Annotated in this window: 99 protein-coding genes, 1 tRNA gene, 1 other RNA gene, 6 pseudogenes and 1 other annotated feature (2 of these 108 only partly in view); of the genes and pseudogenes, 98 read left to right on the forward strand and 9 right to left on the reverse strand. The window is 45.6% G+C overall.

Annotated features, from left to right (window positions below; translation table 11 throughout):
• The 17 genes from G7035_RS16950 to era form a co-directional block, all read left to right on the forward strand.
• Window positions 1–851 carry the 3' end of an AAA family ATPase gene (locus G7035_RS16950; RefSeq protein ID WP_019688057.1) on the forward strand. It extends 2,539 nt beyond the left edge of the window, so the window shows 851 of its 3,390 coding nt (coding positions 2,540–3,390); the start codon falls outside the window, past its left edge; it ends in the stop codon at window positions 849–851.
• Between the two features lie 260 nt (window positions 852–1,111).
• A complete protein-coding gene (locus G7035_RS16955; RefSeq protein ID WP_019688056.1) occupies window positions 1,112–1,516 on the forward strand; it encodes a hypothetical protein in 405 nt (134 codons plus the stop codon).
• A 351-nt stretch (window positions 1,517–1,867) separates the two neighbouring features.
• On the forward strand, window positions 1,868–3,211 hold the full coding sequence (locus tag G7035_RS16960) for an aminotransferase-like domain-containing protein (RefSeq protein ID WP_019688055.1): 1,344 nt from the start codon (window positions 1,868–1,870) through the stop codon (window positions 3,209–3,211).
• 162 nt (window positions 3,212–3,373) lie between these two features.
• Complete coding sequence (locus G7035_RS16965) at window positions 3,374–3,733, forward strand: histidine triad nucleotide-binding protein (protein WP_013372152.1); 360 nt, start codon at window positions 3,374–3,376, stop codon at window positions 3,731–3,733.
• A gap of 170 nt (window positions 3,734–3,903) precedes the next feature.
• Entirely contained in the window at window positions 3,904–4,077 is a 174-nt protein-coding gene (gene rpsU / locus G7035_RS16970) for a 30S ribosomal protein S21 (RefSeq protein WP_005547957.1), read from the forward strand.
• A gap of 16 nt (window positions 4,078–4,093) precedes the next feature.
• Window positions 4,094–4,537 (forward strand): GatB/YqeY domain-containing protein, encoded by a 444-nt coding sequence (locus G7035_RS16975; protein WP_013372151.1) that lies wholly within the window; start codon window positions 4,094–4,096, stop codon window positions 4,535–4,537.
• 280 nt (window positions 4,538–4,817) lie between these two features.
• Window positions 4,818–6,185, forward strand: coding sequence for an NfeD family protein (locus G7035_RS16980; protein ID WP_019688054.1), 1,368 nt, complete (start codon window positions 4,818–4,820; stop codon window positions 6,183–6,185).
• Between the two features lie 42 nt (window positions 6,186–6,227).
• A complete protein-coding gene (gene floA / locus G7035_RS16985) occupies window positions 6,228–7,229 on the forward strand; it encodes a flotillin-like protein FloA (protein WP_016821594.1) in 1,002 nt (333 codons plus the stop codon).
• 43 nt (window positions 7,230–7,272) lie between these two features.
• On the forward strand, window positions 7,273–7,851 hold the full coding sequence (locus G7035_RS16990; RefSeq protein WP_019688053.1) for a hypothetical protein: 579 nt from the start codon (window positions 7,273–7,275) through the stop codon (window positions 7,849–7,851).
• A 421-nt stretch (window positions 7,852–8,272) separates the two neighbouring features.
• Window positions 8,273–9,682, forward strand: a complete 1,410-nt coding sequence (gene bcaP / locus G7035_RS16995; RefSeq protein ID WP_019688052.1) for a branched-chain amino acid transporter BcaP — start codon at window positions 8,273–8,275, stop codon at window positions 9,680–9,682.
• Window positions 9,683–10,085: 403 nt separating this feature from the next.
• Window positions 10,086–10,379, forward strand: a complete 294-nt coding sequence (yqfC, locus tag G7035_RS17000; protein WP_016821590.1) for a sporulation protein YqfC — start codon at window positions 10,086–10,088, stop codon at window positions 10,377–10,379.
• Complete coding sequence (gene yqfD, locus G7035_RS17005) at window positions 10,376–11,569, forward strand: sporulation protein YqfD (protein ID WP_019688051.1); 1,194 nt, start codon at window positions 10,376–10,378, stop codon at window positions 11,567–11,569. Before yqfC ends, yqfD begins: the two co-directional genes overlap by 4 nt.
• A 6-nt stretch (window positions 11,570–11,575) precedes the next feature.
• Entirely contained in the window at window positions 11,576–12,547 is a 972-nt protein-coding gene (locus tag G7035_RS17010; RefSeq protein WP_016821588.1) for a PhoH family protein, read from the forward strand.
• A gap of 95 nt (window positions 12,548–12,642) precedes the next feature.
• The gene (locus G7035_RS17015) at window positions 12,643–14,889 is read left to right on the forward strand and encodes an HD family phosphohydrolase (protein ID WP_019688050.1); all 2,247 of its coding nucleotides are present in this window, start codon (window positions 12,643–12,645) and stop codon (window positions 14,887–14,889) included.
• 55 nt (window positions 14,890–14,944) lie between these two features.
• Complete coding sequence (ybeY, locus tag G7035_RS17020; protein ID WP_017428156.1) at window positions 14,945–15,442, forward strand: rRNA maturation RNase YbeY; 498 nt, start codon at window positions 14,945–14,947, stop codon at window positions 15,440–15,442.
• Window positions 15,442–15,816: a diacylglycerol kinase family protein gene (locus G7035_RS17025; RefSeq protein ID WP_016821585.1), complete on the forward strand. Its 375-nt coding sequence runs from the start codon at window positions 15,442–15,444 to the stop codon at window positions 15,814–15,816. Before ybeY ends, G7035_RS17025 begins: the two co-directional genes overlap by 1 nt.
• Window positions 15,817–15,867: 51 nt before the next feature.
• A complete protein-coding gene (era, locus tag G7035_RS17030; protein ID WP_017428155.1) occupies window positions 15,868–16,770 on the forward strand; it encodes a GTPase Era in 903 nt (300 codons plus the stop codon).
• Window positions 16,771–16,915: 145 nt separating this feature from the next.
• Here the strand turns inward: era and G7035_RS17035 are convergent, their stop codons facing one another.
• Window positions 16,916–17,209 (reverse strand): hypothetical protein, encoded by a 294-nt coding sequence (locus G7035_RS17035; protein WP_128574152.1) that lies wholly within the window; start codon window positions 17,207–17,209, stop codon window positions 16,916–16,918.
• Between the two features lie 75 nt (window positions 17,210–17,284).
• On the opposite strand from G7035_RS17035, the gene G7035_RS17040 reads away from it, so the two are divergent.
• The 12 genes and pseudogenes from G7035_RS17040 to rnpB all read left to right on the forward strand — a co-directional run bounded on the left by G7035_RS17040 (window position 17,285) and on the right by rnpB (window position 29,097).
• The gene (locus G7035_RS17040) at window positions 17,285–17,422 is read left to right on the forward strand and encodes a YqzL family protein (protein ID WP_013372137.1); all 138 of its coding nucleotides are present in this window, start codon (window positions 17,285–17,287) and stop codon (window positions 17,420–17,422) included.
• Between the two features lie 42 nt (window positions 17,423–17,464).
• Window positions 17,465–18,216 (forward strand): annotated as a pseudogene (gene recO, locus G7035_RS17045) (DNA repair protein RecO).
• Window positions 18,217–18,617: 401 nt separating this feature from the next.
• Window positions 18,618–19,505 (forward strand): glycine--tRNA ligase subunit alpha, encoded by an 888-nt coding sequence (gene glyQ, locus G7035_RS17050; RefSeq protein WP_016821582.1) that lies wholly within the window; start codon window positions 18,618–18,620, stop codon window positions 19,503–19,505.
• The gene (glyS, locus tag G7035_RS17055; RefSeq protein ID WP_017428154.1) at window positions 19,498–21,573 is read left to right on the forward strand and encodes a glycine--tRNA ligase subunit beta; all 2,076 of its coding nucleotides are present in this window, start codon (window positions 19,498–19,500) and stop codon (window positions 21,571–21,573) included. The genes glyQ and glyS overlap by 8 nt, the downstream gene beginning before the upstream one ends.
• Window positions 21,574–21,695: 122 nt before the next feature.
• A complete protein-coding gene (locus G7035_RS17060; RefSeq protein ID WP_017428153.1) occupies window positions 21,696–22,172 on the forward strand; it encodes a YaiI/YqxD family protein in 477 nt (158 codons plus the stop codon).
• Window positions 22,165–24,039 (forward strand): DNA primase, encoded by a 1,875-nt coding sequence (dnaG, locus tag G7035_RS17065; protein ID WP_019688049.1) that lies wholly within the window; start codon window positions 22,165–22,167, stop codon window positions 24,037–24,039. The genes G7035_RS17060 and dnaG overlap by 8 nt, the downstream gene beginning before the upstream one ends.
• A 42-nt stretch (window positions 24,040–24,081) precedes the next feature.
• Window positions 24,082–25,215 (forward strand): RNA polymerase sigma factor RpoD, encoded by a 1,134-nt coding sequence (rpoD, locus tag G7035_RS17070; RefSeq protein ID WP_007431230.1) that lies wholly within the window; start codon window positions 24,082–24,084, stop codon window positions 25,213–25,215.
• Between the two features lie 87 nt (window positions 25,216–25,302).
• On the forward strand, window positions 25,303–26,142 hold the full coding sequence (locus tag G7035_RS17075; protein WP_019688048.1) for a hypothetical protein: 840 nt from the start codon (window positions 25,303–25,305) through the stop codon (window positions 26,140–26,142).
• Window positions 26,139–26,900, forward strand: coding sequence for a tRNA (adenine(22)-N(1))-methyltransferase (locus G7035_RS17080; RefSeq protein WP_013372130.1), 762 nt, complete (start codon window positions 26,139–26,141; stop codon window positions 26,898–26,900). Before G7035_RS17075 ends, G7035_RS17080 begins: the two co-directional genes overlap by 4 nt.
• Window positions 26,876–27,991 (forward strand): Nif3-like dinuclear metal center hexameric protein, encoded by a 1,116-nt coding sequence (locus G7035_RS17085; RefSeq protein ID WP_019688047.1) that lies wholly within the window; start codon window positions 26,876–26,878, stop codon window positions 27,989–27,991. The genes G7035_RS17080 and G7035_RS17085 overlap by 25 nt, the downstream gene beginning before the upstream one ends.
• A 61-nt stretch (window positions 27,992–28,052) precedes the next feature.
• Complete coding sequence (locus G7035_RS17090; RefSeq protein WP_019688046.1) at window positions 28,053–28,619, forward strand: flavin reductase family protein; 567 nt, start codon at window positions 28,053–28,055, stop codon at window positions 28,617–28,619.
• A 79-nt stretch (window positions 28,620–28,698) separates the two neighbouring features.
• Window positions 28,699–29,097: RNase P RNA component class A (gene rnpB / locus G7035_RS17095), an RNA gene on the forward strand.
• A 276-nt stretch (window positions 29,098–29,373) separates the two neighbouring features.
• Here rnpB and G7035_RS17100 read toward each other — a convergent pair.
• Window positions 29,374–30,594, reverse strand: a complete 1,221-nt coding sequence (locus tag G7035_RS17100) for an aminotransferase-like domain-containing protein (RefSeq protein WP_019688045.1) — start codon at window positions 30,592–30,594, stop codon at window positions 29,374–29,376.
• A gap of 116 nt (window positions 30,595–30,710) precedes the next feature.
• Here G7035_RS17100 and pdxR point away from each other — a divergent pair, with 116 nt between their 5' ends.
• Together pdxR and G7035_RS17110 are read left to right on the forward strand one after the other, a co-directional pair.
• A complete protein-coding gene (pdxR, locus tag G7035_RS17105) occupies window positions 30,711–32,186 on the forward strand; it encodes a MocR-like pyridoxine biosynthesis transcription factor PdxR (protein ID WP_019688044.1) in 1,476 nt (491 codons plus the stop codon).
• A gap of 88 nt (window positions 32,187–32,274) precedes the next feature.
• Entirely contained in the window at window positions 32,275–32,505 is a 231-nt protein-coding gene (locus G7035_RS17110; RefSeq protein WP_013372124.1) for a hypothetical protein, read from the forward strand.
• Between the two features lie 53 nt (window positions 32,506–32,558).
• Here G7035_RS17110 and G7035_RS17115 read toward each other — a convergent pair whose 3' ends face one another.
• Window positions 32,559–34,439 (reverse strand): S8 family peptidase, encoded by a 1,881-nt coding sequence (locus G7035_RS17115; RefSeq protein ID WP_017428146.1) that lies wholly within the window; start codon window positions 34,437–34,439, stop codon window positions 32,559–32,561.
• A 186-nt stretch (window positions 34,440–34,625) separates the two neighbouring features.
• Here G7035_RS17115 and G7035_RS17120 point away from each other — a divergent pair, with 186 nt between their 5' ends.
• The 6 genes from G7035_RS17120 to thiI all read left to right on the forward strand — a co-directional run bounded on the left by G7035_RS17120 (window position 34,626) and on the right by thiI (window position 39,378).
• The gene (locus G7035_RS17120; RefSeq protein ID WP_019688043.1) at window positions 34,626–35,132 is read left to right on the forward strand and encodes a YpuI family protein; all 507 of its coding nucleotides are present in this window, start codon (window positions 34,626–34,628) and stop codon (window positions 35,130–35,132) included.
• A gap of 188 nt (window positions 35,133–35,320) precedes the next feature.
• Window positions 35,321–35,548 (forward strand): DUF1540 domain-containing protein, encoded by a 228-nt coding sequence (locus G7035_RS17125; RefSeq protein WP_025365350.1) that lies wholly within the window; start codon window positions 35,321–35,323, stop codon window positions 35,546–35,548.
• Between the two features lie 41 nt (window positions 35,549–35,589).
• Window positions 35,590–35,985, forward strand: coding sequence for a hypothetical protein (locus tag G7035_RS17130; RefSeq protein WP_016821569.1), 396 nt, complete (start codon window positions 35,590–35,592; stop codon window positions 35,983–35,985).
• A 163-nt stretch (window positions 35,986–36,148) separates the two neighbouring features.
• Window positions 36,149–36,847 carry a lytic transglycosylase domain-containing protein gene (locus G7035_RS17135; RefSeq protein ID WP_016821568.1) on the forward strand — a complete coding sequence of 233 codons (699 nt, stop codon included), beginning with the start codon at window positions 36,149–36,151 and terminating at the stop codon, window positions 36,845–36,847.
• A gap of 154 nt (window positions 36,848–37,001) precedes the next feature.
• A complete protein-coding gene (locus G7035_RS17140; RefSeq protein WP_019688041.1) occupies window positions 37,002–38,150 on the forward strand; it encodes a cysteine desulfurase family protein in 1,149 nt (382 codons plus the stop codon).
• Window position 38,151: 1 nt separating this feature from the next.
• Entirely contained in the window at window positions 38,152–39,378 is a 1,227-nt protein-coding gene (gene thiI, locus G7035_RS17145) for a tRNA uracil 4-sulfurtransferase ThiI (RefSeq protein WP_019688040.1), read from the forward strand.
• Window positions 39,379–39,449: 71 nt separating this feature from the next.
• On the opposite strand, the gene G7035_RS17150 is transcribed toward thiI, so the two are convergent.
• Window positions 39,450–40,145: a TerC family protein gene (locus G7035_RS17150; protein ID WP_019688039.1), complete on the reverse strand. Its 696-nt coding sequence runs from the start codon at window positions 40,143–40,145 to the stop codon at window positions 39,450–39,452.
• 217 nt (window positions 40,146–40,362) lie between these two features.
• Between G7035_RS17150 and G7035_RS17155 the strand changes: the two genes are divergently transcribed.
• The 5 genes and pseudogenes from G7035_RS17155 to G7035_RS17175 all read left to right on the forward strand — a co-directional run bounded on the left by G7035_RS17155 (window position 40,363) and on the right by G7035_RS17175 (window position 46,630).
• A complete protein-coding gene (locus G7035_RS17155; protein WP_029515136.1) occupies window positions 40,363–41,022 on the forward strand; it encodes a TerC family protein in 660 nt (219 codons plus the stop codon).
• Between the two features lie 162 nt (window positions 41,023–41,184).
• Entirely contained in the window at window positions 41,185–41,676 is a 492-nt protein-coding gene (locus tag G7035_RS17160; protein WP_019688037.1) for a hypothetical protein, read from the forward strand.
• Between the two features lie 293 nt (window positions 41,677–41,969).
• Window positions 41,970–43,811: a translational GTPase TypA gene (typA, locus tag G7035_RS17165; RefSeq protein ID WP_016821562.1), complete on the forward strand. Its 1,842-nt coding sequence runs from the start codon at window positions 41,970–41,972 to the stop codon at window positions 43,809–43,811.
• Between the two features lie 125 nt (window positions 43,812–43,936).
• A complete protein-coding gene (locus G7035_RS17170) occupies window positions 43,937–44,998 on the forward strand; it encodes an LCP family protein (protein ID WP_016821561.1) in 1,062 nt (353 codons plus the stop codon).
• Between the two features lie 301 nt (window positions 44,999–45,299).
• Window positions 45,300–46,630 (forward strand): annotated as a pseudogene (locus tag G7035_RS17175) (PhoH family protein).
• Between the two features lie 99 nt (window positions 46,631–46,729).
• Here the strand turns inward: G7035_RS17175 and G7035_RS17180 are convergent.
• Window positions 46,730–47,815, reverse strand: a complete 1,086-nt coding sequence (locus G7035_RS17180) for a coiled-coil domain-containing protein (RefSeq protein ID WP_019688035.1) — start codon at window positions 47,813–47,815, stop codon at window positions 46,730–46,732.
• A gap of 296 nt (window positions 47,816–48,111) precedes the next feature.
• Between G7035_RS17180 and G7035_RS17185 the strand changes: the two genes are divergently transcribed.
• From G7035_RS17185 to G7035_RS17365, 37 genes and pseudogenes are all read left to right on the forward strand, one after another.
• Window positions 48,112–48,762 carry an RsfA family transcriptional regulator gene (locus tag G7035_RS17185; protein WP_016821557.1) on the forward strand — a complete coding sequence of 217 codons (651 nt, stop codon included), beginning with the start codon at window positions 48,112–48,114 and terminating at the stop codon, window positions 48,760–48,762.
• A gap of 103 nt (window positions 48,763–48,865) precedes the next feature.
• On the forward strand, window positions 48,866–49,846 hold the full coding sequence (locus tag G7035_RS17190) for a ketopantoate reductase family protein (RefSeq protein ID WP_019688034.1): 981 nt from the start codon (window positions 48,866–48,868) through the stop codon (window positions 49,844–49,846).
• Between the two features lie 4 nt (window positions 49,847–49,850).
• Complete coding sequence (locus tag G7035_RS17195) at window positions 49,851–50,240, forward strand: DUF3397 domain-containing protein (RefSeq protein WP_013372105.1); 390 nt, start codon at window positions 49,851–49,853, stop codon at window positions 50,238–50,240.
• A gap of 153 nt (window positions 50,241–50,393) precedes the next feature.
• A complete protein-coding gene (locus G7035_RS17200) occupies window positions 50,394–52,094 on the forward strand; it encodes a peptide ABC transporter substrate-binding protein (RefSeq protein ID WP_019688033.1) in 1,701 nt (566 codons plus the stop codon).
• Between the two features lie 197 nt (window positions 52,095–52,291).
• A complete protein-coding gene (locus G7035_RS17205; protein ID WP_016821554.1) occupies window positions 52,292–53,224 on the forward strand; it encodes an ABC transporter permease in 933 nt (310 codons plus the stop codon).
• Between the two features lie 4 nt (window positions 53,225–53,228).
• Window positions 53,229–54,105, forward strand: a pseudogene (locus tag G7035_RS17210) (ABC transporter permease).
• An 11-nt stretch (window positions 54,106–54,116) separates the two neighbouring features.
• Complete coding sequence (locus tag G7035_RS17215) at window positions 54,117–55,055, forward strand: ABC transporter ATP-binding protein (protein ID WP_016821552.1); 939 nt, start codon at window positions 54,117–54,119, stop codon at window positions 55,053–55,055.
• 122 nt (window positions 55,056–55,177) lie between these two features.
• The gene (gene bshC, locus G7035_RS17220; RefSeq protein WP_019688032.1) at window positions 55,178–56,809 is read left to right on the forward strand and encodes a bacillithiol biosynthesis cysteine-adding enzyme BshC; all 1,632 of its coding nucleotides are present in this window, start codon (window positions 55,178–55,180) and stop codon (window positions 56,807–56,809) included.
• A 43-nt stretch (window positions 56,810–56,852) separates the two neighbouring features.
• Window positions 56,853–58,118, forward strand: a complete 1,266-nt coding sequence (locus G7035_RS17225) for an adenosylhomocysteinase (protein WP_019688031.1) — start codon at window positions 56,853–56,855, stop codon at window positions 58,116–58,118.
• Between the two features lie 328 nt (window positions 58,119–58,446).
• Window positions 58,447–58,884: a division/cell wall cluster transcriptional repressor MraZ gene (mraZ, locus tag G7035_RS17230; RefSeq protein WP_013311099.1), complete on the forward strand. Its 438-nt coding sequence runs from the start codon at window positions 58,447–58,449 to the stop codon at window positions 58,882–58,884.
• A 17-nt stretch (window positions 58,885–58,901) separates the two neighbouring features.
• A pseudogene (gene rsmH / locus G7035_RS17235) lies at window positions 58,902–59,851 on the forward strand (16S rRNA (cytosine(1402)-N(4))-methyltransferase RsmH).
• A 24-nt stretch (window positions 59,852–59,875) separates the two neighbouring features.
• On the forward strand, window positions 59,876–60,256 hold the full coding sequence (locus G7035_RS17240) for a type VI secretion system membrane subunit TssM (RefSeq protein WP_013372097.1): 381 nt from the start codon (window positions 59,876–59,878) through the stop codon (window positions 60,254–60,256).
• Between the two features lie 59 nt (window positions 60,257–60,315).
• Complete coding sequence (locus tag G7035_RS17245; RefSeq protein ID WP_019688030.1) at window positions 60,316–62,670, forward strand: penicillin-binding transpeptidase domain-containing protein; 2,355 nt, start codon at window positions 60,316–60,318, stop codon at window positions 62,668–62,670.
• Window positions 62,671–62,751: 81 nt separating this feature from the next.
• Window positions 62,752–64,668, forward strand: coding sequence for a stage V sporulation protein D (locus G7035_RS17250; RefSeq protein WP_019688029.1), 1,917 nt, complete (start codon window positions 62,752–62,754; stop codon window positions 64,666–64,668).
• A gap of 55 nt (window positions 64,669–64,723) precedes the next feature.
• Window positions 64,724–66,211, forward strand: coding sequence for a UDP-N-acetylmuramoyl-L-alanyl-D-glutamate--2,6-diaminopimelate ligase (locus G7035_RS17255; RefSeq protein WP_019688028.1), 1,488 nt, complete (start codon window positions 64,724–64,726; stop codon window positions 66,209–66,211).
• The gene (locus tag G7035_RS17260) at window positions 66,211–67,614 is read left to right on the forward strand and encodes a UDP-N-acetylmuramoyl-tripeptide--D-alanyl-D-alanine ligase (RefSeq protein ID WP_019688027.1); all 1,404 of its coding nucleotides are present in this window, start codon (window positions 66,211–66,213) and stop codon (window positions 67,612–67,614) included. The genes G7035_RS17255 and G7035_RS17260 overlap by 1 nt, the downstream gene beginning before the upstream one ends.
• A gap of 22 nt (window positions 67,615–67,636) precedes the next feature.
• On the forward strand, window positions 67,637–68,605 hold the full coding sequence (mraY, locus tag G7035_RS17265) for a phospho-N-acetylmuramoyl-pentapeptide-transferase (RefSeq protein WP_013372092.1): 969 nt from the start codon (window positions 67,637–67,639) through the stop codon (window positions 68,603–68,605).
• 4 nt (window positions 68,606–68,609) lie between these two features.
• Entirely contained in the window at window positions 68,610–70,031 is a 1,422-nt protein-coding gene (gene murD, locus G7035_RS17270; RefSeq protein WP_019688026.1) for a UDP-N-acetylmuramoyl-L-alanine--D-glutamate ligase, read from the forward strand.
• 49 nt (window positions 70,032–70,080) lie between these two features.
• On the forward strand, window positions 70,081–71,178 hold the full coding sequence (spoVE, locus tag G7035_RS17275; RefSeq protein ID WP_019688025.1) for a stage V sporulation protein E: 1,098 nt from the start codon (window positions 70,081–70,083) through the stop codon (window positions 71,176–71,178).
• Window positions 71,179–71,184: 6 nt separating this feature from the next.
• Complete coding sequence (gene murG, locus G7035_RS17280; RefSeq protein WP_016821543.1) at window positions 71,185–72,294, forward strand: undecaprenyldiphospho-muramoylpentapeptide beta-N-acetylglucosaminyltransferase; 1,110 nt, start codon at window positions 71,185–71,187, stop codon at window positions 72,292–72,294.
• 146 nt (window positions 72,295–72,440) lie between these two features.
• A pseudogene (gene murB / locus G7035_RS17285) lies at window positions 72,441–73,345 on the forward strand (UDP-N-acetylmuramate dehydrogenase).
• On the forward strand, window positions 73,335–74,645 hold the full coding sequence (murA, locus tag G7035_RS17290) for a UDP-N-acetylglucosamine 1-carboxyvinyltransferase (protein WP_013372087.1): 1,311 nt from the start codon (window positions 73,335–73,337) through the stop codon (window positions 74,643–74,645). Before murB ends, murA begins: the two are co-directional and overlap by 11 nt.
• A 56-nt stretch (window positions 74,646–74,701) precedes the next feature.
• The gene (locus G7035_RS17295; RefSeq protein WP_016821541.1) at window positions 74,702–75,466 is read left to right on the forward strand and encodes a cell division protein FtsQ/DivIB; all 765 of its coding nucleotides are present in this window, start codon (window positions 74,702–74,704) and stop codon (window positions 75,464–75,466) included.
• Window positions 75,467–75,665: 199 nt separating this feature from the next.
• Window positions 75,666–76,937, forward strand: a complete 1,272-nt coding sequence (gene ftsA / locus G7035_RS17300; RefSeq protein WP_016821540.1) for a cell division protein FtsA — start codon at window positions 75,666–75,668, stop codon at window positions 76,935–76,937.
• Window positions 76,938–77,004: 67 nt separating this feature from the next.
• Window positions 77,005–78,129 carry a cell division protein FtsZ gene (gene ftsZ, locus G7035_RS17305; RefSeq protein WP_019688024.1) on the forward strand — a complete coding sequence of 375 codons (1,125 nt, stop codon included), beginning with the start codon at window positions 77,005–77,007 and terminating at the stop codon, window positions 78,127–78,129.
• Window positions 78,130–78,320: 191 nt separating this feature from the next.
• Window positions 78,321–79,307 carry a sigma-E processing peptidase SpoIIGA gene (spoIIGA, locus tag G7035_RS17310; RefSeq protein WP_017428128.1) on the forward strand — a complete coding sequence of 329 codons (987 nt, stop codon included), beginning with the start codon at window positions 78,321–78,323 and terminating at the stop codon, window positions 79,305–79,307.
• A 104-nt stretch (window positions 79,308–79,411) separates the two neighbouring features.
• On the forward strand, window positions 79,412–80,152 hold the full coding sequence (gene sigE / locus G7035_RS17315; protein WP_013372081.1) for an RNA polymerase sporulation sigma factor SigE: 741 nt from the start codon (window positions 79,412–79,414) through the stop codon (window positions 80,150–80,152).
• A gap of 96 nt (window positions 80,153–80,248) precedes the next feature.
• The gene (sigG, locus tag G7035_RS17320) at window positions 80,249–81,031 is read left to right on the forward strand and encodes an RNA polymerase sporulation sigma factor SigG (RefSeq protein ID WP_013372080.1); all 783 of its coding nucleotides are present in this window, start codon (window positions 80,249–80,251) and stop codon (window positions 81,029–81,031) included.
• Window positions 81,032–81,143: 112 nt separating this feature from the next.
• A complete protein-coding gene (locus G7035_RS17325; RefSeq protein ID WP_172494067.1) occupies window positions 81,144–81,488 on the forward strand; it encodes a YlmC/YmxH family sporulation protein in 345 nt (114 codons plus the stop codon).
• Between the two features lie 82 nt (window positions 81,489–81,570).
• The gene (pgeF, locus tag G7035_RS17330; RefSeq protein ID WP_029515133.1) at window positions 81,571–82,455 is read left to right on the forward strand and encodes a peptidoglycan editing factor PgeF; all 885 of its coding nucleotides are present in this window, start codon (window positions 81,571–81,573) and stop codon (window positions 82,453–82,455) included.
• A gap of 8 nt (window positions 82,456–82,463) precedes the next feature.
• Window positions 82,464–83,165, forward strand: coding sequence for a YggS family pyridoxal phosphate-dependent enzyme (locus tag G7035_RS17335; RefSeq protein WP_017428126.1), 702 nt, complete (start codon window positions 82,464–82,466; stop codon window positions 83,163–83,165).
• Window positions 83,156–83,608, forward strand: coding sequence for a cell division protein SepF (locus tag G7035_RS17340; protein ID WP_013372076.1), 453 nt, complete (start codon window positions 83,156–83,158; stop codon window positions 83,606–83,608). The genes G7035_RS17335 and G7035_RS17340 overlap by 10 nt, the downstream gene beginning before the upstream one ends.
• Window positions 83,609–83,615: 7 nt before the next feature.
• Window positions 83,616–83,873 carry a YggT family protein gene (locus G7035_RS17345; protein ID WP_013372075.1) on the forward strand — a complete coding sequence of 86 codons (258 nt, stop codon included), beginning with the start codon at window positions 83,616–83,618 and terminating at the stop codon, window positions 83,871–83,873.
• Window positions 83,874–83,881: 8 nt separating this feature from the next.
• Window positions 83,882–84,664, forward strand: coding sequence for a YlmH family RNA-binding protein (locus G7035_RS17350; RefSeq protein WP_017428125.1), 783 nt, complete (start codon window positions 83,882–83,884; stop codon window positions 84,662–84,664).
• 172 nt (window positions 84,665–84,836) lie between these two features.
• Window positions 84,837–85,346 carry a DivIVA domain-containing protein gene (locus G7035_RS17355; protein ID WP_013311075.1) on the forward strand — a complete coding sequence of 170 codons (510 nt, stop codon included), beginning with the start codon at window positions 84,837–84,839 and terminating at the stop codon, window positions 85,344–85,346.
• 170 nt (window positions 85,347–85,516) lie between these two features.
• Window positions 85,517–85,795: a binding site (T-box leader), on the forward strand.
• A 78-nt stretch (window positions 85,796–85,873) separates the two neighbouring features.
• The gene (gene ileS / locus G7035_RS17360) at window positions 85,874–88,963 is read left to right on the forward strand and encodes an isoleucine--tRNA ligase (protein WP_016821534.1); all 3,090 of its coding nucleotides are present in this window, start codon (window positions 85,874–85,876) and stop codon (window positions 88,961–88,963) included.
• A 185-nt stretch (window positions 88,964–89,148) separates the two neighbouring features.
• Window positions 89,149–89,496: a DUF5665 domain-containing protein gene (locus G7035_RS17365; RefSeq protein WP_016821532.1), complete on the forward strand. Its 348-nt coding sequence runs from the start codon at window positions 89,149–89,151 to the stop codon at window positions 89,494–89,496.
• A 12-nt stretch (window positions 89,497–89,508) separates the two neighbouring features.
• Here the strand turns inward: G7035_RS17365 and G7035_RS17370 are convergent, their stop codons facing one another.
• Complete coding sequence (locus G7035_RS17370; RefSeq protein ID WP_016821531.1) at window positions 89,509–90,249, reverse strand: TraR/DksA C4-type zinc finger protein; 741 nt, start codon at window positions 90,247–90,249, stop codon at window positions 89,509–89,511.
• 234 nt (window positions 90,250–90,483) lie between these two features.
• On the opposite strand from G7035_RS17370, the gene lspA reads away from it, so the two are divergent.
• The 12 genes from lspA to G7035_RS17430 all read left to right on the forward strand — a co-directional run bounded on the left by lspA (window position 90,484) and on the right by G7035_RS17430 (window position 103,237).
• A complete protein-coding gene (gene lspA / locus G7035_RS17375; RefSeq protein ID WP_013372070.1) occupies window positions 90,484–90,975 on the forward strand; it encodes a signal peptidase II in 492 nt (163 codons plus the stop codon).
• 1 nt (window position 90,976) lies between these two features.
• The gene (locus G7035_RS17380) at window positions 90,977–91,948 is read left to right on the forward strand and encodes an RluA family pseudouridine synthase (protein ID WP_016821530.1); all 972 of its coding nucleotides are present in this window, start codon (window positions 90,977–90,979) and stop codon (window positions 91,946–91,948) included.
• 509 nt (window positions 91,949–92,457) lie between these two features.
• Window positions 92,458–93,018: a bifunctional pyr operon transcriptional regulator/uracil phosphoribosyltransferase PyrR gene (gene pyrR, locus G7035_RS17385; RefSeq protein WP_016821529.1), complete on the forward strand. Its 561-nt coding sequence runs from the start codon at window positions 92,458–92,460 to the stop codon at window positions 93,016–93,018.
• 2 nt (window positions 93,019–93,020) lie between these two features.
• Window positions 93,021–93,935 carry an aspartate carbamoyltransferase catalytic subunit gene (locus G7035_RS17390; protein ID WP_016821528.1) on the forward strand — a complete coding sequence of 305 codons (915 nt, stop codon included), beginning with the start codon at window positions 93,021–93,023 and terminating at the stop codon, window positions 93,933–93,935.
• Between the two features lie 61 nt (window positions 93,936–93,996).
• The gene (locus G7035_RS17395; RefSeq protein WP_019688021.1) at window positions 93,997–95,319 is read left to right on the forward strand and encodes a dihydroorotase; all 1,323 of its coding nucleotides are present in this window, start codon (window positions 93,997–93,999) and stop codon (window positions 95,317–95,319) included.
• Between the two features lie 61 nt (window positions 95,320–95,380).
• Entirely contained in the window at window positions 95,381–96,517 is a 1,137-nt protein-coding gene (gene carA / locus G7035_RS17400; protein ID WP_016821526.1) for a glutamine-hydrolyzing carbamoyl-phosphate synthase small subunit, read from the forward strand.
• A 1-nt stretch (window position 96,518) separates the two neighbouring features.
• Window positions 96,519–99,734, forward strand: a complete 3,216-nt coding sequence (gene carB, locus G7035_RS17405) for a carbamoyl-phosphate synthase large subunit (protein WP_016821525.1) — start codon at window positions 96,519–96,521, stop codon at window positions 99,732–99,734.
• 66 nt (window positions 99,735–99,800) lie between these two features.
• Window positions 99,801–100,595, forward strand: coding sequence for an orotidine-5'-phosphate decarboxylase (pyrF, locus tag G7035_RS17410; protein ID WP_019688020.1), 795 nt, complete (start codon window positions 99,801–99,803; stop codon window positions 100,593–100,595).
• On the forward strand, window positions 100,592–101,233 hold the full coding sequence (gene pyrE / locus G7035_RS17415) for an orotate phosphoribosyltransferase (RefSeq protein ID WP_019688019.1): 642 nt from the start codon (window positions 100,592–100,594) through the stop codon (window positions 101,231–101,233). The genes pyrF and pyrE overlap by 4 nt, the downstream gene beginning before the upstream one ends.
• Window positions 101,234–101,382: 149 nt before the next feature.
• A complete protein-coding gene (locus tag G7035_RS17420; protein WP_010345444.1) occupies window positions 101,383–101,547 on the forward strand; it encodes a hypothetical protein in 165 nt (54 codons plus the stop codon).
• A 123-nt stretch (window positions 101,548–101,670) separates the two neighbouring features.
• Window positions 101,671–101,744: transfer RNA gene (locus G7035_RS17425), tRNA-Ile, on the forward strand.
• A 389-nt stretch (window positions 101,745–102,133) separates the two neighbouring features.
• The gene (locus tag G7035_RS17430; RefSeq protein ID WP_019688018.1) at window positions 102,134–103,237 is read left to right on the forward strand and encodes a fibronectin type III domain-containing protein; all 1,104 of its coding nucleotides are present in this window, start codon (window positions 102,134–102,136) and stop codon (window positions 103,235–103,237) included.
• A 102-nt stretch (window positions 103,238–103,339) separates the two neighbouring features.
• Here the strand turns inward: G7035_RS17430 and G7035_RS17435 are convergent, their stop codons facing one another.
• Both G7035_RS17435 and G7035_RS17440 read right to left on the reverse strand, forming a co-directional pair.
• Window positions 103,340–103,672: a hypothetical protein gene (locus tag G7035_RS17435; RefSeq protein WP_019688017.1), complete on the reverse strand. Its 333-nt coding sequence runs from the start codon at window positions 103,670–103,672 to the stop codon at window positions 103,340–103,342.
• 289 nt (window positions 103,673–103,961) lie between these two features.
• Window positions 103,962–105,458 (reverse strand): GDSL-type esterase/lipase family protein, encoded by a 1,497-nt coding sequence (locus tag G7035_RS17440; RefSeq protein WP_019688016.1) that lies wholly within the window; start codon window positions 105,456–105,458, stop codon window positions 103,962–103,964.
• A gap of 165 nt (window positions 105,459–105,623) precedes the next feature.
• Between G7035_RS17440 and G7035_RS17445 the strand changes: the two genes are divergently transcribed.
• Window positions 105,624–107,885 (forward strand): helix-turn-helix transcriptional regulator, encoded by a 2,262-nt coding sequence (locus G7035_RS17445; RefSeq protein ID WP_017428116.1) that lies wholly within the window; start codon window positions 105,624–105,626, stop codon window positions 107,883–107,885.
• Here G7035_RS17445 and G7035_RS17450 read toward each other — a convergent pair.
• Window positions 107,882–108,780, reverse strand: a pseudogene (locus tag G7035_RS17450) (carbohydrate ABC transporter permease). The gene G7035_RS17445 and the pseudogene G7035_RS17450 overlap by 4 nt on opposite strands.
• A 269-nt stretch (window positions 108,781–109,049) precedes the next feature.
• On the opposite strand from G7035_RS17450, the gene G7035_RS17455 reads away from it, so the two are divergent.
• The 6 genes from G7035_RS17455 to G7035_RS17480 all read left to right on the forward strand — a co-directional run.
• The gene (locus tag G7035_RS17455; protein ID WP_016821517.1) at window positions 109,050–110,015 is read left to right on the forward strand and encodes an ABC transporter permease; all 966 of its coding nucleotides are present in this window, start codon (window positions 109,050–109,052) and stop codon (window positions 110,013–110,015) included.
• Window positions 110,016–110,036: 21 nt separating this feature from the next.
• Window positions 110,037–110,660, forward strand: coding sequence for a YesL family protein (locus tag G7035_RS17460; protein WP_019688015.1), 624 nt, complete (start codon window positions 110,037–110,039; stop codon window positions 110,658–110,660).
• Between the two features lie 28 nt (window positions 110,661–110,688).
• Entirely contained in the window at window positions 110,689–112,209 is a 1,521-nt protein-coding gene (locus tag G7035_RS17465; RefSeq protein ID WP_019688014.1) for an extracellular solute-binding protein, read from the forward strand.
• A 134-nt stretch (window positions 112,210–112,343) separates the two neighbouring features.
• Window positions 112,344–113,705, forward strand: a complete 1,362-nt coding sequence (locus G7035_RS17470) for a glycoside hydrolase family 28 protein (protein ID WP_019688013.1) — start codon at window positions 112,344–112,346, stop codon at window positions 113,703–113,705.
• Between the two features lie 24 nt (window positions 113,706–113,729).
• Window positions 113,730–114,614, forward strand: coding sequence for a dienelactone hydrolase family protein (locus G7035_RS17475; RefSeq protein WP_019688012.1), 885 nt, complete (start codon window positions 113,730–113,732; stop codon window positions 114,612–114,614).
• Between the two features lie 25 nt (window positions 114,615–114,639).
• On the forward strand, window positions 114,640–115,343 hold the 5' portion of the coding sequence (locus G7035_RS17480) for a pectinesterase family protein (RefSeq protein ID WP_019688011.1). It continues 277 nt past the right edge of the window; 704 of the gene's 981 nt are visible here — the first part of the coding sequence; it begins with the start codon at window positions 114,640–114,642; its stop codon lies off the right edge, out of view.

Consider the following 115,343-nt stretch of genomic DNA (forward strand, 5'->3'; position numbering starts at 1 on the left):
GCATCCGTCTGGAAGCTTCCTCTTTTGCTACGGAAGCAGAGGTCTTGGAATGCTGCTTGGGACCGGAAGAAGCCACACGCTATGAGCGTGAAGTGAATTTGCACCGAGAACGGGAGAAGGAGCTGTCTTCCCGCTTAAAACATGTCGAAGAGCAGTTGAATGGAGCAACAATAACAGAGGAACAGTGGGAAACGACCACTGCGAGGCTGCGTGATTGCCGTGCACGCGACGAAGAGGCGCTTCAGAATCGCGCCAAGGCCGAACGTGATTTAGAGGACTTGCAGCGTCGGCACGTCCGCTGGATGGAGCTGGAGTCCAATCGTTTACATCTGCGTAGCGAGGCGGAAAAAATGTCCAAGCTCCAGTCTGTTTTTCGAGGCAATGCCTTCGTTGAATATATTGCCGAAGAGCAGCTCATGCAGGTCAGCCAATCCGCTTCACGCCGCCTGCGTTTTCTGACTAAGCAGCGTTATGCGCTAGAAGTAGATTCCAGCGGTGGTTTTGTCATTAGTGATGATGCCAACGGTGGGGTCAAACGTCCGGTATCGACCTTGTCCGGCGGCGAAACGTTCCTGACCTCTTTGTCGCTTGCGCTTGCGCTGTCGGCTCAAATTCAATTGCGGGGCCAATACCCTCTACAATTTTTCTTTCTGGATGAAGGATTTGGAACGTTGGACCCCGAACTGCTTGACACAGTAATTACCTCGCTAGAAAAGCTGCATCACGATCAATTATCTGTTGGTGTGATTAGCCATGTGCCTGAATTGCGGGCCCGGCTCCCACGCAAGCTGGTTGTTCTTCCCGCAGAGCAGGCTGGTGGAGGCTCTCGTGTAGTTATGGAAACATTTTGAAACAATGTGATACGGATCACAGATACAGTTTCAAACTGTTGTTATAATACAGCTAAGCCGACAAGTTAATCATACAGCACCCCGGCGGACGTATGCTGCGGAAGAAGTCTTCCCGTCATACGTCCGTTCAGAGGGGCTCTGCCAAGAGCTCCCGGGGTGCTTCTTTTTTTTGTAGCCGGAATTCGCCCAATTTGATGTAGCACATAGCCCGTTTTTGAATAACATACGGTATACATGCAAGAGTCTAGGAGGAAACAACCATGGAAAAAAGCATGATAACCGAAAATGTTACAGCATCGCATCAGATGGATGCTAAAACACTATGTCAACAGCATATGCATCGTTATGTATGCGTATGGGTAAAGGACGGGACAATGTATGACGGAATTGTAGAGCATGTGGATGATGAAAAGATATACTTAGCCGTTCCTATGGGTGGAGAAGAAATGGAGAATGTTAATCTCCCCTATCCGCCCAACAATTGTGGATGCGGCTCCCGTGCTTATGGTGGCTATGCATCTTATCCTCCGTACCCTTATCCGTACCCTTACCCGGTCCCAGTACCCGCCTATGCGTATGGATTCCCATACGGCCGTCGCCGCTTTAATCGTTTGATTCTGCCACTTGCTGCGTTGACAGCGATTAGTTTACTGCCTTACTACTAATCTGATCTTCTTCGTTGCCTGACCATCGTTCTACTCTCTCCCGCCTACAGCCCTTGTACAGTACAAGTGGCTATATAGGCGTATCCATACATCATCACTAAGTAAGGCTGTTTCTTCCAGCATGAAGAAACAGCCTCTTTTTCACATCTACCGTCTCAATATGTTAATGAGCTATAACGCTTACAGCCTTTAGCGAGGTTACAATGATTTATGAATGGAAACTGTATGGGTACAGTTTAGTGAAAAGAGGTATCCTGTTTATCTAAAAACCATGTTAACATCAAGCATGTACAGAAACATAAGAAGAAATAAGCATATAAAGAGGATGTACTGAACAGGCAGGAGGATATCGTGAAAAAATATGTTTCGGTTTTATTAGATATAGAGCTTAAAATTCGCGAAGGACAATATAGATCTGGTTACAAGCTACCATCGGTCCGTGATGCTTCGGAGCTATACAAGTGCAGCAAAAGCACAATTCTGCGAGCCTATGCTGAACTTGAAAGGAAGCATGCCATTTATTCCATACCGCAAAGCGGATACTATGTAGTGGAAAACCCCAGTGACGTACACCATAGCCATATTTCCGACTACGTTGATTTTGCTTCAGCATCCCCAGATTTGAATGTATTTCCATATCTAGATTTTCAGCATTGTCTAAATCAGGCTATTGACACTTACAAATATCATCTGTTCACATATGGGGATTCGCAAGGATTGGAAACATTGCGGCATACGCTCGTCTCTCATTTGGCTGATACTCAGGTGTTTGCAAAAACAGATCGGATTATCGTTACTTCAGGTGTTCAACAAGCATTAGAAATACTCGCGAAAATGCCGTTTCCCAATGGCAAAGAAAAGATTTTGGTCGAGCAGCCCAGCTACGATATTTATTTGCGTTTTTTGGAGGAAGAGAGCATACCCGTCAATGCGATTGCGCGGACAGCGGAAGGTCTGGATTTTTATGAGTTGGAGAACCAATTTAAGCAGGGTAACATCAAATTTTTTTATACCATGTCAAGGCATCATAATCCTCTTGGTATCTCATATAACACGGAAGAACGAAAAACGATAGCTGCCTTGGCTGCCAAATATGATGTGTACATCGTAGAAGATGACTATATGGCTGATTTGGGAGTTGATCATCTTGTTGATCCCATTTATGCATACGATCAGACAGAGCACACTATTTACTTGAAAAGCTTCTCAAAAATCATTTTCCCTGGCTTGCGATTAGGGGTTGCGGTACTGCCAGAAAACTTATTAAAGACGTTCAGTACCTATAAAAGATATGTTGACACATCCATTTTGTCTCAGGCAGCACTTGATATCTATATTAAAAATGGAATGTATGAACGGCATAAACACACGATATCCAAACTATATTCGGAGCGTATTCGTATTCTGAACAAGGCGGTGGAACGATACAATCAGTCCGGGTACATTCAAACTCCAGCTGCAACCTCAGGTGTTTATACGCAGTTTAAGCTGCCGAGGACGGTGAATTTGGAACGTTTGGTACACAATCTTAACGCAAGAAGCATCCAAGTTGTAGCTGGCAAAGGCTTTTATTTATCAAGCTACAGGGAACAAGAAAAATTTTTGCGTATAAGTATTTCGCGTGCACAGCCGGATCTAATTGATAAAGGAGTTAAATCTATAATAGAGGAAGTTAGTAAGGGAAACTGGTATTAAGCCCCATTTTCCGTTATGATACATATAGAAACAAAGGCATAACCAATCATGATTGGTTATGTTTCTGTTTGGTGTGGAAAATACATAACTTTGAATGCCGAGAGCAAGGACTGCTGATGTTTAATTGCTTATGATCGGCTCACTGCCAAAGGAGGGTTTTGAATGGACGATCTGTTTTTGAAAATTGTGGATGGAAGCATCCCCAGCAAAAAGGTGTTGGAAACCGACAATGTGCTCGCATTTCATGACATCCAGCCTGCGGCGCCAGTACACGTGCTCATTATTCCAAAAAAATACATTCCTTCAATGAATGCTGTAACGGAGGAGGATCTTCCTCTTATCGCGGAGATTCATCGTGTTGCGGTTGAGGTTGCGAAAAAGTTGGGAATCGCTGAGTCAGGTTATCGGTTAATTAACAACTGTGGACCGGATAGTGGACAAGCGGTAGGCCATCTTCATTATCACTTGCTGGGCGGCGCCAAATTAGGTGCCCTGACAGGTATTTCGGACTCGCATTCTTAAAAATGACAGAGCTAGTCTTTTCAGTAATGCGGAAGTGACGGGAAAAAAAGTTCCTTCTATGTACTCATTTTTTCTTATAGGTTGACACCTGGTTTCCGTTTCACCTATAATAAAATTTGATGAACCGTGTTATTGCTCTTGGACGGTCTGGTCGGAGGGAGGGAAAACTGGTGTCTGAAACTAAAGTTCGCAAAAACGAGACAATTGATGCTGCACTTCGTCGCTTTAAACGCTCCATTGCTAAGGATGGCGTATTGGCTGAGGTGAAGAAACGCAAGCATTATGAAAAGCCAAGCGTAAAGCGCAAGAAAAAGTCCGAGGCTGCTCGTAAGAGAAAGTTCTAGGAGGATCTAAGTAATCATGAATTTGAGCGAACGATTGAACGAAGATATGAAGCAAGCAATGAAGAGTAAGGACAAGTTCAAACTCTCCACCATTCGAATGGTTCGTTCTACGATTAAAAATCTTGAAATAGATTTGAAACGGAATTTGGACGACAACGAAGTGCTTGATATTCTGAGTCGTGAGATCAAACAGCGAAAAGATGCCCTCCATGAGTTTGAAAAAGCCGGTCGTGATGAACTTGCGACAAGCACTAAAGCAGAAATAGAGATCATCGCTCAGTACCTTCCTGAACAACTTTCTGAAGAAGAAATTAAAGTTATTGTACAGCAGACCATCCAGGAAACCGGTGCTTCTTCGAAAGCCGAGATGGGGAAAGTAATGACGGCCTTAATGCCTAAGGTAAAAGGTCGTGCTGACGGTAAGCTCGTGAACCAGGCGGTTCAGCAATTTCTGCAATAAACCCTGCGACAAACAGGAAAACACAACACCCTCTGTTTACAGAGGGTGTTATTTCTATATGTGTGATGCCTGCCATAAAAGAGAATGGTGGAAAACGCCTCCACGAAAGCGCTTCCCGTAATTGTGTGAAACGTGATGTTCATTAGGGACGTAAAGTATTTGACAGGCGTCAGGATTAGCAATATACCCAATAATTTCACATTAAATCCTGAAAACTGTTTAGTTTGTCTAACAAAGTTTGGTATGCTGTAACAAGGAAAGATCGAAAGGGGGGAAAGAAATGCATAGAGAGCATCACCACTCCAGCCGCAAATTGGTCTTTTTAACGTTGTGGATTATGATATCCGTTCTGTTGTTACCCTTAGTTCATTCTGGATCAGCGGCGGCTCAAACAAAGGGTGGAGCTGTGTTTGTTATACCAGTTGATCAGGAAATTGAACAGGGTCTGGGCAAATTTATGGAGCGTGGATTTGCAGAAGCGGTTGATTCCAAAGCAGGTCTGATTTTACTGGATATTAACACTCCCGGCGGACGGGTAGATACAGCGGAGAAGCTGGGCAAACTGATTAAAGACAGTCCCATTCCGACCGTAGCCTATATAAAGGGCGAAGCGGCCTCAGCGGGTAGCTATATTGCGTTGAGTGCTAACAAGATTGCTATGAAACCGGGGAGTATTATTGGAGCAGCAGCGTTAGTAGACGGCAGAGGGAATGCTATTACAGACCCAAAAACGATAGCTTGGTGGAAGAGCAGCATGGCATCTGCCGCAGAAGCTGGCGGGCGCAATCCCGATATTGCTAGAGGCATGGTCGACTCCAAATCGACTGTATCTATCCCGGAGCTGAACTTTAATAAGGAAAATGGCCAGATCATTTCTTTAACCAGTGAGGAAGCGCTGAAATTGGGGTACGCGGATCACATCGCGTCTTCGGAACAAGAAGTTATCCAGTGGATGGGCTACAGTACAGATGATGTAATCCATGTGGAGCGCACATGGGCTGAAAAAGCAGCCGAGATATTGACCAACCCGATCGTGCAGACATTGCTTTTATTTGTTGGTATCGCGGGTGTAGTTATTGAACTGCTTGTACCTGGCTTTGGTGTACCGGGAGTTTTAGGTGTACTTGGATTTGGTTTGTATTTCTTTGGTAATTATATCGCTGGCTTTGCAGGTTCGGAGACGTGGCTGTTGTTCATTATCGGTCTGGCACTGCTTATACTTGAAATGTTTATTCCAAGCTTTGGTATTCTGGGTATTTTGGGTTCCATCAGCCTTGTCGCGGGTGTAGTCCGTGCTGCATACAACATGCAGCATGCGTTTATATCTTTGGGGATTGCTTTTGCAGCGGCTGTTGCTGTGGTGGCGATCATCGCGGTTGTCTTTAAGGACCGAGGGATATGGAACCGTTTTATACTTCAGGAACGTTTAACGGCTGACCAAGGGTTTTCTTCGGTTGTGAATCGGGAAACGTTATTAGGTCAGAGGGGTGTCAGTCTGACCCCATTACGTCCAGCTGGAACGGTGCTAATCGCTGACGAGCGAGTGGATGTCGTAACGAATGGGGAGTTTATCGCCCCGGATATGCCGATTATCGTATCCAAAGTAGAAGGCGGGCGAATTGTAGTCAAGGCAGACGCGAGCGTCTAGCAAGCTAACAACGAAGAATTAGATTAATGGAGGATGATGCGAGTGTTCGAATCGGGTATTGTCAGTATTTTGCTGATTGCCGTAGTAGTGATTATTGTATTGAGTGTGTTTTTTAGTTTCTTCCCGGTGATGCTGTGGATTTCGGCGTTGGCTTCGGGTGTGCGGATCGGTATCATTACGCTAGTAGCTATGCGGTTGCGGCGCGTCACGCCAAGCCGAATTGTCAATCCCCTCATTAAGGCTACCAAAGCTGGTCTGGGCTTGAATATCAATCAGCTGGAAAGTCATTTTCTCGCAGGGGGGAATGTAGACCGAGTGATCAATGCGTTGATTGCCGCGCAGCGCGCTAACATTCCGCTTGAATTTGAACGTGCGGCTGCGATTGATCTTGCGGGACGTGATGTTCTGCAGGCGGTCCAAATGAGCGTTAATCCGCGTGTTATTGAGACGCCTATTGTTGCTGCAGTCGCCAAGGATGGTATCGAAGTGAAGGTTAAAGCTCGTGTTACGGTGCGTGCCAACATTGATCGACTCGTCGGCGGTGCAGGAGAAGAAACGATTATTGCTCGGGTTGGTGAAGGTATCGTAACAACGGTTGGTTCCAGTAACTCGCATAAAGACGTGCTGGAAAATCCAGATTCCATTTCGAGAACCGTATTGTCCAAAGGTTTGGATGCAGGGACAGCATTTGAGATTCTGTCGATTGATATTGCAGATGTTGATGTAGGTAAAAATATCGGTGCCTTCCTGCAAACAGAGCAGGCGGAAGCAGACAAACGTATTGCGCAGGCAAAAGCCGAAGAACGGCGTGCGATGGCTGTAGCGCAAGAACAGGAAATGAAGGCACGTGTTGTAGAAATGAGAGCGCGCGTGGTGGAATCTGAATCCGAAGTGCCTCTGGCAATGGCTGAAGCGCTGCGTAGCGGTAAACTTGGCGTCATGGACTATATGAATTTAAAAAATATTGAGGCAGATACGCAAATGCGTAGTTCCTTAGGCAAACCGAATGAGAACTCGGGGAATGATAACAAGAACCGGGATTAACTAACGGACGGGCCGATGAACTATAGCAGTTAGGCGGTGAGTAATGAATTTTATCAGCTGGATCTTTGACCATTTGTATATCTTGATCGTGATTGGCTTTGCACTGGTGTCCTTTTTGGGGAAAAGCATTCAAGGTGGAGATCGGAAATCTTCCCCGCGGCAAGGTATGCCTACCTTTGGTGGTGATCATGGTTCGCGCGGGTCCTCGACGTCGTCCAGACCTTTCACAACGGAACCTGAGATAGAGAGACGTCAGCAAGATGTTACTGGAGAGCTGCAACGTCAATTTCCTAATGAGCGACGGGCGGTGATGGAAGCTCGTCGTATAGAAGAAGTGGGAGACGGGCTGAAAAAGGAAGAACAGATGGACCAAGATTCATTAGATAACGGTACGACTCTAGAGGATCGGATTCGTATTATGGAAGAAGAGCGAAGGATGGTTTTAGCCCGACTCGATCGTATATCCAATGCGAGTGATTCGGAGGAAATTACAGATGGGCTAGAGCAAACTTCTCAAGAGCGGGGTACCGTGAATGCAGCTGACCTACGCAGAGGTGTAATTTGGGCAGAGATATTAGGCCCTCCGCGTTCCAAGCGTTACATGGGTGGAGGAAGACGTTAAAATGATAGTGATCCGTCACGGCTTTGGCTGTGGCGGATCTTTTTTTTGCGATGTTTTTAGCAATACATAAACTTGCTGGAATAAAAAAAGACCTAACGACAAATGCTCAAATTACCTAACAACGAATGTGATGATATCATATATGCTACATTCTTCTCACATTTGCTGTCATCTAAAAGACGGCATTTTGTCTAATTTAGAATCTCATTTGTGAAAATACTTATGTGAAAAATGATCAAATGTAACAATATGAACGAAGCCTTCCAAAAGTCGTTTTCATTTTTTCTTTTTTATATATAATGTTCTCAACGATAGAACTTATGAAAATTTACCCCATATTTAGCTAAAATTTGATTTATATCGAGGTGATGTCACAGGGTTATACAAAAAGTAAAAATTTATGTTTAGGAGGATGGGATGGATGGGGAATAGCTTGTTCAGAAAGAAGAACATTGATCAACTGATCGCTGCTACACGTGGGGAAAAAGCACTTAAAAGGGAATTGGGTGCGTTTGATTTAACAATGCTTGGGATTGGAGCCATTATCGGAACGGGAATTTTTGTTTTGACAGGTACGGGAGCAGTTACGGCTGGTCCGGGTTTGGTAATGTCTTTTGTGATTGCGGGGCTCGCTTGTTTGTTCGCAGCATTGGCTTATGCTGAGTTTGCTTCCACCGTTCCAGTATCCGGTTCTGTTTACACTTTTACATATGCTACGATGGGAGAGTTATTGGCTTTTATTATCGGATGGGATTTAATTTTGGAATATATGTTGGCTGCCAGCGCTGTTTCAGCAGGTTGGTCGGGTTATTTTGTATCCTTTTTGAAAGGAATTGGTCTTTATATCCCAGTTGAATTCACTGCTGCGCCAGGAGCTTTAAAAGACCAAACTACTTATTTTAACCTTCCAGCTTTTTTAATTTTGATGGCTATCACATTCTTGCTTTATTTTGGAATAAAAGAATCCAAACGAATTAACAACATCATGGTTATTGTAAAAATTGTTGTCGTTTTATTGTTTATTATTGTTGCTATTAAATATGTGAAGCCAGACAACTGGACACCATTTATGCCGTTTGGGTTCAGTGGGGTGTTTGGAGCCGCAGCCCTTGTGTTTTTTGCTTTCATTGGCTTTGATGCTGTTTCATCAGCTGCTGAAGAAACCAAAAATCCAGCTCGTGATTTACCACGTGGCATTATTTTCTCGCTTGCTATTTGTACGCTTTTGTATGTGATCGTTAGCGCGATTATGACAGGTATTGTGCCGTTTATGCAATTTGAAGGTATCTCCCATCCGGTGTCATTAGTTTTGCAGGTTGCCGGTCAGAATTGGGTGGCGGGTATTGTGGATATCGGAGCCATCTTGGGGATGACAACGGTCATGCTGGTAATGTTATATGGTCAAACCCGTATTATGTTTGCGATGTCACGTGATGGCTTAGTGCCTAAAGTATTGTCAAAGGTTCATTCCAAATATAAAACACCCTATATTAACACGTTGTTTTTTGGTACTTTATCTGCATTAATGGGTGGGTTGATCCCGCTGGATGAGTTAGCAAGCTTGGTGAACATTGGAACCTTATCAGCATTTATTCTGATTTCAGTCGCTGTCATAGTGATGAGAAAAACACAACCTGATTTGCCAAGAGCCTTCCGATGTCCTGGGGTTCCATTTATTCCTATTCTGGCTATCATTTCATGTGGGGTGCTTATTCTTAATCTGAATGGTCAAACGTTTATTCGTTTTATCATTTGGCTTGTTATTGGTATGGTTATTTACTTTTTATACTCCCGAAAAAACTCTCTTTTGAATCAGGATTCCGAAAACTAACCATTTCATACTGTGAAACTAAAAAGACAGCCTTGTTTTGATATGAAAACGAGGTTGTCTTTTTTTATGTGAATTTTTATAGAGCATGGTCTTTTTTCTCTTTAATATTGCAGTTGCTACGAATTGTAAGTTTAGCCTCATAAATGCGATGACTGGATCATAAAATGTACAGTACAGATATCTGTGACGCTGGTGTAACAGCGTCCAGTGATGATCGAGACATAGGATAAACCGAATAGTAATAACAAGCGATTAAAAAAGCAGCATAGCTGCTGTCGTAACAACGATGGAGTGCTAATGGTAATAACAGAAGATTATAAAAAAAGCAGCATAGCTGCCATCAGAACAACTATTAGCCGTTGGATAACAGTTGTTCTGATGACAGGAAAGGAGATTTCGCCGTATGAGCCGGATGAGCCGCAAACTGCGAAAGTGGGCCAGCGAGACGTTGGAGCTTCCGCAGGATATTCTATTTGATCTGCCGCGGTTAACCCTCATCGGCAGCCGCCAGCTTTATGTAGAAAATCACCGGGGTGTGGTGGATTTTACACCAGACCAGCTCGTACTTGCACTTGCGCAAGGCAGGCTAAGAGTGTCAGGCCATGATCTAATCATTACGTCTATCCTGCCAGACCAGGTAAGTGTAGAGGGACATATTACGGATATTCAATTGGAAGGAACGGAGGAAGGCTCGTGAAACATCCCGCTTTAGCAAAGCTGCGTGGCACGGTTACCCTAGCTGTCGAGGGCGAAAGTGTGGAAGCTTTCATTAATTTACTCACTGATCACCATATACCTGTTTGGAACGTGCGGCCGATGGGTACTAGACTTGCAGAAATGAACCTTCTGCTGCCGCACGTCTTCCTGTTGCGTCCGCTTTTGAGAAGGACAGGCTGCAAAATGCATGTTCTCAAACGTCAAGGACTTCCCTTTACTGCTGTACGACTCGCCAAACGTAAATTTTTTCTCGCAGGACTGGCCTTGTTCTGGATAGGACTCCTGCTGATGTCATCGCTCATCTGGGACATTCAAGTGAAGGGGAATGACAAGCTCCCAACGGAAGCTGTTCTCAAAGCAGCCCGACAGGAGGGGCTTTATCCGTTTCAATGGAGTTTTCGCCTTTCCAGCCAGGACAAGCTTTCGCGCGCACTCATGCAGAAGCTTCCAGAGGCGTCCTGGATCGGTGTGGAAAGGCAGGGAACCTTGGTGACAATTCAGGTCGTTGAAGCTTCACAGCCTACTCCCCCGCCGCTCTACAGTCCACGTCATCTCATCAGTAAGGCGGACGCGGTAGTCACTGAAATTTTTGCCGAGCAGGGACGTCCTGTTGTGCATAAAAATACACGGGTCAAAAAAGGAGCTATTCTCATTTCAGGAACGCTTGGAGATGAGGAGAATCAGCAACAGGTCGTAGCCAAAGGAGAGATTAAGGGGCTTGTGTGGCATGAATATGAAATTAGTAGTCCCATGGTACGACGCAGCAGCACATATACGGGGAATAGCCACGATCGCTTGTATCTGGTGCTAGGCAACCGTGCGATACAATTGTGGGGATATGGGAAAATACCTTATTCTACACATAAAACAACCGTTGAACATGATCCGCTAACATGGCGTTCTTACAAACTTCCGATGGGTTGGATGAATGAAAGTGTGAGGGAGACCAAGATACAAGAGCAGAAGTTAACGGAAACAGAAGCCAAAATGTCAGGAATAGAAGGCGCACGCGCGGATATTTTAGCTAAATACGGCAAAGGAACGAAAATAATGAGCCAAAAAATTTTGCATGAGAAGAGAGAGAATGGTAAAGTTTATATGAAAGTACTTTTTGAAGTGGAACAGGATATTGCGGAAGAACTTCCGTTAGTTCATAACCAAGGAGAATGAGGCTATTTGGCAGAACAACAACGCAGCATACAAATTGCATTGAACAGTGCGGGAGAAGGTCAGGCGTTATTCGGCCCGCAGGATTCCTTTTTAAAATTGATCGAAGCAGCTATTCCTGCAAAAATAGCATCTCGTGAGGCGGAAATTAATGTTTTTGGAGATGCTCACGAAGTGGAAGTGCTCGAACAATTGTTCGATGTTTTGCTCCAGTTAATTCGTAATGGGTATATACTGACCGAAAGGGATGTCCATTATGCGATTGAGCTGGCAAAAGATCTGCGCGCCGATCAGTTGCTTGATTTGTTCAAGGGAGAAATTACGACAACGTTTCGGGGCAAACCGATTCGTGTCAAAACGATTGGACAGAAGCACTATGTAACCACGATTAAAAAACGCGATATTGTATTTGGGATTGGCCCAGCGGGTACTGGTAAAACCTATCTGGCTGTAGTGCTGGCCGTAGCTGCTCTAAAGGAAGGTTCAGTCAAGCGTATTGTACTGACTCGTCCTGCGGTAGAAGCTGGTGAGAACTTGGGCTTTTTGCCCGGGGATTTACAGGAAAAGGTTGATCCGTATTTACGCCCGTTGTATGATGCCCTATACGATGTGATGGGTCCTGAGCAGACGGCAAAAGCGTTGGAGCGCGGGTTGATAGAAATTGCGCCACTGGCTTATATGCGGGGTCGTACGCTGGATGACTCATTTATTATTTTGGATGAAGCCCAAAATACCACACCAGAACAAATGAAAATGTTTTTGACTCGACTTGGCTTCGGTTCCAAAATGGTTATTACCGGCGATGTTACACAAATTGATTTACCTCGTGGCAAAAAATCCGGTCTAATTGAAGCAAATGCGATTTTAAAAGGGATTGAGGAAATAGGCTTTGTCCAGTTTGCGGAAGAGGATGTTGTCCGTCATTCCCTGGTTCAAAAAATCATCGTCGCTTATGACCGTGTTGCTGAAAATCAAGCATAAGCCCTTGAGCACGAGTATAGTGGGTATGATCAGAAAACGAACAAAATGAGCAGCATAGCTGCCTTGAAAAAGATGATGGAGAGGGATTGTTTTAGATGACCTCGAAGGAATTATCTAAAGGAAAAACGTTCCAGCATAGAATGAATGGATGGAAGTATAGCGTGGCGACACGCTATCTTCTGTTTTTATTTTTGGTGGTTCTTTTTTATGTGGGTTTTGCGTCCAAGCTGCTTCCCGAACGCTATGACATCCGGGTGAATCAACCGAGTGAAAAGGAAATTGTCGCTCCAATGCAGCTTCCTAACAGTAAGGCGACTTTGAAGGCCCAAGAGGAATCTGCTGAGCGCGTGCAGCCCATGTATACCATTGTACCGATCCGCAACGATAACCTGATTACCGGTATTTTGGATCGAATTGAACGGCTCAATCAGGATGATCAGGTCTCCAGAGCAGACAAGATTTCGATTTATAAGGATGAGATTCCTCAACGTGCACGGGAATTCGTGCAAAATTTTGTGAACAACAGCCGTAATGCAGTTGCCTACCCAGATAAATTGCTGGATGAGGTGCTGGAAAAAACGAAAGAGCAAACGTACCGAATTCCAGAGGAGACATACATCAAAATTCCGCGACTTACATCTGAGGATATTGCCGAAATGCGGCCCGTAGCCCGTGAGATTGTAACAGGATTGATGAATGATCAAATTACGGATGCCCAGACGGCTCGAGCCAAGGTAGCTGAACGGGTGAGTACAAGCTCTCTTACTAAACGTACCTCCCGGGAGGTTGTTCAGGAACTTGCAAGGCTTGTGATTACAGCCAACAAGTTTTATGATGATACAGCTACGAAGGACGCTAAAGTACAGGCTCGTGAAGATACACCGACAGTTTACATTAAACAGGGTGAAGTACTTGTTAAAAAGGGTGAGATTATTACCCAGGAAATCTATACACTGCTTGATGAGAATGAGCTGCTCAAGGATAAGATCAACTATTGGCCACAATTTGGCTTGCTGATGCTGTCTATGATGCTGGCATTGGGTCTGTTTATGTATATTCGTCAATTTCAATCACGAACACGAAACTTCAAGTATAATAATGCACAGTTGCTCATGCTGGTGTTAATCTTTGTGATTACAGTGGGAGCTATGCTGTTAATTTCTATACTGCAGACTAGTGAACGATCCTACCTCGGCTATCTGGCACCTATCGCACTTGGAGCTATGCTTGTAACGCTGTTGCTTGATATGTCGCTGGCATTCGTATGTGCCGTTATATTCAGTATATTGGCAAGTGTTATTTTGAATGTTCGTCAGGGACAAATTTTTGATTTTAATTTTGGTTTTTTTGCCCTTGTGGTCTGTCTGGCGTCGATTTTTTCTACCCACCGGGCCAGCCAGCGTTCAACGCTGTTCAAGGGATCTATTATGGTATGCCTGTTCGGGGCTCTGGCTGTTTTTTCTTTGGCGCTGATTGACCAAGGGAACTGGACTCAAACAACGACACTCTATGGGGTAGCCTTTGCTTTTGCAGGTGGTCTGGTTACAGCGATCCTTGTTATAGGGCTAATGCCATTTTTTGAATCCACCTTTGGCATCTTGTCGGCACTGAAGCTTGTCGAATTGTCAAATCCTAATCATCCATTGCTTCGCAAGCTACTTACCGAGACTCCCGGAACATATCATCATAGTGTAATGGTAGGTAATCTGTCGGAGGCCGCAGCGGAGGCTATAGGAGCAAATGGGTTGTTGTGCCGGGTTGGTTCGTATTATCATGACATTGGTAAAACCAAAAGGCCTTCGTACTTCATTGAAAATCAAAATGGGATGGAAAATCCGCATGATACAATAGAGCCCAAGCTTAGTAAATCCATCATTATAGCCCATGCCCGTGATGGTGTGGAAATGCAATTGGATTACAAGCTACCCAAGCCGATTCGTGATATAGCCGAACAACACCACGGAACGACATTTCTGCACTATTTTTACCACAAGGCATTGCGTGAGGCGGAAGAACGGGGGGTGGAGCCTGACTTCACAGAGGATGATTTCCGTTATCCGGGACCGAAGGCTCAGTCGAAAGAGGCTGCTGTAGTAGGAATTGCTGATAGTGTGGAAGCAGCAGTTCGATCCTTGCGAAAACCTACGGTGGAGCAGGTAGAATCCATGATTGAAAAAATTATTAAGAGCCGTCTTGATGATCACCAGTTTAACGACTGTGAACTGACCATGAGGGAGCTTGATATCGTGGCCCAAACGCTCAAGGAAACAGTAATGGGAATTTTTCATTCCCGTATTGAATATCCAGAGGAAAGACCTAAGCCCGAAAGTGGAAAAGCTTAATATTACTTGTGCATGAAGCACAGGTAAAGCATTAGAATTAAAAGGAGCGGTTGGCATGGGCCTTCAATTAGCTTGGAATAATGAACAAAACGATATGGTAATTAACGAATCGTTGATTACGATGCTGAACACCTTATTAGAGGAGGCTGGCAAAGCGGAAGGGGTTATAGACGGTGAGGTTGCCCTTACTTTCGTGAATGATGATCAAATACATGAGTTGAACAGGGATTATCGCGGAATTGATCGTCCTACTGATGTGTTGTCTTTTGCTATGAAGGAAACACTAGATGAAGAGCTTGAAATTATTTACGAACCGACGGAAGAAAATCCTTTAAACGATGTACCGGATGTTCTAGGAGATATTATTATTTCTGTACAGACAGCCCAAGCTCAAAGCGAAGAATATGGACATTCAATTGAGCGTGAAATCGGTTTTTTGTTTGTTCACGGTTTTCTGCATCTGTTAGGCTATGATCATCAGGACGATGCAAGTGAAGCGGAAATGATGGGTAAGCAGGAAGCTGTGCTGGCTCAAGTGGGGTTGACACGGTAATGAGACGTCAGCCTTGGAGAATGACCTTTCGCTATGCCGCAGAAGGCGTGGTATACGCTCTGCGTACGCAAGTAAATATGCGGATACATGCGGTCGTGGCGCTCCTTGTCATTGTGGCAGGGTTAACTCTGCGCATCTCCCGGCTCGACTGGTTATTCGTGTGCATGGCCATTGCCATAGTCATGGTAGCCGAACTGATCAACACCGCTGTTGAAGCAGCGGTGGATCTAATCTCACCTGATATTCATCCGCTGGCCAAAGCGGCTAAAGACACCGCCGCCGGAGCCGTGCTCCTGGCAGCGGTTTTTGCTGTAATTATTGGCATATTTGTATTTTATAGACCTTTGTTGACGTTAATGAGTCAGCTGCTTTAATGAAAAGAGCAAAATAAAAATTAGGTGCTTAATCGCGCTGGAGGAAATAAAATGGCTAAGAAACACTTTAAATCCGGCTTTGTTGCTATTGTGGGCAGACCCAATGTCGGAAAATCAACATTGATGAACCATGTCATTGGGCAGAAGATTGCCATCATGTCAGACAAACCCCAAACGACACGGAATAAAATTCACGGTGTATACACCACAGAGGACACACAAATTGTATTTTTGGATACACCGGGGATTCACAAGCGGCAGTCAAAACTGGGCGATTATATGAATCAGACCGCTTTTAATACATTGGGTGAGGTAGAAGCGGTACTTTTTCTTATTGACGCTGCTGAAGGTTTGGGCGGAGGCGACCGTTTTATTGCGGAACAGCTTAAACAAGTCAAAACACCAGTTATATTGGTGTTGAATAAAATTGACCGCATTGAGCCGGAGGCATTGTTGCCCCTGATTGAGCAGTATCGCAAGTTGTATGACTTTGCGGAAATTGTGCCGATTTCGGCCAAAATGGGCAATAATGTTAACACTCTGTTGGACCAGATTCAAAAATACTTGCCAGAAGGTCCGCAATATTATCCTGATGACCAAATTACCGACCATCCAGAGCAGTTTGTCATTGCCGAGCTGGTTCGGGAAAAGATTTTGCACATGACACGTGAGGAAGTACCCCATTCTATTGCGGTTATGATTGAAGACATGAAAGTACAGGATAATGGTGTAGTGCATATTATGGCGGTTATTTTTGTAGAGCGTGATTCCCAGAAGGGGATCATTATCGGCAAACAGGGAGCCATGCTCAAAGAGGTGGGCAAACAAGCTCGCCAGGATATCCAAAATTTGCTAGGCTCCAAAATTTTCTTGGAACTTTGGGTTAAAGTCAAAAAAGACTGGCGTAACCAGGAACGTGTCCTTCGTGACCTGGGCTTCCATCGCGACGCTTAAAAGCAGATATCGATATCTACCATCACTTTGGTCATCAAAGGTCTATTGAGGCTAAGATTGATGTTAAATAATATGTATAGTTGTTGTAAGTATCATAAAAAAGCCGTACCGATCTCTACGACGGAGATAAGTATCAGTCTTCTAATCATCCCAAGCGCCGCGCATAAGCGGCGCTTAACTTCTTGCTCTTACCCTTTCTTCCAGCGATGAAATAAGGAGTGCTTTTTAAAAGAGTTATTGTAACTGTATGCACGTTGTAGCGGAGCGAAGAATTTGAATCTGAAGAAGCGTCAGCGTTCGCCTTTACCCCTGAATTTACTCCTTTTCTCATTGGATAAAATAAATTCAGGGGTAACAGCGATCGTAAGATCAAATCATTCGCGAAGCGGTGTCCAGACCGTACACAGTAGCCTTTTTCAACGTAATCCATTAATTTCATCGCATACTACTTCCCTCTTCGCATCATCCTATTTTTGAGATGCAGACGTCATTTCCGAAGAAAGGATGAATACGAATGCGAGATTTTTCGTGGAAGTATTTTGCGATGACTGGAGATGTCGGTGCGTATCTGTTATACAGGGAGAGCGCCGTGACAAGGGAGCAAGACACGGATGAAGGAGAGTCGGACGAGCATGAAGAAGCCCGTGAATAGAGCGAACCACTGGCTTCTTCGCGAATGTTTGGGGGAAGAAGCATGCTTTACAGGATGGAAGGAATCGTCATCCGCAGCATGGATTACGGTGAGGGGAACAAAATTATTACGCTTTGCACCGAAAGCGGAGGCAAAGTAGGTGTGCTGGTCAGAGGCGCGAAAAAATCCAAAAGCCGTCATGCTGCTTTAACGCAGCCGTTTACGTACGGTGAATTTGTTTTTTTTCGTAACACAGGCTTAGGCACACTGAATGCCGGTGAAATTATCCAATCCCACCATACACTGCGCGAGGATATTACAAAGGCTGCTTACGCTTCCTATGCTTGTGAACTGCTTGATCGGGTATTACAGGATGAGGAAACAGGTGCATTTTGGTTTAAGCAGCTTAAAGCCTGTTTGGAGGCATTGGAGAGTGGCAAGGATCCGCTGATCGTCATGAGTATTTATGAATTTAAAATATTGCAGGCGGCCGGATATGCACCTCAGCTTGATGCTTGTATTTCAAGCGGTCAACAATGTGCTGATGAAGATATGTTTATCAGTCCGAGGTTAGGTGGGTTTTGTGTCGGGGCTACAAGCATTTTGATCCAGCTGCGTTGAGTGTTGCTCCACGTACGTTGAAGTTGCTGCGCTTGTTCGCTCAAATGGATTTAAATCGACTCGGCAATATCGACGTGAAGGACTCCACCAAGCTGGAGATCAAACATGTCATGCGTCAGTTCATGGATATGCAGTTGGAGGTTAAGCTGAAATCCCGTAATTTCCTGGATCAGCTTGATAAGTACGATATGTGAAATACGGCGTTCTCTTGACTGTATCCCTGAAAAAGTGTAATATCCTACTATATATCTCCTTTGGGAGCAGATGCATTGAACGAGAAAGTAACGATACGTATTCTCTGTAGTTAGCGAGTTGGGGACGGTGTAAGCCCAGCGGGAATTGTTCGTGAACATGGCACTCGGGAGCGTCTGAATGGACACGGAAAAGAGGATTACGATCTGACTGGTGATGTAGGATCGCAATCAAGTAGGGTGGAACCGCGGGAGTCAGCTCTCGTCCCTACGTCTGTACAGGCGTAGAGGCGGGGCTTTTTGCTGTCTCTAGCAAGGCTTATGGATAAATTAGCCCTGTACATATGAGCTTAATGTTTAGAAATCACCAACATTTTAGGGAATTGGAAAGGAAGCGTGTGCCCATGAATTTTCAGCAGATGATTTTAACGCTGCAACAATTTTGGTCTGAACACAACTGTATTATTGTACAGCCTTATGATACGGAAAAAGGGGCAGGTACGATGAACCCGATGACGTATTTACGTTCAATTGGACCTGAGCCGTGGAACGTAGCTTACGTTGAGCCTTCTCGCCGTCCGTCTGACGGACGTTATGGTGAGAACCCGAACCGCCTGTATCAGCATCATCAGTTTCAAGTGGTTTTAAAGCCTTCACCTGATAATATTCAGGAATTGTATTTGGAGAGTTTGAACCGTTTGGGGATTAACCCACTGGAGCATGATATTCGTTTCGTGGAAGACAACTGGGAAGCACCGACGCTGGGAGCCTGGGGGTTAGGTTGGGAAGTATGGCTGGACGGTATGGAAATTACCCAATTCACCTACTTCCAGCAAGTGGGTGGTATTGATGCCAGTCCGGTTGCGGTTGAAATTACCTACGGTATGGAGCGTCTTGCTTCCTACATCCAGGACAAGGAAAATGTGTTCGATTTGGAATGGGTCAATGGAATCTCGTACGGTGATGTTTTCCATCAACCAGAATTCGAACATTCCAAGTATACGTTTGAAGTATCTGATGTCAAAATGCTATTTACTCTTTTTAATATGTATGAAGAAGAGGCGAATAAAGCGATGGCGCAGCATCTTGTATTCCCAGCCTATGATTATGTGCTGAAATGTTCTCACACGTTCAACTTGCTGGACGCTCGCGGAGCAATCAGTGTAACGGAACGGACTGGCTTTATTATACGAGTACGCAATTTGGCGCGTCAGGTCGCTGCGACCTATCTAGAGGAGCGCGAGAAGCTGGGCTTCCCGCTGTTGAAGAAAGGAGGTGCGGCAAATGTCTAAGGATTTATTGTTTGAAATCGGGCTGGAAGAAGTGCCTGCACGGTTTATCCCGAATGCGATTCAGCAGTTGAAGGAACGTATGACAGCGTGGCTCGACAGCTCGCGTATTGCTTACAGTGCTGTAGAGGCTTATGCTACACCTCGTCGTTTGGCAGTACTTGTTAAGGAAGTGGCAGAGAAGCAAGAAGATATTAACGAAGAAGTTAAAGGACCTTCCCGCAAAATCGCACTTGATGAAGCCGGTAACTGGAGTAAGGCTGCTCTAGGCTTTGCCCGTAGCCAAGGTGTTGATCCTGAACAGTTCACGTTCAAAGAGCTTGGAGGCGTGGAATATATTTACGCGACCAAGAGCAGCATAGGTGTACCGACGGCAGATGTGCTGTCTGAAGGTTTACTACACATTTTACATGCCATGACATTCCCTAAATTTATGCGCTGGGCGAGTTATGACTTTAAATTTGTTCGTCCAATCCGCTGGTTGGTAGCCTTGTTTGGTAGCGATATTGTTAATTTGGAGATTGCTGGCGTACAGTCAGGGAATGTGACAAGAGGACATCGTTTCCTTGGACAGGAGGCCGTTGTAGAAAGTCCAGCTGACTATGTCGAAGTACTTCGCAAGCAGCATGTCATTGTGGACATTGAGGAACGTCAATCGCTTATTGTGAAGCAGATTGAAGCACTTGCAGCCGAAAAAGACTGGACGATTGCGGTCAAGGACGATTTGCTGGAAGAAGTGCTGTATCTGGTGGAAACTCCAACAGTGCTGTTCGGAGGCTTTGACCCTGCGTTCCTGAACATTCCGAAGGATGTATTGATTACTTCCATGCGTGAACATCAACGCTATTTCCCAGTGCTGGATCGCACAGGAAAGCTGCTGCCATACTTTGTTACGGTACGTAATGGTGGCAGTCAATCGCTGGAAGTCATTGCAAAAGGAAACGAAAAAGTATTGCGTGCGCGGCTGTCTGATGCCAAATTCTTCTATGAAGAAGATCAGAAGCTGGAAATTAAGGATGCACTCTCCAAGCTGGAAAGCATCGTTTTCCACGAAGAGCTGGGAACGGTTGGAGACAAAGTGCGCCGAATTCGCCGCATTGCCGATGCTCTGGCAGAGAAGCTACGCGTTTCCCAAGATACACAGGAATCGGTTAGCCGAGCAGCAGATATTTGTAAATTTGACCTTGTAACACAAATGGTCTATGAATTTCCGGAACTGCAAGGGGTTATGGGCGAAGATTATGCTCGTAAGGCTGGAGAGAAGGAAGAAGTGGCAAGAGCGGTGTTTGAGCATTACCAGCCGCGATTCGCAGGTGAAACGGTTCCTTCAACGAACGCTGGAGCGATTGTAAGTATCGCAGACAAGATAGATACCATTACAGGCTGCTTCTCCATCGGTATTATTCCGACAGGTTCACAGGACCCTTACGCACTTCGTCGCCAGGCAGCGGGTATCGTGCAGATCCTGTTAGATCGTAAGCTTTCGGCTACGTTGTCTGATGTGTTCAATATCGCGCTTGATGTGCACAGCAACTTTGGAAATATGAAACGTTCCGCAGATGAAATACGTAAAGAATTACATGAGTTTTTCGGATTACGCGTGAAGAAACTATTGTCCGAGACACTTCGTTATGACGTTGTGGATGCTGTGCTTTCAGCTGGATATGACGATGTTGCTTCCGTTGTTAACCGCGGAGCTGCGTTAATGACTGCTGTACAAACAGGGGATGCCTTCAAGGCAACAGTCGAGTCTTTTAATCGCGTAGGTAATTTGGCTGCTAAAGCAGTTCATAAGTCAGTGAATACGGGTGAATTTACGGAACAGGGCGAGAAAAACCTATATGAAGCATGGTATGGCGCCTATGAGTCTTATTGTACAGCTTTACAGGAAGGTGATGCGACACAAGCATTGACGCTTGCTTCATCCATTACTCCTGCGGTGACGGCGTTCTTTGATTCCGTTATGGTTATGGCTGAGGATGATGCTGTACGTAATAATCGTTTGGCATTGCTGGCTGCTATTGACTCAGAATTGAAGCGTTTTGCTGATTTTTCCAAGCTTGTAGTTTAAACGTCGGTTGTGGTAGTATGAACAACTTGAAAAAATGGGTATAAATATACGGAACGGTGTAAGAGTGATCTTGCAGCCGTTCCGTATTTTACTCGAATGCGGATGCGAGATGGGGGATGTTCATGGGAGGGTCCGGAAATTTCCCGGATATACGGATCGTTGTTGACGGGGACGCTTGTCCGGTTAAAAGTGAAATAGCAGAGACAGCTTCCCGTTTTCATATTGACGTTATTATGGTATCTTCATATGATCATCTCATTCAGGGCAGCAAGGGCGTAAGCGTTGTTAAAGTAGACCGAAGCGACCAGAGTGCCGATCTCTATATTGCCAATCATATCCGCCGCGGAGATATTGTAACAACCAACGACTATGGTCTTGCTGCACTTGCCTTGGCAAAAGGGTGTGAAGTGATGTCTTTTCGCGGAACGATGTATCGAAACGATTCGATAGACTTCATGCTGGACCGACGCCACACTTCTGCCAAAGAACGGAAAAAAGGACGTTATGGAAAAGGTCCTAAACCGTTTACATTAGAGGATCGTGAAGTTTTTCAACATAAACTGACAAAACTTTTACTTCGCTTGCAGGAGAATGAATAACGGTATCGAATTATATTTACGTGCTAAAGAGATGAAGGTGGTTAATATGAGTGCCGGACAAGGTAACATACCGGACGATATCATTGAGTCAGTTTTACAACATCATGATATTGTAGATACGGTAAGCAAGTACGTGCATTTGACCAAACAGGGGAAATATATGAAAGGCCTCTGTCCTTTTCATTCCGAAAAAACCCCTTCATTCACCGTGACACCGGATCGTCAGATTTTTTACTGCTACGGCTGCGGCGCGGGAGGCAATGCCATCAAGTTCATGATGGAAATCGAAGGACTATCCTTTCCCGAAGCTGTCAGGACAATGGCAGAAGAAAGTCATATTCCGCTCGGCGAATGGCAGGGACGTGATTCATCGCATCAGCATCCTGAGTTGGACAGGCTGTTGCAAGCGTATGAACTAACATCTAAGATGTACCATTTTTTGCTTAAAAATACGGAGCACGGCAAACCAGCCATGGAATATTTGCGTTCACGGGGATTCAGTGACAAGATCATTGACCAATTCCAAATTGGCTATGCACCCAACCGATGGGATACGATCGTTCAGTTTCTAGAGAAGCGTTCTTTTGATCCTGTCGAGATGGAGAAGGGAGGGCTTATTTCTCCCCGACATGAGGGTGACGGATATGTAGATCGATTCAGAGATCGTATCATGTTTCCTATTTGGAATCGAAACGGAAAAGTTATTGCCTTTGCGGGCCGTATACTTGGCGAGGGGCAGCCGAAGTATTTGAACTCACCGGAGACCAAGCTATTTAACAAAAGCCGAACGCTGTACAATCTCCATCATGCTAAAACCTCAATTCGCAAGCTTCGTCAAAGTGTTCTTTTTGAAGGTTATGGCGATGTGATCTCGGCATGGGAAGCTGGCGTACAAAATGGAGTGGCCGCCATGGGGACTGCTCTAACGGAGCATCATGCTACGATGTTAAAGGGACTGTGCGACGAGGTTATTATTTGTTATGATGGTGACCGGGCAGGACAAGCGGCAGCGCTTAAAAATTTTCCGCTGTTGGAAAATGCGGGACTTCACGTAAAAGTAGCGTTGGTCAGCGATGGTATGGACCCGGATGATTTTATCCGGCAATACGGCGCTGAACGTTTCCAGCGCCAAATTATCGAAAGTGCTGTTTCAACGGTGAAATTTAAGCTTATATATCTGAAAAAAAACCATATACTGCAAGAGGAAGAAGGAAGAATTGCGTATTCCCGCGAAGCATTAAATGTCATTGCACCTCTGTCATCCCCGACTGAGCGGGAAGTGTATCTGCGCGAAGTATCTGCCGAAGTCAAGGTGGATTTTGAAACCTTAAAGCAAGAATGCAATTTACTCCGTCAATCCCTGCAAAAAAAACAGAACTTTGGGGATAATAACGAAAATGGGTGGAATAATGGTAGGCATAAAAAAGGGCAGGTCTCTACGCCCAATCTGTTGCCGGCTTACCATGTGGCTGAACGCAGGCTGCTTCACTGGATGATGCAGGATTTAGAAGCTGCAGAGTATGTAGAAAAGCATCTGGGGGACGCCTTTAATATTGAGGATCATGCAGCAATTGCTGCTTATCTATATGCCTATTACGCGCAAGGGAAGTTACCGGATACAAGCCGTTTTATTTCATCTTTGCAAGACGACCGACTGGAGAAGAACGTAAGTTCGATCATGATGATGGATGCTCCAGGCGTATGGGCACCGCACATTTTGGATGATTATATTCGTCAAGTGCGAAAATTTCCATTGCAGGAGCAACTGGATTTGAAGAGGGAAGAAATGAGAACCGCTGAGCGCTCAGGTGATTTTTTGCGTGCAGCACAAATTGCAAGCGAGATTATAGCCCTAGAGAGACAATGAACACACAGAGGTCGGATGTTTCTAGGAGGAGGGAGTCGAAAGATGGCGAATGATCAGCATACTGAACTGGAGACGGAATTAACACTGGATCAGGTTAAAGATCAACTGATTGAGTTGGGTAAAAAAAGTTCCTCTCTGAACTACAAAGATATCATGGAAAAACTGTCGCCGTTTGATCAGGACCCCGAGCAAATGGATGAGTTTTATGAGCAGCTGGGTGACTTGGGGATTGAGGTTGTGAATGATAACGACGAAGAAGTTACCAGATTGCGTCAAAATGACGACCCGGAAAACAATGACGGGGATGATTTTAATTTCGATGACGATCTGAGCCTGCCTCCCGGTATTAAAATTAATGACCCGGTCCGGATGTACTTGAAGGAAATTGGTCGTGTACCGCTGCTTTCTGCAGATGATGAGGTGGAGCTTGCCAAACGGATCAATAACGGCGATGAAGAAGCTAAGCGTCGGTTGGCTGAAGCAAACTTGCGTCTGGTTGTAAGTATTGCCAAACGTTATGTTGGTCGCGGCATGCTTTTCCTGGATCTAATTCAAGAAGGTAATATGGGTTTGATTAAGGCAGTAGAAAAATTTGATTACGAAAAAGGCTTTAAATTCAGTACGTACGCAACCTGGTGGATTCGTCAGGCGATTACGCGCGCAATTGCCGATCAGGCGAGAACGATCCGTATTCCAGTGCATATGGTGGAAACGATCAACAAGCTGATTCGCGTATCGCGTCAACTGTTGCAAGAGCTGGGGCGTGAACCTACGCCGGAAGAAGTGGCTGCCGAGATGGAGCTAAGCGTGGAAAAAGTACGGGAAATTATGAAAATTGCCCAAGAACCGGTTTCATTGGAAACACCAATTGGTGAAGAGGATGACTCACATCTAGGGGATTTCATTGAGGATCAGGAAGCATTGGCGCCTGCAGATGCAGCTGCCTATGAGCTTCTGAAGGAACAACTCGAGGATGTACTGGATACGTTGACCGAACGGGAAGAGAATGTTTTGCGTCTCCGTTTTGGTTTGGACGACGGAAGAACCAGAACTCTTGAAGAAGTGGGTAAAGTGTTCGGTGTTACACGTGAACGTATTCGTCAGATTGAGGCCAAAGCGCTGCGTAAGTTGCGCCATCCAAGCCGCAGTAAGCGACTGAAGGATTTCCTCGAATAGAAGCGTAACATTGCGGACCTTCTGCGGCTTGAAGCGCGCAGAAGGTCTTTTTTTATCTCATGGCAGCCTTGGTGGAGGGGAAGAAGCTTGGACCAGGAGAAAAAACGGACAATACTGTTACATGAAATTGAGCATTGGCGGCAAAGTCGGCTGCTCCCTGAGCAATATTGCGATTTTCTGTCCAACCTGTATCGGGAAGATGAAAATCCGGCACAAAGCCAGAACCGTAACAACACCGGGCTGCTTACATATCTTCGACATGGGCATGGGATCGCCTGGCTTCTTGGTTTTGTCATTATTTCCTGCATTTGTTTGATCGGTTTTTATTTTACCGCTTTTCCGTTGGCAATGCAAATATGCTCGGCAAGTGCAGTTACTGCGATTTGCTATGGGATGGCCGCGGTTTGGCGGTCTTCCGAAAAGAGTATGAGTGCAATGTTGAGCACTTTAGGCAGTGCAATTATGCTGGGTTCAGGTGTCTGGATCATTCAGCTTCACCAAGGTGAAGCTAAGGTTTGGTTTTTAGTGCTGGTGGGTCTATGCGGTTTGATATGGTGTCTTGTGGGATTAACTTTGCGCATCAGCTTGCTTCATTACTGTGGTCTTGCTGGGCTGCTTTTAGTGTATGCGGTCCTTATAGGCCGCTATTGGCCTACAGCTACTTTAGCGATGCTTGAGGTATTTTGGATTTTACACGCAGTATTGTTGATTGGGTTAAGCTGGTGGGTACATCGCCGCTTTCCACGTTTCGCGTTGGTTTATTTTGCTATAGGCTTGACCCTAGTGTTTATGGCGGAAGCAGACACGATCGTCCTGCGCCATCAAGCAGCAGGGGAAGTGATTTTTTTTAGCATATTGAAGTTGGCTTTTGTTGTAGGAATTTTATTTTGGACTCGAAAAAAATGGATTACGTGGGTGACGTCATGAAACTTTCTCAGCGATTACAATATATTTTGGAACAAATTCCTGCCGGTAGCAGACTGGCTGATATTGGCTCGGATCACGGACTACTCCCTGTGGCTGCAGTGCGCTCCGGCAGAGTATCGCAAGCTGTAGCGGGTGAGGTCAACGATGGACCATTGCGTGCGGCTCAAAAGCAGGTGGCTGAAGCAGGTCTCACAGATCGCATTGCGGTTAGAAAAGGGGACGGCTTGGCTGTAATCAAGGCCAATGAGGTAGATGTTATTACGATAGCGGGTATGGGCGGAGCCTTGATCGCTTCTATTTTGGAGCAAGGGAAAGACAAGCTTGTTTCAGTGAAACAGCTTGTTTTACAGCCCAACGTGGGCGAGGATATTTTACGGCGCTGGCTAATCAAGCATCAATGGGTATTAACAAATGAACATATCATGGAAGAAGATGGTAAAATATATGAAGTTCTGACGGCAGTACCTGCTTCGGAAAGTTCACTGAAACAGGATGACCTGTATCGGCCATGGGAACTTTCTGGTAGTTCGCTGGTACTGACAGAGGATTTGCTGATACAACTCGGACCGTTATTGGTCAAAGCACCAAATGAAATCTTTTTTTCGAAATGGCAATTGGAGATTCGCAAGCTTCAGGATGTGCGGGCACAAGTGGCTCGGTCAGATCAGGAATCTGCGCAGCATAAGCAGGAGCAATTGCGCAAGCAAATTGAACAGCTGGAGGAGGTACTTGCATGTTTGCCAAAGGACAGACAGTAATTAGCTACATGGAGCAATTGGCTCCGAAATACTTGGCAGTTCCAGACGATAGAATTGGGCTTCAACTGGGTAGTCTGCAAAAGGAAATCAAAAGTATATTAGTAGCCCTGGATGTTAATGATGAGGTTGTTGAAGAAGCAATCCGCATAAAAGCTGATCTCATTATTGCGCATCATGCGATTATATTCCGCCCACTAAAAGCTTTGAACACGGACCAGCCTGCAGGCAGATTGTATGAAAAGCTGATCAAGAATGATATTGCTGTCTACATCAGTCATACGAATCTGGATACGGCTGAGGACGGCATGAATGATTGGATGGCAGAAGCACTGGGGATTCAAAGTGAAGGTACGCTGGAGGATGTTCACACCGAGCAATTATTCAAGCTTGTCGTTTTCGTACCCAAAACACATCATCAACGTGTACTGGATGCCGTACTGAATGCGGGAGCTGGACATATCGGCAACTACAGCCATTGCAGCTTTAACATTGATGGTTATGGAACTTTTGTACCGGGTGAAGGCACACAGCCGTTTTTGGGTGAGCCAGGTAAAATGGAACGTAGTGAAGAAGTTCGTATTGAGACCATTGTACCGCAGGGTGTACGCAATAAAGTTGTCCAAGCGATGCTGAAGGCTCATCCTTATGAAGAGGTGGCTTATGACCTGTACCCTATGGATTTGAAAGGTCGTACCTTTGGTTTGGGACGAGTGGGCAAGCTCAAGGAAGCCCGCACGTTACGGGAGTTTGTAGATGTTGTGAAAAAAGGTCTCAACGTTGAGCATGTACGTGTGGTGGGTGACTTGGACCGTATGATCAAAAAAGCAGCCGTGCTTGGAGGCTCTGGCAGCCGCTATGTGAATAAGTCGCTTTTTAAAGGCGCTGACGTATTAGTGACGGGGGATATCGACTATCACACGGCTCACGATGCCCTGATGGCAGGCATTGCTATTATTGACCCTGGACATAACGCAGAAAAGATTATGAAGCCTAAAACCGCAGATTGGATGCGCAGACGCTTGGCAGAAGGTCGATACTCAACGGAAGTATACGTATCTGAAGTGGACACTGAGCCTTTTCAATTTTTGTAAAAACTTCCATCTATGAGATGATAAAGGTGAACTATTACATTTTTTCGTAGGGAGAGGTTGTATGCGAAAGTTGATAGCCGATTCTGTGATTCATGCCTATCCAGGGATGGTTGCAGTTGTTACTTCCCGCTATGAGGGAGTAAATAATGTCATGGCCTCAGGCTGGCATACATATATCGGATCATCACCGGGCATGTATGGCATTTCATTGAGGAAGGAAACGTATTCTTACGGACTGATTAAGAAAAGTGGAGGCTTTGGTGTTCAGTTTTTGCCTGCGCACAGATCGGAATGGATTCAGGCTGCAGGTACCTTTAGTGGTAAAAATGTAGATAAATTTCAGCAGTTTGGGATTGCATATGAGGACGGAATTTCAGTGGATGTGCCTATATTGCTGGAAGCGTATCTCGCTTATGAGTGTAAAGTCGTGGATATTCATACCTATGGAGATCATGATTGGATCGTCGGTGAAATACAGCAGACCTACCGGGATGATGAACTATTTCTCGATGAGGACGTTCCTGATTTTAGTAAGCTTTCAATTCCGTTATACGTGGGAAGGTCTGCTTACTACGTGGCAGATGATTCATTACAGAGAAAGGTACATCCGTTTTATTTGAGCAAGTAAAAAGAGATCTCTATAATTTACAATATTTTCAGGGTTGTATCATTCACGCGTTCCCTGTATACTATGTAATGTTGTTCGGAAAGTTTGACAGACAATCGCTGGTGGCGTAAGCCACGAGAGGAAAGTCCGGGCTCCATAGGGCAGGATGCTGGATAACGTCCAGTCAGCGCGAGTTGAAGGATAGTGCCACAGAAATGGACCGCCGATGGCCGCTTGCGGCACAGGCAAGGATGGAACCGAGGTGTAAGAGACCCCGAGGAACGCTGGTGACTTCGTTCCTGGTAAACCCCATCTGGAGCAAGACCTAAAGGGACACAGCTTCTTCGCGAAGCAGCCTTAGCCCGAGGCGTGTCTAGGTTGGTCGCTGGAGCTGGATAGCAATGTTCGGCCTAGATAGATGATTGTCGCTTTTAGTGGGAGGGTAGTTCCCGTCTGTACCACGAATAGCACAGAACCCGGCTTACGGAAAACTTTCCCCACTGCAACACCTTAAAATGTATGAATCTATTTTATTAATGACCTGTTTGCATGAGAAATCTTTAATCCAAATGTATTTGTTGCATTAAAAAGGGTGCGTCATATTCCTGTGGGAATGATGAAGCACCCTTTTTAATGTACAGCCGGATTGCGCAAAATCCGTACATTTATAGAATGAAGCCCCCAGCATAGCACTGGAGGCTTCATTCTGTTTTTTTGACTTACAAATCCTGTGTCGTATAAACGTGCGAGGATGAGACTTGCAATCAGCACTCTATTAACGCGCGTTTCTTACTACATTTTCCTCCATATACATCTTCAACGCCCGATCCAATCGGTCAACTGCTTTTGGAAGCAGGCTTGGATCGGTATGCGTGAAGTTGATTCGCATATGGTTGCTGCCGCTCAGGTCAGCATAGAAAACTTGTCCAGGCACAAATGCGACTCCTTCCTGAATCGCGAGTTGCAGCAACTGCTCAGAACGGAAGCCTTCAGGTAAGGTAACCCACATAAACATGCCACCAAGTGCATCATTCCAAGTGATTCCTTCCCATTGGCGTTCTTTCATTAACGATGTAAGACGCAGCATACGAGTGTGATACTCAGCGGACACGGTACGTATATGTCCCTCCAAATCAAAGAAGTCCAACAGTTCATTCAAAGCACGCTGGTCAATACTGCTGGAGTGCAAATCAGCAGATTGTTTGGCATTCGCGGTCTTAACGACGATCGCTTGATCGGCCACCAACCATCCAGAGCGAACACCTGGAGCGACAGTTTTAGAGAATGTAGAAGTGTACATTACATGACCGTCGCCACCTAGCTGTTGATCAATAGAAAATAGGGATGGGAAGTTAAGGTTCTCATCAAATTTGAGTCGCCCGTAAGGATCGTCTTCAAAAATTAAAGTTCCGTATTTACGGCATAGCTCAACAACGCCTGTTCTGCGTTCCATACTCCATACACTTCCTGCTGGGTTGGAGAAGGTAGGGATGACATACACAAATTTTGGCTGATGCAGTTTGATTTTGGCCTCAAGATCATCTAATTGCATACCGTTAGCGTCTGTATTTACACTTACAATGTTAGCGCCATAGGAATTGAATACCTGGAGAGCAGCCAAATAAGTAGGGGACTCCACCAATACAGTATCCTGCGGATCAAGCAACACACGTGAAACTAGATCAATGGTCTGCTGCGAGCCTGTTGTCATGAGGATGTTATCTCTGGTGACGGAGATGCCTTGGGATGACATGATTGCTGCCAGACGTTCCCGTAGAGGAATGTATCCCTCGGTTAGGCCGTATTGAAGTGCGGTAGTACCGCCGAGGCGGAATACCCGCTCATAGGCTTTAGCAACCGCTTCGACGGGAAAGAAGGCATCGGCCGGAAGGCCACCTGCGAGAGATAATACATCTGTTCCCTGTGTCAGCTTCAAAATGTCCCTTACCATGGACGAGCCCTGAGTACGAGCCATACCCGAAAATTTGTATTCCAATCCAATCATCTCCTGTGTTCTATACTGTGCTAAGAAATTTGTTGTATTATATCGATAATGAAGTATAACAGTAAACGTCTAAATGTAACAGTTGATTTTTGGAGGGAAGGGTTCCGATGCATATTGATCTCAGCCGCAACAGCAGTGTCAAATTATATTTACAGATTACCAAAACATTAGCGGATCGCATTCAGTCAGGGCTACTACCTCAGGGTACGAAGCTTCCCTCTATCCGTCATCTGTCCAGTCTGCTTGCGGTGAGTCCTGTAACTGTAAGCAAGGCGTATGCCGAGCTAGAGTCCATGAATTTGGTTACGTGCACACAGGGAAAAGGTTGCTATGTGGCGGAAGCTTCAGTCCCGATTTATCGTGAGGGGGCGCAGGATTTGTCTTGGCAGATGTCGCTCATCGATTATTTGCCGCGCGCACAATTATGGAGAAACTTTAACCACAGCCGAAAGGCTACCTATTCTTTTCATATAGCCGCAATACAACCGGAGCTTCTTCCCACGCGCGAAATCATAGCAGATACTCAACGTTTATCCTCTGAAAATTCCGATGTAATGGCTGCATATGGGACTTTTGAAGGTGATTTAGAACTAAGAGAAGTGTTTGCAGACCACTTGAGTGAACGTGGTATACCTACAGTGGCAGAGCAACTGCTTGTGACCAGCGGAGCTCAACAGGGGATTGACCTAGTGGCGCGTACGTTTGTTGGCCCGGGAGATGTGGTCTACATGGAAGCTCCTACCTATACTGGGGCCATTGATGTGTTCACTAGTCGTGGTGCCAAAGTAATTATGATTCCGATGGACGAGCAGGGGATGCGGATTGATATTTTGACACGTCTCTGTGATACCCATCCCCCAAAATTGATCTATACGATACCTACCTTCCACAATCCTACTGGCGTAACTTTGACGGTGGCCAGACGCACGCAATTACTGGATCTGGCTCAAAGTTATCACTGTCTCATTGTTGAGGATGATCCATTTTCCGACCTGTATTACAAAGCAAAACCACCGCTTTCTATCAAGGCGCATGATCAATCCGGGCATGTTGTCTATATCAAAAGCTTCAGTAAAACTGTTGCTCCCGGTTGCCGTATAGCTTGTGTAGCGGCAACTGGGAGCGTAATGGATCGTTTAGTGGCTGCCAAGTCAACTACGGATTTGGGAAGCCCTCTATTAACGCAAAAAGCACTGCTACCCTTTATCAGAAATCGACTTGATCAGCATTTTGTTTCATTGCGAGAACAAATTCGTGATCGTCTAACTGTCGCATTGAATACGCTCCAGCGCTATGCTCCGCCAGAGGTTGCCTGGTATGCTCCTGAAGGTGGTCTCAATCTATGGATTAAACTTCCCTCTATGGTGGATATTCCAGAATTGGAGCGGGTAGCTGACCGTGAAGGCATTTCCTTTTTGCCTGGTGCGGTGTGCTATGCAGGTGGTATGGATAGTAATCATATCCGTATTTCTTTTTCGTATGCGGACAAGGAAACACTTAAATCAGGTCTGCGCAAGTTATGTACTTTGTTAGGCGAAATTCTTGATCATTCGGTCATTGTGGAACGAAAGCCTATTTTATAAGGGATAAATGTATTAGGGGGTAAACATCCAAGCACAGCATACGCCTTCTTAATATGCTGTACTAATTCACCGAAAGGAGTTGCACATTATGAGTCATTGCCATTACGACCCGGTTGTGTGCCCGCCGATCCAATTTGTAAATCATCAATTTTACCCACAGGTGGTGCCTGTTGTTCATCCGATTGAAATTATCAATCAGGCGCATGTTATACCTGTGCCCCACCACGTATTTCCGGTGGTTGTCAAGGATCCTGGTGACCCATGCTGTCATACTCGCAGTCATGGAAAGCGGCCTGTCCGTACCAGTTCTAAGCGTTAAGAAAGCCTAAAAAGGCAGCCATGGAGCAACATGGCTGCTTTTTCTGGGGTATCCTAGGCTTCCAGTTTCCTCAATAGGGATTTTAACTTGTCACTGAAATGCTGTGGATAGAATTGCAGGGGAACATACGGACGTTGTGCTGCTTTCAATGCTTTATACACGTCGATTTGACCATACCCAAAATATTTGTCATGTCCTGGTGTGCCCAAATCAATTACGCTGTCTCTCATTAAATCCATTACCTCTTTATTGGTTAGATCAGGGTTAATGGATCGAATCAGGGCAGCTAGCGCTGATACATGTGGACTGGCCATTGAAGTACCCGACAGCGCAGCATATTGATTCCCTGGATACGTACTGGCAATACTTGCACCTGGAGCCATGACGTCCACGTAATCGCCGTAGTTAGAAAAGGATGCGCGGTGCATAGAAGAATCTGTAGCAGAAACGGCAAATACTTCAGGGTATGCTGCTGGATAACCAGGTCGCTCCGTATTATCATTGCCTGTGGCTGCAACTAATACAACATCTTTGTCATAAGCGTATTTGATTGCATCATGCAAAAATGAAGCTTGTGCATAGTTGCCGAGACTCAAATTGATGACCTTGGCCCCGTGATCAGCTGCCCATATAATACCTTCTGCAACCGAGTAAGTCGTACCGGAGCCAGATTGGTCAAGTACCTTGATCGGCATGACCTTGTTGTACCACGTCATACCGGCGACTCCCTCACCGTTATTTACGAGCGCAGAAATGATGCCAGCGACATGCGTTCCGTGACCGACGTCATCATAAGGCTTTTCAGACGGGTTGACCACGTTATGCCCTGAAAGAATTTGACCTTTTAGATCAGGATGATCCAAATCCACTCCCGTATCTACAACCGCGACAATTACATCCTTGCTGCCTTTGCTTAGTTTCCAACCTCTGTTGGTTTCGGTAGCAGGCAGGTTCCATTGATAGCGAGAAAAAAGCAGATCATTAGGAATAGAGCTGTCCGCTTTGATAGGTGCTTTCTCATTAGTCAGATACATATAGTGAGGCTCAGCATAAAGTGGATTCCACTTTCGTGAAAAGTATTGCTTTAGCTCTTTAAAGTTCATCTTATCCGAATGAAATACATAAGTATAACCAAGCTTGCGACCTGGCTCACAGTGTAAGTCTGCTGCAATTTCCTGCAGTTGTCGTGAATCAGGATTGTGACGGAAGCGAACGACAATTTCGTTTTCAAAATAATGGCTTGCATTTTCGTTGTCGTGTCCCGTTTTGACAGTGATATCGTGCAATGTGTCGGGATGTACGGATTCGATTTTGTAGCTACCTTCTTTTGGATAGGGAATTAAACGCAAATTTTTGCGCTGATGCTTCTCCACATCACGCAATACTTGCTGACTGACTAGAGCAGCAACACCGCATGTTCCGTCAGCCGATGGTTCAGCCATGACGAAATATTTACCGCCTTCAACCTGAAAAGCAGCCGATTCATAGGATTTATTTTGCGTGACGGAACGACGAGCTGCAGCCAAGCTGCTTTGAATTTGAGGATGGCTTAGCAGACTTGTCTGTGCTTTGCTACCTGTATAGGTGTTAGTCTTTCCGTCCCTAATGTGAATCCACTGGAGCGTATGAAGATGACTGTGTGATTGTTGCAATGTGTGGGTGAACTGTCTTTTCTGATCGGCAGTTTTACCATTCAGCTCCCGCATTACGTATTGAATATCCTGTCTTGCGTCCATCCGTGTGAGGGTATCTGTAGCGGACAGGTCCAAAGCCAACATTCCTTTTTTAAGCTGCTTCTCCTGCTGTGGTACCATCTTGGTCGTATATTCGGGCTGTGGTGTGTGGCGGTGATCGCGTGAAGGCAGCATCAGTGTGATCAGAAGCACCCCGGCAGCTGCTCCAAGCAGGGGTTTTAACCATTTTCGCCGAGACATGAAACCGTCCTCCTTAAGTATTCATAAATTTATGGTTTAGCGTGAGGAGGTTGGCATGTTTTTATACCTTTCAATGCTTATTTGTGGTAGGATAAATACTGAAAATTACAGCTCTTTCGGTTAGAAGGGACTATTTTCGGGTAACCAAATTGATGAACAAGCAACAAATAAGGGGGAGCTGCCTTGATGTCAGCAGTCAACGTACAAAAATTATGTGAGTCGGCGCAGGAGAGACTGAAAACTGCCGTAAAACGTGTGGAAACATTCCTCAATGAGCATGCTCTGCCGCAACTGGCTGTGGATGGCAATGAGGAGTCCGTACTTTTTTACAAAGGTTTTTTGTCGGATCTCCGCCATGTCCTTGTTTTTTCCGAAGTATCCTATGAAAAGTTGGGTGTGGCTTTGCGCCGTGCCAACTTTGACGTCGATTTTGCGGAAAAGGCATTGTATAACGTATACCATGACTGCGTGAACAGCTTTTTTTATCCCAAAAATGAATCTTACGCAGAGGACGGACGCTATGCTTATACGGGACAAGATGCTATCCGCTTCCGTAAAACGACAGTGCCAGCCGCACGCGAAGTGATCATGGACATTACGAAAAACTTTGAAGAATTGCGTGATGATCTGACTTATTATGAAAGTGATTATTTGACACAGCGCCGGATGCAGACTCGTCGTACTCATGCCTAAAGCATTCAATCCAGAAATTCATTTCTAATCAAAAACTAAAACAAGACAAGCAAGCCGTTTTCTACTTGTTTCCTGCCAGTTTGGAGGAGACGAAGGGAAGCGGCTTTTTTCGTATGTCACCAACTGCCATATGCCATGAACGCATAGGTGCAGACGAGCGGGGGGACAATGAATCCGAGGTGATGATCATGAGCCAAGAGGCCAAGCCAATCGTAAAGTGCAGTGTAGCCAATTGCCATTATTGGGGAGAAAACAACTTTTGCAAGGCAGATTTGATCATGATTGAAGTAGATGGTCATGCCGGGAAAAAATTTAAAGAAGAATATGCGGGGGAAAGCTTTAGTTCAGAAGAACGTGATAAGGCTGCAACGTCTGCTGCAACCTGTTGCCACACCTTTAAGCCGAAGTCTCTGTAGATTTATTACGCGATTCATTTCCATTTGGAGGTGCAGGAATTATGGAAGATCATGAAAACGATAAGCATAAGAATGAAGAGCATGTTAGCCGTGAACGTGTAGATTATCCTCGTCACGTTCAGGAGCGCTCTGCCAAGCGCCGCCATCATCGTGAGGAATATGCCGCAGAGGTTGCTCCTGGCTCGCCAGTTGTGACCAAACATGAGAACAAGGGTGAAGAGCAGGTTATAAACAATAGTGGTCGTATTTCCGGCTATATTGGGCTGGCTGCTGGTATCGCATCATTGTTTATGTGGTCTATTGTGCTGGGACCCATTGCGGCAGTTTTAGGATTTTTTGCTTATGTAAATGGCAGTAAAACAACCGGTATTTGGTCGATTGGTCTTGGCGCATTGGCAACCTTGAGTTATTTTGCTTTTATCCCGTTTGTGCGCTAACCCTGTTGGGTAAAGGTTCCGATATCTTAGCTCCGCTGTCTTTTCGACAGAAACGGAGCTTTTTTTCATTAAAAAGTATGGAAGTACATAGTAAAAAGTTGTATCATAGCAATAACGACAAGCTATTTGGGATATAACAACTATAGAAAGTTGGGAACACCACATGCAAATTGATCCGCGCGTGTCCAAATCCATGTTAGACATGCAGCTGTTAAATAATATGAGTGCTACGACTCAGACGGGTACAGCGGATGCTTTTTCTGGATTGCTGGAACAAGTAGGTCAGCTGGAAACAGATGATGCTGTCACTCAAGAAAATTCAGGCGATGTTACCAGAGATGAAAACGGCTTGCTCTGGCTTCAACTGGGACCTTCGAGGGGAACGGCTTCACCATTGGCAGTATATCCAGCTTCTTCCAATGCGGCAACGGACGGACCTACAAAAGCTACAGCGTATGATAGTTTGATTAATGAGGCAAGTCAGAAATACGGCGTTCCGGTAGCTTTGATTAAAGCAGTTATTGATACGGAATCTTCATTTAATCCATCGGTTACTTCTTCGGCCGGAGCCAAAGGACTTATGCAGTTGATGGATGCTACAGCTCAAGGTCTGGGAGTTAGTGACCCCTATGATCCTGCACAAAATATTGATGCTGGCGTACGCTATTTGTCTTACCAGATTAAACGTTTTAACGGACAGGAAAATATGGCGCTGGCTGCGTACAATGCAGGTCCTGGACGGGTGCAGCGGCTTGGAGTAAGTAGTGATGAGCAGTTGATGTCTGTACTGGACAAGCTTCCGGTAGAAACGCAAAGATATATTTCCAAAATTCAGAATGCACGTGAAAAATATACCATCTAAGCCCTATAGCTTATAGCATAAAAGTGCGTAATTTCAATTCGATTAGGTCCGCAGACAGGATCAATATGGGGAAAGGGTGTCGCTGTAATGAAGCGGCCTTTCCCTGTTTTGGTCTTTTTTGTTGTAGCAGTTGTGGGGCAGAAAGGGGAGTTTGATGAAATATTTTGATTATGCCGCGACAACTCCGCCTTTTGAAGAGGTGATTACAACCGTTGCCGAGGTAATGAGACGCCATTATGGCAATCCATCTTCCATGCATCGGTATGGAGAGGACGCGGATAAGTTGATTAAGCGCTCGCGCGAAGTATGCGCTGCAGCTTTGGGAGTATCTCCTTCGGAGATTGTCTTCACATCCGGGGCAACGGAAAGTAATAATCTTGCCGTTAAGGGAGCAGCTTTGCAGTATCAGACCAGAGGCAAACATATCGTTACTGTATCGACAGAGCATCCGTCTGTGTATGAAGCATGCAAACAGCTAACAAATTTGGGTTTTGAGGTTACTTTTTTACCTGTGGATGAGGAAGGTCATGTGACTGCCGAACAGGTTTGTGCAGCTGTTCGTAAAGATACGATTTTAGTCAGTATCATGCATGTCAATAATGAGACGGGAAGGGTGCAACCATTACATGATATCGGAGCCGCGCTGAAAAAGCGATTCCCCCGAGTCCTATTTCATATTGACGGTGTACAGGGGTTTGGAAAGCTGTCGGTTGATATCCGGGGGTGGCAAGCTGATCTGTATAGCCTTTCAGCGCATAAGCTACGTGGACCCAAAGGTGTGGGGTTGCTATTCGTTCGAGAAGGTGTAGAGCTTTTCCCACTGCTTAGTGGCGGCTCTCAGGAGCAAGGGGTTCGTGCGGGTACCGAAAATGTACCACTGCTTGTCGGTATGTCTAAGGCGGTACGGCTGGCGGGCGAACGACAAGCAGAGACTGCACGGCGCATGATCGAGTGGAGAGAACGGGTGGTCGCAGAAGTGAAAACAATCCCTCAACTGCGGCTGAACAGTGGGAAAGAAGCGCCGCATATTGTCCACTTTTCGTATCCGGGCATGAAGGCCGAGGTACTGCTGCATACGCTGGAGCAATTGGGTGTGGCAGTGTCCACCAAATCGGCTTGCTCTTCAAAATTAGCCGAGCCCAGCCGGGTACTGCTGGCGATGGGCCGCAATGAGGCAGAAGCAGCCGGCGGCATTCGTATCAGCTTTGGTGATGAACATACGGAACAGGATATCGACGAGCTCATACTCGCACTTCGACAGGCTGTAGCCAAGCTGGAATCCCTTGAAAGGTGGAAACGTTAAAATGCACTATGATATGCTGTTACTTCGCTTCGGCGAATTTACATTAAAAGGGAAGAATCGTGCTCGTTTTGAAAAGGCTGTACTGAAACACGTAAAACTGCTGCTTAAGCCTTTTCCAGGTGCTTCTTTGCGCAAGGAATTTGGACGGATTTATGTGGTTCTCGGGGGAGAGCCTTATGAACAGATCATTCAAGTATTGCAAAAGGTGTTTGGCATCACGACGATTAGCCCTGTCAAAATGGCGCCTGTTGAGTTAGATGCTATCATTGAGACGGCTGTAGCTTTAATGCATGAGCTGAACGTAGACGAGGGAACGACATTCAAGGTAAATGCCCGCAGAGTATGGAAGGGGTTTCCCCATTCTTCACAAGAGATGAATCATTTAATTGGTTCTCCTCTATTGCGGAATTTTCCGGCGCTGAGGGTCGATGTACGTCAACCTAATATTGAGCTGCGTGTGGAGGTAAGAGAGCAGGCGGCATATATTTTTAGTGATGTTATTATGGCTGTAGGGGGCTTTCCGTTAGGGACGAACGGCAAAGCTATGCTGCTGCTGTCCGGTGGAATTGACAGTCCGGTAGCAGGATGGTCATCCATGCGTAGAGGCTTGGAAATCGAATGTGTACATTTTTATAGCTATCCATTTACAAGTGAGCGTGCGAAAGAAAAGGTTATTGATTTGGCAAAAGTATTAGCAGGCTACGCGGGCCGAATCAAAATCCACCTTGTGCCGTTTACAGAGGTGCAGACGGCCTTTACTCGCACTGGGCAGGATAATTTGATTATTACGCTAATGAGGCGGTCTATGTTGCGAATTGCAACAATGCTGGCAGAGCGTGAAGGAGCATTGGCACTCGTGACGGGCGACAGTCTGGGTCAAGTTGCTAGTCAAACGCTATCCAGCATGAATGTGATTGGTCGTTCGACGGAACTCCCCTTGCTGCGACCTCTCGTCATGATGGATAAGCAGGAGATCACAGAAATCGCTAAGCAAATTGGCACCTACGATTTATCCATTCTCCCGTATGAGGATTGCTGTACATTGTTTGTTCCCAAATCTCCCACGACCAATCCGAATTTGTGGGTAGTGCAGAAGATTGAAGCCTCTATTCGGGATTTAAATGCTTTGATCGATCAGGCTGTAGCTACAACGGAGACGGTTGTCCTTGAGGCAGGTGGAGCTGTAGAGGGGCGTAAAGAGGAAGTTATACAGGAAGATTGGTTTTAATAAAAAAGGCAGACCCGCAACAATGTTGGGGTCTGCCTTTTTATTTGGGTGAGGTCCTTTTGAAACCTCTTTCAGATGGCTTTTTCTCGACGGGATACTGCTCTGCGATTTTGAAGATACCCTGTGAGCAAAATGCCAGCCATAACGGTGGCAATAAACAAGATACGCAGCGCCGGATGCTCCGTAAAGTATGGTGCCAGCTTACGTTCTTCAGTGATCATATTAGAGGCCGTATAACCAAGCACAGCCGATCCTAAATAGATGATCCATGGGAATTTGTTGATCAGCTTGATAAAAAGAGTGCTTCCCCATACAACGATCGGCACACTGATTAACAGGCCCAGTACTACAAGTATCAAATGTTGCTGGGCCGCGCCAGCAACAGCAATCACGTTGTCCAGACCCATTGCCGCATCGGCGATAATAATGGTGCGGATAGCACCCCATAGCGTTGTGCCTGCTTTAACTTCAGCATGATCCTCTTGGTCCACAAGCAACTTATACGCGATCCAGACTAGCATCATACCCCCAATGAGTAACAACCACGGTACTTGGAGCAACCAGAGTACCACAATAGTGGCTGCTATGCGGATGAGAAGGGCACCCCCGGTGCCGTATAGAATCGCTTTTTTTTGCATTGCAGGAGGCAGCTTTCTGGCGGCAAGCCCAATTACAATCGCGTTATCTCCTGCGAGTAGAAGGTCAATAAATATTACATTAAGCAATAGCCAAAAGAACTGAAGTACAGACATGTCAATCGTTCTCATCTCCCTGATTAAACATCATCAAAAACATTGCATGTTGTTTATGTTAATACCCGTTTTTCGGAAATACGATTCATTATATTGCTGTTTGTTATTGAATTCAAGGTATATACTCAACAAATTGGATATCAGTTATTAATAAATGATGACTTATTTGAAATGCCTGCAAGCATAGCCTCGTCCGATTTCGCATACATGTAGGATGGGGGTGTTTGTACATATGGAGCATATCATTTTGCTATTGAAAATATTAATGATTAATTTGGTGCTAAGCGGTGATAATGCAGTTGTTATAGCCATGGCGAGCAAAAACTTGCCTGCAAGGCAGCGAAGTCAAGCAATATGGTGGGGGGCAGTCGGTGCGGTCCTTCTGCGCTGTGTGTTGACTTTTGTAGCTGTTATTTTGCTGGGCATACCTTTTATTCAGGCGGCGGGCGGTTTACTTCTGTTATGGATTGCATTCAAGTTGCTGTATGAGAATGATGATCATGTAGGAGTAAGAGCGGAAACAACCATTTGGAAGGCAATACAAGTGATATTAGTAGCAGACTTTGTGATGAGTCTAGATAACGTATTAGCTATTGCAGCTCTAGCCAATGGGGACATTGCTATTATAGTCATTGGTATCGCAATTAGTATTCCGATTGTCGTCTGGGGCAGCAATGTGATAGCAATCTGGCTTCATCGATTCCCGATCCTTGTTCTGCTGGGATCTGCCATTCTGGCCTTTACGGCAGGAGAAATGCTACTGCGTGATCCCAAGTTGGGCATATGGTTAGCAGACATGGGTGAGGTTATACATGCATGGTTACCGCTCTTGCTGGCCGTAGCAGTTGTCATTGCAGGAATATATCGACAGCTACGGGCCCGTCATATTTGAACGTGGTTTTTTTGGAAAACATCGGCTAAACTAGACATAGGGTTTTGCAGATGCCGGGGAGTTTGCTCGGTTTTTGTAAAAACTCTATATTCATAAAAGTGTACTTAAAAACAACTACATTTAATGACTCAAAAACAAATCAAGCAAACAAAGGAGACCACGATGAATTCCGGAAAAGAGCGTATGATCGGAGTAGGCATTGTTGCCGTAGGACTGATTATTTTGTTGGGGAAATTGGGGACGTTCTCCTTCTTGGGACGCAATCTTTGGCCCTTGCTGATTTTAATACCTGGAATCGTGCTGCATGCAATGTATATGATGCGCAAGGTATCACCCTATATGTTGCTGCCGGCAGGGATTTTGTCGGTATACGGCTTCCTCTTTTTTCTCTGCAATACTTGGGGATGGCATTTAATGGTCTACTTATGGCCTATGTTCCTTCTAGGTGTGGCGATTGGATTATGGGAGTATGCCATTAATGATATTTCGCTATCTCACAATGTATACACAGGGAGCGTGCTATTAGGCTTGATATCGGTGCTATTATTAATTATTACCTTGCTAAGTACAGGCATCATGTATATTATTGCCGTTTTGCTGATTGGAGCTGGAATCTGGTTGGTCATAAACAACCGTAGCAAACGCAACTGGTAAACCGACAAGCTGTGCAGATTTCATGGCGGTAAATTACGGAACAGGCAATAATGTCTTGCTTTATGACATATTTCTACTATAATATAATGGATATGAAAAGAGCGTCGGAATGATTTCTGACGCTTATTTTAAGGTTTTCACGCGAATCGGAGAGAGAAGCTGTCTGTATAAAGCCTGAAACATATAGAAGGCTGGCAGGGAGTGGGCCTAAAGAACGATTGTTAGCCTTGAATGAGCATTGCTTCAGGATAGAGACACTATTTTGATATACGGAAAGGATATGGATACAAACCATGCATGCAAGAGAGAACATTCGCAATATTGCGATTATTGCCCACGTCGACCACGGAAAAACGACACTTGTCGATAAGTTGCTTCAACAGTCTGGAACATTTAGAGAACACGAGGCTGTTCAGGAGCGCGCCATGGACTCCAACGATCTGGAACGTGAACGCGGTATTACGATTTTGGCTAAAAATACAGCTATCACTTACAAAGATTACCTGATTAACATTGTAGATACACCGGGACACGCCGACTTTGGTGGTGAAGTGGAACGGATCATGAAAATGGTTGACGGCGTTTTGCTCGTCGTTGATGCTTACGAAGGCTGCATGCCGCAAACGAAATTCGTACTGCGTAAAGCGCTGGAACAAAATCTGACGCCTATCGTTGTAGTCAATAAAATTGACCGTCCGGCAGCGCGTCCAGCAGAAGTCATTGACGAAGTACTGGATCTGTTCATCGAGCTGGGTGCAAATGATGATCAATTAGAATTCCCTGTTGTGTACGCTTCGGCACTGAACGGAACCTCCAGCTTGGATGCTGAAAAGCAAGATGACAACATGCAAGCATTGTACGAAACAGTGGTAGAGCATATTCCATCTCCAACTGAGAAAGTAGATGAGCCTCTTCAATTCCTCGTAACACTGATGGACTATAACGAATACCTGGGCCGAATTGCAGTAGGTCGGGTGAACCGCGGTATCATCAAGCAGGGACAAGCGGTTACAGTTATCCAACGTGATGGCAGCAGTAAATCAGCGCGTATTGAGAAGTTGTTCGGCTTCCAAGGACTGAAACGGATTGAAACCGATCAAGCAGGCGCTGGTGACATTGTGGCGATCGCGGGGATTAAGGACATCAACATTGGTGAAACCATTGCCGATCCAAATCATCCTGAAGCGTTGCCTGTACTGAAAATTGATGAACCTACACTGCAAATGACCTTCTTGGTTAACAACAGTCCTTTCGCAGGTCGCGATGGTAAGTGGGTAACATCTCGTAAATTGCGTGAGCGTCTTCTGAAAGAACTCGAAACAGATGTCAGCTTGCGTGTTGATGAAACCGATAGCCCGGATGCCTTTATTGTATCTGGACGTGGTGAATTGCATTTGGGAATCCTGATTGAAAACATGCGTCGTGAAGGTTACGAACTGCAAGTGTCCAAACCGGAAGTTATCGTTAAGGAAATTGACGGTAAAAAAATGGAGCCAATCGAACGTCTCCTCATTGATATTCCGGAAGAAAGCATGGGTGCAGTTATGGAAAGCCTGGGCTCCCGTAAAGCCGAAATGGTCAACATGATTAATAACGGTACTGGACAGGTTCGCTTGGAATTCCTGATCCCTGCACGTGGTTTGATCGGTTACACTACAAACTTCCTTACTTTGACTCGTGGCTACGGTGTAATGAACCATGCATTTGACAGCTATGGACCATTTGTTGGCGGTCAAGTAGGTGGACGTCATCAAGGTGTACTCGTATCCACGGAAAACGGCACCTCTACATTTTATGGTATGCTGGGCGTAGAAGATCGTGGTATTTTGTTCTTGGAGCCAGGGACTGAAATTTATGAGGGTATGATCGTTGGTGAGCACACACGTGATAACGACATTGTCGTTAACATCTGTAAGGAAAAACAATTGACAAACGTTCGCTCCGCAACAAAAGATGATACAGTTAAATTGAAAACACCTGTTATCTTCTCTCTGGAGCAGGCGCTTGAATACCTGAATGATGATGAGTATTGTGAAATCACTCCTAAATCCATTCGTTTGCGTAAAAAGATCTTGAACAAAGGTGAGCGCGAGCGTGCGGAGAAACAACGTAAAACAGCACAAGCAAATAGTTAATTCATAGGATTGGTCTTTGGCCACAGCGGCGACGCCCGGAAATGGGATGCGCCGCTGTATGTGTTTTAGGATTGTAAACTTGGAGAAAGCTATATTTCTCAAAACGCAGGAAAAGGTGTTGAAGCATGAGTAATCTTTCGAATGGATTGCCTCCCCGGACACAAAGCGGGAAAAAATCCGCCAAACCGAAAAAAACGAAAAAGAAAAAAAGCTTTTTCAGATCGTTTATGAAGTTTGTCTTATTTCTACTCATTATAGGTATCTTGGCAGCAGGTGGTTATACCTACTATATTTACAATCAGGTAGAGGAAGTTTTGGATACTGGAATCAACAAGGAAGTGCCCAAAACGCAACTGGCTGAGGCTAAGCCTTTGACTATTTTATTGCTTGGAACCGACTATCGCCCTGACCATCCGACGTATTTGTCAGATGTTATTATGGTAGCTACATTGAACCCTAGTACAAAATCGTCTACCATTGTGTCCTTGCCTCGTGATACGCGTCTAGAAATGGATGGGTATAAACCACGCAAGCTGAATGAGTATTATCCGGTGTTTAAGGCTAGAGAGAAAGACTCTGGTGAAGTTGCTGAAGAGCAAATGAAGAAGATGATCGGCAAATATTTAAACATTAATATTGATTATGTAACGGTTATTAACTTCCAGGGCTTTAGAGATGTTGTAGATAATCTAGGTGGCGTAGATGTAACGGTTGATAAAAATATGTGTTATCGAGACCGTGCTGATGGCACCGATATTAACTTGACAGCTGGGGCCAAGCATTTGAACGGTGACCAAGCTCTTGATTTTGTTCGCTACCGCAAGTCGAATTGTCGTCCGAGAACGGCTGAATCTGACGACTTTGATCGCAATCGTCGACAAAATCAGGTGCTTCATTCCCTAATTGACCAAATGCAATCCTTTAATGCTTTGACCAAGTTTAGTGCAATTATTAAATCGGTTGATAAGAATATGATGACTGATATCGAGTCACAGCAAATGAAAAATATCGTACAAACCTATTGGAATATTTCCAAGCAAAATGTAAAATACAATCCTGTATCAGGAACGTGGCGTAGCCCTTATGTGTACATTGATGAGCAACAGCTCGATTTGGCCAAACAAGCGCTACAAGAGGAATTAGCCAAAAAAGCAAGCGACAGCACTGAAGCTTCTTCCAATTCCTGAGTATGTATCTTTTTCCCCGCTTATGTTATACTCGCAGCGAGTAAAGCTCTTATATAGCATAAGGGGGTTGAGGTATGTCTAAATTTAAAGTGAACCCAGTCTAGGTCCAGTGAGCAATCACTGGGCCTTTTGTGTCTAATTTTAAAAATGTACAGGCTCTGAGGCTATCTTCAGCTACACTTTTCGTTGCATTATGCTGTTTTGGGGTTCTTTTTTCAGGGAATCAGCAAGTATTGGGTAGCCAGTGAATAGGTATAGGTATGAAACATGAGATTGTCCACGCCGCTTTGGAGGGGATTTAATGAAGAAAATTTTTGTGCTGGATACGAATGTGCTACTGCATGATCCGAAAGCCATTTTTACCTTCAAAGAACATGAAGTTGTTATTCCAGCTGTTGTTCTGGAAGAAATCGACTCCAAAAAACGCAACGCGGATGAGATTGGACGGAATGCCCGTAATGTATCGCGATTGTTGGACGGGTTGAGAGAAGTGGGGCATCTTCACAGCGGCGTTCCACTTCCCCAAGGGGAAGGCTTAAGGTTGAGTTAAACCACCGGAGTTTTTTGAAAGTCCAGGAGATGTTCGGGGAAGTTTCGAACGACAACCGGATTTTGGCAGTTGCTTTAAATTATCATTTGGAAGAACAGGAGCAATCTGATCCGCGTTCAGTGGTGTTGGTTAGTAAAGACGTATTAGTCAGAATCAAGGCAGATGTATTGGGGCTGCTGACTGAAGACTACCTATCCGATAGAACAGGTGATCCAAGTGAGTTGTACCCCGGATACTCGGCGATACAGGTGCATCCGTCCATCATAGATGAATTTTACTCTAACCGTTTTTTACCAATCAAACCACTGAAACTACCTTATACGCTGTATCCACATGAATTTGTTATTTTGAAAGATGAAATGGGCACTGGAAAATCAGCACTGCTGAAAGTAAATCAGGAGGCAGAGCGATTAGAACCTTTGTACTTAAGTAACGAATCGGTGTGGGGAATCAGCGCGCGTAATGCTCAACAACGGATGGCATTGGAGCTTTTGCTTAATGATGATATCCCTCTTGTGACGATTACTGGAAAAGCAGGTACAGGCAAAACGCTACTGGCACTGGCGGCGGGGCTGCTTAAAGTAGAGGATGAGCATCGCTTCAAGAAACTGTTAATTGCTCGGCCTGTTGTTCCTATGGGCAAGGATATCGGTTATTTACCGGGAGAAAAGGAAGAAAAGCTTCGCCCCTGGATGCAGCCAATCTACGACAATCTGGAGTATCTGTTTGATGCCAAAAAATCTGGGGATATCGACAAAATTTTGATGGGCTTGGGCAGTATTCAGGTGGAGGCGCTCACTTATATTCGCGGACGTTCGATACCTGGGCAATTTATTATTATCGATGAGGCGCAAAATTTATCCCGACATGAGATCAAAACGATTGTGTCTCGGGTAGGTGAGGGAAGTAAAATCATTCTGATGGGAGATCCGGAGCAAATTGATCATCCTTACCTAGATGCAGCCAGTAATGGCTTGACCTATGTGGTGGAGCGGTTTAAGCAAGAAGGGATTAGCGGACATATTATGTTGGAAAAAGGAGAACGCTCCAAGCTCGCGCAGTTGGCAGCTGATCTGTTATAATCCCTGATCGTTATTACAAATAATGAAGACCTCGGGAACATTCCGAGGTCTTTTGTTTTGTTCATATCAAAAATCAGAACAATGTAGGTGAGCAAAAACTTACTTAAAACTTAATTCGAGCTTAACTTCAAGAATACCTTTTAAAGCATGTACTTCTGTAGCTTTGACGTATGATATAAGCTGCTGTGGATAGAAGCCGAGATCAAAATCTTCTTCCAGTTTGTTGCGAGTCGTGTCCGGCAATTCCAGTCCGTTAAATACCAGTCGATCTACATGAAATAGAATGGCATTTTTGGGTTCATTCTCTACTGTATAGTGACCTTCTACCCTCAATTCCATCGTTCCTTGCTGACCTTCTACCACAATCTGATCCTGCACGAAGGAAAAGTTGAAGTGATTAAACAATTCATTCTCTGACTTTAAAAAACGGTTAAATTCTTCTTCACGAATGCTTATCGTAATGATTTTTCCATTTGTAATCATAGCACCTTGCTGTTGTTGAATGAATTGGGGTAAATCCTGCATTGCTTGAGCTAATGCTTTAAAGTGTTTATTTACCTCGTATACCCCTACATTCTCCCAATAAGCTGTCATTTCGCCAATTAACTTGCGTAGAGTATCAGGATTATCGCTGGCGTTAACGCCGTCATCTACACGCGACTGAAGTTGGAGAATCCGTTTACGTTGTGCCAGTAGGTTTGTTTTAACCGTCCCCAATTCCGTCGTGGCTTGGGCGACTTGCTGCTCTGTTTTTCGCATAAATTGATAATTGGCTTCGTATTCCTGAAGCACATCCTGATCGTGACTGATCAATAATAAGTAATAATCGTACAAAGAGAGAAGTTGCTTTATACTTTTAGCCCCTAGCACTACACTCAGCAGCTTGTCCCTTTCTCCCATATAGTAAGATCGCAGCACAGAACCTGCACGCTTACGTTGTAGGTTCATTTGCTCCTGTTGATCAGCTAGACTACTACGCAGTTCCTGCTGACGCTGTAAAAGAGCCTGCTGTTCCTGACTAATCCGCTCGATTTCATGGTCGATCTCCACGATAGACAGGCTATCTTGTAAAATCTGATTTTCTTCAGGAGAGGGAGCGGCCAAAGTAGGACGTACATATATGGAAGTCAGCATCATTATGAGGACCAGCAGGGTGCAGATCGCGATTTTTATTCGTTTATTCATTTAGTTTCCCCTTTTATGTATTCCAGAAAAAGACTAATGGTAATGTATATGATCCTTTTTTATTCTTTAACCATTCATTTTATTGTACAGCAGTCAGAGCATGCGTGAAACCCGAAACTGTTTACTTCACGTATGAGTTCTGGCAGAAATGGAAATACAATTTAGTATCAAATAGATTCTATGAACTCTACGAGAGGCATAGGAATGAATAAACAGCTTTTATACCCTATTCAAATACCGGCAAGATCGGTTCATGAAGACGGTTATTTCAGGATGTTGTTAGGAGGGCTAGAGGCATGACTGCAATAAGACAAGATGCATGGAGTGCGGAAGATGACTTGATATTGGCGGAGGTGACATTGCGGCATATCCGGGAAGGTGGAACACAGCTCGCTGCGTTTGAGGAGGTTGGACAAAAAATAGGTAGAACCTCTGCAGCATGCGGCTTTCGTTGGAATAGCTGCGTGCGCAAACGTTACGATGAAGCGATTAGCATTGCCAAAGCGCAGCGCCAGAAGCGCAGTTATATTCGCAAGCAGAGCCCAGTAGGTGTATCGCAGGTAGCGGCCTTTGCCACGCTCGATACAGTCGAAGGGGGATACAGAACCGATGGCACGAGTGAAGATACGTTATCTATTGATGCCGTAATTCGCTTCTTGCGTCAATGGAAGGGATCTGTGCAGGAGACTAATCGGCAGATTAAGATGCTGGAGAAAGATTTGCGGGAAAAGGAAGAAGAATTAAATCAGCTTCGCTCCATTAATGACCGGCTGTCCAAAGAAGTGAATGATGTGCAGACCGACTATCGTGTTGTAAATGATGATTATAAAGCTCTGATTCAGATTATGGACCGTGCCCGGCGTTTGGCTTTAATCACTGAAGATGAGGAAGAGCTTAAATCCAGGTTCAAAATGGACGCTAATGGGAATCTGGAGCGCATTGAGTAGCAAGATTACAATAGCTATCTAAATAAAACGTCAACTATCGCTTGGCCGTAGTTGGCGTTTTTTGTTATTACATTGGAGTGCATATGATATAGTAGAAAAAAAGATGGAAGCGAGACGATACAAAGTGATTGATATTATTGGAGCGGGTTCGCTGGGATTGCTGTTTGCCGGGAGATTATCGGCCTCGGGTGCTACAGTAAGGCTGTGGACACGAACACTTGAACAGGCACACACCATTGCTCGTGAAGGGATTACTGTGCTTGATAAGGAGGGACAGGTGGCTGTTCATGTATCGGGGGACCAATTAAAGGTAGCGCCATTGGCAGATTGGCAACGGTTAAATTCACAGACTTCGGCACGATGGATCATGTTTTTGACCAAACAGGGGGCGATAGAAGAAGTATTGGAGCAGATTCAGCCTGTGGCTCAAACGGAAACAGGTACAGGGATTATTTGTTTGCAGAATGGAATCGGTCATATAGAACGCATCAGGCAGGCGTGGCCTAAAGCTGTAGTATATCCTGCTGTGACAACCGAAGGAGCCAAGAAACAAGGCGCAGCATCCATTGTGCATGCAGGATCGGGCGTGACTGAAATTGGATATTCGGAGGAAGTAGAGGGAGAGCACAACACTGATTTCAAACAATATGTGTTAAATCGGCTGCTTGCAGCAGGATTTGACGTTTGCTTGTCGAAAGAAATCGAGAAAGGGATTTATCGCAAGTTGTTGATTAACGCTGTGATCAATCCACTGACAGCCGTATGGCGAGTTCGGAATGGCGAGCTGCTATCGGAGCCTGTTCGAATACATATGATGCGTAAGCTGTATGATGAAGGCATTCAAGTATATGAAGCTCATGGTATCCGCTGGGAAAGCGCATGGTGGGATCAAATTATGGATGTTTGCCGGGCAACGGCAGAGAATCACTCGTCTATGCTAGCTGATGTACTTGCACATTCCATGACCGAAGTTGCTTCCATTAACGGGCAACTGGTGCAGATGGCAAAGCGAGCTGGGATTAGTGCGCCAACTCATGAGGTATTGTGGCAATTAATTGAAGGAATGCGGCTAAAAGAGGGGTGATCAGTTGAGTCTTATACAAGGTACTATTATCACTTTCAGTATTCTTCCCTTTTTTCCGTTTTTGATCGTGTTTGCGGTTTGTCGCTACATTCTTAAAATGGAAAAGAAGAAATCATTGCTTACTTCTATGGATATTACCACTTTTTTTCTGATATTTTCCGTCGCAGCACTCTTTAATGTCCTATTTACATCCCGATTCGGTTTTTATTTGATTCTACTGCTCTTGTTACTGGCATTGGGTTTAATTGGAGGAGCTCAAAACCGAATAAAAGGAAAGGTTGATGGTAAAAGATTATGTAGAGCGGTCTGGAGATTAACTTTTATGGCGATGACATTGGCGTATACTTTGTTGACTGTTGTTGGTATATTTAAAAATATATTCAACTCTATGTGATGAAATATGACATGAAATGATGAAAAAATATGAATTAATCATGTTTTTTTGAAAAAAAAGCTCAATTTGAAGAAATGTAATGTAGATTTTTTTGACCGCTGGTTGTATAATCTATAAACATATACCACTTTAGAACTAGGGGGAAAACGCTAGATGAAAAGGAAAAGCTTTTTAGTCCTTTTGACACTCGTTCTTGCAGTTGGCGCACTGCTCGCAGGTTGCGGCGGCAAGAATGATACCAATGGTAAGGGCGCACAAGAAAACACCTCGACTACGCCGGCCCCGGCCGACAAGCAAATTTTGCGCGTTAACCTTTCTTCCGAGCCGCCAACCTTCGATCCGGCACAAGCTCAGGATAGTCAAACCAACGCGGTTCTGAAAACTTTGTATGAAGGTCTCGTACGTATGGGTCCTGACGGCAAAGAAATCCCTGGCGTTGCTGAATCTTGGAAAATCTCCGATGACGGCAAAACCTACACGTTCAAACTTCGTGATACTGCAAAATGGAGTAATGGCGACCCAGTCAAAGCAAGCGACTTCGTATTCGCTTGGCAACGGGTATTGGATCCTTCAACGGCTCCTGCACCTCCATATGCTTACCAATTGTACTATATCAAGAATGCTGAGGGCTACAACCTGAGCACTTCGAAATCTTATAAAGGAACAAAAGTTACAGACTTTAAAGATGTAGGTGTCAAAGCTGTTGATGACCATACATTGCAAGTAGAGCTGGAACACCCAACTCCTTACTTCTTGGGATTGACTTCTTTCTACACTTTCTATCCTGTAAACCCTTCTATTAAAGGTAATGACAAGTGGGCAGTTCAGAAAGATAGCATGATTACTAACGGACCTTTCACATTAACGGCTTGGGATAGCGGTCAAAAGATCGAAGTTTCCAAGAACGAAAACTACTGGGGTAAAGACGAGATCAAGTTGAGCAAAATCACAATGTCCCTTGTAAACAGTGGTGCAACTGAACTGGCTTCGTACAGAAGTGGACAACTTGATTATTCAGGTATGCCAACAGGTGAAATTCCTACTGACCAAATTACGGCTGTGAAAAACGAATTGCCTAATGAATTTAAGGCTAAAGGAATTGCAAGTACGTACTACTATCTGTTTAATGTAACAGAAAAACCATTTAACAATGCTAAAATCCGTAAAGCGTTTGCGATGGCTATTCAACGCCAACCGATCGTTGAACGTGTAACAATGGGCGGTCAAATTCCTGCTTACGGCTTTGTACCTCCAGGCATCAAAGGAGTTTCTCAAGAATTCCGTAGCGAGCATAAAGATGATTTCTTCAAAGAAGATTTCACTGAAGCGAAAAAATTGCTGCAAGAAGGTATGAAAGAAGAAGGCATGACTACGCTTCCTACAATAACTATGCTGTACAACTCCAGTGAAAGTCACCAAAAGATTGCTTTGGCAGTAGCTGATATGTGGAAGAAAAATCTTGGTGTAGATGTTAAAACTCAAAACCAAGAGTGGGGCGTATTTATCCAAACACGTAACAAGCTGAATTTCCAAATCGCTCGTGGTGGTTGGTCTGCTGACTATAATGATCCAATGACATTCCTGGATATGTGGACAACAGGCAATGGTAACAACAACTCAGGTTATGCTAACCCTGCGTATGATGAATTGATTAAAGCTGCTAAAACAGAAACTGATCCAGCTAAACGCATGGAAGATTTTGCGAAAGCAGAGAAAATTTTGGTTCAAGATGATATGGTAATGCTTCCGATCTATTACTATTCAAATGTTTCCTTAACGAAACCGAATGTTAAAGACATTGGACTTGACTTTAGTGGAGCAATTGATTTCACAAGAGCGTATATTACACAGTAACTAAAGCTCAATTCTGAAGTTTGATAGTTACTTCGGGATATATATGTGGATTGAACCATATATATCCCGTTTTTTTTGTGTGTCCTAGTCTTTTCCATCATCATGTAACCATGCAAATAAGTAGATTGGACAGTCCAATTCTATTTCGATAAAATCGAATGGTGTCGAAAATAATTTATGGGGGGTGTAAACGGGCAATGACGCGTTATTTGATCAGTAAATTTTTCTATATGTTGCTGTCTTTGTTCATTCTGATCTCTGCGACGTTTTTTCTCATGAAAGCAATTCCGGGTAACCCCTTCATGAGTGAAAAAGCGACTTCTCCTGAGATTCAAGCCCGGTTAATGGAGCAATATGGGCTGGATAAGCCTGTATATGTCCAATATTTTAAATACTTAGGTGATATTGCTTCAGGTGATTTTGGTATTTCTATGAAAAAGCTGAATCAAAGTGTAACTGACATTATCGGACAAACGTTTACGGTTTCCCTCAAACTCGGTTTTGTTGCCATAATCGTGTCGATAATTGTCGGTATCTTGCTAGGAATGCTAGCAGCTTTGTATCATCGTAGGCTCATAGATAACGTCGCTATGGTATTAGCTATCATGGGGATTGCGGTTCCCAGCTTCGTTCTGGCATCGTTAATTCAATTTTTCTTTGCTCAACAGTTAGGCTGGTTTAATGTTATGGGCTTTGAAGGCCCGATGGATTACTTCTTGCCAGTTGCGGCTCTATCTGCTTCACCGATTGCGTTTATCGCTCGACTAACGCGTTCCAGCATGCTGGAAGTACTCCATGCAGATTACATTAAGACTGCCAAGGCTAAAGGTTTGAAATCCATTACAATTATGTTCAAACACGTTATACGTAATGCCATTCTTCCAGTTGTTACCTATGTAGGACCAATGACAGCCAATATTATTACGGGTTCGGTTGTTATTGAACGAATCTTCGGGATTGGCGGTATCGGTAAGGTGTTCGTAGATAGTATTACAACCCGTGATTATACGATGATTATGGGAGTTACTATTTTTTACGGTATTTTGTTGATGGTGGCACGTTTTATTACGGATATTGCATATGGATTTATTGATCCGCGGATTAAGCTTACTGGCGGGAAGGAGGGATAACTTTATGTCTGTTAAAGATAATGCTGTGAACTTGGATAAACTTCAGGTGAAACCGGAAGATTTCCAGAGGGTCGGAGCGGATGAAAAGCAGTCTGAAGTTATTCAGCGTGAAAGCTTATCCGCTTGGCGAGATGCTTGGGAGCGTCTTCGTAAAAATAAATTGGCTATGACGAGCTTAAGCGTTTTGGTTCTCATAGTGCTTGCTTCAATTATTGGTCCGATGCTGTCGCCATACGATGACCGCACGAATGATTTGTTGAGCACCAATCTTCCTCCATCGGCGGAACATTGGTTCGGCTGCTGCAATGATTGACTTGATGATTGGTGTAATTTATGGTGGAATTATGGGTTACTTTGGTGGCCGCGTTGATGAAATCATGAATAAATTTTCTGAAATCTTGTATTCCATTCCTTACTTGCTTGTTACAATTCTGTTGCTGGTTGTACTGGAGCCAAGTATCACCACCATTATTATTGCGCTCTGTGTAACAGGGTGGATTAACATGTCGTGGATTGTACGTGGTGAAATGCTGCAACTTAAAAACCGAGAATTCGTACTTGCTTCCCGTTCAATGGGTGCTGGTGCGGGTCGTTTGTTGTTCCGTCACTTGTTGCCTAACGCGGTAGGACCAATCATTGTCACATTGACCTTGACGGTTCCAAGTGCTATTTTCTCCGAGGCATTCCTGAGCTTCCTTGGATTAGGGGTACAGGCTCCTCAGGCATCGCTGGGTTCAATGATTGAATCAGCTCTGACAGGGTGGATGTATTACCCTTGGCGGATGCTTTTCCCAGCAGGTTTGATCAGTTTGATTATGCTTGCGTTCAACCTTTTTGGCGACGGCTTGCGTGATGCGCTTGATCCGAAGTTGAAGAAATAGGAGGTGAGATCATGGTGAGTAGCAACAATTTAATTGAAGTTGAAGGCCTTAAAAAGTATTTTAATGTTGGCAAAAACCGTGTGCTCAAAGCGGTGGATAACCTGAATTTCTATATTCGTGAGGGTGAAACGCTGGGTATGGTTGGCGAATCCGGTTGTGGTAAGTCTACAGCGGGTCGTACTATTTTGCGCTTGTATGAGCCTACAGCAGGTAGCGTACGTTTTAACGGCACAGATATTTACAAATTATCACCGGGGAAAATGAAAGCAATGCGTCGTGATATGCAGATGATCTTTCAAGATCCGTATGCATCATTGAACCCGCGTTTTACCGTGTCTGATATTATTGGTGAGGCACTAGATATTCACAATATGGCTGGTAGCCGTGCAGAACGTAAGAAACGGATTGAGGAGTTACTCGATCTGGTTGGTTTGAACCCTGACCATGCAACGCGCTATCCGCATGAGTTTTCTGGTGGCCAACGTCAGCGGATCGGTATTGCCCGTGCATTGGCTGTTAATCCTAAGTTCATCATTTGTGATGAGCCGATTTCAGCGCTTGACGTATCTATTCAGGCTCAAGTTGTCAACTTGTTGAAAGAGCTTCAAGAACGACTTGGCCTGACGTACCTGTTCATTGCGCATGATCTGTCAATGGTCAAGCACATCAGTGATCGGGTAGCTGTAATGTATAGAGGCAGAATGGTGGAGCTTGCTGAAAGCTCTGAATTATATGCCAATCCGATTCATCCGTATACGAAAATGCTTTTGTCGGCGATTCCACTTCCTGATCCGGAAGTTGAAGCCAACAAAAAGCGAATTATTATGCCTGACGATCAAGGCGGACCGATTCATAACGCGTCCGATAATAAGGCAGGGGCTTATAACCTGGAAAATGCCACGCTTATCGAAGTGTCTAAAGGGCATTTTGTAGCTGAACCTTACGCTTGATCTTGTTCTATATACCAACCGCCGAGTTATTCGGCGGTTTTTTTTGTAGGAAGCTTTGACGTGGACATGGGCTTTCGGTACAATCAAGCAGTAAGGTTTTGGTGGAGACAGGAGGCAGACCCATGAAAATAGTTCCGGAAACGCTTCGCGGAGGGTCGGCTTTGGCAGAAGACTATATACAGGGTACAGGACGCGCAAGCGATTTGTATGAATATGATATTCTGCACGCCGATGCTTATGCCCAACGGGCGAAGTGGCTGGATAAGACGGAGCATCTGCGATTAAATCGTAAGGATGTCGTAGCATGTCTTCGTATATACAATGAGCAACACAATTCGCATGAGGCGGTTCATACTTCATTGGACCGTTTGGAAAGCCCAGATGCTTTAGTAGTAGTTGGCGGACAGCAAAGTGGACTGTTCACAGGCCCAATGCTGGTCATTTATAAAGCCGCTACGATTATTAAAGCAGCTAGAGAAGCTGAAGAACGGCTTGGACGTCCGGTTATTCCAATTTTCTGGATTGCTGGTGAAGATCATGACTGGGACGAGGTCAATCATACATACGTAATGGCAAAAGACCCGCAAGCAGTTAAAATCAAGCTGAATAAGCAGCCTGAACGTCGTTCTTCAGTTAGTGCTATTAAAGTCGATACGGTTGAGTGGAAGCAAGCGATGGCGGATATAGAGCAATGCTTGCCAGATTCAGAACATAAGACCGATATTATGCACATGATTGAGCAGGGTTTGACAGAGTCATATGGACTAAGTGATGCCTTTGCCAAGCTGATGGGTCGTTTGTTTGGTACCTATGGATTGGTGCTCATGGATTCTGCAGATCCTTTGCTGCGCAAGCTAGAGGCATCCGTTTTTAGACAGTTGGTTCAGCACAATGATGAGTTGGAGACAGCGTATAGGACAACCGCTACGCGGATCGTGGACTATGGTTATCACTTACAAGCGGATGTGCATGAAGGTGGTGCGAACCTTTTTTACATTCATGAAGAGGAACGCCTACTGCTTTTCAAAAAAGCTGGATTATTCACAGATCGACGCGGTTTGGTGGCATTTACAGCGGTTGAACTGCTTGAAGAGATAGATAGACACCCCGAACGTTTTAGTAACAATGTACTAACTCGTCCGCTCATGCAGGATTCGCTGTTCCCGGTACTGGGGTCTGTGCTGGGTCTAGGAGAAATTGCCTACTGGGCAATTACACGGGACGCTTTCGAAGTGCTCGGGATGCAGATGCCGATACTGCTGCCGCGTATGTCTTTTACATTACTGGAGCCGGGCGTGGAAAAGCATATGCTTAAGTACGAACTAACTTTTGGCCAAGTTAGAGACGGGCTTGAGGAACGAAAAAAGCAATGGATCGCCACTCAAGATCAGCTTGGAATGCAGGATCAGTTTTCCGAGGCTAAGGATGCTTTTGTCCGCATCTATAAACCGCTTATACAGCAGACAGGGATGATAGAGAAAGGTTTGCTACAGCTCGGAGAAACCAACTGCGAGAAAATTCTGGGGCAGATTTCCTATCTGGAGGCAAAGGTGGAGGAAGCGCTGCTTCGGCAAAATGGAACAGCACTTCGCCACTGGGATCATATCGAGTGGTCGCTTTTCCCATTTGGACAGCCGCAGGAGCGTGCATATACGATCTATCATTTTCTGAATCGTTATGGTCTCGACCTGATGAATATGATTATGAACGTACCATTGGATCTGTCGGGAACGCATCGTGTGATTTATGTATAATGATCATAAACGAATTTAACTAATATTTAGGAGGAAATAACATATGACTTCCCATTCTCTGCAAAATAGCATTATTCACGATCTTAACTTGGCCCCTGAAGGTCATTTGAAAATTGATTGGGTAGAAGCCCATATGCCGGTATTGAACCGTATACGTCAACAATTCGAGCAAGAGCAGCCTTTTGCTGGTCTGAAGGTAACGATTTGTTTACATCTGGAGGCCAAAACGGCTTACCTAGCTAAAGTGGTACAAGCAGGTGGAGCACAGGTCACCATTACGGGTAGTAATCCTTTGTCGACACAAGATGATGTTTGCGCCGCATTAGTAGAAGATGGCGTTACGGTATTAGCTAAATACAATCCAGATCCAGAGGAATTCAAGAATTTGCAAATCAAGGCTCTGGAAACTAAGCCAGATCTCATTATAGATGACGGTGGTGACCTGGTTACTCTGTTGCAATCTGAACGGCCTGATCTGATTTCTACGATCCGTGGAGGAGCAGAGGAGACCACTACAGGGATTATTCGTTTGAAGGCCTTGGAAAAAGAAGGGCAACTTCACTTTCCGATGGTAGCTGTAAATGATGCTTACTGTAAATATTTGTTCGACAATCGCTATGGTACAGGCCAGTCAGCTTTCGACGGTATTATTCGTACGACTAATCTGGTTGTGGCAGGAAGTACAGTGGTTGTGGTGGGTTATGGATGGTGCGGCAAGGGGGTTGCAATGCGTGCGAAAGGGCTGGGAGCCAACGTGGTTGTAACGGAAGTTGATCCAATCAAGGCTGTAGAAGCCCATATGGATGGTTTTCATGTATTGCCAATGGTGGAAGCTGCCAAACTGGGCGACTTCTTCATTACAGTAACTGGAAATAAAGCTGTAATTACAGGGGAACACTTTGATGTTATGAAGGATGGAGCTGTGCTGTGTAACGCAGGGCATTTTGATGTGGAGGTTAGCAAGCCTGAGCTCGCTAAACGCTCCGAATCCATTCGCACAGTGCGTCGCAATATCGAAGAATACCGCTTTAAAGATGGACGTAAAATGTATTTGCTCGCAGAAGGGCGCCTCGTGAATCTAGCTGCCGCTGACGGTCATCCAGCAGAGATTATGGATACGACATTTGCTCTTCAGGCACTTGGCTTGAAATATATGAATGATCGTTACAACGAGCTGGGTAAAGCTGTGATTAATGTACCTTATGAAATTGATGAGCAAGTGGCTCGATTCAAGCTTGATAGTCTGGGAATCAAGATTGATACATTAACAGAAGACCAAAAGGTCTATCTGGACAGCTGGAACGCCTAATCTATTTTCGGTCACGATGTCCGCTGCAGAAATGGTGCATTTTTAAGCAAGTACTTGTATAGGTTGACATGATGGATAGAGAATAAGCCCTTTATTCCGTGTTGTTTCGAAACCTGATGCATATTGTCGGGGGTTCGACTTCATGGGATAAGGGGCTTTTTGGCATCTTATGACGCGGGGCAACAATAACAGACATATGCCCGAATTCTAGGTTTATCACTTTTTTGTAATGAAAAAGAGGTCTTTGATTTTTTAAAGCGAATCTATTATGCTTAGGTGGTGGAAAGTGGGCCAAAGTGGGAGAATGGGGTAAGGGGTGACGAAACCAATGTTTATGGGGGAGTTCCAACATAGCATTGATGAGAAGGGTCGGCTTACTGTCCCGGCCAAGTTTCGTGAACTTCTCGGTGCCTCGTTCGTGGTTACCCGCGGGCTTGACCAATGCCTCTTCGTGTATCCTATGGATGAGTGGGCTGTCATGGAGAAAAAACTTAAAGCACTGCCTTTGATGAAGGCTGATGCGCGTGCGTTTACCCGGTTTTTTTTCTCGGGAGCGACTGAATGCGAATTGGACAAACAGGGCAGGGTAAATTTACCGGGGAATTTGTGCGAATACGCCAAGCTTACAAAAGAGTGCGTCGTATTGGGAGTGTCCACCCGGGTAGAGATTTGGAGTAAGCATACTTGGGAGCAATATTTCAACCAATCAGAAGAAGCATTTAACGACATTGCTGAGAAATTGGTTGATTTCAACTTTGAATTGTAATTTAGGAGGTCAGCCGTTTGTTTCACCACATTACCGTACTCAAGGAAGAAGCAACACAGGCACTAAACATCAGGCAGGACGGGATTTATGTGGACTGCACGTTGGGAGGGGCAGGACACAGTTCCGTCATTGCATCACAGCTTGGCCCTGAGGGGAGGCTTATTGCCTTTGATCAGGACGACTGGGCATTGAACAATGCACGAGAGAAGCTGTCAGCCTATGAAGGAAAGATTTCATTAGTGAAATCCAACTTCCGCCACTTGCAGGACAAGCTGGCCGAACTGGGATTGCCCGAAAAAGACGGCGTCCCGCAGGTCCAGGGTATTTTGTTCGACCTGGGTGTATCCTCGCCCCAGTTCGATGAGGGGGAGCGGGGATTCAGTTACAATCATGATGCACCGCTAGATATGCGGATGGATCAGAGCAGTTCGCTTACGGCATATGAAATTGTTAATGAATGGCCGGAGGCGGAGATTGCGCGTATCCTGTTTCAATATGGAGAAGAGAAGTTCTCCAGGCGGATCGCGAAGATCATGGTTGAACGTAGAATGAACAAGCCTATTCACACAACGGGGGAACTTGTCGATATTATCAAAGAAGGAATTCCGGCTGCGGCACGCAGAACCGGGGACATCCGGCTAAACGCAGTTTTCAGGCTTTGCGGATTGCTGTGAATGATGAGCTGGGTGCACTGGAAGATACTTTGCATCAGGCAGTAAAATGTCTGGCTCCAGGGGGCAGAATTTCGGTTATTACGTTTCATTCCTTGGAGGATCGGATATGCAAGCATATTTTCAAGGAGTATTTGGCGAAAAGCATCTATCCGTCTGACTTGCCGATTCTGGATGACAAAATGGTAGGCGATCTAAAGCTGGTGAATCGTAAGCCGATTGTGGCATCAGAAGAAGAGTTAGAGCTTAATCCACGATCCCGGTCAGCCAAGCTGAGAGTTGCCGAAAAATTGTAAATTTAATGGAGAAGGAGAGGCGACATGGCTTATACACGCGGTAATTTGGCTGTAAAAGAAAGAGCCCGTCAGGAACAGGTTCAGCAACAACGGTATCGTGAGACCACTAAAGTCGTTACACGCCGCAGAGAGCTGCCGATTCGAGAAAAGCTGCTGTATCTATTGACACTTGTAGCATGCATTGTCATTGCGGGGACGTTGATTGGCAGATATGCGCACATTTATCAAATTAATTATGCGATTAATACAGCCAGCAAGGACATTTCCAAATTACAGACCAATATCGCCCAATTGAAGATTCAGAAGGAACGTCTGGAGAATCAGATTGTGCCTACTGCAAAGGAACAGGGATATATCGAACCAACAAGAGAGCCCATTCGTGTGGAAAAGCAGGCTGCCAAATAGTTAAGAGCATAGCATCAAGCTATGCTCTGACGTATATTTTTTGCAGAGAGGTTTGAGCTATGGTCAAAAGAATAAAGCTTCGCACACTGCTGATAGGGGGATGTATTACCCTCTTTTTTCTTGTTCTGCTACTTAAAGTATTTTGGATTCAAGTTGTGAGTGGGGAATACTGGCATAATCAGGTAGTTGCACAGATAGAAAGAGACCAGGTGATTCAGCCCAAGCGTGGAACTATAATGGACCGTAAAGGGAATGTACTAGCTACGGATGCACCGGCTTACACGGTGGTTGTCAACCCTAGCATCATTCAGGAGTATGATCTGGAGAATGAGGTTGTAGCCAAGCTGCATCAGCTTCTCAAAACGCCTGAGGATGAACTGAGAAGACATCTATCTGCAAAGGATAAAAAGGGTAACTATTTAAAAAACCGTGAGATTCGTAATGGAGGCTGGAAGGTAGACCCTGAGGTGAAGGCACAGGTGGATACATTCAAAGAGTATTTGAAGGATAAGTATGAGGTAGTTGGAGCTGTGGACACTGTTCAGGAATCCAAACGCTATTATCCAGAAAATAAGCTGGCTTCTCATGTCCTTGGCTATTTGCGAAAAGATGGTACAGCAGGTATGGGGTTGGAAGCTTATTACAATAAAGAGCTCTCCGGCACGGCTGGAAAGCTTCTATATCAGCGGGACCGAAAGGGAGTTCCTCTTCAGGGATCGGAAAGTGTCTATGAGCCGGCACAAAATGGTAAAAATTTAAAGCTGACGATTGATGATACGATTCAGTATTATATAGAGGATGCCATGCAGGAAGCTATCGCAAAGTATAATCCCAAAACGATGACTGTCGTAGCGGCTGATCCCAAAACGATGGATGTTCTCGGTTTGGCGACTTATCCGAATTTTAATCCCAATACATATGGGAGTACACCTTTGGAAAATTTCCGTAATAATGCTACTCAGTCTATCTACGAACCAGGCTCCACGTTTAAGATAGTAACCTTGGCTGCTGCGGTTCAAGAAAAGGTATTTAATCCGAATGAGACCTACCAATCTGGTATGATTCGTGTCGGAGGCTGGGATATTCGTGACGTAAGCCGTAGCTGGGGAACATTAACCTATCTTCAAGGGGTCAAGCGTTCAAGTAACGTCGGTTTTGTCCATTTGGGGCTGGATAAGCTGGGTGGCGAGAGGCTGAAGAAGTATATCAATAACTTTGGGTTTGGTGTCAAAACAGGCATTGATCTTCCGAGTGAGTCTACCGGTGCTATCACATTCCATACCCAGTACAAATCCGAAGTCGCAACGGCTTCATATGGACACGGACGGGTTCAGGTAACGCCAATTCAGCAGGTGGCAGCGATCTCGGCGATTGCTAACGGTGGGAAGTTGATGCAGCCTCATCTGGTGAAGGAAATTATAAACCCAGATACAGGCGAAGTGCAGACGATTCGACCGAAGGAAGTCCGCCAAGTGATTACTCAGGAATCGGCAACTCAGACAAGCAGCTATCTGGAGCAGGTCGTGTCTGACCAGGAAATTGGTACGGGACGTCTAGCTTATATTGACGGATATCGTGTTGCTGGTAAAACAGGGACAGCGACGAAAGTCGTCGGAAAAGTTTACGATCATTCGAAGGATGTCGTGTCTTTTATTGGTTTTGCACCAGTAAATGATCCGAAAATAGCTGTCTTGGTAGTTATGGATGAACCTAACAAATCGGTAGGCGGCGGTACAGCAGCAGCACCTGTGTTTAAAAAAATCGTGTCCCAATCGCTGCAATATATGGGGGTTCCCAAAACGGGAACCAAAACGAATAAATCAGGTGGGGCTGCAGCGAAAACGGTGAATTTACCAACGGTACCACAATTAACAGGCCAAGTGAAGAAGGATGCGCAAAACGCATTGCTCAAACAGGGGATTGCTTACGAAACGGTAGGTAAAGGCTCCAAAATTGTTCGTCAGTATCCTGAAGCAGGCGTCAAAATGAAACCGGGACAGCGCATCTATTTGCTGACTGAGGATAGTGCCAACATGACGATTCCCGATTTTACAGGTGTCTCGTTGCGTGACACACTTCAAGTTCTGACGCTTATGAAGGTTGGTGTTCAGGTAAGCGGGGAAGGGTATGTTGTCTCTCAAAAGGCACAAATGGTAAATGGCAAGCGGGTCGTCAGTGTGACGCTTCAGCCGGCCAAAGAAACAGTGACCGGAGTGAAGCCGGAGGAAACACAGGACTCGACTACTGGAGTTGCAGCTAACGAGACAGGCAATGCAACGAAAACGGAAGCCGATACTAAAACCAAAGCCGATACTACTGCGAATACTGAAACCAATGCGGGAACTCCAAAGGGAGGAATATCTGCTGTAGCAGATGAGAAAAGTGCTGCCGCGATTAAAGGCGAAGATAACTGATAGCTTGTTCTAATGTCCGTTCTTTTGAATATTCATGAGGTAAGACATGTCATGAGTATTTGAGGAACGGAGGGGGCGCGTTTGAAAAAATCTAACGTGACCATGCGGCGTAGGCTGGTATGGGGGCTACTGGGATTGTTTGTACTGTTTGCGGCCTTGTCGATCCGGCTCGCCTATGTTCAATTGGGTAAAGGAGGCGAGCTCTCAGCCAAGGCTGAGGAATCGTGGCGCCGCAATATTCCTTTTGCCGCCAAGCGTGGCGAAATTTTGGATCGACAGGGTACTGCGCTGACCTATAATGTCAGTTCGCCGACTGTCATGGCGATACCAGTACAGATTAAGGAGCCGGAAGAAACGGCTCGCAGGCTGGCGCCGTTGCTAGATATGAGTGAGGATAAAGTGCTCAAGCTGATTACCAAACGAACAGCAAGCCAAAAACTTCAGCCCGGTGGACGAAAAATTACGATGGAGAAAGCCCAGAAAATTCGTGATTTGAAGCTGCCGGGTATCGTTGTTGCTGAAGACAACAAACGTTATTATCCTTATGGTGATCTAGCGGCTCATATTCTTGGATTTACCGGAATTGATAATCAAGGGCTGACAGGCGTAGAGAAGCAGCAAAACAGTAAGCTTCGGGGAATCGATGGAAGCATCGCGTATTTATCAGACGCAGGTGGCCGTCTGATGCCTGGTTCTTCTGAAAAGTACATTGAACCGAAGGATGGACTGAATTTACAATTAACCATTGATAAATCGGTGCAATCCATTATGGAACGAGAGCTTGACCAAGCCATGGTCAAATTTCAGGCGAAGTCCGCGCTGTCTATTGCGATGAACCCGAAGACGGGTGAAATATTAGGCATGGCTGGACGGCCAAGCTATGAGCCAGCGCTTTACAAGCAATATGCGCCTGAAATTTATAATCGCAATCTGCCGATTTGGATGACATATGAACCTGGGTCTACTTTTAAAATTATTACACTTGCCGCTGCCTTGGAAGAAAAGAAGGTCAATCTCAAAAATGACCGTTTCTTTGATCCGGGATATATTGAAGTTGGTGGAGCACGTCTGCGTTGTTGGAAAAAAGGCGGGCATGGCAGCCAAACCTTTCTTCAAGTGGTAGAAAATTCATGCAATCCCGGTTTTGTAACGTTGGGACAACGTCTGGGCAAAGAAACACTGTTCAAGTACATTCGCAATTTCGGCTTCGGCAGCAAAACAGGAATTGACATGATTGGTGAGGGCAATGGCATTTTGTTCAAGCTACCTCAGGTCGGACCTGTAGAGCTGGCTACTACGGCCTTTGGTCAAGGGGTATCTGTCACTCCGATTCAGCAGGTTACGGCTGTATCGGCAGCAATCAATGGCGGCAATCTTTATAAGCCTCACATTACAAAAGGCTGGATTCAGCCCGGAACTGGAAAGGTTCTCGAAAAAGTGGAGCCGGAACTGGTGCGTAGAGTTGTTTCAGAGGATACCTCTCGACAGGTAAGGGAAGCGCTGGAAAGTGTCGTCGCTAAAGGTACAGGTCGCCCTGCCTTTATTGAGGGTTACCGGGTTGGAGGTAAAACGGGGACAGCACAAAAGGTGATTAACGGACGTTATTCTTCCTCGGAGCATATTGTATCCTTTATTGGTTTTGCTCCGGCGGATGACCCGCAAATTGTCGTCTATACTGCTGTCGATAATCCGAAAGGGATTCAATTCGGCGGTGTAGTTGCTGCGCCAATCGTGCAAAATATTTTAAAAGATGCACTGATTGCCTTGAAAATACCACCTCGTACTAATCAAATTGCCAAAGAGTACAAGTATGGCGAAAATCCGATTGAAACGGTACCTGATCTGGTAGGTGCCACTGCAGCTGATTTATATGAAGATATGAATATGAACTTTATGCTCGTGAAATCTGGGTCAGGCAAGACGGTCGTAAGTCAGGCACCGAAGCCAGGCTCTCGATTGGAACGAGGATCAACGATCCGTATATATATGGGGGATTGATAGGTTCTTTTTATACCATACTATGAATAACGAGAGAGCAATGGAGGAATGTAAGATGCAGCTTCAACAATTGGCTTCACTGCTGGCCGTTTCCCGAGTGGTGGGTGACGGTACAGTGGATTGCCGAGGAATCGGGGCGGATTCACGTCGTGTCCAGCCAGGAGACTTATTTCTGTGCTTGCCTGGTTTTACAGTGGACGGACATGATTATGCTGAGCAGGCCGTTGCGTCTGGGGCGGCGGCTTTGGTCGTAGAGAGAGAACTGGATGTGCCTGTTCCGCAGCTTGTTGTTAAGGATGCGCGACATGCCATGGCGGTTTTGGCGGATTACATGTTTGATTCACCAAGCCGCCGCATGCGCATGATCGGCATAACCGGAACGAACGGGAAAACAACGATAACATACCTGCTTGAAAAAATTATGAAGGACGCCGGGGTGAACACCGGGCTGATTGGTACCATCCAAATGCGTTACAATGGCCAGTCTTATCCTATGTCCGGCACTACGCCTGAAGCAGTAGAACTGCAACGTTATCTCGGGAATATGGCAGAGCAAGGGGTTCAATGCTGTGTCATGGAGGTATCCTCACATGCTTTGGAGCAGGGCCGTGTCAAAGGAACAGATTTTCGTACCGCTATATTTACAAACCTAACGCAGGACCATTTGGACTATCACAACACGATGGAGGAGTACCGCGCTGCCAAGGGACTTTTGTTTTCCAGATTGGGAAATGCCTTCTCGCGTGATGCATCCAATAGTAAATATGCTGTTCTGAATGCAGACGATCCGGCCTCTTCCTATTTGCAGGCTCAAACAGCGGCCCAAGTGATTACCTACGGCGTGGAAAAGGATTCGGATGTGCAAGCGTCTCGTATCACTATAAGTGCCAAGGGAACATCCTTCCATGTCTCCACTTTTAAAGGAGATACTGATATTGAGCTTCGGATGGTAGGCAAGTTTAATGTGTACAACGCACTAGCAGCCATTTCAGCTGCTTTGCTGGAAGGAATCTCGTTGGTGGATATCAAGCGGAGTCTGGAATCTATCGCAGGCGTAGATGGGCGCGTAGAGCCTGTTGATGCGGGTCAACCCTTTGCTGTAATCGTTGATTATGCCCATACGCCAGACGGATTGGAAAATGTCCTTCGTACCGTAAAGGAATTTGCGATTGGTAAAGTATGGTGTGTATTTGGATGCGGCGGAGATCGGGATCGTACGAAACGTCCGTTGATGGGGAAAATTGCTGCACGATACAGCGATCATTCGTTTATTACATCCGACAATCCGCGAACAGAAGACCCGATATTGATTTTGAAAGACATCGAACAAGGGTTGATTGATGAAGGTGTACCTGCCGAACGTTATGAACTGATCGTGGATCGCAGAACTGCAATTCATAAAGCTGTTGAAATGGCAAGCCCTGACGATGTAGTATTGATTGCGGGAAAAGGTCACGAGACTTACCAGTTAATCGGAAAAACGGTGCATGAATTCGATGATCGCATCGTAGCCAAAGAAGCGATAAGGGGTTTATCCAAGTGATGAAAAGAACAATCGGTCAGATTGCATCCATGTGTGGAGGAACACTTCACGCACAGGCGGACGCTGAACGGATGGTTGAGGGCGTTTTTACAGACTCACGCAGGCCGCAGAGTCTGGGACTGTTCGTTCCACTCGCGGGTGAACGATTTGATGGACATCATTATGTTCAGCAGATCGTAAGCGAGGGAGGGGCAACAGCATATTTATGGCAAAAGGATCATGGAACACCTCCGTCCGTAAATGCTATTGAGGTCGAGGATACGTTAGAAGCCCTTCAGCATCTAGCGGCCGCATACTTGCGCGAAACTGACGTTTCTGTCGTCGGAATCACGGGAAGCAACGGTAAGACGACGACGAAAGATATTGTAAATGCTCTATTGGGCACGACTTTTAAAGTACACAAAACCGAAGGAAATTATAACAATCATATCGGGTTGCCTTTAACAGTACTGTCCATGCCGCAGGATACAGATATCCTGATTCTGGAGATGGGCATGAGTGGACGCGGGGAAATCCGTCTGTTGGCTAATATTGCCCAACCAGATGTAGCTGTCATAACTAACATTGGCGAATCGCATTTACTTCAGCTTGGTTCTCGCACTGAAATTGCTCGTGCAAAGCTGGAAATTGCAAGTGGGATTAAATCTGGTGGATTGCTTATTTATAATGGGGATGAACCACTACTTCCACAAGTGTTGGCAGAACCTGAAACGGTCAAGCCTGAAGGATTAAAATTATTCACGTTCGGGTTAGCTGCGGACAATGATGATTATCCAATTGAAATCACTTCGGATGAAGAAGGTAGCTCATTCATAACAGCCCAATCCGGCCAAGAGGCTTTCCGGCTTCCCTTACTCGGACAGCACAATGTTGTAAACGGATTGGCAGCGCTGGCGGTAGCACGTCATTTCAATGTGGATGCAGACCATATACGTAAAGGATTGTCGTCTTTAAAGCTGACGGGCATGCGCATTGAGGTCGTGAAGTGTTCGGATGGACTTACCGTGCTAAATGACGCTTACAATGCCAGTCCTGCTTCAATGAAGGCTGCAATTCAGACGTTGTCTGCATATCAAACGAGTGGACGTAAAATTGCCGTGCTTGGGGATATGCTGGAGCTGGGCGCTGAGGAAAAGCAATTTCATGAGGAAATTGGGCGTTTTGCTGCAAAGCATAACATAGAGGCACTGTTTACCTATGGTGCGTTAGGCGCTTCGATTGCGCAGGGTGCGCAAGGGACAATGCCAACTGCTAACGTACACGCTTATACTGATAAGCAAAAGCTGATCCAGCATTTGCGGTCTTATCTCCATGCCGATGATATTGTGCTGGTTAAGGCATCCAGAGGGATGCGATTAGAAGAAATTGTGGATGCGCTGAAAAACGGTCCGCTACAGAACTGATGTTGACGAGAGGGAGACTCCCATGGATATTCAATTATTACTGCTGACGATCGTCGTATCGTTTATACTGGCGGTCATTGCCGCTCCACTGCTCATTCCGCTGCTGCGGCGAATGAAATTCGGCCAGCAGGTCCGGGATGACGGGCCACAAAGCCATCTTAAAAAGATAGGTACGCCTACAATGGGGGGTATCGTAATCTTGCTGGCTTTTACGCTGACCTTTCTTAAGTTTTCAGCTATCAAAAATACGGACTTTTACGTTCTACTGGTTGCTACGCTCGGTTTTGGGCTGATCGGCTTTTTGGACGACTATATTAAAATCGTATTCAAACGCTCGCTCGGTCTGACGGCGCGTCAAAAGCTGTTCGGGCAGTTATTGTTTGGCGCGATTATGTGCTGGCTTCTGATTAGCAATGATCACAGCACGGCGATCGGTATCCCAGGCACCTCATGGTCATTTGATTGGGGCGGCTGGTTCTATTATCCGTTCATTATTATCATGATGTTGGCGATCAGCAACGCTGTCAATTTTACAGATGGGCTGGACGGGCTGCTGTCCGGTACAAGTGCGATTGCATTTGCTGCTTATGCCATTGTGGCGATTCAAGCAACCTCGCTTCCGGCTGCCGTTTGCGCAGCGGCCATGATTGGTGCTGTACTTGGTTTTCTCGTATATAATGCTCATCCTGCCAAGGTATTTATGGGAGACACAGGCTCGCTGGGAATCGGCGGAGCCATTGGTGCCATTGCCATTGTTACGAAAAGCGAAATTTTGTTTCTCATCATCGGTGGTGTCTTCGTGATTGAAATGCTGTCCGTGGTCTTGCAGGTAGCTTCCTTTAAAACCCGTGGCAAGCGTATTTTCAAAATGAGCCCGATTCATCATCATTTCGAGCTGTCCGGCTGGTCCGAATGGCGCGTAGTTATCACATTCTGGGCTGTAGGACTGCTGTTGGCAGGACTCGGACTTTATCTCAACAAGGGGTTGTAGACAAATGAATCATCCAGACGCATACCGAGATCAGGAAGTCGTCATTATCGGTCTGGCCAAAAGCGGCGTACAAGTGGCCAAGGTGCTACATCAGGCCGGGGCAAAGCTCACAGTCAATGATAAAAAAGATAGGGAACAATGTCCCGAAGCTTCTGAATTAGAGGCTTTGGGAATTTCCGTTTTATGCGGGGGTCACCCGGAAGGACTGATTCATCCTGGAGTGAAACTGGTTGTCAAAAATCCAGGAATTCCTTACGCGGCCCCTCCCGTACAGAAAGCTGTCGAGCTCGGCATTGAGGTCGTGACCGAGGTTGAGGTCGCCTACCATCTATGTAAAGCTCCGATTATCGGAATTACTGGCTCCAACGGAAAGACGACCACGACCACTTGGGTGGGCAAGTTGTTGGAGGCATCCGGCATGAATCCGATCGTGGCTGGTAATATCGGTACGCCGTTATGCGAGGCGGCTGTGGACGCCAAGTCGGACGAGTGGATGGTTGTGGAGCTGAGCAGCTTTCAGTTAAAAGGAACAAAGGATTTCAAGCCCGCTGTAGCCTGCTTGCTCAATGTAGCTGAGACCCATTTGGACTACCACGGAGGCATGGAGGACTATGTTGCATCCAAGGCACGTCTATTTGCCAATCAAACAGCGTCGGATACCGCGGTGGTGAACTGGGATGATCCCGTCTGCCGGGAGCTTGTGCCCTATATTCAAGCGAAGCTGCTTCCTTTCTCAATGACGGAACGTTTGCAGGAAGGGGTGTTCGCTGACCCGCCATACATACCGGATGTGACGGATGATATTGAAAGAAACATCGTATACCGTGATGGAAATGGGGTACTGCAACCCATTATAGGCGTGACCGATATTGGGCTTCCGGGTCGTTTTAACGTAGAAAATGCTCTAGCTGCTTGCGCAATCGCCATAGCCGCAGGCGCAGAACCAGCAAAATTGATGGAACCATTAAGCTCTTTTCGCGGTGTAGAACATCGGCTTGAATATGTTTTAGAACACGGTGGAGTAGCTTATTACAACAATTCCAAAGCAACCAACTCCAAAGCGACCATGATGGCCTTATCTTCCTTTAAGCAACCCATCGTACTCATTGCCGGAGGATTGGATCGTGGCTCTGATTATGCGGAGCTTGTACCGTCCTTGCAGGATGGTGTGAAAGCCGTTGTGCTCTTGGGTGAGACACGGCATAAGCTGGCAGATCGGGCTCGTCAGGCTGGAATAGAGCATGTCAAGGTCGTCGATAATGGGGAGGGTGCCGCCGCTACGCTCGTGGAGGCTGTAAACAAGGCAGCTGAATTTGCTGAGACGGGAGATGTGGTATTACTCTCACCCGCCTGTGCAAGTTGGGATATGTTCCAATCCTATGAAGAGCGTGGACGTATTTTTAAAGAGGCGGCGCATAAATTGTAAGTAGGGGGGTTGGATAAGCCCCTACTTTTATGCAAGGGGTGGCCTCCTGATGAAGCAATCTCGTCCGGCGCCAGATATATGGCTTTTCGTCTGTATTGTAAGCTTGTTAGCCATCGGCATGGTTATGGTATACAGCGCGGGCGCCGTCCTCGCTTTTCACGAGTACGGGGACTCCTACTATTTTGTTAAACGACAATTGTTGTTTGCGGGGCTCGGCCTTGTAGCCATGTACTTTACGGCCAGAACGGACTATCGGATTTGGCAGAAATATGCCAAGGTCGTATTGTTGATCTGTTTGGCTCTATTGGTTGCTGTTTTAATTCCTGGCATTGGTGTAGTAAGAGGTGGAGCACGAAGCTGGCTCGGTATTAGCTCTTTTGGCATTCAGCCTTCCGAGTTTATGAAGCTGGGCATGATTCTTTTTCTCTCTCAATGGCTCAGTCGTCCTGACTATGATATTAGCTCTTTTACGCGCGGGCTGTTGCCTCCGCTTGGGCTCATGGGACTGGCCTTTGGGCTCATCATGCTCCAGCCCGATTTGGGTACAGGCACCGTAATGATGGGAGCATCCATGCTGATCGTATTTACGGCAGGCGCGCGTTTGAAGCATCTGGGTCTACTAGCCTTGTCGGGGGCAGCGGGTTTTGCTGCATTGATTGCGGCTGCCCCTTATCGACTCCAGCGTATTACCGCGTTTCTGGACCCATGGTCTGATCCGCTTGGCGCGGGTTATCAAATTATTCAATCGCTATATGCTATTGGTCCTGGCGGATTGGCGGGGCTGGGGCTCGGCATGAGTCGGCAAAAATACAGCTACGTTCCTGAGCCACAGACGGACTTTATCTTCTCTATACTGGCGGAGGAGCTTGGTTTTATCGGTGGAATGACGGTACTGGGGCTTTTTTTGGTCCTTGTTTGGAGAGGGATGCGTGTCGCTATTACCATCCCGGATACCTATGGCAGTTTGCTTGCAGTCGGTATTGTCGGAATGGTGGCGGTACAGGTCGTTATTAATATTGGTGTTGTTATCGGTTTAATGCCAGTGACAGGAATAACACTGCCCTTAATCAGCTATGGAGGTTCTTCACTGACCTTAATGTTAACTGCTCTGGGTATTTTATTAAATTTATCACGTTATGCGAGGTGAACGTTTATGCGCGTCGTGTTGAGCGGCGGCGGTACTGGAGGACATATATATCCAGCACTGGCCGTAGCCAGACAGTGCGAAGAAATAGATCCGGACGCTGAATTTTTATACATTGGCGGTCAACGAGGACTTGAAAGTAAATTGGTTCCTCAGGAAAAAATTCCATTTGAGGCTATTGATATCACAGGATTTCGTCGCAGCTTGTCTGTGGAAAATATAAAAACGATCATGCGCTTTTTCAAAGGAGTTCGCAGGTCCAAAGCATTATTAAAGAAATTTAAGCCAGATATCGTGATTGGCACCGGGGGATATGTATGCGGCCCTGTCGTTTATGCAGCTTCCAAGTTGGGAATCCCCAGCATTATTCATGAACAAAATGCAATTCCTGGATTGACCAATGCATTTTTGAGTCGCTATGTGGATACAGTGGCTGTTAGCTTTGAAGGCTCGGAAGGAGCTTTTCCCAAAGCTAAAAATGTACTATACACTGGGAACCCGCGTGCTACAACAGTTCGTCTGGCTAACCGGGATCGGGGATTTGCAACTATAGGGGTTCCTATGAACAGCTCTGTGGTCCTGGTGGTTGGCGGCAGCAGAGGGGCAAAGGCCATTAACGATGCCATGATTGCAATGGTTCCGCAACTTTCGCAACTGAAAGACGTCCATTTTGTATATGTAACCGGCGAATCTTATTATGAGCAAACGCTGGACAGCATACGAAATCAGATCGGCTCATTGCCCAATCATCTACATGTGCTTCCCTATATTCACAATATGCCTGAGGTGCTGGCTTGTACCTCTTTAATTGTTAATCGTGCAGGTGCGTCCTTCTTGGCAGAGATTACATCGCTCGGCATTCCGTCCATTCTGATTCCATCACCGAATGTGACGAATAACCATCAGGAGGCTAATGCTCGTACACTTGAAAAGGCAGGGGCTTCTGTCATGATCACAGAAAAGGAATTAAGTGGCCCGGCTCTGTTTCAATCTATAGCAGAAATTATGAAGGATGAGGCAAGGCGGAGCCAAATGGCGGAGCTGGCATCTGCGCTTGGCAAGCCTGACTCAGCAGATATTTTAGTAAAAGAAATGGAGCGTCTTGCCCATAATAGGTAGTCCGCAGCGCAGATTTGGGCGGTTGTCACACACTGGACGGTATTTACATAGGATACCCTATAGATTGTGACCATCACCCAGGCTGCCGGTTGTTAGGTGAGAGCCTTATAACGATGCGGGGCAAGCAACAAGGAGGTTTCAGTACAATGCAGCAATGGATGCCATTATTAGCGGAGCATGATATCGGAAAAGTGCTGGAGCATGAGCCGCTGTCCAAATATACGACCTGGAAGATCGGAGGCCCTGCCGATGCTCTTGTGATCCCGGATACCAAAGAGCAGTTGGCAAGGATTTTGAAGCTTGCTAGCGAGCACGGAATTCCCTGGATGCAGTTGGGGCGGGGCTCCAACATGCTCGTCTCTGACAAAGGGATTCGGGGACTGGTGATCAAGCTTGGACCAGGATTTGATTATGTTCGTTTTGAGGATGAACAGATCGTTGCTGGTGGAGGCGTTTCACTGGTTAAACTATGTGTTATGGCTAGCAAGCAGGGTCTGTCAGGCCTTGAGTTTGCTGGTGGTATTCCAGGATCGGTCGGTGGGGCTGTCTACATGAACGCCGGTGCCCACGGGTCTGATGTGTCACGAATATTCCAGTCCGCTGAGATTGTGCTGGATACAGGGGAATTGGCTGTGTACAATGCCGAGGATATGCACTTTAGCTATCGTCACTCCGTGCTGCATGAGCAACGTGGAATGGTGACAGAGGCAGTGTTCCAGATGAAGCGGGGGACCGAGAGGAAATCTCAACAGCGCTTGCGGCTTTTAAAGACCGCCGTAGGCTGACCCAGCCGCTACAGTTAGCTTGTGCAGGAAGCGTGTTCCGTAATCCACCAGGAGACTATGCTGCCCGGCTTATTGAAAGCGCAGGTCTCAAAGGTTTGAAGGCGGGAGGCGCTGAGGTATCAGTACAGCATGCTAATTTCATTGTAAATACCGGTCAAGCGACAGCAGAGGACGTGCTTACCCTAATGAAGCATATTCAAAGTACAATATCATCTCAAACCGGCATCAAGCTAATTCCGGAGGTTTTCGTAGTGGGTGAGCGGTAAACTCGGAGGTGATACATTGGACAAATTGGTGATTGAGGGAGGCCGTCCCCTGTCAGGCACCATACGTATCCATGGGGCAAAAAATGCGGCACTACCTATTCTTGCAGCAAGTTTGCTTGCACAAGGTAAGGTGGAAATTCGGAATGTCCCCCATCTTTTAGACATTAAGGTCATGCTGCACATCCTAGAAAGACTTGGTTGCACATGCCGACATGAAGAGGAAACGGTATATGTGGATACATCGTCCGTCCGAACGTTCCAAATTCCTGAGGATTTGATGAAGCAAATGCGGTCATCTATCTTTCTAATGGGACCGTTGCTCGCTAGATACGGAGAAGTTTCCATTTATCAGCCCGGAGGCTGCGCCATAGGCGAGCGCAAAATTGATCTTCACCTGGAGGGCTTAAAAGCTCTTGGCGCAGAGATCGAGGAGAAAGACGAGCAAATTACGTTTCGAGCCCGCAAGCTGATCGGCTCGGACATCCACATGGATTTTCCGAGCGTAGGCGCAACAGAAAATATTATGATGGCTGCCGCGCTGGCCGAAGGACGAACAACGATTACCAATGCAGCGAGGGAACCAGAGATTCAGGATCTTCAAAACTTTCTGAATGCCATGGGAGCCCATATTATCGGTGCTGGAACAGACACAATTACAATCACGGGGGTCAGTCAACTCAATCCTTGTACGTATGAGGTCATTCCTGACCGCATAGTAGCTGGAACGGTTATGATCGCAGCGGCAGCTACACGAGGTAGTGTGTCATTGACACACTGCAATCCTTCCCACTTGTCTGCTCTGATTCACGTCCTCAGGCGGGCTGGTGTTCAAATTGGCATCTTGAATGATATAATGACCGTAAGTTGTATGAGTCGTCCCAAAGCAGTGGAGAGGATCGTTACCTCACCTTATCCGTCATTTCCGACGGATTTGCAATCTCAGGTCATGGTTCTATTATCTTTGGCGGACGGCTTCAGTGTCATGAAAGAGACTGTCTTCGAAAGCCGATTTAAACATGTAGATGAACTGAATGTAATGGGTGCTGATATTACGGTCGATGCGAATGCTGCTTTTATAAGAGGGGTTTCTCGTCTGTACGGGGCTACAGTAGAGGCTACCGATCTGCGGGCAGGGGCTGCACTGGTTATAGCCGGTCTAGCCGCTCAGGGACGTACCATTGTCGAGCAGGTTCATCACATTGACAGAGGATATGACCGGATCGAACGTCTTTTCCAGGGATTGGGTGCCCGAATGAGCCGTCAGTCTCCGGTGCCCGAGCAGCTGGATTTCGTAAATTAATGCCTATAATGTCCCTCCGTTAACGGGGGGACAAAGGGCTTTTGTGGAGAGAAGCTATGCCAAATGCTCAAATACCTGTTCTTAAAAAGAACAGAACGAAAAAAAGAACAAGCCGGAAGATTGCTATTCTTCTCATTTTGTTGTTTATTGTACTGCTCGCTGTTCTCTTTTTCCGTTCTTCGTTGAGTCAGGTTTCTGAAATTCGTTTTGATGGTAATGTATTTTCGACCCGGGAGCAACTTCTCAATCGAAGTGGTCTCGCTGTCGGAGATCAATATTTCGGAGTCAGTTCATCCGACGTCTCTGAGAAGCTGCGGGAAATTCAGTCGATTCAGCAAGTCACAGTGGACAAGCAGTTTCCGGGCATCATTACGATTCACATTAAGGAGTTTGCTACAGTAGCTTACGAGTTGCAAAGTGACGGTAGCCTGCGTGCTATTCTAGCAAATGGGACAAGCGTGGGCGTAGGAAGCAGTGGGATAGCGGTTGAAAAGCCTATTTTGACTAAATGGAAATCAGATGATCCCTACAAAGCGAAGCTGTGTGATGCTTTATCACGCATTCCGGGAGAATGGACAGCTGATATTTCGGAAATCATTCCGGCGCCGATTCCTTCTTTTCCAGACCGTATAAAAATGTACACGCGTTCCCAGTTTGAGGTTATTACAACTGTTTCACTGTTGAACTCTAAAATCAGCTATCTGAACCAAGTGCTAGAAACAGAAGAGCCTGGTGTGATCACAATGCTGGAGGCGGATTCCTACGTTCCATTTAAACCCGATACGAGCGAAGAGGGCCAAGAAAAAGATACTACTCAGTGATGTGAAAAAATGCTAGAATTGATTTTATGGGTAATAGACTTGCCTCCTTCTTTTTTCTTCAAATTTTTATGTGACTGCAACCATAAATTGGCTTCTAAAAAATTTGTAGAAAAAAGAGGGAAAGCATGGAGTATGTTGAATATGTACAGAGTGTGTTTAAAGAACGAAATTCATTTTGGAGTCAGGAGGTGCCACAGACTTGAGCAACAATGACATCATTGTTAGTTTGGACATCGGTACATCCAAAGTTCGGGCTATTATTGGGGAAATGAATAATGGAACCTTTAATATTATTGGAGTTGGATCTGCCGACTCGGAAGGGATTCGCAAAGGTGCAATTGTAGACATTGATCAAACCGTGCAATCAATCCGTAACGCCGTGGATCACGCAGAACGCATGGTTGGTATTCAAATAACAGAAGTGTATGTGGGGATCTCAGGCAACCATATTGGTCTGCAAAATAGTCATGGCGTAGTAGCCGTGTCCAACGAGGACCGTGAAATCGGTGAGGAGGACATTGAACGTGTACTGAAGGCAGCAGAAGTAATTGCCGTACCACCGGAGAGAGAAATCATTGACGTGGTAGCCAAGCAGTATGTCGTGGATGGCCTTGAAGGAATTCAGGACCCTCGTGGTATGATCGGTGTTCGTCTCGAAGTAGAGGCTACGATTGTTACTGGAGGCAAAACCCCAATACATAATCTGTTGCGCTGCGTTGAGAAAGCTGGCCTGAGGATTAAAGATCTCGTCTTGTTGCCTCTCGGAGCTGGACAGTTGTCTCTTTCGAAGGATGAAAAGGTGATGGGTTCCGTGCTGGTGGATATTGGTGCAGGTTCTACGAATGTGGCCATTTTCCAGGAAGGAACGATTGTTGCCACATCAACACTCCCAATCGGCGGAGAATTTGTAACCAATGATATTGCCTACGGACTGAGAACCCTTACCGATCAAGCCGAAAAAGTTAAACTCAAATACGGCTGCGCTTGGTATGATGATGCAGCAGCCGATGTCGTCTTTAAAGTGACCCGTATCGGCAGTAATGTAGATAAGGAGTTCAACCAACAGGATTTGGCTGCTATTATTGAGCCGAGAGTACAGGAAATTTTTCAACTCATTCAGGCGGAAGTTAAGCGCTTGGGTTACACAGAGCTTCCGGGGGGTTATATACTTACCGGAGGCACCGTCTCCATGCCTGGTGTACTTCAGGTGGCACAAAGCGAACTGGCCGCTTCCGTAAGGATCGCTGTACCTGATTTTATCGGTGTAAGGGATCCGGGATACACGAGCGGAGTTGGTATCTTGCATAATGCTATTCGTTACTATCGCGGGAGATCGACTAGTGTTAGCAACAGTGGCGGTAGTACCAAGAAGCCGACTAACCGAACCAAGAGCAGCAGTCCCGTTGCGGAAGGCGAGCAGAAGCAGGGGTTGATTGAACGCTTAAAAAATATGTTCAGTGAATTTATATAACGTTCATTGCTAATTATGCCAATCATGGACGGGCCATCCATGCACATTGAGGGGGAGATGGAATAGTATGTTGGAATTTGATTTTGAAATGGAGAGCTTGGCTCAAATTAAAGTGATCGGCGTCGGAGGCGGCGGCAGCAATGCAGTTAACCGAATGATCGAAAATGGAGTTCAGGGTGTAGAGTTTATTACTGTCAATACAGATGCCCAGGCGCTTCACTTGGCGAAGTCTGAGCATAAGCTTCAAATTGGCGATAAACTGACTCGTGGTTTGGGTGCCGGGGCTAACCCTGACGTGGGTAAAAAAGCGGCTGAAGAGTCGCGTGAGCTCATTATGAATACGCTCAAAGGCGCGGATATGGTATTCGTAACTGCGGGAATGGGTGGCGGTACAGGAACCGGAGCGGCCCCTGTCATTGCTGAAATTGCTAAGGAGTGCGGTGCGCTGACTGTAGGCGTGGTAACCCGACCATTCACATTTGAAGGGCGTAAACGCTCCAATCAAGCTGAACTTGGCATTGAGGGATTGAAAGAAAAAGTAGATACCTTGATTGTAATCCCGAATGATCGCTTGCTTGAGATTGTGGATAAGAAAACCCCAATGCTGGAAGCATTCCGTGAAGCAGATAATGTTCTACGTCAGGCCGTACAAGGTATTTCGGATTTGATCGCTGTACCGGGTCTGATCAATCTTGACTTCGCTGACGTAAAAACGATCATGACGGAGCGTGGTTCCGCGTTGATGGGGATTGGCGAAGCGACGGGTGAAAATCGTGCGGCTGAAGCAGCGCGCAAGGCTATCATGAGTCCGTTGCTAGAGACATCCATAGAAGGTGCGCGTGGTGTCATTATGAACATCACTGGCGGCACCAATTTGTCTCTATACGAAGTCAATGAGGCGGCTGAAATTGTAACATCAGCTTCCGATCCGGAAGTGAACATGATTTTCGGTGCTATCATTGATGAAGACTTGAAAGAAGAGATTAAGGTTACCGTGATCGCCACTGGTTTTGAAGGTAAGCCGAGCCAACCAGCACCTGGACGTAGACCAGCAGCTAACCCAGCGGCTTCCGAAGCAACGGAAAAGTCCTCTCCTAACTTGCGTCCATTCGGTAACTCTCAAAGCAGTGACCAATTGGATATTCCGACATTCTTACGTAACCGTTCACGCAATAATAATAACGATAACTAGTTTATATCTAGACAGCCCGCATCCTCCTTGGAGATGCGGGCTTCTTTCTGTTTTCTCCGCATCCCGTACGGCTAGTGCTTCTCCTCTTTCCGACAAAATTAGTCGGACACCGTCCCCACCGTTAGACAGACTTTGAACCATATGACTACTATACTTAAGCCTATCCTGCAAAATGCTGGGCGGGTGAATCCTTGGTTGTTTATATCGATTTAATTTTCTTGGCCAATTTGTTCATTGATGCTGTGTTGCTAATGGCCACCGCCTGGATGAGAAAGATTCGTCCAGTGTGGTGGCGATTGATGACTTCAGCTGGAATTGGCGCAATGTACGTAGTCATGATGTTTGTGCCGGAACTGTCATTTTTATTTACGTTTCTAATCAAGCTGGCCTTATCGGTCATCATGCTGCTGGTGGCATTTGGTTTTGGAAGCATGCAAAAGTATCTTCGTACAATGGGTGCCTTTTACATGATCAATTTTGTAGCAGCAGGTGGCATTTTGGGGATGCATTATTTTCTCCAAAATACGGGGGAATTGTTTAATGGCATCTGGTATACCGCATCAGGTGGAATGTCTTTTGAATTGAAAATCGCATTCTGGTTTATTTTATGCGCATTTGGCGGAGTGATGCTTTTCTTTCGTATTGTGCAGTCCTCGAAGCAGCGCACAGAAAGGATGAGTGGCTTTTTGGGGCAAGTACAGGTGTGGATCGGGCAGGATCATATTGAGTGTACAGGCTTGTTGGATACAGGTAACCAACTGCATGATCCTTTGACCCGAACCCCAGTAATGGTGATGGAGGCGGTTTTGTGGGAATCGTATTTACCCGCTTCCTGGCTCCAAAAATGTTCTGAGGGTAATGCTGATCAACTAGTGATGGATCTGGGGGAGGAACCGTTCAACTGGCAGGATCGTGTTCGTCTCGTTCCCTATCGTGGAATTAACAAAAGTCATTCCTTTATGCTCGCACTCAAACCAGATCGAGTAGAGGTGGTGATGAATGGGATTCATTTTGTACATCATCGAGTGCTGATTGGCTTGGACGGGGGAAAGTTGTCGGCAGAGGGCAAATACCGTGCCATCATCCATCCAGATGTGACGGCACACGAAGAGGGGGGTGCTGATTCAAGCTTGAAACGAGAAGCATATGCTAGTGATCATTTTACAGAATCAGGATAATGGAGAAGAGTACAGGACAAGGTTTAAAGACGAGGAGAAACATTCGATGCTGAAATGGACGGAGCCAGTAAGACTTGTACTATTTCCAAAAGGGGGAGAATGATATGAGGGAACAAATGAATTTAAAGATGAAATTTAGGCTAGCATGGCAACTGCAATATTATCGTATTTTATTTTTATTCGGGCTGAAAAGTGAAGAAATTTATTATATTGGCGGTAGCGAGGCGCTCCCCCCTCCATTAACAAGAGACGAGGAAGAGTATTTGCTTGGAAAGCTTTCTTCTGGAGATGCGGCAGTGAGGTCGATGCTAATTGAGAGAAACTTGCGGTTAGTCGTGTATATCGCCCGTAAATTTGAAAATACGGGAATCAACATTGAGGATCTCGTATCCATCGGTGCTATTGGGCTGATCAAAGCGGTGAACACTTTTGATCCAGAGAAGAAAATCAAACTTGCCACTTATGCATCTCGATGCATTGAAAATGAGATTTTAATGTATTTGCGTCGTAATAGCAAAACGAGAACGGAGGTTTCTTTTGATGAGCCTCTGAATATCGATTGGGATGGTAATGAGTTGTTGCTTTCCGATGTGATGGGCACGGAAAATGATACCATTTACCGTAATATTGAGGAGCAAGTAGATCGTAAATTATTGCATAAGGCACTGGATAAGTTGACGGATCGAGAGCGTTTGATTATGGAACTGCGCTTCGGCTTACAAGACGGAGAAGAGAAGACACAGAAGGATGTTGCTGACCTGCTGGGTATATCGCAATCGTATATTTCGCGTCTGGAAAAACGAATTATAAAGCGCTTACGAAAAGAATTCAATAAAATGGTATAATGCTTGGGGATATCCGGAAGCGATGGAAACGGCGAATAAAAAAATGCCCTCAGGAGATAATGTACATTAATGTTGCTCCTTGGGAGGTAAGACACGATGACCCGAAACAAAGTGGAAATTTGCGGTGTGGATACCGCCAAACTGCCGGTATTAACCAATGCAGAGATGCGCGAGCTGTTCACATCACTTCAGCAAAATAATGAACGATCAGCCAGAGAAAAATTGGTCAACGGCAATCTCCGGCTCGTCCTGAGTGTGATTCAGCGTTTTAACAATCGGGGGGAGTTTGTGGACGATTTGTTCCAGGTAGGATGCATCGGCCTGATGAAGGCGATTGATAATTTTGACCTTTCGCAAAACGTAAAGTTCTCCACTTATGCGGTGCCGATGATCATCGGAGAGATCCGCCGTTATTTGCGGGATAACAATCCGATCCGTGTGTCCCGTTCGTTGCGGGATATTGCATATAAGGCGCTTCAGGTGCGGGACAGTCTGACAAATCTGAACTCGCGGGAACCAACGATTTTTGAAATATCAGAGGTGCTGAACGTGCCTAAAGAAGATGTTGTGTTCGCATTGGATGCGATTCAGGATCCAGTTTCGCTGTTCGAGCCGATATATCACGACGGGGGCGACCCAATCTATGTGATGGATCAGATCAGTGATGACAGAAATAAAGACGTCTCATGGATTGAGGAAATCGCTCTCCGGGAAGCGATGCATCGCCTGGGCCAGCGTGAAAAGATGATATTGTCTATGCGTTTTTATGAAGGAAAGACGCAAATGGAGGTTGCCGACGAAATCGGTATCTCTCAAGCCCAGGTTTCGAGATTAGAGAAGTCGGCTATACAGCAAATGCAAAAACATGTAAAGTCCTAATGAAATGAATGCTTGAATGATTCAGTGATAAAAACGATCCCGTGCGGATCGTTTTTGCGTTTGCAGGACATTTTTTGGGCTCTCCCACTCATATAGTGAAATAAAGGATGTGATGCGTGTGAATGCACCGGAAACGTCAGTAAGAGCCATGAAAATTTCCGAGTTTCAAACCAAGGATGTCATTAACATTGTAGATGGACGACGTCTAGGACAAATCAGTGATCTGGAGATTGACGTACGACAAGGGAAAATTGAAGCTATCGTGGTTCCGGGCAGCAGCCGATTCATGGGTTGGTTTGGAGGGGGAAGCGAATTGGTTATTCCGTGGCGCAACATTGTGAAAATTGGTTCGGATGTTGTGCTTGTTCGACTGGAGGGATTGCATGAGCCACCGGATGAGAGAGAGCAAAAGTCTTATATCGAACGTCAGGAACGGAATGACCGACGGGGCTTTTGAACAGCAAGTACACGTAATTTAGTATGTTGTGAAGACACAGCGGCGGCTTTTTGGTACACTGGGCAGTAGAGGTGAGAACGAAATGGAACCGTTTATAGTGAATACCGAGGCTAGAGGGACTACGCCCATGCAAGATGGCGGACGTCCCGTGCCAGAGTTGTTATATATCCAATCTTGGGAGCGGCAGGTTCAGGGATTAACAGTGGGGTTTACAGGGCGTCATGGCGGTGTCAGCGAAGCGCCATACGATAGTTTGAACTGTGCGTTTCATGTAGGGGATGACCCGGAGAAAGTCATTCGCAACCGCCAATTAATTGCTGAGCAGCTTGGTTTTGCGGCTGAAGCGTGGACTTGCGGCGAACAGGTCCACGGTAATCATGTTGCTGTTGTCCACGCTGCTGATCGTGGGCGAGGCTTTATGAATCGTGCATCAGCTTTTCAGGACACAGATGGACTTGTGACGAATATACCAGGCATTTTGCTGACGTCCTTTTATGCGGACTGTGTACCCTTATATTTTTGTGATCCCGTGCATCGTGTGATTGGATTGGCGCATGCAGGCTGGAAGGGAACAGTTGCGGAGATTGCGTTGAAAATGGTACAGACCATGCAAACTGAATATGGATCTCAGCCGTCCGATATACTAGCAGCTATTGGTCCTTCTATTGGTCCTGAATCCTATGAGGTAGATGAGCATGTGATGAACCAAATTCGGGTTTTAGAGCATGATTGCCCGGGTAATGATAAATGGGAAGGTTCTGTTTATTTCCCCTTAACCGGTGGAAAAACACTACTCGACTTGAAACAATGCAATCGACACATTATGATGAAAGCAGGAATATTGCCGAGCCATATCGAATGTACTACCTTGTGCACGAGTAGCCGCAGCGATTTATTTTTTTCATATCGCAAGGAAGGCGGCGTTACAGGAAGAATGGCGAGTTGGATTGGTCTGGAAGAGAGGTGAGTCCTCCCGTGTCTTTGGAGGAACGAATTAAAGAAGTTAACGCCCGTATCGAAGCGGCATGTGCCCGTAGCGGACGTTCGCGTGATGAAGTAAATGTGATCGCTGTCACGAAATATGTTTCGGCGGCGGCAATGGCATCCGTATTGGATAACGACTTGGAGCATGTGGGCGAAAATCGCTGGCAGGATGCTGCGGATAAATGGAGCAAGTTGGGTGATCGGGGAACGTGGCATTTTATTGGTCATCTCCAAACGAATAAGGTTAAAGATGTAATTGGAAAATTTAAATTTATACATTCGCTTGATCGCTTATCGCTTGCTCAGGAATTGGACAAGAAGGCAGCCGCTTTGGGACTGCGAGTCAAAGCTTTTGTGCAAGTCAATATTTCTGGGGAAATTTCAAAATACGGCTTATCCTCCGAGGCAGTTGCCCCTTTCCTAGAGCAAATTCGCGAGTTGGAACATGTGGATGTAATCGGCCTGATGACCATGGCTCCTCATGAGGAAAACCCAGAACATACTCGACCTGTGTTTCGGGGATTACGTGAACTGCGTGATCGGTTAAATGGACAAGCTTTGACTAGAGAACCTATCGTTCACTTGTCTATGGGGATGTCCAATGATTTTGAAGTGGCGGTTGAAGAAGGAGCGACCTGGTTGCGGCTTGGTTCCGTACTGGTCGGACGAGAGGAGGATTTTCAGTGGGCGTAATGAATAAGTTCATGAACTTTCTGGGCCTTCAGGAAGAAGAGGAAGTTATAGAGCGAGAGGTTATGAATACGCCGGAAGATCAAGAAATTGAAACCCCAAGCTTTGATAAACGTAAGAACCAGAAGGGCACGAATGTTGTCAGCATCCATTCACAAAAAAATGTGAAAGTTGTTCTGTATGAGCCGCGTTCTTACGATGAAGCACAGGAAATCGCCGACCATATCCGTTCCCACCGCACCGTCGTGGTTAACCTGCAACGAATTCGCAAGGATCAGGCGCTACGCATCATTGATTTTTTGAGTGGCACCGTGTACGCACTGAGTGGTGGCATTTCGAAGGTCGGTAACAATATTTTTCTGTGCACACCGGATACGGTTGAAATTCAAGGCTCCATTACGGAGATACTGGCTGACACTGAACAAGAACTTAACAGAATGAGGTGAGCTTTTCTTGATCGAGGTAATTTACTGGCTATTTCAGATTTATTCGTACATGATCATTGCATATGTCCTGCTGTCATGGCTTCCTAATGCCAGAGAGAGTGTGATCGGTGATTTACTTGCCAGGTTTGTGGAGCCATATTTGTCTCCTTTCCGCAGGTTTATACCGCCAATCTTCGGGATGATTGATATTTCACCTATCGTAGCGCTGATTGCTCTGCGTTTTGCATCGTACGGTTTGATTTCTTTAATCGGCAATTTCGTCTAGGAGGATTTATGCGGACTGAGATTTATGAGCATTTTCACCCGGATGAACGGGATTATGTGGATCGTGCTTCCGAATGGATCAGTCATGCGGGAGCTTATCATGAGCAGAAGCTGACTGATTTTTTGGATCCACGGCAACAGTACATATTGGAGACACTTGCTTCGAAGGAAGACAAGGTCACGATTAGGGTAGATGGCGGATACATGGCTTCGGAACGAAAGCGGGCGCTGATTGCGCCCGATTATTCGTATTTGGACGATGAGGAAATGGGAATTCAGGTCCTTTCCATCACTTCTGATGATCATAAAATCAATACCCTTGAGCACGGTGATTATCTAGGTGCCATTTTGGGGCTTGGAATCAAGCGTGGCAAAATCGGCGACATTCACGTGCTGGATGATGGGTGTCATGTATTGGTGGCGTCAGAGATTGGAGATTTTATGACTATGCATTTGCAGCAGGTACATCGTGTTCATGTATGGACAGAACTGTTGCCAGTAGCAAGTCTCCGAACGAAGGAAGTTGCATTAGAGGCGATGGATCTGACGGTGGCTTCTTTGCGTCTGGACGGGATTGCTAGTGACGTCTACAAATTGAGCCGCAGTAAAATATTAACACCGATTCGAGCGGGACGATGTCGGGTAAACTGGAAGGTGGAGGAGAATCCATCGACTTCACTTAAAGTTGGGGACGTTATTTCCATGCAGGGATTTGGGCGTTTTAAAGTGCTTGAAACAGACGGGATGACAAAAAAAGGTAGATTCCGTGTCAAAATTGGTAAGTTTGTATAGCTGAAGGCAGGATTCATGAGATTTCTGTCGAAAGAATTAACCTATAGCGTTGAACTGGAACGATTTTGCTCTGTACAGTATTCACAAAACGGGGTATGATGACCGATAGATGATATTGAGCGTCGTGACGCGGAAAATGAATTTTTTGTCAATCTTATAGGAGGTGGACGGCATGCCATTAACGCCATTGGATATACATAATAAGGAATTTGCCCGCCGGCTTCGCGGTTATGACGAGGATCAGGTTAATGAATTTTTGGATCAGGTGATCAAGGACTACGAGGGCGTTATCCGTGAAAATAAAGAATTGAGCACCCAGTTGTTGAACGTACAGGAGAAGCTCGATCATTTCGCGACGATTGAGGATACACTGAGCAAGACAATTATTGTCGCGCAGGAAGCAGCTGATGAAGTTCGCAACAACGCCAAGAAAGAATCTCAACTGATCGTGAAGGAAGCGGAAAAAAATGCGGATCGTATTGTGAACGAAGCATTGTCCAAATCCCGTAAAATCGCGTTGGAGGTTGAAGAGCTGAAGAAACAGGCTTCAATTTACCGAGCACGGTTTCGTACATTGGTGGAAGCGCAGCTCGACTTGTTAAGCCAAGATGGCTGGGAAGCACTTGAAAACCGTGAACGCGAAGTGCTGGAGCGCGAGCGTGAAATGAAAGAAATTTACTAATTTTGATTTCTGACAAGCTTTTATTAGGTCTTGTTAGGGTTGACTTTTATCTTTAAACAGGCTATAACTGTAAATACTATACTGAATTCAACGATTATCCGTCTATCGGTTGATGGTTGTTATTCAAGGCAACGATGTTGCTGATTTAAGATTTCGATGAATTTAACATGTTTAATTCGTTGATGGGAACGAGTACGTCATGATTTGTCCCTCAGAGAGTTGGCCTACCGGTGCAAGCCAACGTTCAGAACATGACTGAAGATCCTCCCGGAGAAGTGAGCTGAAGCGCTTAAACTTGGGGCGTGTGTAAGCGATCACCGTTTGCCATGCGTTATAATGGCGCCCTGCTGAAGTAGAGTAGGGCTCAGAGAGTCGTGACAAGATCGTCTTTTTAGATTGGTCTATTTACGGAATCAGGGTGGTAACGCGAGCACAGTCTCGTCCCTTTTACAGGGATGGGGCTTTTTTTGTTGCTTTTTTAAGTGCGCTAGAACAATCAATGATGAGCAGAGAGGAAGTATAACGTTATGAACAGAGTGGATGTTAAAGAAAAAGCACGGTCACGTGACCTACGCATCCTGAGCAAATGGAAACAGGAGGACACATTCCGTAAATCCATTACCAATCGTGAAGGAAAGCCCAATTTTGTGTTTTATGAGGGCCCACCAACAGCTAACGGCAAACCACACATCGGTCATGTGCTGGGTCGCGTAATTAAGGATTTCGTCGGCCGCTATCAGACTATGAAGGGATATCGTGTCGTACGGAAGGCGGGTTGGGATACGCATGGCCTGCCGGTGGAACTGGGTGTGCAAAAGCAACTGGGGATCTCCCACAAACCTGAAATTGAAGAATATGGTGTTGAGAAATTTATTAAAAAATGTAAAGCGAGCGTGTTTGAATACGAGCAGCAATGGCGCGATTTAACCGAAGCGATCGGATACTGGACAGACCTTGATCACCCGTACATTACCTTGGACAATAACTATATCGAGAGCGTATGGAACATTTTGGCGACGATTCATGAGAAAGACCTGCTGTATCGTGGTCATCGTGTGAGTCCGTATTGCCCGGATTGTCAGACGACGCTAAGTTCCCATGAAGTAGCACAGGGCTACAAAGATGTAAAGGATCTGAGTGCCACGGCCAAATTCAAGCTGCATAGCAGTGGTGAATATGTACTGGCCTGGACGACAACACCTTGGACCTTGCCGAGCCACGTGGCGCTCGCTGTCAACCCTGAGCTGGAATACGCACGTGTGAAGCAAGAAGATGGTGTATACATCGTTGCTAAAAATCTGGTTGAGACCGTAATTAAAGGTGATCATGAAGTGATTGGCACACTATCGGGTTCTGAACTGGTAGGCCAAACCTATACCCCGCCATTTACTTATTTTCAGGTGGAAAAGGGTAACCAAATTCTGGGTGCGAAGTTCGTAACAGACTCCAGCGGTACAGGTATCGTTCATATGGCTCCGGCACATGGTGAGGATGACTATCGCGTATGTCGTGAAAATGGTGTTGGGTTTATCAACGTAGTGGATCTTCAAGGTAACTATGTAGCTGAAATCACTGATTTTGCAGGCCGTTTTGTGAAAGATTGCGATGTAGATATTGTGAAAATGCTATCCGAAAAAGGTTTGCTGTACAGCAAGGAAAAATACGAGCATAGCTATCCGTTCTGCTGGCGCTGCGATACTCCATTACTGTACTATGCTATGGACAGCTGGTTTATCAAAACAACTGCGATCAAGGATCAACTGATTGCCAACAACAGCGAAGTTGAATGGTACCCAGGTCATGTACGCGAAGGACGCTTTGGCAAGTTTTTGGAGGAACTGGTGGACTGGAACATCAGTCGTGATCGCTATTGGGGTACACCGCTTAATATCTGGGTTTGTGAGGAAACTGGAGAACAGTTCGCACCCCACAGTATTGCTGAGTTGAGAGAACGTGCGATTGGGGACGTGCCGGCGGATATCGAGCTACACAAACCATATGTAGATGATATCAAGGTTCGTAGCCAATGCGGTAAATACGAAATGACTCGCACACCGGAAGTCATCGACGTATGGTTCGATAGCGGTTCTATGCCGTTTGCACAGCATCATTATCCTTTTGAGAATAATGAAACGTTCGAGCAGCAATTTCCAGCAGATATGATCTGTGAAGGGATTGACCAGACTCGTGGCTGGTTCTATAGCTTGCTTGCGGTTTCGACGATGCTGACTGGCAAAGCTCCTTACAAAGCTGTCATGGCAACAGGCCATGTACTGGATGAGCAGGGTCAGAAAATGTCCAAATCGAAGGGCAATGTTATCGATCCGTGGGAAGTAATTGACGAGTACGGTACAGACGCTTTCCGCTGGGCATTGCTCTCCGATAGCGCACCATGGAATAGCAAACGTTTTTCCAAAGGCATCGTAGGCGAAGCTAAATCGAAGCTGGTAGATACGCTTGTCAATACACACGCATTTCTGACCTTGTATGCAGATATTGACGGATTTGATCCGGCACAGCATCCGTTCAAGCCATCGGCACACAAATTGGATCGCTGGATTTTGTCCCGTCTGAACAGCTTAATTTTGGTTGTGGACAAAGCATTGTCTGTCAATGACTTCCTGAACTCTGCCAAAGCGATTGAGTCGTTTGTGGATGAACTGAGTAACTGGTATATCCGTCGTTCACGTGATCGATTCTGGGGTAACGGGCTTACAGAAGATAAACTGGATGCGTACCGCACACTGACGGAGGTGCTGTTAACGACGGCGAAGCTGCTTGCACCGTTCACACCGCTGCTTGCTGAGGATATTTACCTCAACCTGAGCAATGGGGAAAGTGTTCATCTGGATGACTATCCGTCTGCCAATGAATCCTTAATTGATCTGGAACTGGAGCGAGATATGGAAACGGCACGTCGCGTCGTTGAATTAGCACGTAATGTCCGTAACGAAACGGGTTTGAAAACACGTCAACCGTTGTCTGAGTTGATTCTGTCTATGGATCAGGATTTTGACCTGGGTGGCTATGAGGAAATCATCAAAGATGAGATCAATGTGAAGCATATTCATGTTGAGACGGACGATAGCGGATTTGTAGATTTTACATTGAAGCTGAATTTGAAAGTGGCAGGCAAGAAATACGGCAAAAATGTCGGATTCCTACAAAATCTTTTCAAGGGAATGTCTGCTGAAGAAACTCGTTCTGTTGTAGAAAAAGGGGTACTGAACGTGGCTTCTCCAGAAGGAGAAGAGTTGCAAGTTACAGCTGAGGAATTGCTGGTGGAGAAAAAAGCGAAAGAAGGCTTCGCTTCTGCTTCTGGCTATGGCTTAACGGTAGCGTTGAACACAGACATTACACCGGAGCTTGAGCAAGAGGGCTGGGTACGTGAAGTGGTTCGTGCGGTACAAGACTACCGCAAAAAGCTGGATCTGCCGATTGAAAAGTATGTAGCATTGACGTTGGATGTAGACAACGATTTGCGTCAGGCGATCGAAAGCTTCGACTCTGTGTTGCGTGAGAACGTATTGGTAACCACGGTGACATTTGGTCAAGCCGAACCAGCGGAACATGTAGAAGTGAATGGCAAAACTATCGGCGTTCATATTGGGGAATAATTACAAGCCCCCTGTCCCATAATACAATAACAGGCAGCATATAAAAACGAGCCTAAGCATCGGAAACGGGTTTCCTCCGTTACGTGCTTCGGCTCGTTTGCTGCTTTCGGGGCAGCCATCGGAAAAGGGGGATTGTGCATATGACAGCACGGTCAAGGCGCAGACTGGGAAGGAGTCTCCGAGGGATGAACGGAGAAGGGGCCGCCATAGCCTCAGATAAGGGAATAGCAGGTGACCAGGCAGAGAAACTAAGTCGTGTGGAAAAGCTGGTGCAAGCTGTATCAGAGCAGATGGAACGAACACGTATTGCAGATTACGCTTTGCTGCTGAATAAGCCTTGGCGATTACTTTGGCTAAACCTAATATCAGGTGTTTCCCGTGGAATCGGCATTGCGCTAGGATTTACTTTTTTTGCCGCTACCATAATTTATGTGCTGCAAGTGCTCGGAGCGTTGAATTTGCCGATTATCGGTGATTATATCGCTGATATTGTACGGATCGTACAGCGACAATTAGAGCTTACTACCTACTAGGGCGTTTCACTTTTAAGCTTCCGATTCGTCCTCGTGCAAATCCGGCTCCAGCAGACCTTCACCCTCGCCATCTTCTATATAACGCTGATAAATAGAACTGCGGACAATGGATACATTTCTGCCATAAATGTCAGTAGCGACAAAGCTTTCATATGGCTCTACGAAGCCCATATTATCATCGCCAGCTTCAATTTCCATATCATCATAGCGGTGGATTTCACCACTTTCCGCCATGGCCGGGGTGTTAGAGGTTCCCCAATTTTCAACGATCTGCCAAGCATCTTCACCGTCAAAGCCGTTTTGTTCTTCACGCTCATCCAGGCTTGTTCTACCGAACGCGGGAGCGAGAAATTCTTCCTCCACCGGACGGTTGTTGGATACTTCTGTTTCAGGACTGTATTCTTTGCAATAAATGGTATAGGGAACAGCCAACAGGCGTTCATAGGGGATGGGTTTGCCGCTGGCGGCGCAAATGCCATAGGTTCCCTTATCCATAGCCATCAAGGCTGATTTGATACGTTCCAATTGAAACTCGTCATGCTCCAGTAAGGAAATATCTTTGGCTCGCTCATAGGTTTCGGTAGCTAGATCGCCTGGATGGTTATCGATGGGAGAAAGCTCACCGGTTTGGTCGCGTTGAGAATCGCCGAGTCCATAATGGTCGTTGTTTTGCAAACGATGCTCAATTTCCTTTTTGCGTTCCAGCAGTTCGTTACGCAAGCCCTGCAATTGTTGCTCCGTCAATGGGGACATGGAATCCTCTCCTTGTTCTAGATTTACATGCATGCAATGTGTCAGGTATGCTCCTTGTAGTGTGCACCGGGAAGACCTCTTTTACATAGGAAATTCTAATCAAATGTGATTGAGTTCATTCCATTTAAGGACTATGCTCGATAGCCTGCAGGACTCGTGGACGATCTGAGAAGGCTTATGCTACAATAAATGGGTTCGACAACGGATATAAGCGGATCGGAGTGACGAAGGACTGTGATTTATTTTGGTATTGCGCTAATTATTTTTTTGATTGATCAGGGTGTCAAATATTTGGTGGCTACGCGGATGGAATTGTACGAGCAAATACCAGTCATCGGCAATTTCTTTTTAATCACCTCTCATCGTAATCGCGGAGCCGCTTTTGGGATTTTGGAAGGGCAACGCTGGCTTTTTATCGTGATTACAATTGTAGTTGTGATCGGTATCGTATGGTACCTGAGAAAAACGGTCAGAGCTGGGCAAAAACTACTTCCTGTTGCGCTAAGTTTGGTGCTTGGGGGAGCGGTTGGTAATTTTTTGGATCGAGCTATTTCTGGAGAAGTAGTTGATTTTGCACAGTTCAATTTTGGAAGCTACACATTCCCGATTTTTAATGTGGCAGACTCGGCAATTGTCATCGGTGTTGCACTGATTATTTTGGATACATTGCTGGAATCGCGTCGGGAAAAAGGGAATGGCAATGATAGCGTTGAAGGGAAGTCATAGCATGAACGAAGTGAATGAAAACGGCGAAGCCATAGGTCTGTCTTATGAGGACGAACTGGAGGGTGAATCTCTGGAATGGACAGCGGATTCAGAGGATGTCAAAACACGTATAGATAAATACATCGCCGAAGAAATGAAGGAAGTGTCTCGTTCCCAGATCCAGCTGTGGATCGGGAATGGTCGGGTACTGGTGAACGGTGCGGCGGTCAAAGCGAACTACAAGCTGGCTGAAGGAGATCATATCGTACTATCGGTACCTGAACCAGAAAGTGTAGATATTATGCCGGAAAATATTCCGCTAGATGTCGTATACGAGGATTCGGACGTTATTGTCATTAACAAGCAACGTGGTCTAGTTGTGCATCCTGCACCAGGACACTCCTCGGGAACACTGGTCAACGCACTGATGTACCACTGCCATGACCTTTCCGGCATTAACGGGGAATTACGTCCTGGTATTGTTCACCGTATTGATAAGGATACATCAGGACTGCTGATGGCAGCTAAAAATGATCAGGCCCACGCATCACTTGCAGCACAGCTGAAGGATCATAGCGTGACTCGGAAATATATAGCATTGGTCCACGGTCATTTGAGTCACGATCAGGGAACCGTAGATGCCCCGATTGGTCGTGATTCAGGTGACCGTAAATTGTTCACGGTTACGGAACGCAACAGCAAGCATGCAGTTACCCATTTTCTCGTCATTGAACGGTTAGGTGATTATACCCTGCTTGAACTTCAATTGGAGACAGGACGGACACACCAAATTCGTGTTCACATGAAATTCATTGGACATCCATTGGTTGGCGACCCTATGTATGGACGCAGTAAAGGGGTTCGTATGGATGGCCAAGCGCTGCATGCAGCGGTTCTGGGATTTAAGCATCCAACTACTGGAGAGTACTTAGAATTTAGCAGACCGATCCCTCCTGATATGGAGGACGTATTAACGTCCTTGCGTAGTCGCTAAAATAATGATGATTTGCTCTGCTTTCCTATTCAAAAACTTGAATAAATTATTAAGTATAACCGCCTAAATGGCGGTTTTTTTATTGTCTGAATAGGAATGGGTAAAAACAACTATGGATAATTATACAATTAGGATGTATAATTATTAAAGTGCTTCCGGTGGTTCCGGTTGAACGGGTGTTGACACGAGATTTTCAATCTGTCATACTTCTTGTAGTTGCGATGGACTTTGTCCGAGAGATGGTTAACCATCTCACACTATGAGAAACAGGACAAAGGAAATCCTGAATAGCACCTTTAAATCAGTCCCGTGAGGCTGGCAAGGTAACGTGAATGGATCACTGATCAGTGCATCCGCTGCGGCGGTATGTCTTCAGTGTGTCCGACAGATCGGAGAACAGTGGAAGACTGTTCATACGAGACTCCTTGCCAAACTTGGGCAAGGAGTCTTTTTTGTATCCGAACACGGGACCAGGTCTGAAGGGAACATCACCTGAGGAGGCTGGAAGCATGAGTATTGAAACACATGTACTGATGGATGAAATTGCGATTCGTCGGGCATTAACGCGGATTGCACATGAAATTTTGGAGAAAAACAAGGGTATTGACGATTGCGTACTCGTAGGTATTCGAACACGCGGAGTTCATCTGGCGCAGCGCTTGGCTGAAAAAATTGCTGAAATTGAAGGCGCACCAATTCCATGGGGAGAGCTAGATGTCACAGCCTACCGCGATGACCGGAGCAGCGTTGCCGAGGCTAAAGGAAATGGAAAAGAGCTTTTGATGAATCCCGCTGACGTATCGGTTCATGATAAGAAAGTCATTCTCTTTGACGATGTGCTGTACACAGGCCGCACTATTCGCGCGGCGATGGATGCATTGATGGACTGCGGACGACCGCAAATGATCCAGCTGGCTGTGCTAGCAGATCGCGGACACCGTGAGCTTCCGATTCGTCCGGATTACATCGGCAAGAACATCCCGACCTCCAAATCTGAGGAAATCGTAGTTGCACTTCAGGAGACGGACGGTAAGGACGAAGTGACGATCATTCAGAACCGGGGGGAATAGGTATGATCACAACAGCCAGTCAACTTAGAGAACGTAGCCTGCTCGGATTAAAAGAACTTAGCCGAAATGAAATTGAGTCGATTCTGGATCGTGCTCAGTATTGGGAATCACAGCCGCAAAAACTGATTCCAGTCCTACAGTCACGCTTCGCGGCCAACATGTTTTTTGAAAATAGTACACGCACACGCTTTTCTTTTGAAATGGCGGAGAAGCGGCTCGGCGCTCAGGTTTTGAACTTTTCCGCTGCGGCTTCCAGTGTGGAAAAAGGGGAGTCCATTTACGATACTGTGCGTACGCTTGAATCCATGGGCATTGATGCTGGAGTCATTCGCTTAAAGCCAGCAGGAGTGCTGCAAGAGCTTGCTGAGAAGGTCAGTGTTCCGCTGGTTAATGCGGGAGACGGCAACAATGAGCATCCAACGCAGGCTTTGCTAGACCTCTACACCATGCGCAAAACTTTCGGTGAGCTTAAAGGCTTGAGAGTATCCATCATAGGAGACATTTTGCACAGCCGTGTAGCTCGCTCGAATCTGTGGGCCTTGCAAAAATTCGGAGCCGAGGTTAGCTTCTGTGCACCAGACAATATGCAGGCATCTGATCTTGCAACGTACGCGCCTTATGTGCCGATGCAAGAAGCATTGCAGGCAGACGTAGTCATGATGCTGCGGGTCCAGCTGGAACGGCATGCCGAAGGAATGTTGCGCTCAGCGGATGAGTACCGAGAGCAGTACGGTTTGACAGAAGAAAGAGCAGCAAGCCTTAAGTCCGGAACAATTATCATGCACCCGGCTCCAGTGAATCGAAACGTGGAGATCGACAGTGCAGTTGTGGAAAGCGAGCAATCGCGAATTTTTCCGCAAATGGCCAACGGGGTTCCGATCCGCATGGCGGTTATGGAACGGGCAATGAAGCTGTAGAAGCTGTCAGCAGGATCGTAGGGAAAAAGTTGCAAAAAACCTGAGCGGAGGAATATTTCAGATGAAACAATTAATTATGAATGCAAGCGTATTGAACGAGCAGGGCGAGGCTGAATTGAAATCCATCCTTATTGCCGATGGGAAAATTTTAGCTATCGCAAATGCGGATGCCGGAGTTAGCCTACTTGTGGAAGAAGGGGCATCTGGGCAAGAGCTCGATGTCGAAAAAATCGACGCCCAGGGAAAACTGGTCATCCCCGGTCTAATCGACATGCATGTGCATCTGAGAGAACCTGGCTTTGAATATAAAGAAACCATTGAAACAGGTAGCCGCGCTGCGGTGAAAGGTGGATTTACCACGATTGCCTGCATGCCGAACACACGTCCGGTTACGGACAATGTAGACACGGTTCAGCTGGTGCTGAAAAAGGGGCAAGAGGCTGGGCTGGCCAAGGTACTTCCTTACGCAGCCATCACGAAAAACGAACTGGGACGAGAACTGACGGATTTTGAAGCGCTCAAAGCAGCAGGTGCAATCGGCTTTACTGATGACGGAGTCGGAGTGCAGAGTGCACAGATGATGAAAGATGCCATGTCACAAGCTAAAGCGCTGGATATGCCAGTCATTGCACATTGTGAAGATAACACACTTGTTGTAGGAGCAGCGGTGACGGATGGTGAATTTGCCAAGCGTCACGGACTCAAAGGTATCCCCAATGAATCCGAGGCGATCCATGTTGGGCGTGACATCCTGCTATCCGAGGCAACCGGGGCACATTATCATGTATGCCATGTCAGCACAGAACAATCGGTGCGGTTGATTCGCCATGCGAAATCTTTTGGCATCAAAGTCACTGCTGAGGTATGCCCGCATCACTTGGTACTGTCCGATGAGGACATTCCTGGGTTAGATGCTAACTGGAAAATGAATCCTCCACTACGCTCCCCGCGTGATGTGCAGGCATGCATCGAGGGGCTGGAGGACGGAACGATTGATATCATCGTAACTGACCATGCAGCACACAGCGAGGAAGAGAAGGCAAAAGGGTTGGAGCTGGCGCCATTTGGAATCGTCGGATTTGAAACGGCCTTTCCACTGCTGTACACCAAATTCGTAGCTACTGGGAAATGGACACTGGACTTTCTGGTGCGCCGTATGACGACTGACCCAGCGCGTGTCTTCCGCCTTGATACAGGACGTCTGGAAGAGGGAGCACCCGCTGACCTGACCATGATTGATCTGGAGCAGGAGCAGGTAGTTGATCCACAAACGTTTGCCAGCAAAGGACGCAACACTCCTTTTACAGGCTGGAAGCTCAAAGGCTGGCCGGTGAAAACTTGGGTAGACGGCAAACTGGTATGGTCTGCTGACGAAGCAAAATAATACACAACTACTTAAAAAATAGAACCTTATAGCAGGAAACAAAATAGAGGAGTGAGACGGGATGCAGGCAAGATTGTTACTTCAGGACGGCACGCTGTTTACAGGCACATCATTTGGTGCGGAAGGTGAAAAAACAGGCGAGGTCGTTTTCAACACAGGGATTACAGGCTATCAAGAGGTGCTGACGGATCCCTCTTATTGCGGACAAATCGTAACCATGACTTACCCGCTGATTGGTAATTATGGAATTACTCGTGATGATTTTGAATCGGTACGGCCTTATGTTCATGGCTTTGCTGTTCGACATTACGAGCCGGCGCCAAGTAACTGGCGTGCTCAATACAGCGTGGGCGATTTGCTGAAGGAATATGGCATCATTGGCATTAGCGACATCGACACCCGCATGCTCACCCGGATTATTCGCCATCACGGCACAATGAAGGGCATTTTGACGACTGGTTCCCAGCCGGTGGAAGAACTAAAAGAAATGATGTCCGACATGACCATAGAAGAACTGCGTAATCAGGTTCCTTTGACTTCTACACCTCATCCGTACAGCAGCCCTGGCAACGGAGAACGGATCGTATTGATTGACTATGGTGCCAAGAGCGGCATCCTGCGCGAACTGAATAAACGGGACTGCGATGTGGTTGTCGTTCCGCATGATACGACGGCCGAAGAAATTCGTCGCTTAGATCCAGACGGTATACAGCTGTCCAACGGTCCTGGAGATCCGAAAGACGTACCACATGCTGTCCGTACGGTGGCTGAACTGCTAGGAGAATACCCTATTTTCGGGATTTGCTTGGGACACCAGTTGTTTGCCTTAGCTTCGGGAGCAGATACGGAAAAGCTGAAATTTGGACATCGCGGTGGTAACCATCCGGTGAAAGAACTGGAGAGCGGCCGTTGCTTCATTACATCACAAAATCACGGGTACACAGTGAATGAGGATTCGATCCAAGGAACTGAGCTTGAAGTGACGCATATTAATAACAACGATAAAACGATCGAGGGTCTTAAACATACTAAATATCCTGCGTTTTCGGTGCAATATCACCCAGAGGCTGCACCTGGCCCTTACGACAATGGCTACCTGTTTGACCGCTTTCTGGATATGATTCGTGAACACAAAAGAAATCAACCAAAGCAACCGCGTCAGGCTGCTATCGCCGCCGCAGTGAGAGGAGAGCGCTAATATGCCGAAAAATACAGAACTTAAAAAAATACTCGTGATCGGTTCCGGTCCTATCGTTATTGGTCAGGCAGCAGAATTCGATTACGCTGGTACACAAGCTTGTCAAGCGCTCAAAGAAGAAGGCGTCGAGGTAGTACTGATTAACAGTAACCCGGCAACCATCATGACAGACACCAATATGGCAGACAAAGTATATATCGAGCCGATTACACTGGATTTTGTAACACAGATTATCCGTCAGGAGCGTCCAGATGGTCTACTTCCTACACTGGGAGGACAGACAGGTCTGAATATGGCAGTGGAACTGGCTCGCGCAGGGGTGTTGGAGCGCGAAAACGTTAAGCTGCTGGGAACTCAACTGAATTCAATTGAAAAAGCCGAAGACCGGGACTTGTTCCGCGACCTGATGCGTGAGTTGGAACAGCCCGTGCCGGAGAGTGTAATTGTAACGACATTGGAAGAATCGCTGGAATTTGCTAACGAAATCGGTTATCCCATTATCGTTCGACCGGCTTATACGCTGGGAGGTACAGGCGGTGGGATCTGCGCCACAGAAGAAGAATTGCGTGAAACCGTAAGCTCTGGCTTGCGTTACAGTCCAATCGGACAATGTTTAGTGGAAAAAAGTATCGCAGGTATGAAGGAAGTCGAATATGAAGTCATGCGTGACGGCAATGACAACTGTATCGTGGTCTGCAATATGGAAAACTTCGATCCGGTCGGCGTGCACACTGGTGACAGTATCGTCGTAGCGCCGAGCCAGACGCTGTCAGATCGTGAGTATCAGATGCTGCGCTCCGCTTCTCTCAAAATTATCCGCGCCCTCAATATCGAAGGCGGCTGTAATGTACAGTTTGCACTGGATCCGCACAGCTATCAATACTACGTGATTGAGGTCAACCCACGGGTGAGTCGTTCCTCGGCACTGGCTTCCAAGGCGACCGGATATCCGATTGCCAAAATGGCGGCCAAAATTGCACTAGGCTACACACTGGATGAAATTGTGAATCCGGTAACGGGACAAACGTATGCTTGCTTTGAGCCGACATTGGATTACATCGTGAGTAAAATACCACGCTGGCCATTTGACAAGTTCATTTCTGCCAACCGCAAACTTGGCACACAAATGAAAGCAACCGGTGAAGTCATGGCCATCGGACGTACATTTGAAGAGTCAATCCATAAAGCGGTTCGTTCTCTGGAAATTGGTGTACATCGCCTGCATCTAAAGGGTGCCGATCAACTATCTGATGAGGTGCTTAAGGATCGTCTGAGTAAAGCAGATGATGAACGCTTGTTCTTGGTAGCCGAGGCATTCCGTCGTGGCTGGAAGCAACAAGATATTCAGGATATAACTAAAATTGATTGGTGGTTCCTCGACAAGGTAGAGGGAATTGTCAAATTTGAATCCACTATCGCAGAAGAGTCTGAGTTGACTTATGAAACACTCTATCAGGCCAAACGAAAAGGATTTACTGACCGCTCCATTGCTGAGATTCGCAGTATGGGTCAACGCAAGAGTATGACAACCGAACCCGAGGTTCGTGAATTCCGTCTAAATCAAAACCTGCGTCCTGTCTACAAAATGGTAGATACGTGTGCGGCCGAGTTTGAAGCCACAACTCCGTACTACTACTCCTCTTATGAGGTGGAAAACGAAGTGATTCCATCTAACAAAGAGAAAGTCATCGTACTCGGCTCAGGACCCATCCGAATCGGGCAGGGGATTGAATTTGACTACTCCACTGTGCATGCGGTGTGGGCTATTCAAAAAGCGGGTTACGAAGCGGTAATTATTAATAACAATCCGGAGACTGTATCTACAGACTTCAACACATCTGACCGTCTCTACTTTGAGCCACTTTTCTTCGAGGATGTAATGAATGTCATCGAGCAGGAAAAACCGATTGGTGTCATCGTCCAGTTCGGCGGTCAAACGGCGATTAACCTCGCAGCACCACTTAGTGCGGCAGGCGTGAATATTTTGGGTACGAGTCTGGAAAGTATCGATGAAGCAGAAGACCGGAAAAAGTTCGAACAGCTGCTGTCTCGCCTTGCTATCGCCCAGCCTAAAGGCAATACGGTCACGTCGGTAGATGAAGCGGTAGGAACTGCCCAAGCATTGGGGTACCCAGTTCTGGTACGTCCATCCTACGTCCTGGGCGGACGCGCTATGGAAATTGTGTACTCAGATACGGAATTGCTGCGGTACATGGAAGAAGCGGTTAAAATCAATCCGGAACATCCTGTGCTCATCGACCGTTATATGCTGGGCAAAGAAGTTGAGGTTGACGCCATCTGTGACGGCGAAACGGTCCTAGTACCAGGGATTATGGAACATGTGGAACGGGCAGGGGTTCACTCAGGTGACTCGATCGCAGTGTATCCGCCACAACACTTGTCTGACGAGCTGAAGCAAAAAGTCGTGGACATTACGATCAGCATCGCCAAGGAATTGAAAACGATTGGTCTGGTAAACATTCAGTTCGTCATTCATCAAGATGAGGTGTATGTCATCGAGGTTAACCCTCGTTCCTCACGGACGGTTCCTTTCCTAAGCAAAGTAACGAATATTCCGATGGCTAACCTGGCGACACAGGCCATTTTGGGCGGTAAGCTTAAAGATGCAGGCTATACAGAAGGGCTATGGCCTGAAAGTAATTATGTCTCGGTTAAGGTTCCTGTATTCTCCTTTGCCAAGCTGCGTCGTGTAGAGCCAACACTGGGGCCTGAAATGAAATCTACAGGTGAAGTTATGGGACGCGATATCCAGTATGCGAAAGCATTGTACAAAGGACTCGTAGGCGCAGGTATGAAAATTCCATCTACTGGGGCGATCATCATTACAGTAGCGGATAAGGATAAGGAAGAAGCGGTCGAGCTGATGCAGGGCTTTTATAGACTGGGCTACAAAATTATTGCTACAGGTGGAACGGCAGCAGCCTTGGAACAGGCCCACATTCCAGTGAACACTGTTAATAAGCTAAGTGAGGGCAATCCGAATATTCTGGATATGATCCGTACAGGTGAAGCCAACTTTGTCTTCAACACGCTCACCAAAGGCAAAACGCCAGAGCGTGACGGATTCCGCATCCGCCGCGAAGCAGTTGAAAACGGCATTGTTTGCATGACCTCGCTGGATACAGTGCGCGCTCTGTTAAAAATGCTGGAGACGATTAACTTCACATCCGAATCGATGCCAGTTCTGAGCAACTAACGCCTTATGAATAGATAAGCAAAATAAGTGGTAATGGGAAGGACATTCATCAGCATTTGCTGACGGATGTCCTTTATCACGGGCAAATATACCCGAATTGATGTGAAAAGGGGCGGTAGAACGGTGAACGAAGCATTTCAGCAGATGGCAGGACGGCTGATGGTTGCGCTAGATTACCCGGATGCACAACAAGCAGAGCAGTTAATTCGGCAGCTGGAGGGAATTCCTTGTTATATAAAAGTGGGGATGCAGCTGTTTTATAGCGCAGGGCCAGCTTTTGTAGAACAATTAAAATCAAGAGGATACTCCGTATTTCTGGATTTGAAAATGCACGATATCCCTAACACCGTACGGGGAGGGGCAGAGAGCATTACCCGTCTAGGGGTGGATATGTTTAACGTACACGCTGCTGGAGGCCGCAGTATGATGTCGGCCGCCAGAGCCGGAGCTGAAGCAGCGATTTCAGCAGACAGCTCACTTGCCATGCCGCTCATTATTGCAGTTACACAGCTGACCAGCACGGATCAAACGACTATGAATACGGAGTTAGGCATTCCTGGCACAGTACAGGATGCTGTCGTTCGTTATGCACAATTGACGCGTGAGGCTGGACTGAACGGTGTGGTCGCATCCCCATTAGAAGTGCCTGCGATTCGTGCAGTATGCGGATCTGACTTTAAAACTATAACCCCTGGCATACGCCCGGCAGGCAGTGCTACAGGTGATCAGTCGCGTGTGCTTACACCCGGACAAGCCATTGCCCAGGGCAGCAGCTACATTGTCGTTGGACGGCCGATCACGGCGGCACCAGACCCACGCGCCGCAGCAAAACATATTATTGAGGAGATGATACAAGTATGACTACATTAAACAATATCCCAGAGCAAATTGCATCCCATCTGTTACGCATTCAGGCAGTGGCACTGCGTCCACAGCAGCCTTTTACATGGACATCCGGTATAAAATCCCCTATCTACTGTGACAATCGCCTGACCATGTCCTACCCGGAGGTGCGTGAACTAATCGCAGACTCTTTTGCGGCTCTTATCCGTGAACAATACCCTGAAACCGAGGTTATTGCCGGCACAGCCACAGCAGGGATTCCTCATGCCGCTTGGGTGGCACAAAAGCTAAATCTGCCAATGGCTTATGTCAGAGACAAAGCCAAAGGACACGGGAAAGAAAACCAAATCGAAGGCCGTATCAGCGCCGGACAAAAGGTTATGGTTATCGAAGACCTCATCTCTACCGGGGGAAGCTCCATTAAAGCAGCACAGGCCGTAGAGCAAGCAGGCGCTCAGCCGTTAGCTGTACTGGCTATTTTCAGCTACCAGCTGGACAAAGCTACTCAAGCTTTTGAAGAAGCAGGTGTGAAGCTGCAAACCTTGTCCAATTACACCGCCTTGATGGAGGTTGCCTTGCGTGAAGGAACCATTCAGGAGGAAGAGATAGAACTGCTGCGTTCCTGGCGTCAGGACCCAGCTTCTTTTGGCAAATAAGGCTGAGTATTAAAGAGACAACGGAGTCAATAAGTAGTGCGCCACAGACTCACTGACATCCAGTGCAGATTGTTAGAAATCAAGCTGTGTAAATCGAATTCGATCCGGTTACACTAACTCCTACCATCATGTGAAAAGAGGGAGTTCGGATGTATTGGGTTTACTATGGCAGACTGTACACGACTAAATTTCAGGCAGGATGTTTGGCAAAAAGGCTTGAGCATGACGGCTGGATGTACGGCTACAATGATCCCCGCGCAGTGGAGGTGTACCGCTCGCGCAAAGGTCGTTATGGTGTCCGATTTATTCCATAGGTTTACAAAAATAATTTTTAAAAAGAAAATTTCTAAAAACTATTGACGAAACACAAGAAAATGTTGTATATTAATTAACGTTGCTGTTACAAATATGTAGCGTGAATATACATATTTTTTTGAGGGCCCTTAGCTCAGTTGGTTAGAGCGGTCGGCTCATAACCGATTGGTCGGGGGTTCGAGTCCCTCAGGGCCCATTTCCTCAAAAACCCTTGCTTAGCAAGGGTTTTTTTGTTGTTTTTTCTGTATTATAAGAGAATGGAGAGTAGTTGCTTAAACTTAATTGCTTACCTTTTGGTCATGGTGCTTTCTTTATCGGATTCTGACATTTTAAATAGATAAGTACTCTAAAATTTACACCTTTCTTTAATGGGACCTAGACCTTATGTAACTTCGTTCTAGCTTATGTAGGTTATTAAAACTGTTTCCTATTTTACTGAGTCTTATCGTTATTAGTATCCAATAAAAAATATTTATTCTAATATATGGATAATATTTATAAGTCAGTAAGTTTATGTTTAGATAATTTTTGAAGAACATGTTACCTTAGTGTCTGTACAAGAGATAGATTACTGGGGGAATATTTATGAAAAAGAATCTCATTAAGAAAACTTTTATATTGTTCAGCGCATCATTGTTTTTACTAATCGTATTTTCAAATTTAAGAACGTATGCAGCAGCATCAGTTGGGCAGGCATTACCTACTCCAGAGAGTGGGTGGCAACGATATGAAGAGCTTGCACCTGGTTTCATCTTTGAAGGAAATGGATGGCAAACGCCAACTGCGGGGAGCTATTCTGGAGGAAGTGAAAAGTTTACACTTAATTCATCTCTACATACTGTTAAATTTCAATTTTGGGGTACGGATCTAAGATTAATTAGTTATAGAGGCGGAGATAGACAAACATCTATTCAAGTAAATATTGATGGTGTGAATTATAGTTACTCAGCAAATGGTCAAGCACAAGTGACTACCCTTTTATTTGAAAAAAGGAATTTAGAAAATAAATTACATTCCGTAGAAGTAAGTGCAAGCAACTCAAACGTTTATAATCTGTTCGAATTTGATGCTTTAGATATCAACGAGACTGGATATTTAGTAAATCCTAAAATCAGTGCTCCTTCAAATCTATCTGCAAAGGCAGGAGACGCCAAGGTGGATTTAAGCTGGACAGCAAGCCCCGATAAAACAGAATATACTATAAAACGAAGCACTACTTCTGCAGGACCGTATGATACAATTGCTTCCAACGTCAAAACTCCATCGTATTCTGATACATCTGTGGTCAATGGAACAACATACTATTACGTAGTTACAGCAGTAAGTAATAATGGCGAAAGTGAATTTTCTAAAGAGGTTTCAGCTACTCCACAAGGAGAAAAGCAAACAGATTCCGATACCGAAAATCCATCTCAACCTAATCCTGAACCATCTGAGCCAGCTCAACCGACAGGTGATCGAGCAATTCTTGTAGTAACTATGACCAATGGCTTTGAGAAGGAATTTGATTTAAGTATGAAAGAAGTTAACAACTTTATAGCGTGGTATGATGCAAAAGATGCCGGCCGTGGTCAATCATATTATAAAATCGATAAACACAATAACAACAAAGGTCCATTCAGCAGTCGAAAGGATTATGTAATCTTTGATAAGATTCTCACATTTGAAGTAAGTGAATACTCTAAATAAATTGAAATCCCCTGCAATAATGGCAGGGGATTTTTCAGAAAATGCAATGATATTCTTGTTAATCATTGACCAAGTGTGCCAAGGCCTTTGTCAGCTAAATAGTTAGTTTACCTTAACAGTATACACCATTCTCAATTTACCGTTACCGGCGTAAATCTCAACTCTTGCATTCGTTGCAGTGGTGGTAGTTACCACGCCGGAAGCGGAAACGGTGACATTTCCGCTCGCCACTTTATAAGTATCCCCTGGGTAGTTTGACAGCGCATAGGAATAATTACGTGGCAACGTAGCCGTTCTGTAGTATACTCCATTAACTTCTACAATAGGTGTAATTACTGGAGAAGGGCCTACTGATGCGGACGCACTAGGAACGATAATACTTCCAAGGAGTCCCAAAGACATAGCTGTTGATAATAATATTTTCTTAGTATTCATTAAAAAATCCTCCTTATGTATGATATGGGCTCCTAAAATATACCATGTAAAATTATTGATTTCACATCATTCGACAAATGTTGTCAAAATAATACAATGAAACGATTCTAAAGTCCTATAATATACAAAATAATTAAAATATGAAAATTAAAGAAATTAATTTTAATATACTGTATTTTTGAGTTATTCTCTATAGCTGGGCCATCTTTGCATAACACAAAATAAAAACGGACGTCGGAGTGATTCGTCCGAGATCCGTTTTTCGTATGTGCATGTATGGCACTTAATATCAGTTGACAAGTTGATGTGCAAGCTTCTTGCTACTATCTAGATTTCTTTCGACCATGCGTTGTTTTAATGCAGACAGCTCCGTATTTTGACGAATCGCTTCTGCTACCAGCTGGGCAATTTGCCTTGCTCCTTCGTCAGAAAAATGGGTATTATCTGCTACACCAGCTGGGTAATTAGGGTGTACTTTTTCGGGCAAATGCATAAATAGAAGCTCGGACTCTTTTTCACCCATGGAACGATAAAGCTGCTGTGATGCTTCGAAAATATCGAGCAGCGGTGTCTGGGTTTCCTTGGCTACTTGCCTCATGGCAGCGGGATAAGCCCCTACAGCCAGCGGGTCAGGTTCACCGTTTGCAGTAAAGTGACGGCGGCTTACAGAGGTTAACAGCACTGGAATGCCGCCACGTTCCCGAGCGGACTGAATGTATTGAATTAAGTTTAGACGGTACTCTCCATCAGGATCGGTGTAGCGATTGGGGTCTTCTTTTTTCTCATCATTGTGTCCAAATTGAATAAACAGATAATCGCCAGCTTGAATATCTTTTTCAATATCAGTTAATCGCCCTTCTGCTATAAAAGATTTGGTGCTTCGTCCATTGACGGCACGATTGTCCACATGAACAGTAGAGTCCAAATGAGCTTGCAAATGTTCGCCCCAGCCTGTCATCGGTTTTTCGGTTGCTCCTTTTTGAGCTGCAGTAGAGTCCCCTGCGATAAACAGTCGAGTTGTCATCTGCTGTCTTGCGTGCGCATATCCATGTTTTTGTAGCCATTTTTCCGCCAGGTCGAGCCATTGTCTGCATTCAAGGTTGTCCTCGGATAGTCCCAATCCGTGTCGTCCTTCCTCAAATACATGCAGCTCAAACGGAATACGCTCTCTGGATAATGAGAAAGCGAACAACAGGCTATTTTCTACCGGTACAGCGCCATCATTGGCCGTTGTCCACATAAAAGTCGGAGGTGTCTGTGCAGTCACTTGCCGATCGGATGAAAAGGCTTGAAGCTGCTCCAGGGTCGGCTGTTCCCCTAAAAAGTGCGTACGGCTTCCAAGATGCGTATAAGGGTCATGAAATGAAATGACAGGGTATCCCAACATTAGAAGATTTGGTTTTTTCGCTCCGATCGTGGAGACAATGGAGGCCAGGTGACCCCCTGCTGAAAAACCGATGAGACCCACTTGATCAGGGATCACTAGCCAGTCATGCGGTGTTTGGCGAATCCATTGCAGGGCATGTTCTACATCCTCCAGCAAGGAGGTAATCTCGAAATCGCCGACCTGATACTCCAGCACACCCGCATGAATACCTAGATCATTTAACCACCGGGCGATCGGCTCTCCTTCATGTGAGGCCAAATGCTCGTAGCCACCGCCAGGTAATACCAATACAAAAGGACGAGCTTCTCGGACCGCTACGGGATAGAGGGAGAGAAAGGAAGTGTCTAACGGAAATTCTTCTTTTACAATCTGTTCTTTAGAACTAAGGACATGTAACATAAGAGACCTCCAAATTTCTTTTTAACTGCCTTAAACCAAATTAAATCAACTTAAATTGGAATGATACGGATGTAAAAAATAATGCACACGTGAAAAAAATGATTTAAACCTTGTTATGAAAGCGCTATAATTTGGTGTGATACCAAGAACCAAAGGGGGAGCGCAATGAAAAAAGGAAGAATGTTCTACACTATTTTTATTACGATTCTGGTTTTGGGAATAGGATTGGTGGCCAGCTTTGGCAGCTATATCTATTTTACAACAATTAGCTCCGTTGTGGAGAGAGTTTCCAATACCAAGCAAAGCTACATGGCGCAGATCAGAAATAGCCTGGAACAGAAAATCCAAACGATTGAATACGCTTTTAATACGTATAGCACGACCAGTTCCTTTAATGAAGTTGTCAAAAATCCCATTACAGAAAAAGATTTTGTAGCGTATCGGAATGTAAATACCCAGCTCAATTATATTGCTACGATGGGATTAGAAGGAACCGAGTATTCACTAATAAGTCTAAATCAGAATTGGAGAATCTCCAATGGAAGCCTGTCTTATTTGACGAAAACGGAACGAGAAAAGCTGATTAGTACCTATATCGACCACCAGGATAAGGGACTATTCTGGATTAAAACAGATAAAGGAATCCGTTTTGTGAATACCTTGCCTGTATTTTCCAAAAAGAAACAGGCCATCGCGCTATCTGATATTTCGTCGCAGACGTTAAGCCATACCATTCAAACAGAGGATCATATGCCTGTGTTTATTTTGAATAAAAAAGGCGACTTAATGTACGAAACTGAGCCTGCTACTCCCTTATTGTCTACTCAGCAGCTTCAGCACATTTCAGAGGTTACTGCTAAATCAAACAACACGGGCATGCTGACATTGGAGAAAACGGAGCATCAGCCAGCGCGGCAAATCATTTATGCTAAATCTGCTTACAACAATTGGACTTACTTAACGGTATTAGATAAAAAAGAGATTGCAAACGCGTTTCAAACGACCAAATTTGGGATTATCATGATGGGCCTTGTATTAACGCTTTTAATGGTGGTGGTGGCATACATCATTGCCATTTACTTTACCAAGCCATTCCAGCAAATAAAACGCAGCTTACCGAAAAATCCCAATTTCGCTTTCAAAAATGAACCTTCTAAAAATGAAATTGAGTGGATTATTAATTCCATCGACAACATTGTAACAGAGAAGGAAAGCTTGGAAAGTCTCATTCAGTCCGAAATGCCACAGTTGGAAACGCAATTGATTCTCAACCTGTTTCGCAAACGTGTTTCCGCAGAGGAATTGGCACGAAAAATGCCACGCTTGGGCTACCCGCAGATCGAGAATCAAATGTATATTACCTTGTTGGTTCAACTGGATAATCTGGGAGATCGAGAACCTTCGGATAAAGATGTTTTACTGCTGGCTATTAACAAAATCGTAGAAGAAACGATTCCTGAGCAGCAGCGTATGCTTCCGATCATTTTGAACGATAACACCCAGGCTACCATATTAATTTTGGCAGGTAAGAGTGCACAGGAAATGAGAAAGCAAGTGCTGGATCATGCGACCCTTTTGATTCAGAATGTAAAAGAGTATTTGAATGTATCCATCAGCATCGGTATTAGCACAGCGTATGATAACTTATTAGAAAGTAAAGAAGCTTGTGAGATGAGCAAGCAAGCATTGCATCACCGTTTAAACCTAGGTAAAGAGTCGATTATTTTTTATGAGGATATTTCCATGGTCATTTCAGGTCCGGTTCTGCTGCATTATCCTGCGGAATTGGAATCCAAACTGTTTGATGCCATCCGCATAGGAGATGAAGAGCAGGTATATCATACCGTGCACTCTTTGTTGGTGGAAATGATGACAAAGAACAACCATTCCATGAACTTTGAAGTGCTGCTGGTACGCTTTGTCAATAACCTCATCCAATTAGAGCAGCTATTAGGGATTGAAGTACTGCTAACGCAAGACAATCATGCCTTGTATCACCGTTTGCTGGATATCCGTAACCCGGAGGAGATAGAACGCATGCTGTTAGAACAGGTTATTTTCCCCATGGTAAAAAGCATGAAGGAGAAGACCAACCAGCAATTCCGCTGTCTCTCAGAGAAAATTGCCGCGATTATCCGTGCTGAATATGACCAGGAATTATCATTAGAACTCATTGGAGATCGACTGCATTACAATCCGAATTATTTAAGCAGTATTTTCAAAAAAGAATACGGAACGACGTTTAGTGAATATCTGATGGGCTATCGCCTGCAAATGAGCAAGAAATGGCTCGTTGAGACAGATATGACGATTAAAGAAATCGCCGAGCGGCTGCAATATCATAATTCGCAAAACTTTATCCGCTCTTTTCGAAAAAAAGAACAGGTTACACCAGGGGCTTATCGAAAGATGAAGCAAGCCAATTAACCTTTAACCGCCCCCAGCAAGGCTCCTTTGACAAAGTGCTTTTGCACAAATGGATACACGATTAACATCGGAACGGTCGCTATAACAATGACCGCCATCTTAATCGTCTGCGCAGGCGGGATGACATCTACCGCAGTTCCTTCTGCCTGCATACCACTGGAGACGATAACAATTTGGCGAAGTAAGACTTGAATTGGCCATTTGGCAGAGTCATTGATATAGAGAATGGCGTGCATATACGTATTCCAGTAGGCAACAGCGTAGAATAAAGAAATGGTTGCAATAGAAGGCAGGGCTAATGGCAACATAATTTTAAAGAAGATACCAAAATCGTTGCACCCGTCCATCTTGGCCGATTCCTCCAAATCATCCGGCAATGCCTGAAAAAGTTACGCATGATAATCAGGTTAAATGCATTAATAGCTACGGGCAGAATCAAGGACCAATACGAATTGATCAGTCCCATGCTTTTGACAACGAGGAATGTCGGAATCATCCCCCCGCTAAACAACATAGAAAACACGACAATGAAGTTAATCGTATTGCGGCCAAGCAGATATTTTCGGGATAACCCATAAGCCATAAAAGCGGTAAAAATCATACTTACAACTGTACCCACGATCGTTACTCCGACTGAAACCCCAAGTCCTCTAAAAATCGTTGGAGTGGATAGGATATAGCGATAAGCATCCAGTGAAAAAGTTACAGGGAATAAAATGAACTTCTTGGCCACTACTTCCTCAGTTGAAGCAAATGAGCTGGCGATGATATTCAAAAAAGGTAAGAGACAAGTGAGGGCAATGAGAATCAAAAGTGTACTGTTTACAATGTTGAAAATACGACTGCCCAGTGATTCTTTTTTTCGTGATTTTGGTTTGATTAATGGTTGTTCCAATGTGGGTGACCTCCTTGTAATCGTTTACATTTAAACCTTATCAAGAGGAAAGAATTCCGTATATAATCAAATCTTGAGGTGTTCTCTAAGCGTGGAAAAAAGAGGATGATCATTAAGTTGTGTAGTAATCATTAGCTAAGGTGAAAAGGCTGTAAAGTAGGCTGTTCGCCTACTTTTGTAAACGCTATCATTTGATGATTATATGCGGAATGACGAAAATAACGTACTCTTGAAAGCGTATACAGGAACGTTTGAAGGAGGTCGAATTAATGAAAGTTTCAAGTGTCCCCGCACCAAACATGAAGATGAAAATGAAAAAGAACAAAAGAACGACGGAAAGCCTTTTACGAATGCAGAAACACAAGCTGCTCTATCTGATGGTTTTACCCGGGTTGGTGTACTTCATTATTTTCAAGTACTTCCCTATGGGAGGATTGGTAATTGCATTTCAGGATTATCAAGCCTTTCAGGGAATTACAGGCAGTCCATGGGTAGGAATGAAGCATTTTATTCGTTTGTTTACAGAGCCTACGTTTTTTATGTTGCTTCGCAATACGCTGGTTTTATTTGCACTGAATATTGTAATCTTTTTTCCATTGCCCATTATATTGGCGCTCATGCTGAACGAGGTTAGGAAGATGTTTTTCAAAAATATAATTCAAACCATCATCTACATTCCGCACTTTATGTCATGGGTTATCATCGTTTCGATTTCTTATGTATTCCTGACGGTGGACGGCGGTGTGCTGAATGAACTGATTGCCGCACTAGGTGGTGAGAAGATCAGCTTCTTAACATCACCGCAGTGGCTGCGAACGGTCTATATCGGGCAAGTGATTTGGAAGGAACTTGGCTGGTCTACCATCATTTATTTATCTGCAATTACAGTGGTGGATACACAATTGTATGAGGCAGCAGAAATGGACGGTGCTGGGCGTTTGAGAAAGACATGGCACGTGACGTTGCCAGCGATCCGCCCGGTTATTATTACTTTGTTAATTTTGAAAATCGGTAGCACGCTGGATTTGGGCTTTGAACATATGTACCTGCTATTGAACTCATTAAACCGCGAGGTTGCCGAAATCTTTGACACCTATATTTATACTGCGGGCTTAAAGAATGGACAATTAAGTTTCAGTACGACAGTAGGACTTTTTAAAGGTGTAGTAGGCTTAATTCTGATTATGTTCTCCAATCGACTCGCTAAGAAATTTGGTGAAGACGGCGTTTACTAATGACGACGGGAAGGATGCAAAATGGTACGGTTTGTAGAAAACATGAACAAATGGTGCATGCGCCTGCTACGCCTGGTCTACCTTAACTTGCTGTGGACGATTGCGACAATCCTGGGCTTGGGTTTTATAGGTGTAGGGCCTGCAACCGTTGCTATGCTTAGTATTTTAAGGCAGTGGATTCGGGGCAATGAGGAAGTCGCCATTTTCTCGACGTTTGTACGTTACTTTAAAGAAAGCTTTAAGGAAGCAGCCATCATTGGCGGGCTATACAGCCTTGTGGGTTACGTGCTCTACGTGGATATCGTCAACAGCTCATCCTGGTATGTTCGTGTGGTGACACTGATGGGTGCCTTTTTGTATCTGATCTCTTTGGCATACATTTTTCCGTTACTGGCTCACTATGCTTGGAAAGGCATCAAGCTGAAGATCAAGATGTCGATCGTAATTGGATTTTCGTATTTACAATATACACTTGTTCTTTTTGTAGCTATTGTCGTGCTTTATGCATTGATTCTAGGCTTGTACCCAGGAATTCTAACTTTTGCCGGAGCGAGCATCATCGGTTATCTCGTGATGTGGATGACGCATCAGGTATTCAGCAAAATAGAGCGAGAGGTTCTGGTGAAAGAGGAAGATATGGCATGAATATACAAACGAAAAAGGAGCAAACACGATGAAAAAAAGAACCGCGATGAAAAAGGGAGTATCGGGTCTTCTTGCCGGACTTATGGTCATGAGTGTTTTTCTAACTGCTTGTGGTGACAAAGGGACTGAGGATCAAGCCAGCCAAACCTATGATCCCAAATCCAAACTGGAATTTACCTGGCTAAACGTATTGCATACAGCCTCTCCGCCTACAGAAACGATTAAAAGCAAAATCGAAGAATACACCAATTCCAAAATTACGTTCAACTGGGTGCCGGATGCTTCCAAGGAAGAGAGAATTACCACCGCACTGGCTTCTGGTGAATTGGCAGACATGGTGACTTTGACGATGATGACAAATTCATCAGTGCGTAGTTCATTGAAATCAGGACTATTCTGGGATGTAGGCAAATACTTGGATGATTATGAAAATTTGAAGAAGATCCCGCCTGAAGTGCGCGAAGCTGCTTCTATTGAAGGGGTACTGTATGGTGTTCCGTTCCAGAAAAATCTGGCTCGGGCGGGTCTGGTCATTCGTCAGGATTGGCTCGATCGCTTAGGACTGAAAGTGCCGACCACACTGGATGAGTTGTATGAAGTTGCGAGAGCGTTTACAGAAGATGATCCAGATGGCAATGGAAAAAATGATACGACTGGGTTTGTTGACAGATCGGATCTGCGTTACAGCAGCTTTAAAACATTAAGCTCCTACTTTGGGACACCTAATGGCTGGAAAGTAGATGAAAACGGCAAGTTTACGCCGGAATTTGATACTCCTCAATATTTGGAGACCTTAAAGTATTCCAATAAATTATACAAAAACGGATACCTCTCCAAAGACTTTGCCGTAACCGCTAAAACGGACCAGCAACAACAATTTGCACAAGGTAAAGCAGGGATTTATACAGGCATGATCGATATCTCTAACCTTAGAACCTTGTCTCAAGGCTTACAAAAAGGGCTGAAGCTGGTACCTGTTAACAAGATTTCTAATGGAGATGGCCAATATCACGTATGGTCTGAAGGAAGCGGGGTAGGAGGCTTGCTGGCATTTCCGAAATCTGAAGTAAAGACAGAAGCTGAGTTGAAGAGACTGCTGCAATTTGTAGATGATTTAATTGACAAAGATGTATATATGTACATGACCGGTGGTATTGAAGGTACTCATTATAAAATCGAAAAAGATGGTTCCTTTAAAATTACGAATACAGATTTGTGGCAAGCAGACGTTCAGCCATTTTCAAGCTCCAGACCAAGTGAAGTGACCTATAACTTAAAGGATGCCAATCCGGAAAAGGAAATGGCTAATGAATTAGTGCGAGAAAATAATAAATTTGCTGTTCTGGACCCGACAGTGCCACTGGATTCAGCCACCGCTAATGAACAAGGAACAGAGCTGGAGAAAATCATTACCGACGCCTCCTTCAAATTTATTATGGGTGAAATTGATGAAGCCGGATTTAAAGCAGCTGTAGAAAACTGGAAAAAGTCAGGCGGAGCACGAATTACCACTGAGTATGAAGAAGCGTATAAGAAAACGAAAAAATAAAGATATAGGCTGAACATTAGTGTACATGAATTGTCACTACGCAGGCGGATGGTGCTTAACATCGCTGACACTTGTCCAGCACCATTCCGCCTACTGCGTTTTATTCACAAAAAATAAAGACAGGAGAGAACGAAATGCAATTGTATAACATTGTAGATTATGGAGCAGTTCAGGATGGTACGACGATGGCGACAGAGGCGATTGCGGCTGCCATTGAAGCAGCAAGTAATGCTGGTGGAGGCACCGTTTTTGTCCCGTCTGGAACATACCTGACGGGTGCTATTATTCTGAAAAGTAACATTGAGCTGCATTTAAGCCCCGGCGCAATTCTTTCCTTCAGTACGGAACTGGCAGATTACCCTGTAGTAGAATCCAGATGGGAAGGCGTTCAGCGGGAAGTACATGCATCGTGCATTTATGGAGAGAACCTTGAGAATATTTCGATTACAGGCAGCGGAACACTGGACGGAAATGGTCAACCGTGGTGGGAAAAGCATCGGAATCACCCTGAAGAGTTGCAGTATCCAAGACCCAAATTAATCAGCTTTGACCGCTGTCAACGGGTCACCATTAAAGACCTCATGTTAAAAAATTCCCCCAGTTGGACTGTAAACCCCATTGCTTGCTATAACGTTACGATTGACAATTTGTCCATTCTTAACCCGGCCGACTCTCCCAATACGGATGGTATTAATCCCGAATCCTGTTCCAATGTTCGTATTAGCAACTGCAATATTGATGTAGGCGATGATTGTATTGCGATCAAAGCAGGAACCGAAGATACCCATGAGCGGATTCCTTGTGAAAATATTACGATTACCAACTGTACAATGGTGCATGGTCATGGTGCTGTCGTACTGGGAAGCGAAATGAGCGGAGATATTCGTAATGTTACGATCAGCAATTGCGTGTTCAAGCAAACGGATCGGGGCATACGTCTGAAATCAAGACGGGGACGCGGTGGAATCATCGAGGATATTCGTATCAGCAACATTGTGATGGAGGAGGTCATTTGTCCATTTATTCTAAACCTGTATTATTTCTGCGGACCTCGGGGCAAGGACAAATATGTGTGGGATAAAAATCCCTATCCAATTACTGATGAAACTCCGTGCTTTAGAAGAATCCATTTTTCCGATATCACGGCACGTCAGGTTCATGCGGCGGCTGGTTTCTTATACGGACTTGCAGAACAATATATTGCTGAAATTACATTTTCCAATATTGATATATCTATGGCTAAAAATGCGATTCCCGGTCGTCCGGCCATGATGACAGGGATTGAAGATATGAATAACCGTGGTTTTTATCTAGGTAATGTGAGGGATATTCGTTTTCAACAGGTTACGATTGAAAATCATGAAGGTCCTGCCTTTTACATTGAAAATGGGAAAGATGTTGAAATCAATCGTTGTCATTCGAAGAATACAGCTCAGCCTGAAAAGCTGATAGAACAAGTAACGATACAACCTTCTGAACAAAATGTTGTGAAATAGGAGGGGATGAAAGGAGCATAAAACGTGGATAAGTTGCAAGCATTGTTGGGAGACCTTCCGGCAGATCGCCCTATAACGGCGACTCTACTGAATCAAGAAGAGCGGGAGGGTTATCGACTGGAGTGTCTCCTGCTGGACTTGAACGGGATCGAGTCTGTACCCGCTTATGTAGCTACACCCTTACAAGGGGACGGTCCGTTCCCATTGGTCGTATTTAACCATTCGCATGGGGGCAACTATACGAATGGACGTAAGGAACTGCTTCATAGCAGTTCTTACCTACAGCAGCCCTCGTTTGCTACAGTTCTGACAGACATGGGGTATTGCGTGTGCTGTATCGACATGTGGGGCTTCAACGAGCGTGGAGGCAAAACCGAGAGCGAGCTGGTAAAAGAAATGCTCTGGCAGGGTCAGGTGCTGTGGGGCATGATGCTGTATGATAACCGTCGTTTGGTAGATTATATGTGTCAGCGTGAGGACATTGATGCTTACCGTATCGCAACGATCGGTATGTCGATGGGTGGACTTATGGCATGGTGGATGGCTGCTTTAGATGAACGAATACAGGTCACGGTGGATATCTGCGGACAGGTAGATGCCCATACGCTGATCGCTAAAAGGGGATTGGATCATCATGGCTTCTATTCCTATGTCCCCGGCTTGTTGAAGCATTTCACCACGCTGGATATTCAAAAGCGGATCGCACCTCGTCCACGGATGAGTATAACAGGTCAAAATGATCGGATGTGTCCTATAGAAGGAGTCGAGCATTTGGCCAAGGGGTTGTTGGAAGCTTATCAGAAAGCAGGTCACCCTGAGCATTGGCAGCCTGTGATTGCGGGCGGTGGCCATATGGAGACATTGGAAATGCGAACGGCTTGGCAGTCATTTTTAGCTGAACACTTGTAAATCAAATGAAAGGATTGGGGTAACCATGCTAGTCGGAAAAGAATCCTTTTGTGATTTCCACACCATTCAGGAGGCGATTCATGTATTGGAGCAATCGCCTTCCAACGAAATGGAAACGTTAACTATTTTATCGGGTACCTATGAGGAAGAAGTGCGGATTTACCGTTCAAATCTACATATCATAGGCATCGGGCAGGTAGAGATTCGTATGGACCGGTATGCCAAGGAGCGGAATGAAGCAGGTGAGGAAATAGGAACCTTTGCGACACCGACTTTATTTATAGGCGGCAGCCATCTGATCTTGGAAAATCTCATCATTTCCAACACGGCCGGACAGGGAGAACACATTGGGCAGGCCGTTGCGGTATACGCTCATTGTGATCAAACCGTCTTTAGAAACTGCACCTTTAAAGGGTACCAGGACACGTTATTTACAGGCCCTCTGCCTCCTGCACCCAAAGAACGATTAAAGTTTGGTGGAATTCCTTTGAAAGAACACCATCCACACTATCGCCAGCTTTATCAGCATTGTTACATCGAGGGTACGATAGATTTCATTTTTGGCGGGGCTACCGCTTACTTTGAAGATTGCGAGATTCGTAGTTTGCGTCATCATAAGAACCATACAAGCTACGTTACAGCCGCCTCTACACCGCAAGGACAAACGTACGGCTATGTATTCGATCATTGCTATTTAACCGCAGAGCCTGATATTACTCCTGTTTTTTT

Origin of the sequence: Paenibacillus polymyxa, from assembly GCF_015710975.1 — a bacterium.
Classification (GTDB): Bacteria; Bacillota; Bacilli; order Paenibacillales; family Paenibacillaceae; genus Paenibacillus; species Paenibacillus polymyxa.

Coding starts and splice junctions, on each gene's coding strand:
- G7035_RS16955 (WP_019688056.1), top strand. CDS start 1,112: ATGGAAAAAAGCATGATAACCGAAAATGTTACAGCATCGCATCAGATG.
- G7035_RS16965 (WP_013372152.1), top strand. CDS start 3,374: ATGGACGATCTGTTTTTGAAAATTGTGGATGGAAGCATCCCCAGCAAA.
- G7035_RS16975 (WP_013372151.1), top strand. CDS start 4,094: ATGAATTTGAGCGAACGATTGAACGAAGATATGAAGCAAGCAATGAAG.
- G7035_RS16980 (WP_019688054.1), top strand. CDS start 4,818: ATGCATAGAGAGCATCACCACTCCAGCCGCAAATTGGTCTTTTTAACG.
- G7035_RS16990 (WP_019688053.1), top strand. CDS start 7,273: ATGAATTTTATCAGCTGGATCTTTGACCATTTGTATATCTTGATCGTG.
- bcaP (WP_019688052.1), top strand. CDS start 8,273: ATGGGGAATAGCTTGTTCAGAAAGAAGAACATTGATCAACTGATCGCT.
- yqfC (WP_016821590.1), top strand. CDS start 10,086: ATGAGCCGGATGAGCCGCAAACTGCGAAAGTGGGCCAGCGAGACGTTG.
- G7035_RS17015 (WP_019688050.1), top strand. CDS start 12,643: ATGACCTCGAAGGAATTATCTAAAGGAAAAACGTTCCAGCATAGAATG.
- ybeY (WP_017428156.1), top strand. CDS start 14,945: ATGGGCCTTCAATTAGCTTGGAATAATGAACAAAACGATATGGTAATT.
- G7035_RS17025 (WP_016821585.1), top strand. CDS start 15,442: ATGAGACGTCAGCCTTGGAGAATGACCTTTCGCTATGCCGCAGAAGGC.
- era (WP_017428155.1), top strand. CDS start 15,868: ATGGCTAAGAAACACTTTAAATCCGGCTTTGTTGCTATTGTGGGCAGA.
- G7035_RS17035 (WP_128574152.1), bottom strand. CDS start 17,209: ATGAAATTAATGGATTACGTTGAAAAAGGCTACTGTGTACGGTCTGGA.
- G7035_RS17040 (WP_013372137.1), top strand. CDS start 17,285: ATGCGAGATTTTTCGTGGAAGTATTTTGCGATGACTGGAGATGTCGGT.
- glyQ (WP_016821582.1), top strand. CDS start 18,618: ATGAATTTTCAGCAGATGATTTTAACGCTGCAACAATTTTGGTCTGAA.
- glyS (WP_017428154.1), top strand. CDS start 19,498: ATGTCTAAGGATTTATTGTTTGAAATCGGGCTGGAAGAAGTGCCTGCA.
- G7035_RS17060 (WP_017428153.1), top strand. CDS start 21,696: ATGGGAGGGTCCGGAAATTTCCCGGATATACGGATCGTTGTTGACGGG.
- dnaG (WP_019688049.1), top strand. CDS start 22,165: ATGAATAACGGTATCGAATTATATTTACGTGCTAAAGAGATGAAGGTG.
- rpoD (WP_007431230.1), top strand. CDS start 24,082: ATGGCGAATGATCAGCATACTGAACTGGAGACGGAATTAACACTGGAT.
- G7035_RS17080 (WP_013372130.1), top strand. CDS start 26,139: ATGAAACTTTCTCAGCGATTACAATATATTTTGGAACAAATTCCTGCC.
- G7035_RS17085 (WP_019688047.1), top strand. CDS start 26,876: ATGTTTGCCAAAGGACAGACAGTAATTAGCTACATGGAGCAATTGGCT.
- G7035_RS17090 (WP_019688046.1), top strand. CDS start 28,053: ATGCGAAAGTTGATAGCCGATTCTGTGATTCATGCCTATCCAGGGATG.
- pdxR (WP_019688044.1), top strand. CDS start 30,711: ATGCATATTGATCTCAGCCGCAACAGCAGTGTCAAATTATATTTACAG.
- G7035_RS17110 (WP_013372124.1), top strand. CDS start 32,275: ATGAGTCATTGCCATTACGACCCGGTTGTGTGCCCGCCGATCCAATTT.
- G7035_RS17115 (WP_017428146.1), bottom strand. CDS start 34,439: ATGTCTCGGCGAAAATGGTTAAAACCCCTGCTTGGAGCAGCTGCCGGG.
- G7035_RS17120 (WP_019688043.1), top strand. CDS start 34,626: ATGTCAGCAGTCAACGTACAAAAATTATGTGAGTCGGCGCAGGAGAGA.
- G7035_RS17125 (WP_025365350.1), top strand. CDS start 35,321: ATGAGCCAAGAGGCCAAGCCAATCGTAAAGTGCAGTGTAGCCAATTGC.
- G7035_RS17130 (WP_016821569.1), top strand. CDS start 35,590: ATGGAAGATCATGAAAACGATAAGCATAAGAATGAAGAGCATGTTAGC.
- G7035_RS17135 (WP_016821568.1), top strand. CDS start 36,149: ATGCAAATTGATCCGCGCGTGTCCAAATCCATGTTAGACATGCAGCTG.
- G7035_RS17140 (WP_019688041.1), top strand. CDS start 37,002: ATGAAATATTTTGATTATGCCGCGACAACTCCGCCTTTTGAAGAGGTG.
- thiI (WP_019688040.1), top strand. CDS start 38,152: ATGCACTATGATATGCTGTTACTTCGCTTCGGCGAATTTACATTAAAA.
- G7035_RS17150 (WP_019688039.1), bottom strand. CDS start 40,145: ATGAGAACGATTGACATGTCTGTACTTCAGTTCTTTTGGCTATTGCTT.
- G7035_RS17155 (WP_029515136.1), top strand. CDS start 40,363: ATGGAGCATATCATTTTGCTATTGAAAATATTAATGATTAATTTGGTG.
- G7035_RS17160 (WP_019688037.1), top strand. CDS start 41,185: ATGAATTCCGGAAAAGAGCGTATGATCGGAGTAGGCATTGTTGCCGTA.
- typA (WP_016821562.1), top strand. CDS start 41,970: ATGCATGCAAGAGAGAACATTCGCAATATTGCGATTATTGCCCACGTC.
- G7035_RS17170 (WP_016821561.1), top strand. CDS start 43,937: ATGAGTAATCTTTCGAATGGATTGCCTCCCCGGACACAAAGCGGGAAA.
- G7035_RS17180 (WP_019688035.1), bottom strand. CDS start 47,815: ATGAATAAACGAATAAAAATCGCGATCTGCACCCTGCTGGTCCTCATA.
- G7035_RS17185 (WP_016821557.1), top strand. CDS start 48,112: ATGACTGCAATAAGACAAGATGCATGGAGTGCGGAAGATGACTTGATA.
- G7035_RS17190 (WP_019688034.1), top strand. CDS start 48,866: ATGGAAGCGAGACGATACAAAGTGATTGATATTATTGGAGCGGGTTCG.
- G7035_RS17200 (WP_019688033.1), top strand. CDS start 50,394: ATGAAAAGGAAAAGCTTTTTAGTCCTTTTGACACTCGTTCTTGCAGTT.
- G7035_RS17205 (WP_016821554.1), top strand. CDS start 52,292: ATGACGCGTTATTTGATCAGTAAATTTTTCTATATGTTGCTGTCTTTG.
- G7035_RS17215 (WP_016821552.1), top strand. CDS start 54,117: ATGGTGAGTAGCAACAATTTAATTGAAGTTGAAGGCCTTAAAAAGTAT.
- bshC (WP_019688032.1), top strand. CDS start 55,178: ATGAAAATAGTTCCGGAAACGCTTCGCGGAGGGTCGGCTTTGGCAGAA.
- G7035_RS17225 (WP_019688031.1), top strand. CDS start 56,853: ATGACTTCCCATTCTCTGCAAAATAGCATTATTCACGATCTTAACTTG.
- mraZ (WP_013311099.1), top strand. CDS start 58,447: ATGTTTATGGGGGAGTTCCAACATAGCATTGATGAGAAGGGTCGGCTT.
- G7035_RS17240 (WP_013372097.1), top strand. CDS start 59,876: ATGGCTTATACACGCGGTAATTTGGCTGTAAAAGAAAGAGCCCGTCAG.
- G7035_RS17245 (WP_019688030.1), top strand. CDS start 60,316: ATGGTCAAAAGAATAAAGCTTCGCACACTGCTGATAGGGGGATGTATT.
- G7035_RS17255 (WP_019688028.1), top strand. CDS start 64,724: ATGCAGCTTCAACAATTGGCTTCACTGCTGGCCGTTTCCCGAGTGGTG.
- G7035_RS17260 (WP_019688027.1), top strand. CDS start 66,211: ATGAAAAGAACAATCGGTCAGATTGCATCCATGTGTGGAGGAACACTT.
- mraY (WP_013372092.1), top strand. CDS start 67,637: ATGGATATTCAATTATTACTGCTGACGATCGTCGTATCGTTTATACTG.
- murD (WP_019688026.1), top strand. CDS start 68,610: ATGAATCATCCAGACGCATACCGAGATCAGGAAGTCGTCATTATCGGT.
- spoVE (WP_019688025.1), top strand. CDS start 70,081: ATGAAGCAATCTCGTCCGGCGCCAGATATATGGCTTTTCGTCTGTATT.
- murG (WP_016821543.1), top strand. CDS start 71,185: ATGCGCGTCGTGTTGAGCGGCGGCGGTACTGGAGGACATATATATCCA.
- G7035_RS17295 (WP_016821541.1), top strand. CDS start 74,702: ATGCCAAATGCTCAAATACCTGTTCTTAAAAAGAACAGAACGAAAAAA.
- ftsZ (WP_019688024.1), top strand. CDS start 77,005: ATGTTGGAATTTGATTTTGAAATGGAGAGCTTGGCTCAAATTAAAGTG.
- sigE (WP_013372081.1), top strand. CDS start 79,412: ATGAGGGAACAAATGAATTTAAAGATGAAATTTAGGCTAGCATGGCAA.
- sigG (WP_013372080.1), top strand. CDS start 80,249: ATGACCCGAAACAAAGTGGAAATTTGCGGTGTGGATACCGCCAAACTG.
- G7035_RS17325 (WP_172494067.1), top strand. CDS start 81,144: ATGCGTGTGAATGCACCGGAAACGTCAGTAAGAGCCATGAAAATTTCC.
- pgeF (WP_029515133.1), top strand. CDS start 81,571: ATGGAACCGTTTATAGTGAATACCGAGGCTAGAGGGACTACGCCCATG.
- G7035_RS17350 (WP_017428125.1), top strand. CDS start 83,882: ATGCGGACTGAGATTTATGAGCATTTTCACCCGGATGAACGGGATTAT.
- G7035_RS17355 (WP_013311075.1), top strand. CDS start 84,837: ATGCCATTAACGCCATTGGATATACATAATAAGGAATTTGCCCGCCGG.
- ileS (WP_016821534.1), top strand. CDS start 85,874: ATGAACAGAGTGGATGTTAAAGAAAAAGCACGGTCACGTGACCTACGC.
- G7035_RS17365 (WP_016821532.1), top strand. CDS start 89,149: ATGAACGGAGAAGGGGCCGCCATAGCCTCAGATAAGGGAATAGCAGGT.
- G7035_RS17370 (WP_016821531.1), bottom strand. CDS start 90,249: ATGTCCCCATTGACGGAGCAACAATTGCAGGGCTTGCGTAACGAACTG.
- G7035_RS17380 (WP_016821530.1), top strand. CDS start 90,977: ATGAACGAAGTGAATGAAAACGGCGAAGCCATAGGTCTGTCTTATGAG.
- pyrR (WP_016821529.1), top strand. CDS start 92,458: ATGAGTATTGAAACACATGTACTGATGGATGAAATTGCGATTCGTCGG.
- G7035_RS17390 (WP_016821528.1), top strand. CDS start 93,021: ATGATCACAACAGCCAGTCAACTTAGAGAACGTAGCCTGCTCGGATTA.
- G7035_RS17395 (WP_019688021.1), top strand. CDS start 93,997: ATGAAACAATTAATTATGAATGCAAGCGTATTGAACGAGCAGGGCGAG.
- carA (WP_016821526.1), top strand. CDS start 95,381: ATGCAGGCAAGATTGTTACTTCAGGACGGCACGCTGTTTACAGGCACA.
- carB (WP_016821525.1), top strand. CDS start 96,519: ATGCCGAAAAATACAGAACTTAAAAAAATACTCGTGATCGGTTCCGGT.
- pyrF (WP_019688020.1), top strand. CDS start 99,801: ATGTCCTTTATCACGGGCAAATATACCCGAATTGATGTGAAAAGGGGC.
- pyrE (WP_019688019.1), top strand. CDS start 100,592: ATGACTACATTAAACAATATCCCAGAGCAAATTGCATCCCATCTGTTA.
- G7035_RS17420 (WP_010345444.1), top strand. CDS start 101,383: ATGTATTGGGTTTACTATGGCAGACTGTACACGACTAAATTTCAGGCA.
- G7035_RS17430 (WP_019688018.1), top strand. CDS start 102,134: ATGAAAAAGAATCTCATTAAGAAAACTTTTATATTGTTCAGCGCATCA.
- G7035_RS17435 (WP_019688017.1), bottom strand. CDS start 103,672: ATGAATACTAAGAAAATATTATTATCAACAGCTATGTCTTTGGGACTC.
- G7035_RS17440 (WP_019688016.1), bottom strand. CDS start 105,458: ATGTTACATGTCCTTAGTTCTAAAGAACAGATTGTAAAAGAAGAATTT.
- G7035_RS17445 (WP_017428116.1), top strand. CDS start 105,624: ATGAAAAAAGGAAGAATGTTCTACACTATTTTTATTACGATTCTGGTT.
- G7035_RS17455 (WP_016821517.1), top strand. CDS start 109,050: ATGAAAGTTTCAAGTGTCCCCGCACCAAACATGAAGATGAAAATGAAA.
- G7035_RS17460 (WP_019688015.1), top strand. CDS start 110,037: ATGGTACGGTTTGTAGAAAACATGAACAAATGGTGCATGCGCCTGCTA.
- G7035_RS17465 (WP_019688014.1), top strand. CDS start 110,689: ATGAAAAAAAGAACCGCGATGAAAAAGGGAGTATCGGGTCTTCTTGCC.
- G7035_RS17470 (WP_019688013.1), top strand. CDS start 112,344: ATGCAATTGTATAACATTGTAGATTATGGAGCAGTTCAGGATGGTACG.